The following is a 115,343-nucleotide window of genomic DNA, read 5'->3' as shown; positions in this document are numbered from 1 at the left end:
TTTAGAATTAGCTGTTAATCGCTTTGCTTGACGGTACATTGCATAGTCCACTAATTTATTATTAATCGTAATCGCAGCGATACCTTTTTGTTCTGCAATTTCAAATTCTTTAACGATTAATTGGTAATATTCGAGGGTTGCCTGTGAAATGCCGTAAGCTTGCTCAACGATACTAATTTGTTTCGGATGAATGATGGTTCTACCCACATAGCCGAGGCTAGCTGACATTTTAGATTCAGTCATGAGGCCTTCTTCATCATTTAAATCAGCAAAGACGCCGTCAATACTAATTACATTGCCAGCCGCTTTGGAGTCCAGTAAAACTTTAGAGCGTGCGTACAGCATTTCTGGGCCATCTACCGACCACCCACAACCTAGGTCATTTTGTAAATCACCATCCTGGGCAGTGCCTAAGCTGGTGAGTTGAACTCTTGCAGAAGCTTTGATGATGTTGTAGCAGTTATAAACCCCAATCGCTGATTCAATCTGAAGTCCGATAGCAATCGGATTAATACCACGTTCTTTTTCTAAGGACAGAAGTTGTTGTTCTATTTGCTTCATGTGCTCAGGTTGTTCTGCTTTAGGAATGAATACCATGTCTAAGCCTGGTACCGCAATCTGTGCGATATCTTCCTCTAGCATGCCTGTATCCATCGCATTGGTTCTCACCATGACATAAGGCTTATCTTCTCTAGTAGAGAGGTGTAACTCTGTAATGGCTTCACGCACTAATTGTCTGGCTTGTGCTTTGGAGTCCAGAGCGACAGAGTCCTCTAAATCGAACAGGACGGCATCAACTGGACTTGCCACAGCTTTACCCATGACTTTGGTATTAATGCCCGGTGCAAAAAGGGCTGTTCTAATGATTCTCATAAATTTAAGGTTTTAATTGGGCTTGTGAACGGAAGCCATAGATTTGTTTCCAGCGATCAATATCTGCATTGATCGGTGATTGATATAGTAGTTTACGACTAGCGTTTAAACCTACCATCTTGCTTAAATCGGCCATCGCTTCAGTCGTTTTTAATAGGACAGCATTACAGTCCATAATCAGCGCGCCGTCCACTTCAGTGATATTTTCGCGACGGATGATTGCGTTAACGGTGGCGCAAGCAGCTAAAATTACTTCAGCACCTTGGCTTGCTAAACGACGAGATTCTTTTAAGAAATTATCTGTCATTTGACCTGGGCTTGTGAATGCTTTTTGTACTTCTGTAAAGTCAATCCCCAAATCACCAAACGGAATATGTCTGGAGCTTAAGCCATACTCAAAGGCTTTGCGATCATAGTATTGTGATTGCTTTTTATGAAAGGCAATCCCAGAAAACTTATGTCCGTACATGCAGGCCATCAGCATACTTGCTTCACCTAAGCCTAATACTGGGATTTGTAGAATCTCTCTTGCTTCTTGCATCGCTGGGTCTAAAAAACAGCCGATTGCTACCGCGTCATAACCTTGCTCTTGGGCTTGCATCATTTTGTTCAATACACCGCCAACGCCATAACTATTAATAGCAACAACAGCGTTGTAATGTAGATCCATTGAACCGTCATCCACACCGTTCACATGCACTTCAACATCTGGACGTTTTAAATCATTTAAATTTTTTGTTAAGGTATTTCTATAGTCATCTAAACGATGAATCGCGGTACTACTTTGCCACCATATTTTCATGATTGTTCCTAATGAAGAATGAAGAGTGATTAATTAAATGTATGCTTTAAGATTACGATTACTTGTAAATACAGCAAATAATTATTCGCTAGTAATATTACCTTTTTCAATGACCTCGCGCCAATACGGAACTTCTCGTTTGATACGTGCCAGGGTTTTTTCTGAATCTAAAGCTGTCGTTGCTAAACCAGCCTGCTTAAGACTCTCAATGACTTCAGGCCTTTTTAGAGCTGTTAAACATTGTTGCGATAAATAACTGATCGCTTCTGGAGGGGTACCTGCAGGAGCGAAGATAGTTTGGAACGTATCAGACACAGCATTTTCGATACCCGCATCTGCCATTAAAGGCACATTTGGTAAATCAGGCCATGGTTTATCGCCTGTTTGCACAATTGCTCGTACTTGACCAGCTTGAATATTAGAAATGACGGAGGCTAAACTACCAAAAAGAACTTGAGTTTGACCGCCCATTAAGTCCGTCATGGCAGGACCTGCTCCTTTATAAGGAATATGGGTCATATTAATTTTGGCGCGAATCTTTAACACTTCACCTGCAAGATGAGGAGTTGTACCCGCGCCAGGACTGCCAAAACTGACTAAAGCCGGATCTGATTTAGCCATGGCAATTAAATCTGCCAAGTTTCTGATCTTAGAATTCGCTTTGACAACGGCAACGTTGGGTGCATCACCGATTTCACAAATAGGAACAAAGTCTTTTACGGGATCGTAGGGCGATGGTTTTTTTAGACTTGGCGTGACAACGTAGACACTTGAAGTCAACATAATCGTATAACCGTTAGGTTTCGCATTTTTGACGTAACCAGTAGCTACTGTGCCACCTCCGCCTGGACGGTTTTCAACAATGATTTGTGGGCCGTTTTGATTTTTACTCATGGCTAAGGCCACGATTCTAGCGGTGATATCAGTCGCACCTCCAGGGGCAAATGATACGACCATATTGATAGGCATTTCAGGGTATGCAGCAAACGCGGGTAGCGCCTGCAAACATAACCCCAAAATTAAAAAGGACTTTTTCAGTCTCATTATTTGTCTCCTCCACAACCTTCAAACTTAGATTTTGCAATCAGATTATTGAATTTTGTCTTGTTTATATTTATAAATTATTTTATAATTAGTTCTTATATGTGAACTTGTTTATATTCTAGCACTAGAATTCAGCTTGTGTCAATATTTTTAGTCAATAATTTTTTTTACATTGTTACGATGCTTTCTAACTCAGAACAAAAATCAAACTCGTCCATTAAATCCGCAGATAGGGTGTTGGATGTGCTCGAGTTACTATGCCGCCGAGGCAATAGCGCCTCCCATACTGATATTGCCTACAGCTTAGATATTCCCAAAAGTAGCTTAACGGGGCTACTTAAGAATTTGATTAATAGAAACTACTTAGAAAAAAATCATACTGAAAACACCTATTTACTAGGACCCGCTTTTTATGATTTGATTAAAAAGGGTGAGAATGTCAAAAAAATGCCTCAAATTGCGCAGGCGCAATTAAATTGGATGACAGAAAAAACCCTCGAGGCATCAGCATTTTATGTTTTTAAAGGAGATCATATTGAGAGAATTTTGGGGGCTGAAGCAAATTATCCCCTCAGTTATCGAATGACTCCTCATGTGAAGTTTTCCTTATATTCTGCTGCAGCAGGAAAAGCAGTATTGCACGCCTTACCGGAGTTGGAGAGAGATGATTACCTTAAGAACCTAAAGATCAAACCCAATACGGATAAAACTGCAAAAACCAAAAAAGAATTAGAAGCTCGTCTCGAAGCAGATACAGAAAATGGGGTGACATTTTCTTATGGTGAGAATTCAGTTGGAGTGATTGCGTTAGCAGTACCGATTCTTGGTGAAAATCATTATCCCCTCGGCGCAATCAGTATTGTGGTGCCGGAAGTGCGTTTTAATGAAACATTAAAAAATCTTTGTATGGAAGTATTAATTAATGCAGGGAAGAAAATAGAGTTTGAGTTACTTGCTTCGTAATTCAAGCATGAAGGTGTTGAGAGATTTTAGAGAGTAGTTCGTAGGAAAAAATAATTATTAAAAATTTTAAGGAGATGAAAGACAATGAAAAATGTTTTATGTAATTTGAAAGTAGCAATAGGTATCCTATGTTTGGGATTGTCTTCGCAACTATTTGCCCAAGAAAACTATCCCAATCGCCCCATTACTTTTATTCTGGCAGTTGAAGCTGGTTCTGATGGTGACGTATTAGCACGACCTTTAATGGATCGGGTTGGACGAATTTTGGGTCAGCCTATTACGATTGTGAATCGACCTGGAGCCGGAAGTGCTATTGGGTATAAAGAGATTAACCAAGCTAAGCCAGACGGCTACACCATTGGTTGGGCATCGGCAACGATTGTTACGAATAAATTGCAAGGAATGTCTCCACTTGATTATCGTAGTTTCACTCATTTAGGTGCTTATGCCACCTTTTTCCCTATCTTAATTGCTTCTAATAAAAGTCAGGTGCAATTCAAAACTGCTCAAGAGGCCATTACTTATGTAAGAGCTAATCCAGGAAAAATAAATTTAGCTACTGCTGGAGTTGGTCAAAGTTGGTGGGTAGGTGCTCAAACTCTTTTAACGGGTGCTAATTTAGAGATGGCTAGTATTCCAGTCACTGGTGCAGGTGCAGCGGTTGCCTTATTAGTGGGTGGTGGTCACGCAGAGTTAGGTGTTGCAGGACTCGGCTCAGCTCGTGCATTACTCGAAGGTGGTCAAGTTCGGTTCTTAGCTTCTCTCGCTGAAACAGCACCACCGCCACCTTATGAAAAAATGCCAACGATGAAAGAATTGGGGTATCCAGTGACGTGGGAGTCTCTCAATATTATTATCGCTCCAAGTGGATTACCTAAGGATATTGCTAATAAACTATCGAAAGCAGTAGAACAGGCGGCTAAAGATCCAGAATTTATTAAATTCGTGCAAGATCAATACGCCAGTTGGAACTATATGCCACCTGAAAATATAGTCCCCTTTTTAGACAAACGTCGTGAGGTGGTCAGAGGCATTATGGGTAAGGCAGGACTGCTGAAAGAAAGTAATTAATACGCAAAAGTATTTAGTTGGTTAATTTAGAATGAATAAAAACATGGCGTAATCTTAAAAAAGAATACGCCATGTTTTTTTATCGACAGTTTTACTATGGTTGGCCTCGGATAATATGGTCTGCCATTTTCTCAGCCACCATAATGGTTGGAATATTCGTATTACCTGCAATTAAATTAGGCATGACTGAAGCATCAATCACCCGAAGATTTTCCACGCCGTAAACTTGTCCTTCTGAGTTGACCACTGCCATCAGATCGTCCTCATTACCCATGCGACAAGAACCAACGGGATGAAACATACCAGCTATATTTTTTTGTACATGTTGCGCAAGATCCTGTGGATTTTTGATGAGCGCGTCTAAATCAATTGCGTCGCCTGTTAATCGACTCAAAACAAAATCACTGATTCCCGGAAAGAGGTTTAATAAGGTAGCTAAACGATTAGCCTTCTTAGAATTTTGAGGGGTATATTCATTCAGTTGTCTTAAGCGGTCAGAAAACCGAACCGGAAACGGTGTACCCATCAACTTTTTGATTTCTTGATCTGCCAAAATTTCTACAGCTTTGGTGAAAGACATCATCATCCGTGTTACATCGGTTGGATCGCTTAAGAAATTAAACTCTGTCAATGGATGATCTTTTACGAACGGACTGCGAATCGTAACGTGCCCAGTCGATTTAGGTCTTAAAACGCAGGGCGCCAAGTTACCGATTTGAAGTCCCATGGCATTCCAAGAGGTTTTACTTTGAACATTGACATAAAGGTCGCCGGGAGGACAGTCTGGAAGTTGCGAAGAAAAGCGTAAGCTAGCACTTGGGTGAGTTCGTAAAGAGGGATTTTGGCGAGCATCTTTTTTTAGGTGAAACCCAATAAATAAGATGGGATGGTTTTGTAAATTTTGACCAACACCAGGTCGGTGAGCTATAACAGGAATTTGCAATTGTTGTAATGTGCTCGCATCGCCGATTCCTGAACGCATTAATAGTGCGGGTGAGAAGATGCCCCCGCCTGATACCAAAATTTCTTGACCGAAATAGCTAACTTGTCCACTCGCATCATTGGCAAGTACGCCAATCGCTTTTTTACCTTCAAAGAGGACTTTCTCCACTTGGGTTTCATGCAGCATCGTTAAATTGGCACGTTGTCGAACGGTTGGTGTGATATATCTCAGAGCTGTAGACGCGCGTTGATGCGGGGTATTACAAACGGGCGTTGATCCATAACCATCTCTGAAGTCAGCGTTCGGATCACTGATTAGGGGGAAGTTATTTTTTAAAGAGTAGTTTGCAATTGCTTTAGTTAGAGGTGGCCATTGATCTTTTGGTAGGCGGCGAATTGGAATCGGCCCATTTGCGCCATGCATTTCATTTTGAAAATCAATATCAGTTTCTAACTTATTAAAAAAAGGCAGGACATCTTCCCAGCCCCAATTTTTAGCTCCCTGATCGACCCACTCTGAGTAATCTGCTGGGGTGCCTCGCAAAGAGACCATGCCCATTAAGGAGCCACCACCCCCCATAATTTTGCCCTGCGGAAAATTAGTGAGGCCATTTTCGGATTTACGCCAAGAAACTTTGAAGTTTGGCCAAATGTAAGACTTGTTGTAATAAGAAGTAGGGTAGTTATCCAAAATATCTTCTGGTTCTGCACCCGGGGGAGTATCCTTCCCAGCCTCAATTAAAAGTACTCTAGTATTTGGGTTTTCAGTAAGTCTCGCTGCCAACACACATCCTGCTACCCCAGCGCCAACAATCACATAGTCGTACTTGGTATTCAATTCAGTCTCCTTATTTTTTCTTATGTCTAAATTTTAGGTGATTTTAATTAATGGCAAAAATATGTTGATCAGCTTTTGAAATAATTTGTATGGTAAAGATAAGCTTTCAATCAGAAAGTCATTGATTTAATTCAATAATCATTAAAAAAACAATAATTCGTGATTTGGAGTTTAAGCCAGTTCGTTGCCCTCGGTTTTCCAAATTGGTGCGAGATAGATTTTTTTGGTGCAAACAGATTGCAATGTGGGTTATTGGTGCAAAAATCCCGTCTTAACTGCCTTTTCATAGCGAATAATCACCATATTGATGCTTTTTACAAATGTATTTTTACTATCTTTTAGGAGTTTTGATGAATACTTATCGACCATACGACTCAGAGCGCCCATTGTTTAGCAACCACTGTAGTTGCGGAAGACATGCATCCGATGCTGAGCACAATCGTGAGCTTTCTACAGCTATTGATGAAGAAAAAATGAGTGCAGACTTTGTTGAAGCAAGCTTAGTAAAAGCCTTATTCCCGCAAGAAAGTCGTCGTCGGGCATTCTTAAAAGCGGTTGGTACAGGTGGTGCCATGAGTGCCTTATCTGGCTTTTTACCGATTGAAAGTTTACAAGCGATGGCGCAAGAAAAATCGCCTCTCGAAAAAACGGATTTAAAAATTGGCTTCATTGCTATTACTTGTGCAACGCCTTTAATCATGGCTGATCCCTTAGGTTTTTATAAAAAACAGGGTTTGAATGTCACTCTAAATAAAACCGCTGGATGGGCTTTAATCCGTGACAAGATGATTAACAAGGAGCATGATGCTTCCCATTTTTTGTCACCAATGCCACTTTCCATGTCCATGGGTGTAGGCTCTGACCCTAATCCAATGCGCGTTGCAACCATCCAAAATGTGAATGGCCAGGCTATTACTTTAGCGAATAAGCATAAAGATAAGCGTGACCCAAAAATGTGGAAGGGTTTGAAATTTGCGGTGCCTTTTGAATATTCGATGCATAACTTCTTGTTGCGCTATTACGTTGCACAAGCGGGTCTTGATCCAGATCGTGATATTCAAATTCGCGTAACTCCACCACCAGAGATGGTTGCCAACTTAAGAGCGGGAAATATTGATGGCTTTTTAGGACCTGATCCATTTAATCAAAGAGCAGTTTATGATGAAATTGGCTTTATTCATATTTTGACTAAAGAAATTTGGGACGGTCATCCGTGCTGTGCCTTTGGTACCTCGGAAGAGTTTATTAAGAAAAATCCAAATACCTTTGCAGCTCTTTATCGTGCGGTACTGAATGCTTCAACCATGGCGCGCGACCCAGCTAATCGTCCGTTGATTGCTAAAGTAATTTCACCTGCAAATTATCTCAATCAGCCGGAAACCGTTGTGATGCAAGTATTGACTGGTAAGTTTGCTGATGGACTTGGTAATGTTCAAAACGTTCCTGATCGAATCGACTTTAACCCAATTCCTTGGTACTCCATGGCGACCTGGATGTTAACCCAAATGCAGCGCTGGGGATATGTTAAAGGTGATGTCAATTACAAAGATATCTCTGAAAAAGTATTTTTGATGACGGATGCGAAGAAGTACATGAATGACATGGGTCTTGCAATTCCTGTAGAGGCAAAAACAGGTTATAAAAAGGTGAAGATTATGGGTAAGGAATTTGACCCTAGCCAGCCTGCCGCCTATTTGAATTCTTTTCCACACATTAAAGCTTAAGGTTAGGATTTAAAAATGAAAAAGCTTTCTATAAAAATAAAGGGAACGATACTTTCTGTATTGATTTTATTATTCATGCTCTTTGTTTGGCATCTAGCTACAACGCCAAAAAAAGTGTCGGCTCCAACTGTCTCTGCATCGACAAGTGAATACGAGGCTTTAATGGGAAATAGTAGTGGGGCAAATAGTATGGACTCAGTACCAAAATCAGGGTTCCCAACTCTGACTCAAATGGGTCAAACATTTGCGAAACAACTTTCGCATCCTTTTTACGATAACGGCCCCAATGATAAGGGTGTAGGTATTCAGTTAGCGTATTCTTTAGGTAGAGTTGGTTTAGGTTTTTTCCTTGCTGTATTAATTGCACTACCCTTTGGATTTGTCATTGGCATGTCGCCGTTAATTTATCAGGCCTTTAATCCATTTATTCAAATCTTCAAACCTATTTCACCTCTAGCCTGGATGCCGATTGCTTTATACACAATCAAGGATTCTTCAATCTCAGGGATTTTTGTTATTTTTATTTGTTCGATTTGGCCGATGTTGCTCAACACAGCGTTTGGGGTAGCGAATGTCCGTAAGGAACTCATTAATGTAACGAAGACTTTAGAAGTATCACCACTGCGCAAAGCATTTCTAGTGATACTGCCAGCCGCTGCTCCAACAATCTTGACGGGTATGCGGATTTCTATGGGGATTGCCTGGCTTGTTATTGTTGCTGCAGAAATGTTAGTTGGTGGAACTGGTATTGGTTATTTTTTATGGAATGAATGGAATAACCTAGCTCTTTCAAGTGTTATTTTTGCGATTCTCATGATTGGATTCGTAGGAATGATTCTTGATGTTATCTTCGCAGAATTACAAAAGGCGGTGTCTTATGCAGACTGAAAAATCATTTTTAACAGTTGAGAACCTCAGTAAGTCTTATAAATTAGAAGGACCACCAGTTTTTGAGGGGATTAATTTTGAGATCGAACGTGGTGAGTTTGTTTGTATTATTGGCCACTCAGGCTGTGGTAAAACAACGATTTTGAATGTACTCGCAGGCTTAGAGGACGCCACCAGTGGTTACTCTTATATGCTTGGCCGTGAAATCAAAGGTCCTAGCTTAGAACGCGGCGTTGTCTTCCAAGGTCATGCCTTAATGCCTTGGATGACAGTATTACAAAATGTTTGTTTTGCTGTGAAATCTAAATACCCTGATTGGAATAAAGAAAAAATTGCTAAGCATTCAAAAAAATACTTAGAAATGGTTGGTCTGGTAAATGCTGAAAATAAAAAACCGTCTGAATTATCTGGTGGTATGAAACAAAGGGTCGGTATTGCCCGAGCATTTGCGATTGAGCCAAAAATGTTGTTATTGGATGAGCCTTTTGGTGCCTTAGATGCACTAACACGAGGTGTGATTCAAGATGAATTGCTCAAAATTTGTAGTGAGACAGCTCAAACAGTATTTATGATCACGCATGATGTTGATGAGGCAATTTTGTTATCAGACAAAATTATGTTGATGAGTAATGGTCCCAATGCACGCATTGCTGAAATTGTGATTAATACCTTACCAAAAAATCGTAAAAGGGCTAATTTACATCTCGACCCCATGTATTACCCCATGAGAAATCATTTAGTTGATTTTTTAATAAACCGTTCAAAAGATTTACAGGCCAAAGGTGCAACTGGCGAATTAGATGGTTATCAACCCGTACTGGTTCGTCCAGGGGTTGATACCGTAACAGCTTAATCATTTTTATTTTTTAGGAGAAAAACATGGACCGCGCAGTCGTTACACAAAAAATTATTGAAGCGAAAGTTCGTAAGGGTATGAAGTGGAGTGAGATCGCTACTTCAATCGGTGAGTCTAAGGAGTGGGTCACTGCGGCTTGCCTTGGTCAAATGACTTTTACTAAAGCGCAAGCTGAAGAAGCAGGGAAGTTATTTGAACTGACAGATGAAGAAATGGCTTGGTTACAAATCGTGCCGTATAAGGGCTCTTTACCAACTGCCGTACCAACTGATCCGCTCATTTACCGCTGGTATGAAATTGTGAGTGTTTACGGTACAACGATTAAAGAGCTCATCCATGAAGAGTTTGGTGATGGCATTATGAGCGCGATTGATTTTTCAATGGATATTCAACGTGAACCCGATCCAAAAGGTGATCGCGTACAAGTGGTGTTATCTGGTAAATATTTATCCTACAAAACTTATTAATCTAAATTAGTAAATTTTAAAAGGCCTATTTTTCAATAGGCCTTTTTTTATGGAAAGTTTTAGTTGTTAGTAAATTGCTTGAATAGTTTTTTACAACTGTTATATTTCTTGGTGTCAATATCTCCAAAAATCTCAATTGGCTTCTTGCCACTTTGTTCTACTAAATCAAAGCATTCCCGCAGACGCGCACCTAAAATGGGTTGATTCCAATACGCTTTGGCATGCTCATTATTTTTAATTGCATATTTAATAGACATTGGACTCTTTCCGAGCCCCAGTAGTTGCGGAAAGATAAACCACATCCAATGTGTTTCTTTTCTGCCATTCTTTAATTCAAGTAGAACTTCTGACCATACCTCATCCTGAGCTTCCAGGAAATGATTCAATTCCAATTCTTGATGATTGACTGAGTGGTTCATTTCTTCTCCAGTTAGGACTAATTTGCCAAAACAAAAATAATTTAAAAATATTCTATAAAAACCTTGACACTGACAATATTAACTGTCAATATAACACTAATCGCTGTATTTATTGCATTTCTTTAATCAAAAAAATCATTTTAAAAAAATTATGGGCTATTTTATCAAATCAAATCAAGGGTTTATAGGTAATTCGGAAGAATTGGCTCGTACTGCCATGATTGCAGCAAACGGCCTATTTTTGCCCGGTGACCACGACAAAATTAACGAAAGACTAGTTAGGTACTACGTTACTGAGGGATTAGTGACACGTCCCACTAGGATTGGTCGAGACGCTGAGTATGGCTATCTTCAACTGTTACAGTTTTTAGGTAGTCGATTTTTGGTTGAGCAAGGTTATCCTCTGGCTAAAGTAGCTCCTTATATTCAAGCTTTGAGTAATGATCAACTAGAGCATATGTTAATGAATAAGCATAAACCGAGTTTGGCTGAATTGTTGGTTGCTGGATATCAAAACCCTTCCACAAAATCTCGGTCAGCAGCACACTCTATCGAAAAAAGCGTCATTCGTCCTAAGCGCTCTTTAAAAGATTTTTTAGAAGATGATGAGAATGAGGATCCATTCTTCCTGCCAAAAAATAAAGCAATTATTTCGAAAATGGAAAATCAAGGCCACAAAGTAAAAGATGACATCAGTTCTAGTCATTTAACTTCGATTGAAAGCTCGATTCAAGAAATAAATCATAAGTTGATGCAAATCAAAGATCAAATGAAGCATCAACAAATGGATGTTCAGTTTGCAATCAGACAATTACAGAGTGCTATTGAGGAATTCTCGAACTTTATCAATAAAAGCTTAGCGATTTCGCAAGAAGGCTCAATCAAGTTGTTAAATGAATTGGCAAAAAAGGAAAAGAGGCAGGCTCAAGAATTAAGCCTCTTAGATGAGAGAATCAAATTAATAGAACAGAATTCTTTGCAAAAGAATACTCAACGCAGTGCAGGAGATGAAAAATGAACAATCTCAGATGAAGAACACTAGCGAAAATGAGCTGTAGGTAAAGGCGTTATCCCCATAACCCTTGTGTAACTTGAAGTAAATAAACGTTTTACAGATTAACAAGTACCAGTAATACCAATAATTGTGAAATAAAAAAATTGACTAGAAATGGTCAAGTGGGATTGTTTTACCTAAAAAAAGTAGTTGATATTTCATTTCATTCATCAAGCTGTTTAAAACTCAGTAAGGAATTTAAAAAAATGGCAAACCAAAATATTCTTGACGTTATCGTCAACACTCGTAAAGAAGTAATAACCAATTCACGTGACCCGTTGGATATATTGCTACGTATTCGTGCAAATGAAACCGGGCTAGAAAAAAGAACTCCATTAGCCATCTCTTTAGTCATCGATCGCTCCGGTTCAATGTCTGGTCGACGATTAGAAGAGGCAAAAAAATGCGCACTTGACTTACTCAACCGATTACATGATTCAGATAAGATTTCCGTAGTCATTTACGATGATTATGTTACGACATTATTAGAGTTAATGAATGTCGGCATTGCAAAGTCATTATTGCCGATGCGACTGAATAATGTGGTTTCAAATGGTTGTACCAATTTACATGGAGGGTGGTTAAAGGGCGCTGAGACATTAGCTCCTTTGGCAGGTAAGGAATCTGTCTGTCGAGTAATCTTATTGTCAGATGGGCAGGCGAATGCAGGTTTGACAGATGTGGATCAAATTGCTTCTCAAGTAAAGGATTTAGCAATAGCAGGTGTGACCACTACAACAGTTGGTATTGGCGAAGGCTTTAATGAAACATTGATGACGGCGATGGCCAATGCTGGGCAAGGAAATGCATGGTATGGGCAGCGTGTGGAGGACTTACAAGAGTCTTTTGATGCTGAGCTTTCTTATTTGAGTCACATCATTTGGAAAAACATTAGGGTTGGTATTTCTAGTCAACTTTTGCGAGTAAAAGTACACAATGATTATGTGAAAAATGAACAAAATCAGTATTGTTTACCATCCATTGCTATCGGGACCGAGGTTTGGTTAGGCCTCTCAGTGCCTATGCGTGAAGTTGTGATGATGCAAGATGAAGGACAGCATATCGTATTCAACATTAAAGCGATGGATGAAAATGATATTGAACACTCTTTCATGGTACAACTGCCAAAACTAGAAGTGGTCACCCCCTCAGAATATCAACAAGCTGTTACGAATATGATGGTTGTTCAACGTTTTCAGGAAATTGAAATCGCCGATATTCAAAAAGAAATTAACCGATACGTTGAACGCAGAGACTGGAAACGCGTTGAAGAGATGATCACTGATTTAAAAGTACGTGCGCAAGATAATCCCTGGTTAGAAAAGTCAATTAGTTACATTGAAAAATTAGTGAAGCAACGTAATTACGAAGTTACCAGTAAAGAACTTTCCTATTCTTCTAGGTCGATGAAGATGCGTCCGACTGAACGCGATGAAATGCCTTTTGAAAACAGAATGTTTGAGAATGAAAAACATGCATATTTAAGAAGGAAATCATCCCAAGGAAGGAATAGTGAATCACAAGAGGAGTAAATTGCGATTTACCTTAGACGGTGATTCCATAAAAAGAAAGAGGGTCTCTTTTGTTTTAAAAAGAGATTCTCTTTTGAAAATTTGCCTAAACTTTTTATGCTAATTTTTAATTGCATAGAAGCTCATTATTTGATACTAATAGATCTTAAAATTACTTCTACAGCTAATAAAAGCAACTATTCAATGGAAATAATCTAATAAAAAAATAATCTAATAAAAAAGTAATGTAATAAAAAAAATAATGTAGGATAAAAAATGATTAATCATCATCAACCCTAAAAAGAGTATCAAAAGATGAACCTAATTTAAAACAAATGAATGTGGTTTTATCTGATAATGACAAACTTTGTAAATGTTTAAAAAAGATTCCCTAAAGTTAGCAAAAAATAGAATTCAATCCATCTATTCATATCAAAAAATAGTAATAACTTGGAGAGTCAATGAGTATTAGAATGCAAGTAGCCAGGGGTGCTATTAAGGGTGCTTTAATTGGTGATGCAGCTGGTTCAGTCATGGAATTTAAGTATGTAAGCACTCTGCCGACTGAAGCCGACGTAATCAATGCACTCGCATTAAATGGTGGTGGCGTATTCAGGCTAGCGGCTGGTCAGATAACAGACGATGGTGAATTAACCCTAAGCCTCTTAAGAGCTTTAGGCCAACATCATGGCATTTATATTGCAGATGTTGTTGCGAATCACTATTTGTCATGGATTGACTCGAAACCTTTTGATATCGGCAGTGCGACGAGTTCTGCTCTATATGTTCATAAAGAGCAACGCGTGATTGAAGGCTTAGCAACTGCTTTTCAAAAAAGAGCTCTTCAGTTTAATATGGATTCAAAGGCCAATGGCTGTCTGATGCGCGCAACACCATTAGGCGTAGCTGCATTTCATATGACAATGGAAAACACCATCAAAATGGTCAAGACGGATGTTCGCATGACGCATCCCAATGTGGATTGTCAAGATTCCACCGTTGCTTATGTATTAGCTATTCGTCATCTAATGATCCAGCCAGGTGATCATGTGGGTGCCGTAAAAGTCGCTCAAGAATATTTGGTGAATACCAATCAGGAAGTGAATGGCTGGTTGGAGCGTGCGTTGGATGGTAACTTACCGAAAGCATTTCCTCAGGAAGGTTATATTAAGATTGCTTTTTCTTATGCGTTTTATCATTTGTCCATTAATGCTTCTTTTGAAGAGGCTTTAAAACATACGCTCATGAATGGTGGAGATACCGATACGAACGCTTGTATAGTAGGCGGTCTAATCGGAGCACTATGCGGTATTGATCAAATCCCAACGGCACAAGTGCAAAAAATAACGCTTTGCGATACGAAGCTAGGTGCAAAACCAAGAAGTGAAAATTTCCATCCCAAGCAAGTTGATGCTTGTTTACACTTCATACCACCTGAGGATTAATTTCTGAGAGTCGATGGTAAACCTGGGCTCTAAAAGTGAACCCAGGATTTTTTATAGTACTTCAGTGTTAATAACTACCTGGAATAATTCCTGGCGGTAAGCTATAACAATAGTCGGAAATATCACAGGGTTTGGTTACCCAAACACGGTCGATATTGGGATGGTCTAAACAATGCTTTAGGGCCAAACGAAGATTTCGTAGTCTAAAGGGTTGACCAAACACATAGGGATGAATCGAGATATTCATCACGAGTGGATGGGCAATACACTGTTCAATCATTTCATCAAACTGGTCGACAATCATGTCACAAAAATCAGTGGCATCTTGTTTGCGATGAATAATGACTTGAGAGTCATTGAGTTCAATAGGGTAAGGGATTGATAGAATCGGTCCACTACGGGTATTGATCCAAATCGGCTGATCATCCATTGGCCAGTCCATTAGATACTGAAAGCCAGCTTCTTTAAGTAAGTCAGGAGTGAAGGATGTTTCATAAGCACCTGCACCCATCCAACCTTTAGGTGCGACACCCTCATGCTTGATGAAGGTGTCAACTACTTCTTGAATAATTCGTTGCTCATCAGCCTGCCACATACCACGTAAGTTTTCTGCGTTGGTGCGACCATGCGCTACAAATTCATCACCGCGCGCACGAATCGCACTCATAATTTGGGGCGCATATTCATACAATAAACTATTAACGTTGTGACCGACCGGTATGCCAAGTTCCTCAAATAACTCAAAGAAACGCCAAATACCAATTCGATTGCCATAGTCACGCCATGAGTAGTTTCGATGCGTTTGTGGCTCTCCAGTTTTGGCGGGGTCATGTCCAAGCCCTGCTCCAAAAGCGAAACACTCTACGTTCGTGGTTATAGTGAAAGCAAGGCGTTTGCCACCTGGCCAACTGTAATCTTTTCTCTCTGTAAGGGGTATGTAGTCGTATCGAGTGTGTTTGGGTAATAACGGTAATGAAGTCATGACATCCTTTTTAATCAATTTGTGCACCAGAAATTTTTACAGCCTTAGCCATTTTAAGGCTTTCTTCACTCATTAGATGAGTAAACTCGGCAGGACTATTAGTAATGACGTCAGCACCTAAATTTGAAAAGATTTGTTTCATATCTGGACTATTCACGGCATTAACAAACATTTGACTGATTTTCTTCACTAATTCAGGTGACATGCCTTTAGGCCCAAGGATACCGTTATATAAAACAAAGTCATAGCCAGGTAAACCTGCCTCCACCATCGTAGGAACATCCGGGTTTGAACTAATTCTCTTTAGTGTCGTTACACCTAGTCCAATCAGTTTTTTACTTTGAACAAGAGTAATTGCGGGTGGCATACTTGAGAAGGAGAAAGCAACATCACCAGCAAGTACCGCTTGGGTAGAGGGAGAGCTACCTTTAAAGGGGACGTGGACTGGGTTAATACCCACCATCCGATTAAAGGTTTCAGCTGCTAGATGAGTCACCGCACCGTTACCTGAGGATGAATAAGATAAAGTATCAGATTGTTTTTTGGCTAGAGCAATAAATTCCTTTAGATTATTCACCTTTAAACTCGGATTGATGACGAGCATCAACGGAGTAGAAGCGACGAGCGTAATCGGTGAAAAATCTTTTTGCGTATCGTAGGATAACTTTTTATATAAGCTAGCATTGATGGCATGAGTCGTCATATCTTGCAGAAAAATGGTATAGCCATCAGGAGCAGATTTAGCAATATAGTCTGCTGCAATGGTGGTTCCAGCACCAGGTTTGTTTTCGACAATAATCGCATGTCCAGTTTGTTCTGTAATTTTGGAAGATAAGGCTCTTGCAATGACATCAGAAATTCCACCCGTTGCAAATCCAACAATTAACCGAATGGGTTTGGATGGATAGTCAGAAATGTCTTCAGCGAAGCTTGAATTCATTCCAATCAAAGTAAGGGCTGTCAAAAGAAGGGTTGGAATTTTACGAAAATACGTTGACATGTTCTTCCTTAAATAAGTTTTAAAAGTTTGAGGTAAAGCAATAGTTAGATTTTTAATTTACTGTATCTAAAGGAAACGCAAAGAAGTTTTTAGGGTAAACCATAATATTTCGGTGCATTTCTTTTTTAAAAAGGGAATAGTTCTTGATCCATGCACCGTGATTGTGAAAGCTACTTAATAATGAAATCAATTTACGCAAAAACTCTTGATTTTCCTAACGCTCAGTACTACTACTAATAGTCCAGTTAGATCAGACAGGGTACATTTGAAACGATAATAAGGAGACAAATATGACTCGTTTAAATGTGAATGGTCGCGTAATCGAGGTGAATACCGAACCAGATACTCCACTGCTTTGGATTTTGCGCGAACAAATTGGCTTAACCGGTACTAAATTTGGTTGTGGAATTGCCCAGTGTGGTGCTTGCTCTGTTCATATTAACGGACAGTTGATGCGTTCTTGTATCTACAAATTATCAATGCTTAAAGATGGTGATCAAATCACTACCATCGAAGGCTTATCAGAAAATGCTACTCATCCTGTACAAAAAGCCTGGGCTGAGGTTGATGTCCCGCAATGTGGTTATTGCCAGTCAGGCCAGATTATGGCGGCAGCGGCATTACTAAAAAATAAGCCTAATCCTACAGATCAAGATATTGATAATCAAATGACTAATATCTGTCGTTGTGGTACTTATCAACGCATTCGGCAAGCAATTCATACTGCGGTCGGAATTGCAAAAAAAGACAAACAAGCTTAGGAGATCTTTATGACTTCATCACATGATTTAAAGCCTCAAGTAAAAGATCTCCCGCGTAGAAAATTTATTAAAAATTCAACGATTCTGACCACGGGATTTGCCCTAGGTTTTCAGATACCTTTTACCACTTCAGCGAAAGATATAGAGACTCTCGAGGTCAATGCTTGGGTAGTGGTTGAACCAGACGATACCTGCATTATTCGAATTGCTAGGGTCGAAATGGGACAAGGTACTCTCACAGGTCTTGCTCAACTCGTAGCAGAAGAATTAGATTGTGATTGGAAAAAGGTCAAAACTGAAAGAGTTTCCTCAAACGCTAACTTAAGTAGAAAAAATATCTGGGGTGACATGTTGACGGTTGGTAGCTTTGGCCTCAGGTTTTCTCAAGATTACGTAAGGCGTGGTGGTGCAACTGCTAGAGCCGTTCTTCTGCAAGCCGCAGCCAACGAATGGCAGGTACCAGTTTCTGAACTTACCGTAAGCGACGGGATTATTCGCCATTCTATTTCTGGAAAAACGACGAGTTATGGAAAAGTGGCACAAGCAGCTACTAAATTAACACCACCCGATCCAAAAACGATTCAACTGAAAAATCCAAGTGATTGGAAAATAGTTGGTAAGCCAGTAAAGCGCCTTGATACGAAAGACAAGCTCGACGGTAGCAAAGTTTACGCAGTTGATGTGCAGTTACCGGGTATGTTAAATGCAATTTATATTTCTGCACCTGTCTTTGGTACGAAGATTAATTCCTTTGATTCAAGTGATGCATTCAAAATGGCTGGTGTCAAAAAAATCATCCAAATTAATAATGAAGCTTTTGCTGTCATCGCAGATACTTGGTGGCATGCGAAAGTTGCTAGTGAAAAAGTAAAGGTCACCTGGGATGAATCCAATTTAGGTTTAACTAGTGACTCAGTCATTCATGCCTATTTACAAAACGGACTAACTTCAAATGAGGGCGTTTATGTATTCCGTAATGAAGGTAATGTAGAGAATGATTTATCCAAAGCCGTTAAAAAAGTAGAAGCTACTTACTCTGCTCCTTTTTTAGCACACGCTACGATGGAGCCGATGAATTGTGTGGCTAAAGTAAGTAGTGATATGGCAGAAATTTGGGTACCAACCCAAGATCCTCAAGGTGCACAGTTGGCGATGTCTAAAACTTTAGGATTACCCTTAGAGCAATGTAAGGTCAATCGTTATGATCCAGGTGGTGGCTTTGGTAGGCGAGGTCGGGTATCAGATTATGTCATTAGCGCTGTCGAAATCGCTAAGCAAATGCCCGGTGTGCCCATCAAAATGATTTGGACCCGTGAAGAAGATATGACCCACGGCCAATATCGACCGATTACTCAAGCAAAGTTATCAGCTGCTTTAGATGAAAAAAATCAACTCACCAGTTTAAAGATTCGCATTTCTGGACAATCTATTTATGCCTGGCGAAATCCAAGTGCAGATATGACAGGTTATAAAGATGATTTTCAGTTACAAGGACTATTTGGCGATCCAAATAGTGATCAACAACTTTGTTATAAAGCCCCGAATGTAAAAGTGGAGTGGGCCATGAGAAATACTCATGTGCCGGTTGGTACTTGGCGCGGTGTCAACGTTCCACAAAACTCTTTTTATGTTGAAGCCTTTATTGAAGAAATTGCAAAAGCGGCCAAGGCGGATTCTTATGAGTTTAGAAAATCTTTAACGCATCACCCAAAGCAACTAGCTACTTTGAACTTGGCAGCTGCAAAAGCAGGTTGGGGAACAAAATTACCAAAAGGTGTTTTTAGAGGTATTAGTCAATTCATGAGTTATGGCACCCATTCTGCGGCAGTTGTTGAGTTATCAGTAGATAAGCTAGGCCAAGTGAAAGTCCACCGCGTAGTGTTAGTCGTTGATTGCGGATACGCTGTTAATCCTGGGCAAATTGAAGCGCAGGTGGAAGGTTCAATTGTTTATGGTTTGAGTGCCGCGATGTGGGGAGAATGCACCATTGAGCGGGGGCGCGTAAAACAAAAGAACTTTGATACTTATCGCGTATTAAGGCTTGCAGAAATGCCTAAGGTTGAAACTCATATTCATTCGACGGGCAATAAAATTTGGGGCGGTATTGGCGAGCCAACGATTGCAGTGGTTGCACCTGCTGTAGTCAACGCTATCTACGCCGCAACGGGTAAACCAGTTCGTGATTTACCGATTAAAAATAATCGTCTAGTCTAGAGAAAGCAAAGTGCTGTATAACTTTTTATGAATTTACAGCAATTAAGGTATCTTTGTGCGGTCGTTGAAACGAAATTTAACGTATCGAAAGCAGCTGAGAGACTTTTTACCTCTCAACCTGGAATCAGTAAGCAAATCCAGCTCTTAGAAGGTGAGCTTGGAGTTTTATTGTTAGTTCGTAAAGGGAATCGAATCCTGGGTTTGACTCCGCCCGGCGAGGAAGTCTATGCAGTCGCCCAAAGAATGTTGAGTGATGCCCTCAACTTAAAAAAAATAGGGGAAGAATTTTCGGCTAAAAACGAGGGCTCATTAGTTGTTGCTACGACTCACCTGCACGCAGGTTATGTACTACCGAAAATTATTAAAAAATTTAGTGAGCTGTATCCGCATGTCACGGTTAGCCTTCGACAATCTGATCCTTATCAAGTAGCAAATTGGATTATTTCTGGTGAGGCTGATATAGGGATTAGTGCTACCTTTGATGAAAGTCCAGAGGAACTGATTCTATTTCCATATTCAACCATTGAGCGATCTATCCTTGTTCCAGAGGGTCATCCATTAGTAAAACTAAAAAAAATAACACTTGAGAAAATTGCACAATATTCAATTATTTCTTTAGATGCCAGTCTTGCTGGTGGCTCGGGAATAAAGCAAGTTTTTGAAAATAATGGGTTAAAACCAAATTTTGTATTAAGTGCTACTGACACGGATGTAATTAAAACGTATGTAAATATTGGGCATGGAATTGCAATTATTCCTACTATTGCATATGCAAAAAACCGTGATAAAGGCTTAATGATTTTGGATGCGGGTGGACTATTCCCATCGATTCCAATTTTTATCCAAGTTCGAAGAGGGAAATATTTACGTCATTACATGGAAGATTTCATTACGATGGTCTGCCCTAATTGGAATGGTGAACACCTCAATGGCGTACTTTATAACAAGAAGTAATGTATCAGAATGAAATGTTCTTTTTACTTTGTTCAATAAAAAGATATGATTTGTAAAGAATATCAAGGAGACTGTATGGCAGAGATATCTAATCCAATTTATTTCCTCATAAGAAAAGTTACTTTACTTTTATGCTTAATTTCTAGTATTTCTTTAGCGCAAAATTTTCCAGATAAACCACTTCGTGTCATAGTGGGTCCTGGACCTGATAGTCTTGCGCGGATAACTGGTGAGAAAATTACAGAGGATTGGGGACAAGCTGTTGTGGTGGATGCGCGACCTGCAGCAGGCGGGATCATTGCCGGAGATACTGTTGCAAAGTCAGTACCAGATGGTTATACCTTACTTCTGAGTACAGGATCATTTACCATCAATAGTGTTTTACAACCAAAAATGCCCTACGATTTTCAAAATGATTTAGCTCCAGTCAGCTTATTAGCAACCTTACCTTTTATTTTGGTGGTTAATTCATCTTCGCCAATTAAATCGCTAAAAGATTTTATTGCCGCATCAAAAACTCAGCCCGGAAAATTAAATTATGCCTCCTCAGGTAACGGTACACCTGCGCATTTGGCCGGAGAAATGTTAAAGCAAATGGCCGGCATTGATATTTTGCATATACCTTATAAAAGTGCAGCAGCAGGAGTAACCGATTTGTTAGGTGGACAAGTTAATTGTATGTTTGTGCCAGCTCCTTCTGCACTGCCATTTATAAGGTCAAATCAACTACGAGCTATCGCTGTAAGTAGTCCTAAACGTTATTCGGTATTACCAGAAATACCAACTGTAGCTGAGGAGGGTTATCCCAATTTTGCGATTGTTGGTTGGAATGGAATTCATGTGCCAGCTAAAACGCCCAAAAGCGTCATAGAAAAACTCAATAAAGAGTTTGTCAAAGTAATGCATCAGAAGGAAGTACAAGCTAAAGCAGTTGCTGCAGGCTTTGAGCCCTTGGGTAGTTCAATCGAGGAGTTTGCTCAATTTGTAAAAAGTGATATCAGTCGTTCTAGTGAAGTAATCAAAACTGGCAATATTCAACCTTATTAAATAAAAACTTTGTTATGACATTAAAAATGCGTCCGATTCGGCGAGTAGTAACAGGGAATGATGAGCAAGGCTTATCCGGTGTTATCTATGATAGTTACGCACCTAACGTCAATATTGGCACCATTGCAGCAAGTGCTGGGATGACCGATATTTGGGTATATGAAAAATTACCCGCAATCGTTAATGGTTCACGAGATGATGGCAATTTACCTTTTTCATTTGATCCACCAGCTAGTGGTGGACATTTACGCATCGTGCAATCTGCTAGTAAGCCAGCAAATTATGATCCCTCGCAAGATACAACTGCAGTCCCTTTACATGCACCGACATTAAGAAAAAATGGCCATACTTGGGATCGGGGTGGACAAAATGCCTATAGTTCTCCAGTTCATCAATCAGCAACGATTGATTATGGAGTTATGTTGACTGGTAAGAGAACGCTTATTCTTGACGATGGCCATAGAGAATTGTTACCTGGTGATGTTGTGGTACAACTCGCTAACTGGCATGGTTGGACAAATCCAACTGATACCAGTTTAATGGCATTCATTATGATGGGCGGAGTTGGTAAGCAGAAGGTGGGGGATCTATAAATGGTGCGCAGAATTGTAACCATCGATAACGATCAAGATCAATCCTTCGCCTTAGCAGATGATCATTTGCAAAATCATTTATTAGATCCCGCGAGGCCTGGCTTTTATCGGCAGAAAATCTGGTTAACTAATTCAAGTCCAGCCATGATTCATGATCTGAGTTGGGTTGATGATGCACCTGAGTTATTAGAACCATTAGAAGGTGGTTCGATTTTTCATATTTATCAATTTCCCCCTGATAGTATTTGGCGAGATAATATTGACTCAAGGAAAATCGCCAATTATTACAAATCAGTTGGGGCAGAGCATGCGATGCAAGTCAATCAAAACTTACATCCATATTTACAAAAGACACAAACTTTAGATTTATGCGTCATTCTAAAAGGTGAAATTACTCTTATTTTAGATAAAGAAAAAGTAATACTTCAGGAGGGCGATACGGTGGTGCAAAGGGCAACGCGCCATGCTTGGAGTAATCATAGCTCTCAAGCTTGCACGATTGCTATTTCATCACACTGTGCACGTTAGGATTTTAAAGGTACTCATTAAATCGTAACTTTATAAATACACCGATCGCTACTTGTGACATAAAGCACCTTTTCATTATCGTTGCCAAAGGTCGCTCGCAGCGGGATTCCATGAGTAAAAGGAATCCCTTCTATGAGATTGCCTTCGCTTGAAAAGACATAAATAGCGGCTTGTAAACTCGACCCTGAATCACCTGCACAAGCATAAATATTTCCTGAATCATCTTTGCATAGTCCGTGAATACCACCATGAATTCCTTTTTCATCATGGCCAAAACTATGTAAGACACGGAACTTGCCTAATTCACCGTTGGATAGGAGAGGATAAGCTCTTAACTCTCTATTCTTTGTAAGCGAAGTTGGGTTTTCAGCAACGTAAAGTGTTTCTTCATTATCGGATAAGATAATTGCTTTTGGACTTTCAGTATCAAAACTCATTCTTCGAATTGTCCAATGACCAATTTGGTCTTTTTCTAGGCGCATGATCGAAGCATGTGATAACGGTGGGAAAATTTGTGGACCAAATGCTTGCGTGCCACTATGAGGATCTGAAAACCAAACACGATTTTTTGAATCAATAGATAAATCATAAGGGTGGTTATGAATTAATCCTTCAAAACGTGTTGCAGTGACATTTGCACTTCCGTTCGGTTGTAATTGAATGATTCTTCTGCCACCTTCTTGGCAGACAAAAATACTACCGTCCTTCGCTAGTGCCATTCCATTCATCCGTCCTGTATAGGCTCTAAAAGTAGTAATTGAGTTCGTTGTTGGTTGCCACTGCTGAAGAAGTAGTTCTTCCATCAAGCTAAATAAGAGGGTGCCTTCATACCAAAGAATGCCACCGATATTACTATTAAAAGGCCCTGCTACTTTTTCAAAAGTACGATTCATGACTTACCCCTACCAAGTTTCAATACCGGCAACCTTCAAACGTGTGCGGTAAACATTATTAAAAGTTGTAATATATAAAGACTGCCAATCACTGTCGCCCCAAGCCATGTTGGTGCAGTGACCATGAATCTTTAATTTGCCAAGTAACTTACCTGCTGGACTAATGACATGAACCCCACCTGGCCCAGTACAGTAAACATTTCCTTTGCTATCTACTTTCATCCCATCAGCAACACCATCCTCATCACCTGAGAGTTGATAAAAAACTTTACCTGGCCCCATCGTGCCATCAGCTCTGGCTTCAAAAGATCTAATCTGAGCAAGTTTTGTGTCGTTAACATAAAGCAACTTCTCATCTGGAGAAAATGCCAACCCATTCGGGTAAGTACAATCTTCGATCGCAAGACTAACAATCTTGCCATCAGGAGAGAGTCTAAAAACGCCTTGAAAATCGAGATAACGTTGTACGTCCTGGGCAACCATGCCTGGTATCACTAGTCCACCAGCTGAGTCCGTCCAGTAAATAGAACCATCGGATTTGACAACAATATCATTGGGACTATTAAATTTCTTACCATCATAATGAGAGGCGACGGTTGAAATACTGCCATCAGCTTCAAAGCGAAGGATTTGACGATTACACCACCCAGCCACTAATAAACGACCTTGCAAATCAAAGGTCATACCATTCATATGGCCAGAAGGGTTCAAAATCATTTCTTTGCCAACACCAGGTTTCCATTTCCAAACCTTACTGCCGATGATGTCTACGAAAAACAGTTGTTGATTTCTTTTGTCCCAAACCGGTCCCTCTGCAAAGGTAAATCCCTGGGCAATATTATCTAAAGTAGGGTGGGGATCAATAATTTCTAAAAATTCAGGAGAGCAAATTTCAATATCCATAGGTATCCTTTGGTGTCCATGCTTTCTTGGCAAAAGCGTTCACATCACTGACCACATCAATTACAACAGGTTTATTTAGAGTAAAGGCATGTTGTAATGTTTCTTCTAATTGATTTGGATCGGTAATTCGAATCCCAACACAGCCCAAAGATTGAGCCAATTCGGCAAAATTAATTGTTTCAAATTGCCACAAAGCTTTTAATTCAGCATTACCAGCGGCTTCCTTACTACCGTATGCGCTATCCCATAATGGTATTTCTTGGTTGAGAGCGCCATTATTATTGACTACAACAATCAAGTTGATATTGAAACGCGCAGCTGTTTCGAGTTCTGCAATATGGTAATAAAAAGCACCATCGCCAGTGAAGCAAACAACTGTTTGATCAGGTAAGGCACATTTCACCCCCATCGCACCTGGGAAGCCCCAGCCCATCGATCCTGCACAGCGAATATAGGATTGAGTGCTGTGTTGCAGTTGAACCATTGCCCCTGTCCACATTCCGGAATGTCCCGTATCCGATACCACAACACCATCTTTGGGTAGGCTATTTGAAATGGCCTGACAAATCCGCTCTGGTCGAATGGGAGTCTGATTCGAATTTAATAATTCAAAAAAATCATCGCGCCATTTCTTTACTAAAGTTTGGGTGTGCTCGACCCATGGGGTATAGTTCGCAAAAGTAGAACTCGAATATCCATTGCTTTCACAAAGGTCGAGTATCTGTTGTAAAACAACTTTAGCATCACCATTGAGTGAAACGGAATTAGGATAGTTTCGACCCAACTCAACACCTTCTATATCAAGTTGAATCACAGTGGTTCCCGTTGGGGGAACAGCCCAATCAACCGTGGTTTGTCCACCTGTTTTACTACCAATAAAAAATACTAAATCAGCTTCACATACTGTTTTGTTAGCACATTCTCTTGAATAGGAGCCAACGACACCAACGGCTAAAGGGTGATTATCTGGTATGACCGCTTTACCATTTAAAGAACAGGCCACAGGAATGCCAAGAAGCTGGGCAAATGTAATTAATTCTTGTTGCGCTCCAGAGGAAATGACACCACCCCCAGCGACAATAATAGGCTTTGAAACGCTCTTGAGAAGGGTTAGAGTTTGTAGAATATCCTCATCTGAAGCTTTTGGTCGAAAGGCTGGAATTTTAGAAAATCGTTTTTCAGTGAGTGAATTGAGATCGCTTGTGCCATTGGCAATCTGCCCATGCGGTCCTTTAATTTGTAAATGAACAGGCCCTGGTGTACCTGAAGTGGCACTTCTAAAGGCTTGCCGAATTAAATCAGGCATTCTAGAAATGTCGTCAATGCGTGCATTGAATTTCGTCACACTATCAAATTGACTAAAGTCTTCTACTTCTTGATAGCCATTTTTATAATGTGCATTAGTAGGAGGGCCACCTGTAATAGCAATCAGTGGTGCAGATGCCATATAAGCGTCTCTTAAACCAGCCGCAAGGTTCGAGCCACCAATTTGTTGTGACATGCAGATACCTGGTTTGCCACTAGCCCTAGCATAGCCATCAGCCATGTAAGCAGCTGATTTTTCTCCATGCGTCATAATCCGTTTGATGCCCATGTTTTCCATTTCAGCGAGACCGCCTAGCATAATTGCTGGGATGTAAAAAACATGGCTTACATCGTAATCTCTGAGCATCTCAGCAAATAAGCGTGAGCCTGTCATTTGCGTCATTTTGACTCCTAAAAATAATTATTCTTTCATCATACTAAAGTTCAATTTACAGGTATAGGAACTCTTAGTTATAGAACTATATTGATAGAATATCGTCTTGCAAAAGAGGTAATTACTCTTTGATTGAGCGTGATAAGATGACCTCTATAATAAAAATTCAAGGAGATGCGTTGTTATGAAACTAATGGATATTGCGAAAGTAATTCGAAGTAAAAATGCGGGTCCACGATGCACGACTTTAGATATTATGTTTGCTAATGAAGCAGACTTCAATCGTGTATGTTCGAGCAACGGCTTGAGTAAAAAGACCATTTCTGAACTGTATGACATCCCCGAGGATCAAATTAAAGAAATTCAGTATCCCATTTCAATGGCAATTAAATATAGTCTCCCACGAAAAGTCACAGCAGGTGACCCAGGTGATAAAGATGTTTACGGTGCTCAACAACACGCACGGTTATTTAATCTTGAGATTGAGTAGCTTATTTAAATAGTATTGATAAAAAATAAAGATTGATATGAGTGCTACAGGAAAGTTAATAAAAGAATTTGCAGGCCGACCAGCATACCGGCCATTAAAAATTATCGGTGCATCAGGTCAGTTAGGTTACGGTATTCCAACGCCCGCCTTTCAGCGAGGACTTGAGCAGAGTCCTGATTTGATTGGTTGCGATATGGGTTCCATTGATATAGGACCCTATTATTTAGGAAGTGGTCAAATGGCGACAGCCAGAGCCTCAACCAAAAGAGACTTACGAAAAGTGATTCTTGGAGCCAGAAAACTAGATATCCCACTGATTATTGGCTCTGCTGGCTCGGCAGGTGCTGCGCCGCATTTAGAACAAACAATTGACATCATTCGTGAAATAGCGAAAGAAGACAAACTTTCTTTCAGAATGGCTGTTATTCCTGGTGATGTACCTAAATCGATTGTAGAAAGAAGTATTCTTCGGCAAGAAATTATTGGTGTAGATGGTATGCCCGATTTGTCGATGGAGGAGTTAGCAAATACTACGAACTTAGTTGGTCAAATGGGCTTGACTGATTTTCAAAAAGCCATCGAATTAGACATTGATATTTTAATTGCTGGGCGTGCATGTGACACGGCTATTTTTTCAGCTTTACCTGTTTTACTAGGTTTTGATATTGGACTTTCAATCCATATGGCGAAAATAATTGAGTGTGCTTCTTTATGTTGCACCCCCGGTGGAAGAGATTCTATTCTGGCTACTTTAGATAAAGAGTATTTTGAATTAGAAAGTATGGCTCCCCAACGTAAGGCATTACCGATGTCGATTGCTGCGCATAGCCTTTATGAACAAAATGATCCTTTTTTAATCATTGAGCCTGAAGGATACGTTGATTTACACGAAGCAAAATACGAACAAATTTCTGATCGTTCGAGCAGAATTAGTGGAGCTAAGTGGATTGAGTCTAATAAGAAAACTATTAAGTTAGAGGGTTCTACAAAGGTTGGTGAGCGCGCAGTTTTATTATGCGGCGCCGCGGATCCTAAGTTCATTGCTAATCATGAAATAATTCTTCGTGAAGTCGAAAAAATTGTTGAAGAATTAGTATGTGAAGATATTCCGAAGGACTATCAACTTTTCCCAAGAATTTATGGCATTAATGGAGTCACAGATCGCCCCATTCAACCCTCTGTGCCAGATGAAGTCTTTTTAATGATTGAGTGCATAGCACCAACTCTAGAAAGAGCCTCTGAAGTAGTTCGAACCACTAAACAGTATTTATTACACTACGGTTATCCAAACAGGCTTTCAACGGGAGGCAATATTGCCTTCCCGTTTACGCCCCCAGAGGTATCTATTGGCACAGCTTATAAATTCAGCGTTTACCATATTATTGATATTCATGGCGATGAGAATTTATTTGAGCCTAGTGTCATCGAACTGTGAACTGACTACAAAGTTTACTCCGCTTTAATGCTATTTTCTTTAATGAGCTTTGTATACATAGCAAGTTCTGATTTGATTTGAGCTGAAAATTCCTCTGGAGTATTACCAATTAATTCGTTACCACCATCATTTACTAATCGCTTAATAATTTCAGGATTTTTTACTACTTTAGCGATTTCGGTTTGTAACTTCTGAATAATCATTGGATCTGTTTTTCCTGGTGCAAACATCCCTTGAAATTGACTAATGTCATAGTCCTTGAATCCTAGTTCGGCTAAGGTTGGCACATTAGGAAGATTAGTTGCTCTTTTAGCACTAGTGACTGCAAATACTCTCATTTTATTACTTTTGACCATCGGTAAGGCTGTCACAACTGCTTCAAAAGTAAATGACAATTGACCACCCAATAGGTCAGTCCAAATCGCGGCTCCACCTTTATAAGGCACATGAATCAATTTTGTACCAGACACTTGCTCAAGCCTTACTCCTGCTAAGTGACCGCCACCACCGATGCCGGTAGACCCATAGCTCAAAGTGCCTGGATTGGCTTTTGCTAAGTTAATCAAGTCTTTCATATCTTTAATCGGTGATTCTTGGCGAACAGCAACAGCATATTGAAAAACGGTTAAGTTACTAACAGGTGCCAAATCCTTCATTGGATCGTAAGTCATTTGTGGGTAAAGTGCCGGAGCGATGACGATTGGACCACTAGCAGCTACCACTAAGGTATAGCCATCAGGAGGCGCCTTAGCGACCATCGCCGTTCCGATCATGCCATTTGCACCAGGTTGATTTTCTACCACAATGGATTGACCGAGATTTTCTGAAAGTTTCTGACAAATAACGCGTGCTGTAATATCTGCAGCTCCCCCAGCAACATAAGGTACGATTACTTTGATGGTTCGATTCGGGTAGCTCGAGGCTGCAGACTGGGCGAACAGATTAAATGAAAAATTACTCAGTAGTAATAAAAGGATGAATTTATAAATCATCTCGTCTCCAATGTAATAATAATTACTTCAATATTAAACGCTAAACTTCAACAAATCAAATAGGGAGTATGTCTTGAATCAACGTTGGAAGATTAGACCTGAGGGCTCAAATTGGGGTGACTTTGGTGATGATGATCGATATGGACGCATCAACTTGATTACACCAGAAAAGCGTCTGAGTGCGATGAAGGAAGTTCTGACTGGAATTACTTTTTGTCTTAGTTTACCTTTAGATCGGCCCGGTGGTATGGTGTTAAACGATCATCGTAAGGCACCTGAATTTCATCAAGTTTTTCGCCATGGACATAAGGTGTTTAATTTAGAAATGGAAAAATTTGATGGGCGGATTGTCGATGTAAGTTCAGATGAGGCAGTGATGTTATATAGCCAATACTCGACACAGTGGGACGCACTAGCTCACAAAGGATCTCAATTTGATGTGGACGGGAATGGTATTAAAAAGAAAGTTTTTTATAACGGTTGGCAAATCGTGGATGAGAACAATCAGGGAACCCAAGGTGAGTTAGGGGCATATAACCTCTCTATTGCGAACTTGGCGGAGAAAACGGTTCAGGGTAGAGGCGTCATGATTGATTTCCAAAAACACTTTGGGTACGAAAGAGTCTATGTCAACTTTGAGATGCTCCAGGATATTTTTAAAAAAGATCATATCATCGTAGAAGAGGGAGATATTGTTTGCTTGAACACTGGACTTGGTGAGTTAATTATGAATAGTCCTAGTAAAGGACCTGATCCATCCATTAAAACAGCTTGTGCAGTCTTAGACGGTGCAGATCCAAAAATTTTGCAATGGATTACAGATAGTGGTCTCGTTGCAATTGCCTCCGATAATCTTGCCATTGAATCGTCATCGACCCTCGGTATACGACATCACATTGGCGATTGTGGTTCGATGTTGCCGATTCATGAACACTGCTTATTTAAGCTCGGGATTCATTTAGGAGAACTTTGGTATTTGACAGACTTAGCTAATTATTTAAAGGAGCATCAACGTAGTCGTTTCTTGTTAACAGCGCCACCACTGCGTTTACCAGGGGCAGCTGGTTCGCCCGTTACACCAATTGCGACCGTCTAATCAGAAGAGTATTGAATTAATCAGGATCGCTAAATTGATAGAGTTTGGCTGGATTATCAACTAAGATTTTTTTAATTAAGTTATCGTCCTGCGTCCAATCGATGAGTAAATTAGCAAGGTGGCCATCATTAGCCAGCATATCCTTTGCGCTAACATGCGGCCAATCTGTTCCCCAAACGAGTCGATCTGGCATGATTCTCATCATCTCTTGGGCCACTTTTGCAACATCGCGATGTAATGGAAAGTCCGCGGATGAGAAATAATTGGCTGATAATTTTGCCCAAACATGCTCATAGGAAAATAATCGCATTAAAGCGCGATAACCTGCTGAATTTTGTCCAAGAGATGCATCGACACAACCATAATGATCAATCACGATAGGAATTGGTAAGGTAATTAATTCGTTAACAATTTCAGGTTGTTTGCGCACATTAATAAAAAATTGTAGATGCCAATTCAATTCTTTTAATCGTGGTGCAAGTGATTTTGCGTCATTTAGAGTTAGGCCGGATGTGGCTGAGGCGGTATTGATTCGGATGCCACGAAACCCTAAATCATGTAGTCTAAGTAACTCTTGATCAGAGATGTCTGGCTTAACAACTGCGACTGCTCTTAAATCAAATGTTTTGGACGCAAGCGCTTCTTCAATTAATAGATTGCTCGGCCCATAAACACTAGGCTGAACTAAAACGGCTCGCTCGCAACCAATCTTTTTTAACATCTTTACATAATCAGCTAAAGGATTGAGATGCGGAATAAAGTGAGTTTTAGCCAGCATTGGATACTGATCTAATGAACCAAAAATATGAGCGTGGCTATCGCATGACAAATGCGGGAAGGGTTTTTTAGGCTCCCAAGTATCTACTATGGGAGGAGCTACATTTGGTTCTAATGCCATAACTTTAACTAGCTTGTCTTTTTTCCACTGTATTAGCTTCGATTTCGTAAAATTCAGTCAAACTAATGATATCTTCAACGTCTTGCCTAGCAGTCACAAATTCTGCATTGGTTAAGCCTTTGTATTCCCCTGTCTCGCGCAGTTCCGTTAGCATTTTTTTCATGAAATGAAAGGCACTACATAAAACAACTTGTGCTTCAATACAAGCGACATAGCCCATATCAATTAATTCTTGACGTGTAAATAACGGTCTGCCATCCCGATTGCCACGACTTTGTACATAAATGAGCGGGATTTTGCAACGTTTAGGTGCTTGAACGGCATCATCTAAATTTCTTGGAAAAAGTAAACCTAAATCAGCACCTACATCTGCAGCTGCATTGATTCGAAAGACGGCTTCATCAAGTCCAGCAGAGCGACAAGTATCGGTTCTTGCGATGATGACAAAGTTCGGATCGAGTCGATCGCGCTCTTTACAAGCGTATGCAATTTTTTCAATATACTCTTCTCTAGAAATACCGTGCACAACGTATTTATGATAGTGAGCACGTTTCGGGAATACCTGATCTTCAATATGTATTCCGGCTACTCCAGCACGAATAAACTCACTGACTGTCCGCATGGTATGAAGTGAATCGCCCCATCCTGCACCTGCATCAGCAATGAGAGGGATATTGACTTTGCCAGTAATGTCTTGTGCCATTTTGACTTGCTCAGTCATCGTCATTAAAGGCTCTGTGATGGCTGAAGATGCACCAGATACGTAGCCACCAATAAATACGGCTTCAAATCCTAAAGACTCTACTAATCTTCCTTGAAGTGGATCACATACTGAAGGTAAGTGTAAAAAAGTATTTTTTGCAAGTAATTGGCGCAACTGTAAAGTATTATTTAACATAAAATTTCAAGAGATGAAGATAGAAAAAATCAAAAACTTCAGTTGGATTTCTTAAGATTTAATTTCAAGAAAAACAACTGAAGTATCAAAGTTAAATTTTTATTTAATTGGAGAGAATTCAGTTGGCTCCATAAAGACGGATTGTACTTTTACAACAATCGGACCATTTGTCATTGAAGCTTCTCTAGCGGCAATCCATTCTGGATCTTTTTGAAATGCTTCCCAATTTTTTTTGGCTTGTTCACGACTTGGATGCGCAACAATATAAACAAGCGTGTTCGGTTGGTCTGTTGGAATCCAATAACCGATATTGGTAATGCCATGTCTTTCAAACAATCGTGTAGTATGATTTTTAAAGCGAGCAACCACATCGCCTAATCTGTTTTCGTGACTGGTATAAGTTCTTAATTCGAAAACGCGTTGTGATGGGTTCGTTTGCGCATTAACTAGGCAAGAACTAAATACGGAAATAGTAAGGCCAATACTAAGAATTACTTTGAGTAATAATTTGTTCATCTGTGTCTCCAGAAAAATGTTTTTTTATTTAATTTATACAACTGAATCTATTCTAACGAAAAAATATCATGATGGGCATTTATCAAGCATTCAAAGAATACTGTAATAAAGTTATTCGATTTAGTAAGTTTAAGATCTATGTTTTATGGTTTGCATTAAAAAATCCCGATACGCCTAAGTTAATGAAATTTTTAGGTTTTGTGGTCCTTCTATACGTGTTAAGTCCTATTGACTTGATTCCTGACTTTATTCCTGTTCTTGGATATTTAGATGAGTTAATCTTGGTATCATTGATGGTTAGTGTTTGCCTATACTTTATTCCTCAATATGTCATGGACGATTCCATCGCTTTAGCAAAAGAATTAATCAAGAAAGAAGAGCGCTTACCGAAATTAAAATGGGGTGCAATCCTGATTGCTTTAATTTGGTTAGGAATTATTTGGTATATTTTGACTTATACAAATGCTGTTAAATACTTTTTATAAAATTATTCATGAAAAAAAATCTACTCATCGCTTCTTTATTTTTAAGCACTAGTTTTTCTTTTTTATCCTTTGCCGCACCCTTGGCATTTGTTTCTAATGAAGGTTCAGGAAGCATTAGTGTGATTGATTTAGAGAAAAATATAGTGATCAATACGATGGACTTGTCCGGTAAGCCACGAGGGATTTTTGCTGCGCCGAATAGCCCATTTATTTTTGTTACTGAGTTTACAAAAGAACAGTTATTAAAAATAGATGTCGCAAGCCAAAAAATTATTCAACAAGCAACGTTGGGTAAATCGCCAGAAGCTCTTTATGTCTCGAAAGACGAGCAGTGGATTACAGTGGCAAATGAAGAAAGTAATAGTGTTTCTTTAATAGACGTTAAGACTCTCAAAACTGACAGTCAGATTCCGGTGGAGGGTAAAAATCCAGAGCACGCAGTCATGTCCCCAGATAATCGATGGATTTATGTCTCAGCTGAGGATGCCGATAAGGTCGATGTAATTGATGTTCAATTACGTAAGCAAGTTGCCCAAATCCAAGTAGGAAAAAGACCAAGGGGGATCAGTTTTACACCTGACGGAAAAACTGTGATTGTCGCATGCGAAATCGAGAGTAAGACTTACCTGATTGACGTATCAACAAAAACTGTAAAAGCAGTTATAAACACTGGACTTCGTAGCAATGGAGTCAGTATTCATCCGAATGGCAAGTTTGCTTATGTTTCGAATGGTGGGGACGGCACGGTCGCTTTGTTGGATATTGAAAAACAAAGCCTAATCAAAACGATTCCAGTTGGTAAAAGACCATGGAATATGGCCATCACTCCAGACCAAAAGAAATTACTCGTAGCCAATGGTCGCAGTAATTCAGTAACAGTAATTAATTTAGATTCGAATGAAGCAGAAACAGAAATTGCTGTTGGAAGTCTACCTTGGGGCGTTGCGATTAAATAATCTTTAAAACCACATTCGAGTCAGGATATTTTTCTTATCGATTAAAAGATGTTTAAGAACTGCAAGAACATGTATCGCAATTAGAGTCAGTAGAACGATGACACTGATTTCATGAACTTCTTTCATGATTTCTTTAAGCCCATCATTCGCCATCAAAAACTTTGGTAATTCGATACCAAAATATTTAATAGGATATTTTGAAAAAGAGGATCCTAAGAATCCACTGAGTGGTACGCAGATCATGGAGATATATAGAGCAAAGTGCCCCACTTTAGCGAGCATCTTTTCATTCGGCTTTAAAAACTCTGGTAACGCTGGCGGACGATGCGTGAGTCGCCAGATAATTCTTAAGAGAATAAATAAGCCAATCGTGATACCAACTGATTTATGCACATTAAACCAACCAGCACGTAGACCTGGCGGGGTTTTAGGTAATTCTGTCATCCAGTATCCCAGCGCTAATTGCGTGAGGATGGCCATACCAATGATCCAGTGCAAAATGATTAAGCCATAGTGATAAGGTTTTGAGAGCTGCATGATTAATTGTTGTGATGAAATAAAAATAAGGACCAGTTGAATAACTGGCCCTTAGATTGATTTAGTCTTTCATTACTGCAAAAGTCCAAACGGCCGCACCTGGCTGAACTTTACCAGCTGTTTCGCGGCGAAGAGATGTTCCTGTAGCAAGACCAGATAAAACAGTCACATATTGACGACCACCTAAAGTATAAGTAATCGGCTGTGCATTAATGGCTGAACCAGTCTGGAATTCCCAAAGAACTTTACCTGTGTTTTCATCAATCGCGACAAACTCACCTGAGATTTTGCCAGTGAAGACAATGCCACCACCAGTTACTAAAGTACCAGACCAAATTGGGAATTCAACTTGAGGAATTCTCCAATCAGCTTTTACAGAAACTGGATCGAGGGCACCAAAGTAGCCCCACGGTAACTTCGGATCACGTTCTTTGGTTGAGTTCGTTGCGCCCATGTAGCGCTCACCTGGTTTATAGTTTGGTGCTGCTTGATTATTCAGCTGATAAATCGCTGTTTCTTCTTGCATTGGTAAATAAACTTTTTGTTTATTCGGGTTATAAGCCATTGGCGACCAATTTTTACCACCTGTCCAACGGGGTTGTAATTCAACCTTTTCGCCAGCCCGAAGTCTTGCTGCAATATCCGTTTCTTCAACTCTACCAAAGCTTGGATCAATGGTTGGTTTTGCCCAATTTACAGGAACATAAGCGTGACCGGCGATTAACTTACCGTTGGTACGATCGAGGACATACATAAATCCGTTACGGTCAGCATGTAACAAGGCTTTTCTTTTTTGACCAAAAATAGTCATATCAGCTAGGATATTTTCATTGACGCCATCAAAGTCATAGGTCTCAGCTGGAGTCCATTGATAATGCCAAACAAGTTCGCCTGTTTTAGGACGAATGGCAATAACCGAAGCAACATATAAATTATCTCCTGGACGCCAAGTGTTATTCCAAGGACCACCATTGCCAGTTCCCCAGAAAGTTAAATCAAGTTCAGGATCATAAGAGCCAGTAATCCAAGTTGAACCACCACCATGCAGATAAGAGTTATCATTTGGCCAAGTTTCACTACCTTTTTCACCAGGCGCAACGGTCGTGAAACGTCTCCATAACTCTTTGCCAGTTTGTGGGTCATAACCAGCTACGAATCCGCGAACGCCGTACTCTCCACCAGTCATCCCCGTCATGAGCACACCATTGGCTACCGTTGGTGCACTCGTAATCGAATATCCATCTTTCCACTCGGCCACTTTTGTACGCCAAAGTTGCTTACCAGTTTTAGCGTCCAGTGCTTTAATATAAGAATCAAGTGAGGCTACAAAAACCTTACCATCATAAATGGCAACTCCGCGATTCGAGAGTCCACAACAAACTATTCTTGCAGCTTCTTTTTCCCAATCAATCGGCGTTGCCCAAATTTGACGTCCAGTTTTAATATCGATCGCAACGGTTTGTTGTACGTTGGACACGTACATTACTCCGTTATAAACCATCGGTTGTGCTTGTTCACCAACGTTGTTATTTAACGAGTGGCTCCAGACGGGAACTAATTTCTTGATATTCGCCTTAGTAATTTGTTTCAAGGGACTAAAACGTTGTTGGTGATAACCCATTCCATAGGTTAAAACGTTATCTGTGTTTCCACCTTTATTACCATCGGCAATTAATTCTTGTTGGGTTTGAGCTTGCGTTACTGTGCAGATTATGACAGTACTTAAGCCGAGTAATAGATACATCAATTTCTTCATTGTGGTCTCCATGAGATATGAGTTGAATTAATTTTTATTATTATTGCTCCAATTTAGCCTACTTTTACCTCAAGTGTCTATAAATTTTGACACGTCTAAATAGATACCCTAATAGACAGTTTTTTTAAATGTCGTATCGTAGCGGTTGTAGGAGACAACAAAAACCATCGAGAATCACGATTCAATTACTCGAGAAAATGAAAATGAAAATTACAAAATTAAGTACACATAAGGATCAGTCACTGACTGAAAATCTATTAGATGAACCAATCGTTTCATCTAATAGTCACAAGTTTCCAGAAAACCCCAAGCGTGAACTCGACCGAAGAAAGTTCATGCAAACAAGCTTACTTGCTTTAGCAAGTTCTCCAGCGATGGTGATGGCAGATGAATCAATTAAAAATGATTTTCCAGCCTGGTCGACAACCCCTGGTAAGGGTCTTAATGAATATGGCCAGCCGTCTAAATTCGAGGCAACTACGAAAAGAGGGATTGCTAAAGCCTATGGTGATTTAGCTCCTGGCACTGGATCAGCAAGGACGCCGATTGAAAAGTTAGAGGGCATCATTACACCAAGTGGCCTGCATTTTGACCGCAGCCATAATGGTACTCCAGATATTGATCCAACGAAACATCAATTGAGTATTCATGGTTTGGTGGATAGACCTCTCAATTTTTCGATAGAAAATTTATTGAGATATCCGATGATCTCAAGAACGTACTTTGTCGAATGCGCAGGAAATAGTGCTGTGAATATTATTGCTCCGAAACCAGTTCAAGCAACTGCAGGAACTTTACATGGCCTCATTTCATGTAGTGATTGGACCGGCATTCCTTTATCGGTTTTACTAAGGGAAGCTGGAGTTAATCCTTCTGGTAAGTGGGTGCTAGCAGAAGGTGCTGATGCTCCTGGGATGAGTCGTAGTTTTCCGATCGAAAAGGCGATGGATAACGCCTTGATTGCGCTTTATCAAAATGGCGAAAAAATCAGGCCTGAACAAGGTTATCCAATGCGGTTACTCCTTCCTGGTTGGGAAGGTAATATGAATGTGAAGTGGTTAAGAAGTTTAAAAATTACGGCTGAACCTACTCACACCAAGGATGAAACTTCTAAATATACTGATCCACTGCCAAATGGTAAGGCCAGACAATTTACTTTTGAACTAGGTGTTAAATCCATTATTACAAAGCCATCTGGGTTGATGAAACTGCCAAGTAAGGGCTTTTATGAAATTAGTGGTATTGCCTGGTCGGGAGCAGGGAAAGTTGCTAGAGTCGAAATTTCTACTAACGGCGGTAAAGATTGGTTTGACGCCATGATTGATGGTCCAAATCATGCATTTAGTTTGGTTCGGTTTAGAGCACCTTGGAATTGGAATGGAGAGCCTGCATTCCTGCAAAGTAGAGCGATCGACGAGAGAGGCAATATTCAACCGACCCGTGCTGCTTATAAAGCGAATAACGCGGTTGATGGACGTTATCACAACAATACCATCGTGACATGGGCAGTACTGGCTGACGGGAGTGTACAAAATGCATATCTATAAAAAAACCTTTTTGTCGGTCTTGGTTTTAGGATCAATGATTGCTTGCACAACAGCCCAACATCAAGCAAGTCCTAATTTAGGTCAGCCAATGTCTGCGCTTGAAATTAAAAAACTGGATATTAGTATTGGTCCAGATGGTGTTGGCTTGCCAGTCGGTTCAGGTAATGCAAAGCTTGGTGCAAAGGTGTATGAAGCACAGTGCGTATCTTGCCATGGTGTTAAAGGCCAAGGAAAACCCGTTGATGCACTAGTTGGTGGAATCGGAAGTTTAAGTACGGATAAGCCCGTTAGAACGGTAGGCAGTTTTTGGCCTCATCCGACAACCTTATTTGATTACACGAGAAGATCCATGCCACTGCAAAGTCCTAAATCTTTGACCAATAATGAAGTGTATGCAGTAAGTGCTTATATTTTATTTTTGAACGGCATTATTAGTGAAGATTATGAATTAAATCAGCAAAATTTAGCTCAAGTAAAAATGCCAAATCGTGATGGTATGATTGATTTTTCTAAAGAGAAAGCAGTTACTTATAAGTAGTATTGAATCAGTTTTTGTAGTTAAGTAAGTTATAAATTAAAACGTCCAAAGAGACGAAATTGGTGATGAGTGCAATGTAATGATCTCATCGTTATCAAAAAAATCAAAAGGAGACAAATCCATGAAATTCATTGGATTAAAAGGTGGCTTGAAATTAGCCACAGCAATTATTGCATTAACTTTAGCGCCTTTAAGCTTTTCGCAATCGCTGCAGGACTTAAGAAATGACCCGAAGAATGCTGAAAATGTTTTAACTTATGGCATGGGGTACAACCAACAACGCTATAGTGATTTACTACAAATTAACAAAGATACCGTTAAACGCTTAGTGCCGGTTTGGAGTACTTCTCTCGGCAGTAATTATGGTGAGCAAGGCCAACCTTTGGTCTACAACGGTGTCATGTATCTGGTGAATGCAGAGTATACCGTTGCAATTAATATCGAAACTGGTCAGCAGATTTGGCGCACGAAAGTAGATTGGGATCCCGCCACACCTAGAGTTGTCTGTTGCGGTATTACCAATAAAGGTTTGGCAATTTACAACGGGAAAGTTTTCCGTGGCACTTTAGATGCACATATGGTTGCTTTGGATCAAAAAACAGGTAAACAAGTTTGGAAAACGAAAATTGCTAATTGGCAGGAAGGTTTTACGATTACGTCTGCTCCTCTGATTGCAAACGGCGTTTTAATTACCGGTATCTCCGGCGCTGAGTTTGGTGTCAGAGGCTTTTTGGATGGTCTAGATCCTGAAACAGGTAAGCAACTTTGGCGTAAATATACGATTCCTGCACCGGGTGAAAAAGGTAATGAAACATGGCCTAAAGGTGACGCTTATTTACATGGCGGTGGTTCTACTTGGATTACAGGTTCTTACGACCCTGATTTAGACACCGTATATTGGGGTATCGGTAATGCAGGTCCTTGGGCGCCAGGTGGCAGACCAGGAGATAACCTCTATACAGCTTCTGTACTGGCATTAAATCCCAAAACAGGAGATATTAAATGGCACCGCCAAATTGTTCCTAACGAAATGTTTGACTTAGACGCAGTGTGGGAATGGATTGTTGGTGATATTAATTACAAAGGAACCACTAGAAAAGTGATTATGCATTTATCACGTGGTGGATTCTTGTACGTGGTTGATCGTAGAAACGGCGAGTTACTATCTGCTAAGCCTTATGAGAAGATTAATTGGGCTACGCATGTGGATATGAAAACAGGACGTCCTGTTGAGTCTGGGGTGTCTAAAAAAGTTCGTGCAGGTGAACAAATTGAATTATGGCCTGGTCAATGGGGTGCTAAAACTTGGGGACATGCAGCCTTTAATCCTCATGATGGACTCATTTATACGAATACTACTCATGCCTCACGCTTAGTTAAATTTGAGCCAGTTGAATATAAAGTTGGTCAGCGTTATGTGGGCTTACAAAATTCTCCTGCACCAAGAGATCCTAAAGAGCCGATTGGTCATATGGAAGCGATTGATCCGATTACAGCAAAAGCGAAATGGCGTGTACCTTTAATGGACATTCCTAATTACTCTGCTGTATTAGCAACTGCGGGTGGTTTGATGTTTACAGGCAAAGAAACGGGTGAACTTGTGGCACTCGATATGCAAACAGGCAAGCAATTGTGGGAGTATAAAACAAGCTCGGGTATTAATGCCCAACCAATTACTTACTTACATAATGGCAAACAATACATTGCTGTGCAGTCTGGTATTGGTGGCGTAAACGTTGTCAGGATGGGACCGCAACTGAAAGATATCCCTAGGGGTGGCTCGGTAGTTGTTTTTGCTTTAATGGATAAATAATCGAAAGACGATGATGAAAAAAATAATTGCTACTTTTGCGATAGTTTGCTCAATCAGTTTGAGTGTCTTCGCGCAGACCAATCAAGATTTAATCGCTAACGGAAAAACAGGTTCAACCGACGAAGTCCTTACCTATGGTATGGGATATAACCAAAACCGCTATAGTCCCTTGAGTCAAATTAATAAAGATAACGTGAAAAAACTCGTGCCAGTATGGAGTCTCGGTATGGAAAACGAGTTAGGCGAACAAGCCCAACCAATGATTCATGATGGTGTCATGTATGTGAGTGATGCCAAGTGGACCATTGCCATTGATGCCGTATCTGGCAAACAATTATGGAGAACTGCAGTTGATTATGATCCAGATACGCCAAGGGTCGTCTGTTGTGGTGTATCCAATAAAGGGGTTGCTCTTTATAAGGGGATGGTTTTTAGAACTACTTTAGATGCGCACGTTGTGGCACTCGATCAAAAGACCGGCAAACAAATTTGGAAGCAAAAGGCTGCAGAATGGAAAGAAGGTTATTCTTTAACTGCAGCTCCACTTCTTGCCAATGGCGTTCTCATGACCGGTTGTTCTGGGGCTGAGTTTGGTGTGCGTTGCTTTATTGACGGCTGGGAGCCAGAAACAGGTAAGCATTTATGGCGTCGTTGGACGATTCCTGGGCCAGGTGAAAAAGGTCATGAAACTTGGATTCCTTCAGAGTCCTATAAAAATGGTGGCGGTAGTGCTTGGATTACTGGTTCTTATGATCCTGAATTAGATTTGGCTTATTGGGGAACTGGTAATGCTGGACCTTGGAATCCGGCTAATCGAAAGGGTGATAATTTATATTCTGCTTCGATCTTAGCCATTCGTCCAAGTACTGGTGAAATTGTTTGGCATTATCAGGTAGTGCCAAATGATGTTTTTGACTGGGATACAGTTTGGGAATTAGTATTAGCTGATATTAAGGTGGAAGGTCAAAACCGTAAAGTAGTCATGCAACTGAATCGTAATGGATTTTTATATGTTCTCGATAGAACGAATGGTAAATTGATTTCCGCTAAGCCTTATGAGAAAGTCAATTGGGCAACGCATGTTGACATGGCAACTGGGCGTCCAGTGGAGTCAGAGGAAACGCAAAAGTTAAGGGCTGGTGAAAAAATTCAGATGTGGCCAAGTACGCGTGGTGCAAAAAATTGGCAACACGTTGCGTTTAATCCTAATACTGGTTTAGTTTACGCTTCGACCAATCACGGTTACTCAAATTATCGATTTGTACCGCTTGCTGAGTTTAAGCCAGGCTTTAGATACCAAGGGATTGAAAATTCATATTCTCCGATTAATCCAGATACAGTAGCCGGCCATATTGAGGCAATTGATCCTCTAACTGCAAAACCAAAATGGCGGATGCCTTTAGTTGGTCAGGTTATTGGCTCATCAATCATCGCAACCGGAGGAGGATTATTATTCACCGGGAAGCATACTGGTGAGGTTATTGCCATTGATGCCGATAAAGGAGAGGTCGTTTGGGAGTTTAAAACACCTTCAGGTGTGAACTCTAATCCAATCACTTGGAGTAAAAATGGCAAACAATACATTACGGTGTTATCAGGCATTGGTGGTGTTGTTTCAGGTTTGAGAGGCTTGCCAGATATTCCTAAAATGGGCTCAATTTGGACTTTTGCTTTAATGGAGTAAGGATTAGATGTTTTTTAAAAAAATACTTGTAGTTAGTTGTTTAAGTTTTCTGTTGTCAGATTTAGCATTTGCGCAAGAGGAAGTTTTTTCTAAAGAGTCGATTGAAAAGGGTCGGGGAATTTATTCACAAAATTGCTCGCCCTGTCATGGTCCCCAGATGGCGGATCCACAAGGAGCTTTTGATTTAAGAACATTCCCCCCAGAGCAACGCAACCGTTTCTTTTATTCGGTAACGAATGGTAAAAATGGTATGCCTCCCTGGGGAGGTCTTTTTAATAAAGAAGAAATCGCTACCCTTTGGGCTTATGTCATGGCAGGTGAAAAGACTAAGTAGGATCATCAAGTCAACATTTATGTTTAATTGAATCATGCTCAGAAATTGGCATGATTCAATTCCTCTACTCGCCAAATAACTATAGATAGATCACTAAGAGAGATGAACACTTATCTATCTGCATCTGAGTTTCATTTAACGGGCATTTTCCAGTTCTAGCTTTTTGTTTATTTTGTCTCGGTCTACATCCATACCGCCATACATTTTGCGCCAGTAATCGTAGTTTTGTTCAACTTCACCAACTCTTTACAGGCTTGGACTAGTGTTTTTCAATTGGCAGCAAAAATTCGATCAAATTAATGATGGTTTTTTGGGATTAATATGCCAAAGTCTTCTAGCTTGTAATATACTTTTCAAAGAAATCAAATAAAAATTTGTACTAAAGGAGACCTGCTTGAAGCAAATTTATGTTGCCGTTATTGGTGCCTGTGGGAGTTGCGTCTTTCGTGCTGAAATAGCATATAGAAATCCATTATTTAAAAACTGCTATATGGCTGAAACGACCATTAGTATTAATGGTTGATGCAAAAAGCGATATTTATTCCTAAATTATTTATCTAATTAGAAAATATTCAATAACACTGGAGATCAACTCATGAAACGATTATTACAACTAATCACAATCGTATTTGCCGCACAATCTTTTATGGTTAATGCTCAGGATGCAAACTATCCGAACCGGCCAATTACTTGGATTGTGCCGATGGGGGCGGGTGGAACTTCAGATGTGTTTGCTAGAACCATACAGCCCTTTATGACGAACTATCTTGGGCAACCAATGGTTGTTGATAATAAGGCTGGTGCCAATGGAGTTTTAGGGGAAGATTTAGGATTCAATGCAAAGCCTGATGGTTATACAATCATTTTTTCTTCAGCCTCGGTTGCTGCCAACCCATTTTTACGTAAAACTAACTATGATCCTAGAAAGTTTGTTCCTGTTATTTATTTAGGTAACGTTTATCTAATTTTGTTGGCAAATTCTGATGTCAAGGCAAATAATTTAAAAGAGTTCGTTGAGATGGTAAAAACGAAGCCACCAGGAACTATTAATTATTCCTCATGGGGTGTTGGTGGTATGGGCCATTTAGCAACCGAATTATTAAATATTGAGGCGAAGATTAATTTATCGCATATCCCTTATAAGTCATCTCCAGAGGCTGTAACAGCCGCTATTTCTGGACAAACTCAAGTAACATTCCAAACTACATCACTAGCGATACCACAAATTAAAGCAGGTAGATTACATCCTTTAGCAGTTGCTGCACCTAATCGTTTGCCAGATGCACCAGATATTCCTACTGTTGGTGAAATGGGTTACCCAGGCATTAAGATTGATACGTGGTTCGGTATTTTTCTTCCGCCCAATACACCAAGACCGATTGTTGATCGTTTAAATAAAGCTTTCCAAGCAGCGATTACTGATCCCGAGATTAAAGTAAAGTTAGAAGCTAAAGGGATTTATCCTAAAGGCGGAACCCCAGAAGATTTCCAGAGCTATTTCCAATCCGAGATGAGAAAATTCAACCGCATTGTAACTGAAGCAAAAATTGAATCAGAATCAAAATAGTTAAGAAGCTGATTTTTATTGGGGATGGAAGTAGCAATTAGACCTGCATTGATGGAGTTTTTTGAGCATAGTTTAGAGCTGAGATTTGGAAAGTTGTTGAGTGACTACCCTGTTTGATTATAGATTCAGAATTACTATATAAAAAAATAATGAGGAGATATCAATGAAAATAATAAAGTTATTTGCCGTTTTATTTAGCGCTTTCATCGTCAGTTCTTCTTTTGCTGAAGATCCATATCCCAACAGGCCAATTAATTTAATCGTACCGAATCCTCCTGGAGGGTCTTCTGACGCCAATGCAAGAGTGCTTAGCGAGCTTTTGCAAAAGCCATTGAAACAACCTTTGATCGTTATATTTAAGGCTGGAGTAGGTGGTCAGATTGGTAATTCATTTGTAGCCAAGTCAAATCCGGATGGGTACAACATTTTGATGGGTTTATCCTCGATTATGGTATCCCCTGATGCTGAACGAGTACAAGGTAAAACTTCACTCTATGAAGTCGATCAGTTAGTCCCAGTAGCGATGATTTCCAATGACCCGATGGTCATGCTGGTTAACTCTAGTTCGCCATGGAAAACCTTAGCGGATGTAGTTAAAGCAGCAAAAGAAAAACCTAACACTATTAATTACTCTTCTTCGGGTAATTTTGGACCGATTCATTTATCTGTGGTGATGTTTGAACATGCTGCAGGAATCAAATTAACCCAAGTACCATTTGGTGGCGGTGGTCCATCGATGATGGCGTTGCTAGGTAATCAAGTCGAAATTACTACTGCTATTCCGTCGGTCGCTATCCCGCAAATACAATCAGGAAAAGTGCGCGCAATTGCTGTTTCAGGACCAAGAAGAATCAAGCAATTACCAAATATACCTACCTACCGTGAGTCTGGCTACGATGCAGAATTTAATATTTGGAATGGTCTTTTTGTACCTCAAGGTACCCCAGAACCAATTATTAAAACATTACGCGATGCCGTCCGTGAAGTAGCCAACTCTGGCGAAATGGAAAATGCGATGCAACAAAGAGGGATGATTTATGAATATCTTGATATGCCAGAGTTCAGAAAATTTGCCAAAGAAGATGGGGCTCGCATGGTAAATGCCGTTAAAAAAATCGGTAAGTTAAATTAAGAGGGGCAAAACAACTCATCGAAGAACCAGTATTGTTTCGAATAGCCTTAAATATATCGAAGTGATTGGTGAATTTACTAAGGGAAGTGAATTAGGCGTTATCGCCTAATTTATTTCTTAGGTTAGGTCAATTGTGCTTTATGAAGTTGTGCTTTACTGAGTACTTAAACTGAGCACTTAAACTTAGTACCTATATCTTGCGCCACCATCGATGTTAATCACTTCACCACTAATGTATTTACCGCTGTTTGATGCTAAAAATACGGCAAGATCAGCTACTTCAGAGGGTTCGCCCATTCGGCCAAAAGGCAAATTACTAACTACCTTTTCGTAAGCCTTACGGTCAACTTCGTTTTTAGGATGCAGAATACCTTCAGTCCTAGAGGTACGAATTAGACCAGGACTAATACCAACTACGCGGATATTGTCGTTGACGCTTTCAGAACCAATCGCATTATTAAATGCAACCAGAGCCGCATTCGCAGTTGAAGTACCAATCGATTTAAAGTTCAAACGCTCGGCAGCCATCCCGATAATATTGATGATGACACCACCATTTTCGTTTTTTGCCATAAAGGGATAAATATGGCGGGTTAGGAAAATAGTAGACATCACTTTACCTTCCCAGGCATCTCTAAATTGAACGGGGTCAATATCAAATAAACTACCCCGACCCATCGCGCCTGCTGAGTTCACTAAAACATCAACTTTGGGAAAAAAGTCAGATAGTTCTGATAAGTTTTTCTCTTCAGAAAGATTTACAGCCCGTACTTGGACTGGCACATTAAATTCTTTCTCAAGAGCATCTTTAGCAGCGTTCAGTGAAACGATATCTCTGGCAACTAATATCAGAGAAGCGCCTTGTTTAGCAAAGGCACTGGCAATACCAAAACCAATACCCTTTGAACCACCAGTGACGAGTACAACTTTGTTTTTTAATTCTGAGTACATAAATGACGACTTTCTTTTTAGTAAATTTATTCAGGTTTAATATTCAATGATTGAATGATTTGACCCCAAGTTTGACTCTCGTTTGCGATAAATTGGGCAAATTGTTGTGGATTATAGTCGCGTGATTCTGCGCCAATATCCAAGAGTCTTTTTTGCATTTCCGGGGATTTCATGATTTTTACAATTTCAGCATTCAATTGATTGACGATTGCTGGTGGAGTTTTAGCCGGTAAAAATAGACAATACCACTCGTAAGTCACAATGTTAGGATAGCCAGATTCTGCAATGGTTGGAATATCTGAGAACACTTCAGGTCGTTTCGAACCAGTGGTTGCTAGCGGTCTGAGTGTGCCAGCTTTAATGTGTGGCAAAGTAGCTGTCGGACTATTAATAAAAACTTGGAAACGATTCGCCAGTAAATCTGCTAGCGCCGGACCGCCACCTTTGTAAGGAACACTAAGGACGTCAATCTTCGCTTCTTTTTTAAGGTATTCCATTGTTAAATGGCCTGAAGATAAACCACCAGGTTGACCGTATGCTAGTAGCCCAGGATTCGCTTTTGCGTAAGTGATGAGTTCTTGAAAGTTTTTTGCCGGCACACTGGAATGTACCGTTAGTAGACCTGGCATAATCCCGACGACTGCGAGCGGAATAAAATCTTTCTTTGAGTCATAAGGTAAAGATTTGGCAATATAGGGATTAATCACATGAGAACTAATTAGCATAGCCATGGTATAACCATCTGGTGCTGCTTTAGCGAGCTCACTCGTACCAATAATTTGATTTGCTCCAGGTTTGTTTTCGACAATGACGGTTTGACCCAAAGCTTTGCCTAGCTCAATAGCAAGTGATCTAGCTAGATAATCGTTCGTTGCACCAGGTGCAACCGGCACAATAATGCGTAAGTTTTTATTTGGGAAATCCGCAGCTTCGACTGCACTGATAAAACGTGTCAGCAGAAAAAAGGATAAGAAAATCCATTTGTATAGGCTACGCTGCATCGCTTTGGCTCCAATAAAGTTAATTTAGGATGTTTTAGTAAAGCGTTTTTTACTTGTCTCGAGGACAAGTATAATACGAAACACACCATCTAAAAAAACAATAGGAGACATAACGTGGCAGATAAGCCTCTAGGAATAGCTGTAATTGGCGCTGGACGAATAGGGACTCTGCGCGCAAGACTTGCTGCAAAACATCCCTCCGTTGGATTCTTAGCGATCTCAGATATAAATCTTGACAAAGCAAAGACCTTAGCAGAAACCTGTAACGCCAATTTTTACTCAGACAACAATGAGGAGGTCATTTCTAGACCTGAGGTGAATGCAGTCATCGTATCGACCCCTGAACAATTACACGCTGCACCAATCAAAAAAGCGCTTGAACTCGGTAAGCCCGTTTTAGTAGAAAAACCCATTTCATTTTCTCTGCAAGAGGCAGATGAGATTTTAGAAGTTCTCAAAAGAACGAATGGTAAATTAAATATCGGCTATAGCCGACGCTTTAAAGAGTGTTACCTTCGCGCTAAAGAGCAAGTACTTCACCAGCGTCTTGGGAAAATTATTGGTGGCACGGCAAGGGTCTATAACTCCCGCGCGCAGGCCTTCTCGATTTTAAAGCGTGACCCTCATGCCACCCCAGTGGTGGATGTGCTGACGTACTATGTTGATTTAATGTGTTGGCTTTTAGAGGATCAAGCAACTCCTGTGGAGATTATTGCAAGGGGACAAACCGGTATTTTTAGAGAAGCTGGTTTTCCGATTGATGATGTGACCTGGGCAATTATTACTTTCTCAGACGGAGCAGTGATTAACTTAGGTATCAGTTATGCATTACCAGAGAGATATCCGACTTTAGGTCAGTCAGATCGCCTCGAACTATTAGGCCTTGAAGGCACTATGATTATTGATGATGATCACATGGATCACATTTTGTATTCTGACCGCGGAGTGCCACATGCCTATGTTCCTGATCATCAGGTGAATATGGCTTTTTTAGGAAGTAATACTGCTGGTGATTGGGCTTGTGGGGATTTTTGGGGGCCACTAGGTAATGAGACACGCTCCTGGTTAGACGCTTTAATTACTGGTCAGCCAACGATGCATACGACACCAAATCAAGCGCGGATCAATTTAGAAACTACTCTCGCCATTGAGTTGGCTGTAAGGACTGGTGAAGCAGTAAGGTTGCCACTACCAAAATAAGCTATGTTTTCAAAATTCTTTTTCTTATTAGCTCTTCTGATTTGCTCTGTGATAGCCAATGCACAGAATTATCCGAATCATACCGTCAAAATTATCGGTCCAGGTGCTGGCTCTGGTACCGATATTACCGCTAGGATTCTTGCTAAGTCGCTTAATAAATTATGGGAGCAATCGGTCATTATCGAAAACAAACCCGGTGCTGGTGGAACTGTAGGAATTAGTGCGGTTGTGAATTCTCCCCCGGATGGTTATACACTTCTCGCCCAATCAGCAACCTATGTGATTAATCCCGCGGTGTACAAAAATTTACCTTACGACGTCACTAAAAGTTTAATAGAAATTGATATGATCGCAACGAGCCCTTATATCCTAGTGACTGCGAGTTCATCAAAAATACAATCTTTGGATGATTTCATTAAAGAAGCTAAAAATCGTTCGAGTGATTTCACATTTAGTTCAGCAGGTGTTGGTAGCTCAACCCATTTGGCTTCTGAGTATTTGAATCAAACCACCAATATCAAAGCGCTCCATATTCCCTATAAATCGACTCCTGAAGCGATGCAAGATGTGATTTCTGGGCGTGTAACGTATTTAATGGCACCTTACGAAACTGCCTTGCCACAAATTCAATCGGGTAAGTTAAGAGCTTTGGGCATTTCTAGTAAGACTAGGGTAGAAGGATTGCCACAGGTGCCTACGATTGCTGAGCAATTAAATAATAATTTTGAAATGAATTTTTGGGTTGGCTTATGGGCCCCCATGGCTACACCAGCTCCAATCATTAAAAAATTAAAAGAAGATGTCACCAGGGTCTTAAATGATCCAGAAACAAAGTCTGCTTTTAATACGGCTGGAATTACAGTGAAATCTATGGGGCAAACCGCCTTTACCAAGTTTGTGCGAGAAGAAATCACCAAGTATCAAAGCATCGCTAAAATAGCGGGAATCAATCCTCAATAAAGAAATGAAATAAGAATAATGAAACATCTAAGACTTCCCCAAATTTTACTTACCGTCGCATTATTAGTTGGTAGCAATTTAGCAATTGGTCAAACGGATTATCCTAATCGACCTGTCAAGGTAATTGCACCGCAAGCTACAGGTGGTGGAGTTGATATTGTGGGGCGGTTTATGGCCGATAAAATGCGCCAGGCGATGGGCCAGTCTTTTATTATTGACAATCAAGCTGGAGCTGGTGGTGCCATTGCCGCAAAAATGACTATGCGTGCGCCTGCCGATGGTTATACGCTGATGATTGGTTATGTTGCGACCCATGGGACCAATCCAGCGGTAAAGAAAAATATTTATGACTCAGTCAAAGACTTTACGCCGATTGCCATGTTTGGTGGTACGCCAAATGTGATTGTGGTGGCAAAGGGTGTACCCGTCAAAAATCTCAAAGAATTAGTGGCTTACTCTAAAAAACAATCTTTGAATTACGGTACATCTGGAATCGGTACCTTAAATCATTTGCTCATGGAGCAGTTTAAATTTGCGGCATCCATGCCTGCCTTAATGGTGCCCTATAAAAGTATCGGTCAGGCATTTACTGATTCAGTCGGTGGATCGATTCAAGTGATTTTTCCTGGATTATCTGCTGCCATGCCTCATATCCGAAACGGTACTTTAATCCCACTAGCAGTGACCGGCAATACTCGTAGCTCATTATTGCCAGATACACCGACTTTTAAAGAATTAGGTTTCGATGGTTTTGATGGTTTAACTTGGTATGGCTTAGTGGGACCTGCTAAGTTACCTGACGAGATTAAGAAAAAAATTAATTCTGAAGTTAATAAATTATTAACCCAAGCAGATGTCAAAAAGTTTTTTGTCGAACAGGCTCTAACGCCAATGCCCATGTCACCTGATCAATTTGAAGATTACATGTCAAAAGAAGTTGTTCATTGGACAAAAGTAGCTAAAGATAGCAATATTACTGCGGAATAATGATGAAAAATATACCTACAATTAGCGTATCTGAAGTTTTAGCGCAGGCATTTATTGATATGCCGCAAGAATTACCAACAGAAGTTCAAATCTTAGTTGATTCTCTCATCATCGATGTGGCTGGTTTATGTGTGGCTGCTCGGCATGCAGATTATGTTGGCGCGTCATTTCGCGCAACTTTTGAGCCCGGTCAGTGTACCGTGATTGGTCATGCACAAAAGGGCAATGTTTTTACAGCATGTTTTGTGAATGGTACAGCGACACATGGTGAAGATTACGATGACACCTTTGAGGGGGGGCCGATTCATGCGGGAGCAGTCATTGTTCCTGCAGTTCTGGCTGCCTGTGAGCAACACGGTTTATCTGGCAGTGATCTAGCTCGCGGGATTGCAATTGGCTCAGAAGTCATGTGCCGCCTATGTTCAGTTGCACCTAAACTGGTCCATAAAGCAGGCTTTCATCCAACTGCCGTGTTTGGTGCGATTGGTGCTGCGGCAGGTGTCGCGAGTGCTCTTGGACTGAGTAAAGAGCAGTGGGTAAATGCTTTGGGTATTGTTGGTAGTATGGCCTCCGGCATTATCGAGTACTTGGCAGAAGGGACGTGGACCAAAAGAATGCACCCTGGTTGGGCTGCGCACTCAGGGTACAGAGCGGCTCGCTTGGCGCAAGAAGGCTTCACTGGACCAAGAACCTTATTTGAAGGGGAGCATGGGTTTTTCCATGCTTTTGCCAACCAAGATGATAATCATTTTGATGAGATGTTAGCCGATGTGGGAACTAAATGGCTTTGCGCTGATATGGCATTTAAACCCTACGCTTGTGGCACGATGGCTCACCCTTATATTGATTGCGCTCGTAAACTCGTAGCCCAAGGATTGCAAACAAAGGATATCGAAAGTATTGAATGTAATACGGCCGAAGGGATTGTGCACCGCTTGTGGGAGCCTCTGAATAACAAGAGAAATCCACCCAATGGCTACGCTGCAAAATTTAGTATTCCTTACGCGATTGCAGTTGGTATGATTCGGGATGATGCTGGTTTGATTGACTACGAGGAAAGTGTTGTACATGACCCTCAGATTCGTGAGTTAACCAATAAAATTTCTTACAAAATTGATCCTAATAATCCTTATCCAAAAAAATTCATTGGCCATTTAAAAGTAACACTCAAAAATGGCGAAGTATTAGAGGCTTATCAGGGACATTTTCGTGGGGGTAAGGATGAACCCATGTCAATCGATACTTTAGAACAAAAGTTCAAAGCAAATTGCATCTATGGTGGTTGGAATTTACCAGAAATTCAGCAAGCTTTGGAGCAAATTAAAGCTATCCGCAGAACTACAACCGTAACAGCCGCTCAACTAGCGCAATAATTAATTTTTGGATAAAGAATGACTACAAAATTACTGCAAGACCGTGTTGCGATTGTTACTGGTTCAGTTAAAAATATTGGTAGAGCAATTGCAATCTCTCTTGCAAAAGAAGGTGCTCAGGTAGTTATTAATGCACGCTCACATAGCGAACAGATGGATGAATTAGTCCATGAAATTAATCAACTTGGGACTGGCGCCAAAGCAGTCGGTATTGCCGCTGATATTAGTAATGTGGAAGGGGCAAAACAATTAATCGAAGAATCAGTTAAGGCTTTTGGGAAAATTGATATCTTGATTAACAATGCGGCGCTTCGAAGACATACTCCTTTTGCAGAGTTGGAATGGGAAGACTGGCGCGAGGTCATGGGTACCATTTTGGACGGCGCTTATTTATGTGCAAAGGCAGCTCTGCCTTATTTGAAAGAGTCATCAATGGGCTCAATTGTTAATTTTGGTGGCTTATCTGCGCATACTGGATCCAAAGAAAGAGCGCATGTTGTGACCGCCAAGATGGGTCTTATCGGTTTAACTCGGGCGCTTGCGCATGATTTAAGTGAGTTTGGTATTACAGTAAATTGTGTCGTGCCTGGATTGATCGATACCGTTCGCGGCGAGAGTGCAGGAAGTGGCACTCCTGAACATCACGGTAAGAATAAAACGCTCTTCGGGCGCAGAGGTTCAATAGAAGAAGTTGCTAATTTAGTCGAGTTTTTGTGCGGCCCCAAGGCAAGATACATTACTGGTCAAACTATCCACGCCAATGGCGGGGCATATTTAGCTTAGTAAATTAGCTTAATCACTTATCTCAAGTAATTAAGCTAAATAAAACCGATACCAATCAACGTAAAATATTTTGTGCAGCAACAACGCCACTTGATTTGATTGAATAACCATAGGCGGCCAAACCCATCTCGCAACCTGACAGGGCAGCGAGCAGAGACAGTTCATTACAGTCACCTAAGTGGCCAATTCGAAATACTTTGCCTTTGAGTTTGCCAAGACCTGTTCCTAAAGATAAATTATATTTCTCAAGAATAAGTTTACGCAGTGCATCGGCATCAACTGAATCAGGTACTAAGACACTAGTTACTACAGGGGAATAGACACTTGGATCTTGACAAAGAATTTCGAGTCCCCAAGCTTCAACTGCAGCGCGACAAGCTAGGCCTAACTTTTGATGGCGAGCAAAAATATTATCTAACCCCTCTTCTAAAATCATATCAATCGCTTCAGAAAGTCCATACAGTAAATTAGTAGCAGGGGTTGTTGGGAAATAGCCTGTTTGATTAGCTTCTAAAATTTCATCCCAAGCCCAAAATGCTTTCGGCAGATTGGCGGTCTTACTTGCTGTGATCGCTTTCGGTGAAATCGTATTGAAACTGAGTCCCGGTGGCAACATTAAGCCTTTTTGTGAACCGCTCACAGTAACGTCTACTCCCCAAGCGCTATGCTCATAATTTGCTGAGCCTAAGCCTGAAATCGTATCGACCATGAGCAGAGCTGGGTGATTCGAGGCGTTCATTGCAGCTCTGACTGCAGCGATATCTGAAGTGACGCCTGTGGATGTTTCATTGTGTACGACACAAACGGCTTTAATGATGTGGTTTGGATCTGCTTTGAGGCGCTCTTCAATTGCTTTCGCATCCACCCCACCGCGCCAACCTGCGAGGCCCGGCTTAGAAATAAACTCAGTTTTGAGCCCCATCCTTTGCGCAAGACGTTGCCAAAGTGATGCAAAATGTCCTGACTCATACATCAGGACGGTATCACCATGGTTGAGTGTGTTCACAAGGGCAGCTTCCCATGCCCCGGTACCTGAAGCAGGATAAATAATTACAGGGTCATTGCTTTTAAATAGAAGTCGAATTTTTTTCAGTAACTCTAAGCCAAATGCCCCAAACTCTGGACCTCGGTGATCAATAGTTTGATAGCTAATCGCTCGTAGTATCCTTGATGGTACTGGACTTGGGCCAGGAATATGTAAAAAGTGGCGACCTGATGGGTGATTGTCTAATTTAAGCATATCGTAGTTAACTTTCTTATCAGTGTTTCTTATTAGATACTTTTATTCATGATTCAATTATATTAATACTAGAAATATAACATTCAACCCCAAGTCTTCGGTAAAATTCTTAGAACTTTGGCGTTAAATACAATGGACACAATGGAGATTACACAACAACTTCAGACCCGCTTGCAAAAAAACACAAGTGGCGAAGTTTTAACCGATTTAGCAAGTCGTGGTCGTTATGCAACTGACGCTTCGATTTATCAGACGATTCCAATCTCTGTTTTTATTCCTAAAACAGCACAAGATATTCAAGCTGCTATCCAGATCGCTCAAGAACTTGCCATCCCGATATTACCCAGAGGTGGTGGAACGAGCCAATGTGGTCAAACAACTGGAGCGGCTTTAGTTATTGATAATTCTCGGCATTTTCGTAATTTAATGGATTTAAATTTAGCTGATGGATATGTAGACGTTGAGCCTGGTATGGTCTTAGATCATCTGAATCAAGCCTTAAAAAAACATCAGGTTTGGTTCCCAGTCGATGTCTCGACTTCAGGACAAGCAACTATCGGGGGGATGGCTGGCAATAATTCTTGCGGCAGCAGATCGATTGCTTATGGCAACATGGTTCACAATGTTTTAGGCATTGATGCTTGGTTATCGGATGGTAAGGTAAGCTCATTTGGCTTGATGCAAGATGCTGCGGGTAGAGCCCTTAAATTGGGTCAGTTTGTGCAGCAATTAGCGCTTGAGCACCATGCTGAAATGGTCGAAAAATGGCCGAAGGTGTTAAGAAGGGTTGCTGGATATAACTTAGATATTTTCCATAATCAAAATGAAAAGCCCTATACCGAAGATGGTCGGGTCAACCTATCGCATTTATTAGTCGGAAGTGAAGGAAGCCTGGCATATTTTAAAAAACTGCGCTTAAAGCTTGCCGAGCTGCCACAACAAAAAACACTTGGAGTAATTAACTTTGCTAGCTTTTACCAAGCGATGGATAGTGCTCAGCATATTGTCAAATTAGGGCCTTGTGCAGTTGAATTAGTTGACCGAACCATGATTGATTTAGCTAGGACTAATCCTGCCTTTAAAAAAATCATTGAAACAGGCCTGAAGGATCCACAGGCACCAACACCTGAAGCCATTCTATTAGTGGAGTTTGCTGGCAATGATTTGTCTTATCTTAAGCAACAATTAAATCAACTCGTCGAGTTGATGGCGGATTTGGGAATGCCTGGTAGTGTCGTGGAAATGATTGATCCCCAAACCCAAAAGAATCTTTGGGAAGTTCGTAAAGCTGGTCTCAATATTATGATGAGTCTGAAGGGTGACGGTAAACCCGTTAGTTTTATTGAAGATTGTGCAGTCCCTTTAGAGCATTTGGCTGAGTATACGAATGCATTGACTGAGGTCTTTACGAAACATGGAACGCGAGGCACATGGTATGCACATGCTTCGGTGGGTACATTACATGTCAGACCGATTCTGGATATGCGTCGTGATGGCGCTGCAAAAATGCGCGCTATCGCTGAAGAGGCTGCTGAATTAGTAGCAAAGTATAAAGGGGCTTTTAGCGGTGAACATGGCGATGGTATTTCCAGAGGGGAATGGATTCAGTGGCAGTTTGGCTCAAATATTAATGAAGCGTTTCGGAAAATTAAAAACAACTTTGATCCAACTAATTTATTTAATCCCGGAAAAATTATCGATACCCCAAAAATGGATGACCAAAGTCTATTTCGGTTTCCGCCAAGTTATAAAGTGATTCCAATTCAAACCGCTTTTGATTGGTCTAGTTGGAATGTACAAAATAATCCTTTAACAGAACAAACATCAGCTCCCGGATCTGGAGGCGATCCTGCGAACGGATTCTCAAAAGCAATTGAGATGTGCAACAACAATGGCCATTGTCGTAAGTTTGACGCCGGAACTATGTGCCCAAGTTACCGAGTTACTCGAGATGAAAAACATGTCACACGCGGACGAGCAAATACTTTAAGGTTAGCTTTATCTAGTCAGTTAGAAGAGTCAGGTTTAGCAACTGCGGAAGTAAAAGAGGCGCTTGATTTATGTGTCGGCTGTAAGGGTTGTAAACGAGAGTGTCCAACCGGTGTGGATATGGCGAAAATGAAGCTAGAGTTTACTCATCAATACAAAGCGAAACATGGCTATACCTTAAGAGACCGTTTAATTGGGACCTTACCTAAATATGCGCACTGGATTGCGAATACCCCAGGATTACCTAGCCTATTTAACTTTAGAAATAAAAATCAAGGCATTGCTAATTTGCTTGAAAAGTTCACTGGCATTTCCGCCCAAAGAAAATTACCAAGTTGGACCAAAGATACGGCTTTCACTAGATCCTTTGAAGAAGAGTTTGAATTAACGAGTTTAGAAGAATTAAAGAACGCTCATAAACCAGTTGTATTTTGGGTTGATACCTTTAATGGATTCTTCGAATCGCAGAATATTAGGGCTGCTCTCGCAGTGCTCAAAGCAGGTGGTTTTAGTGTCCATTTATTAAGAAAAGAAAATGGACATTATTGCTGTGGTCGAACCTTTATGAGCACCGGTATGATGGATCAAGCCAAGACTTCGGCTAAAGAATTGCTAGATGTACTCATGCCGATTACTCAACAAGGTATTCCAATTGTTGGCTTGGAGCCCTCTTGTTTGCTGAGTTTAAGAGACGAGTATTTAGTCATGGGTCTTGGTTATAACGCTGAAGAATTAAACCAATTAGCTAATGGTTCAAAACTTTTTGAAGAGTTTTTATTTGAAGAGCACCAGCAGGGGCGATTACATTTAAAACTAACCGAAGCAAAAAATACGATCCAAGTACATGGGCATTGCCATCAAAAAGCGATGGACACGGTCAAGCCACTCCTGGATTTGTTAGCAATCATTCCTAAAGCTAATGTGCAATTGATTGAAACCTCTTGTTGTGGCATGGCGGGTAGTTTTGGTTATGAAGTAGAGCACCTTGAGGTTTCAAAGCAAATGGCAGAGTTATCACTATTGCCAAGTATTAGAAATCAACCCGATGCAATTGTGGTTGCCAACGGGGTCAGTTGTCGCCATCAAATCCATGAGGGCTCAGAAAAGCAAGCACTTCATGTAGCTCAGGTGCTAGCGATGCATTTGCAAGAAAAGTCTTTTAGTACTTCTGTTTTCTCGATCAACTAATGAAGTGAGGTAGAGCATGCAATGGTTTAAAGTCAAAAAAGTTTTTAAATTTTTATTTTTAGGATTGATTTTTTCAAGCCAAGCGATATTAGCTCAGAATATCAATAACTATCCCAATAAACCCATTCATCTGATTGTGGGATTTGCTCCTGGCGGTGGTACGGATATTGTGGCCCGAGCCTTAGCGCCAAAGCTAGGTGAAATTTTAGGCCAACCCGTAATCGTTGAAAATCGGTCGGGCGCTGCTGGTACCATTGCGGCAGATTTTGTTGCCAAAAGTCCCGCTGATGGTTATAACTTATTAATGGGCCATTCCAATTCGAACGCAATTGCACCCTTCGTTTTGAGTAAAGTTCCCTATAATCCAGCAACGGATTTTTCAGCGATTACCTATCTTGGATATGTGCCAAATATTCTGGCGATTAACCCATTAACTCCTGCTAATTCGGTAGCAGAGTTGATTAGTATTGCGAAAACAAAGCCTGGCGAAATGACCTATGGTTCTTCCGGTATTGGTAGTACTCAACATTTAGCAGGTGCTTTATTTGGAAAAATTGCTAATATTGATATTCGGCATGTTCCCTACAAGGGAAGTGGACAAGCCATTATTGATTTAATGGCAAATCAAATTTCGATGAATTTTGATACCATGCCGCCACTACTCGAACAAATGAAGGCTGGCAAGTTAAAAGCTTTAGCTATTTCCACTCCCAATCGATTACAGTCTTTGCCTAATTTACCTACCTTTAATGAAGTGGGTATCCAAGGTTTCGATGTGACGAATTGGTATTCGATTATGGGGCCGAAGAATATGCCTCCTGCCTTAATCGATAAGATTAATAAGGCAGTGAAAGTGGCGATGAGTGAAAGTAGTATTAAAGCCACAATGGATTCTCAAGGACTCCAAACGACAGGACCTGCTACGCCTAGGGAATTTACCGCTTTTATTAAGACCGAGTTAGATAAATACCAAAAGATGGTAAAAGATTTAAACATCAAAGCGGAATAAGAATAGTTTTTAAAAATAATTTATATCGGAGACGTTGATGGAAAAGAAGGTACAGGTTGGGTTTGTTGGCTTAGGCATTATGGGCGGTGCAATTTCTAATAATTTATTAAAGGCAGGGCATGAGGTCATTGGTTACGACGTTTCACATGAAGCTTTAGCGCAGTTTGTGGCGAATGGTGGACAAGTAGCGAAGTCTCCTTTAGAGGTCGCAAACACAACTCCCTACCTTTTCACTTCCTTGCCGACTGAAAAGGTTGTGAGAGAGGTTTTTACTGGGGCTGATGGAATATGTCGAAGTCAATTACCCAATGTCGTGATGGAGCTGAGTACGATGCCCTTGACGCTAAAAATGGATATGCATCAAGCCATGCAAGGCGCTAATAAATATTTTATGGACTGTCCCGTTAGTGGTACTGGTGCCCAAGCAATCACGGGTGATCTGATTGTTTTTGCTAGTGGTAACAAGGATGCCTTTGAAAAGGTCAAAGAAATTTTTCCTAGTATGTCGAAGTCTAATTACTACCTAGGTGAGTGTGGTAACGGTTCCAAAATGAAATACTTGGCTAATTTATTGGTGGGTATTCATAATGCTGCCGCTGGAGAAGTTTTTGCTCTAGCAAGTAAGGCGGGTATGAATTTAGATGATGTCTACGAAGTACTCAAGGACAGTGCTGGCGGATCAAAAATGTTTGCTATTCGTGGACCTCTGATGGTGAATAACGAGTATGACAAAGTGACAGCTACGGTAAATACCTTTATGAAAGATTTGTCGATTATTTCGAAGTTTGCTGCAGATTTAAATTGCCCAACGCCTTTATTTGATACTACTCATCAACTGTATTATTCATCTTTAAATCAAGGTTTTGGTGAAGAGGATACAGCAGTTGTTTGTAAGGTGCTAGAGCAAATGGCTGGTGTCAAAAGGTAAGCAGGAACGAATTAGCGTTGCCCTAAGGCAAAGCTAATTCAAGTAAAAAGTAGGTTATGAAGTAACTTCATCCTCTGGTGCCGAAATACTGCCATAGTGGGTATAGGTGTTTTTCATGTACCACTGAAAATAAGACCAATAACTTTGATCTGGGTAGAGCGGTGGATTGTCCTGCGTTTGGCAGGTTGGCAAACAGGAAGCAACAGCATCTAAGCTCGTATTGATAAAGCAAGCAAAAGAATATCGATCATTGTGCTTAGGGGGTAAAACGCGATGAGGAGTTGCCCTAAAGCGATTATTGGTCCAGCGAGATAAGAAAAGTCCTGTATTGACGATGACAGCACCCTCAGGGACCACAGGCCAAAACCATTGACTGTTTTCATCGAGAACTTGTAAACCTTGTTCAAGTGCAGGAGGCAAGAATGTCATAAAACCGGTATCAGCATGCGCACCTAGACCAAATTCTTGATTTTCCACAAACTCTGTTTTGGGGTATTTTGCAATACGGAAATAACTATAGGGTTCCGTGAAATAAGGTAAAAAGTAATTTTCAGGAAGGTCTAGTGATTTAGCCCAAACGGGAAGAAGTTTCATTCCTAGCGCCTGTACTGTACTCATATACTTTTCTACAGTATGTTGAAAACTCGGTAAATTTTCTGGCCAAAGGTTTCTTGAATAGAATTGTTTTCCAGCGATCAGTTCAGGGTGGTCTGTTGGATAATCCGTCGCAACCACCATACATTCGACAGTATCTAATTTGGTATGCGTTTGGTAACTGGAATGTTTAAGAATAGTAGCTCTAGAGGGAATGTATCCCCTTTGATGATCAGTCACTTTGATTTTTAATTTATCTTCATCAGCCAAGGCATGGAATGCACGCGTAGCAGCTTCCATTTCTGCAATTAATTCATCTGGTATTCCATGATTGATCACACACAAGAAACCAAGTTTCTCACAGACCTCTCGCCATTCTTTGCTTAATTGGTCGAGAGCGCCAGCTTCACCCTTTAAGAATGGCCCTAAATCGATGACTGGCAAAGCTCTTTTGGGCATATCTACTTCACGAGCGTCCATTGCGTGAGAGTTCATTTTTATGTGTCTCCAGTTTTTTATTTATTTTTTTAAAATAACATATCTCTAGCTTACTTGTAATAGGGATGTTCTAGTAAAAATACATTTCAGCCAGTTTAAGTGATTAGTTTTCCGGGGTTTTTTTGATAAATTGTTTTGATAATATCGGCAGTTCGATAAGACAAAGCACCTAACAAGCCTGTTGGGTTGTATGCCGAATTGTGCGGGAAAACGGATGAACCAAGAATAAATAAATTATGCAAATCCCAACTCTGACAGTTTTTATTCACAACACTATTGGAAGGATTTGTACCCATGATAGTGCCGCCCGTATTGTGGGTTGATTGGTAAACTGCGGCATTCCATGGGGTGACTCTAGGTGCTGGTTTTGTCATCATGGTTGGATTTAAAGACTTACCTATTTGATCAATTAAGCCCGCCGCAAAAGTAGACAGTCGATGTTCGTTGGGTTTGTAATCAAAAGTCATTCTCATCAGTGGGGTGCCAGCTGCATTCTTATAAGTAGAGTCTAAATCAAGATAGTTGTAACGATTAGGCATTACGCTACCATTCGCTGCAATCCTCATCGTCTTTTGATACCAAGTTGCCATCGACTCTTTCCATGCAGATCCCCAGCTTGGGGTGCCAGGAGGAGTAGGGTGATACTCTAAAGGACGGCCATTAAAAAACCCTCCCCAAATTGTTGCACCGCCAATAAAATTTTGTGGTGAACGATCAAAATCCCAGTTTGCATGAAAATCATCCATCACGGTGATGAGGCCACCGGCAGACATAAAGGGATTAAAGATTTTATCTTTGAAGAATAAGTTTGCATTGGCGCCTGTTTGATAGGCATAGTTTTTACCAATCAAGCCTTTTTGGCTAACTGGGTCATAGACTGACCCAATGCCTGAGGTTAGCATCAGTTGGGTATTATTTAAACCAAAGGCAGCAAGGATGACAATTTTCGCAGCCTGAAAGCATTCTTCACCCGTTACAGTATTCAGATAATTGACGCCGGTAGCCTGTTTTTTATCCTTACTCATCAACACTTTCGTTACCCAACTGTTGGTTCGTAACTCAAAAGTGGGCTGGCGCATAGCAACAGGAATGACAGTATTGAGGGGAGAACCTTTGGCATTCGATTCACAACCAAATTTTTCACAAAAACCACAATATTGGCATTGGCCAAATTGAATGCCATCTGGGTTTTTATAAGCTGCTGAGGCGTTTGCAGTAGCAATCGGGAAAGGATGATATCCCAAATCTTTAGCTGCTTTGGTAAATAAGTCGCAGGCTAAACTTTGTTTGAGTGGCGGTAAAGGATATTGGTTTTTTCTTGGGGCTTCGAAAGGATTTCCTTCATTTCTTATTTGTCCATTAAGATTACCGGCTACTCCAGAAACTGCCGCAATTTTTTCAAAATGATCATAGTAAGGCTCCAGTTCAGCATAGGTAATGCCCCAGTCTTGGATAGTCATATCTTCTGGGATAAACTTTTGACCGTAACGCTCTACATAATTGGATTTAATTTTAAATTCCATATCGGTCCAACGCCAAGTCTGACCGTTCCAATGCACTCCTGACCCACCTAAACCATCACCGGGTATAAAAGAGCCATATTTTCGCATTGGTAAGGCGGTTTCAGAAATTTGGTTTCGAACCGTCCAAGTCTCTTTTTTTAAATTTTGTGCGAGTCCAGTTCGGGCGTGATATTCCAACTCGTCACGAATATGCGGTACGGAAAAATCATTTTCAACCGTTCGGGTTGCGCCACGCTCCAGACCAACTACTTTCATCCCTGACTCTGATAGTTCTTTGGCGAGAATACCTCCGCACCAACCCATCCCCACAATAACGACGTCTACTTCTGGAAAACTCTTAGTCATCTCAAATCCTTCGAATTAACTGATATCAGAAATACTTAAAGTATTTGATACATATTTTTTATTTTTGAATGTTTCAATATTGATAGCATGGGTTGCAATCACGCCAGGAAAGCCAAGCATTCGCCAGCTCGCCTTATCTGCATTACCACCATAAATTGGATCGCAGAAAAATCCTTCATTGACAGTTTGATATAAGAGATCAAAAAATGTTGTACCAGATAAGCCGTTTGCAAAGGTGATTTGACCGACTTGTAATTTCTTTAAAACATCTTCCTTACTATTTTTAGGTAACAAGTGGAAAGTGTTTTGAAGGTTTTTCAAACAGTATTGATTACATTGTTCAATGCCTAGCCTAAATAATTCAGCGGGATTCATAGGTAATTGATAACCTTGAAATGGAGTTCCAGGTTGCCATGGGCCATTTAGGTAAAGACGATCTCCTTTACCCCAGCCATCATTGAGCGCTCTATCAATAAAAATATTAACGCCAAGATCGCTCCCTTTAGGGCTGAACTGATCAGCCGGAATCATATGATCAACAACAGCCTCAATAAACTCTTGCTCCGCAGGCGTAAAGAAAACATATCCTTTGGTGGATGCTTGTGTAGCAATAGGTTGGGGCTTGGGCGGATTACTATTCGTTTGGGCTACTGCGGTCAGAGAACTGCCAATTGCAACTGTACTAACAGCTGATTTCAGTAATGCCCTACGGTTTAATTGAAAGCCTGGCTCTGTATTAGGGCCTTTTGGTTTTTCCATGATGTGTCTCCGATTTTTTTAAATCTTATTTATAGTTCATTCTAAAACAAATAAAAATCGAAGAGGTCCAAATGAAATGAACACGTACTTCAAGAAAAAATAATCGTTGAATCAATTTACCAATAACTTATCTGAGTTTTGCAGTAATTGGTCCCAAAGGGCTTTTGCAGCAAAGGAAAGACTGCGATTACGTTTTTTAACCAAATAAATAGGTCTGATGATTCTAGGGTCGTGAAATGGGATAGCGACCAATTCAGGCCGTTTGATTAGCGCTATTGCCGATTCACTTACGATACTGATTCCCAACCGATTCACCACTAATCCTGCGATGGTGTTGAGATGAGAGACTTCAAATCCACTATCTTTTAGATTAATATCCTTAATCAATGGTTCTAGCTGTTGTCGCACACTACCTTCTTTTGAAGTGTAAATAAAGGAACGGTTTCTTAAATCCTCTAAATGAAGTGCAGTTCGATTAGCCAGTGGATCGGTAATATGGCAGATTAAAATTAGCCTCTCATTAATAAATAACTCCTTATCGAAATCAATTTCATATTTAAGATGGGCATTAAAACCAAAATCAACCTCTCCATTGGCAATCATCTCACTGCACGAGTCTGCAAAGACGTCATAAAGTTTTAACTCAATACCGGGGAATTGCAATCTGAATTCAGCGAGTTGCTTGGGTAGCCACGAGGCCGCTAAAGACGGTGGTGAGGCAATAGCTACTTTTCCAGCATTTTTCGATGCTCGAAACTGTACTTCACTGACGATATTTGCCATCTCATTCGCTATCCGATGAACGCCGATGGAAAAAATTTCCCCCTCTGGGGTCAATGAAACATTACGTGTATTACGATCAAATAGTTTGATTCCCACGTTCTCTTCAAGCCTGCTAATCATTTGGCTGAAAGCAGAGGCAGAAACATGGCAACGTTCAGCCGCAAGCGAAAATCGCCCTGTCTCTTCAAGTGCTAAAAAGGCATCAATTAATCGACCAGAAAGATTCATAAGTAAAACCGCATAATTCATCAAATAAATTAAGTTTACATTAACTATTCATGAGTTCAAAATTTTTTAATTGGAGAAACTCATTGCAAAATCTTAACCTTACGTACGCGAAGTGCTTTTTAGGTACTCAGAAAGATGCGCTTATTCAAACATTGAATGAGATGGTCGAAAGAGGGTTGCCATGCGCTGTTGTTTTCGAAAATCTTATTAGCTACGATTTTACAAAATTAACCGATACGACTTTTCAAGAAAATATTTGGGCAAACTTGTTTGACACCAAATCGAAAGAGTTATTGTCCAAATGCCTGAAGAACAATGTTGTACTTCTTTGTAATTATGGTAACTCTTCGCCAGAACTTTTCGTCAGAGAAATTATCAAGCTTGCTACTGAGCTTGGTTTATCCCAGCCTCAAATAGTGATTGACGATCAAGATCTCATGTATCAACAGACTACTTACTCTGAAAGTTTAGAGGAGTGGAATAAATTATTTCATCAAGGAAATTTAGTTTTTAATTTAGAACTCAAATCAGGATTAGATATTTCTAAGTGCCTTTCATCTGGCGCTAAGATCGTCTTCACGAAAAATTTCTCTTATTCGTCTTTAATGCAAGGCGCAACAATGGCCCATTTTGATTGGACCGAATTAAACCAAAATCAACTTGCTAGCACATCGATCATTGCCTATTTACTCAATTGTGAACTGCAAGCAGCTCATTTAACGAGTGACTCTGAGGGCGCCTCAACGCATTCAGATAAATTGTCTACGGTAGAATTTTTTGACGATGGTAGTTGCATTATTTCTAGGCCCGATTCCGAAAAGGGATCTCTTAATGCATTTATTGTTAAAAAACTTTACGAGATTGAGCATCCTAGAAACTTTGTTAGCCAAGATATTGTTGCTGATCTCGAAAAGTTAGTCGTAGAAGATCTCGGCAAAAATCAAGTAATGCTTCGAGGAGTAAAGGGACGCCACTTTAATATTCCCTCAGAATCCAGTAACTAATCATCGGTGTAAGCCCCTATAAAACTAGTAGTTCAAAATTCGTTTTTGGGCACAGTTTCAGTTATCATTATTAAAAATAAATAATTGGGGACGCGCAATGAGAGTAAATGATTTTAACTATCGTTTATCGGGAAATTCTATCGGTATTCCTTTTGCTATCTTAAGTATCATGGTTTGTCTGATGACTTTTTTAGCAAATCCATCCTATAGTCAGTCCACTTCTTTTCCTCAAAAACCTATTACATTAATTGTGCCTTATACAGCTGGTGGGGGAGTTGATTCAATTGCACGTTTAATTGTGCCCCTACTTTCTGAAAGATTAGGTCAAAGGGTAGTGATTGAAAATAAACCTGGTGTATCTGGTATGGTCGGAGCTCAATATGTGGCGAAAGCTGCACCAGATGGATATACATTACTAGCTGGAAACACCACAACGAATGCGACGAACTATTACTTAACGAAGAGTTCTGGTTATCATCCGATCAAAGACTTTGTGCCCCTTTCTTTATGGGATAGAGGGCCAACTGTTTTGGTTGTGCCAGCAAATAGTCGATTTCAAACGGTTAATGACGTCATCAAAGAATTAAAAAATAAACCAGGTAGTTTAAATTATGGTACTAGTGGTTTAGGAAGTGCGCATCATCTATCTGCAGAAGTGTTCATGCATCTCACTGGGACTTCAATGCAGCATGTGCCCTATAAAGGGGGACCTGGAGTCATGGCAGATTTGATTGGTGGTCAATTAGATTTAGCTTTTGAAGTTGTGCCAGTAGCAAGTCCATTTATTAAAAGTGGTCGACTCAGAGCATTAGGGGTGAGTAGTAAGTCTGAAATACCTGCGTTACCAGGTGTCAAACCAATCGCTGATATTGCAGTACCCGGCTATCAAATGGAAACATGGCAAGGTGCTTTTGCACCGGCAGGAACTCCTGTTGAAATCACTGAAAAATTAGGTAAAGAATTTGCTGCTGTTGTTCAAACTCCCCAAATACAACAAAAAATGCAAGAGTTAGGATTAATTCCTGATTATCGCAACAACAATGAGTTCAAAGAATTCTTACAAGCTGATTTTGCGATGTGGGGAAAATTAGTTAAAGATGCCAACATCAAAGCTGAATAAATAATTTCTAAGGACACATCGTGAAAGTGAAATCATTACAAATTCAAGCGGTGAAAGTTCCCCTTGATAAGCCAATTCCAAGTGGCAAAATGGTGATTCACTCTGCTGATGCCTTGCTCATTACTCTGAGAACAAACGAACATATTGGTGAAGGCATGGTTTTTACCTTAAACGGGGTTCGATTAAATTTAATCCGAGAAATGATTCTGAGTTTGGAGAGCTTGATTATTGATCGTGATATTCGCATGCATGGAGAGTTTGTTGCTCAGATCTGGCGTGAACTAGTATTTTTAGGCCAAAGGGGCGTGGGCGCTATTGCTTTATCAGCGATTGATTCCGCTTTATGGGATTTAAAAGCTAAGCATGCTGATCAAAATGTGAGTCAATTACTAGGGGTAGTTAAAACGACACTACCAATGTACCGTAGTGGCAGTTTGCGACTTTCTGCATCCATCCCGGAATTACAAAACGAGGCGCAAGTTTTAGTTAAAGAAGGTTTTAAAGCAATCAAAATGTCCCTTGGTTCGAAAAAAATAGCTGATGATGTTGCGCGGGTCAAAGCAGTAAGACAAGCTATCGGCAATGAGATCGAATTGATGACTGATTGCAATCAGCAATTAACGGTATCCCATGCAATTCGTCTTGGCAGACAGTTAGAAGAGTTTCAATTGGCTTGGATTGAAGAGCCAGTCATTTTTAATGATCATTATGGTGAGGCGCAAATTGCTGCAGCACTCGATACGCCCATAGCGAGTGGTGAAAATGAGTTTACAGCTCTTGGCATGATTGAAATGATGGAGAAAAAATCTGCAGATATTTTGATGCCTGACTTACAAAGAATGGGCGGGCCGACTGAACTGTTGAAAGTGGCTCAATTAGCTCAGGCAGCCAATATTGCAATTGCCCCGCATTTATTTACGCAAATGTCATTACCTTTAGCAGCAACAATGACCAATGCAATCTACGTAGAATTTATGCCGTGGTTCTCACCTTTATATCAAGAGCAATTAAGTTTGAATTCAGATGGCACTGTCAATGTGCCAACAACGCCTGGTTGGGGATTTAATTTTGATCAAAAAGCAGTACAACAATTTTTGTATTAATGAATTGATAGTAAATGCACGAAAAGGAATAGCGAAAGCTAGCTAGATTTTCACACAGTAGTAAAAAATAGGAGACAGATTCATGAAAAAAGTTCTTTTAGTAAGCCTGTTGGGACTTAGTTTTTTAGCAGGAGCACAAACTAATCAAGATTTACTGACAGGTTCTAAAAACCCAGAAAATGTGGTGAATTTTGGACTAGGATACGATCTAAAAATGTTTAGTTCGTTAAAGCAAATTAACAGACAAAACGTAAAACAACTGCAGCCGGTTTGGACCTCAAGTGTCAGTAATGAGATGGGAGAGCATGCTCAACCAACCGTATTTGAAGGTGTGATGTATGTGGTTAATGGTAACTGGACCTTTGCTTTTGATTTAGAAACAGGGCGTCAAATTTGGCGAACTCCCGTTCAATATGAACGCGCTGCACTTCGCGTGGCAGGCGGTGGCGCCATTATGCGCGGATCTGCAACTATCTATAACGGTAAGCTGTTCCGTCAATCGGTCGATGATCATTTGATGGCATTAGACATGAAAACTGGTAAGGAAATTTGGAATACAAAGTTTGCTGACTGGCAGGATGGAACTAAAGGAGTTATTGCCCCCATGATTGCTAATGGAGTATTGATTAGTGGGATGGGAGGGAGTGATACGACATCGCGTGGTTTTATTGGTGGCTTTGATCCAGAGACTGGTAAACAACTTTGGCGAACTTATACGATTCCAGCTCCTGGCGAACCAGGTTCAGAGACTTGGCCAACAAAAAATAAACCTGACGCATGGAAATATGGCGGAGGTTCTACTTGGCAGTCTGCGAACTATGATCCACAACTCGATTTGATTTATATTGGGACAGGTAATGCAGAACCTTATAATCCAGATTTTCGAGATGGTGCAGATAGTTTATACACATCTAGTATCTTAGCGATTCGTCCTAAAACTGGCGAAATAGTTTGGTTTTATCAATACGTGCCCAACGATAGTTACGATTATGACTCTACTGCCGAAAGTGTTTTAGCGGATGTCAAAATAAATGGTGAAGATCGAAAGGTCTTATTTAATGTGCATAAGAATGGCTTCTTATACGTACTTGATCGTACCAATGGCAAACTTATATCAGCTAGGCCCTATGTCAAAGTAAATTGGGCGAGTGAAATCGATTTAAAAACTGGCCGTCCCGTTTTAACAGATGTATTAAGTCGGGCAATGAATGGTGAAACTGTTGAAATTTTTCCATCGCGGGGGACGAATGCTGTTTTAAACGCCTTTAATCCTAAGAAAAATTTGATGTATATAAACTCTTGGAATCAAGCCAGGTATATGAAGTATGTGAAACCTCAATTTAATCTAGGGTCGGACTATACAGGGATTCAATCTAGTTTCAAAACCCCTGCAGGCGAACCACTTGGATTTTTTAAAGCTATTGAGCCTGTAAGTGGCAAAGTAGTCTGGAGTGCGCCGATTACAGACATGTATAACTCAGCTGGAGTCTTGGCGACTGAGGGTGACTTGTTGTTTACTGGCAAGTTAACCGGCGAATTTATTGCGTTGGATCAAGATTCTGGTAAGCAATTATGGCAATTTAAAACTGGCTCAGGAATTAATGCGCCGCCTATCACATATTCTTATAAAGGTCGTCAGTATGTAGCAGTTCTTTCAGGAATTGGTGGCGCTAACCCAAAACGTTTTGCTGGTGATAAAGTTCCAACGGGTGGTTCTGTTACTGTATTTGCCTTACCTTTAAAAGATTGAAGATTGATTAATAATAAAATGAAAATTAAAAAACAATTTAGTTTGATATTGTTTGGTTTTTTCTTTGTTCTTAACGCCCTTGCCGATGATACAAACTCGATAGCATTGGGAGAAAAGATTTATCAACAATATTGTTCATCCTGTCATGGTGCTGAAATGAAAAATCCACAATGGGGCTTTGATTTAGGTAAGTTCCCAAGGGATAGTAAGATTCGATTTATTGATTCAGTCACTTACGGAAAAAATGCGATGCCCCCATGGGAGGATGTTCTTAGTAAAGACCAATTAGAAGCCTTATGGTCTTACTTACAATCTGTGCCTGCTAGTTTATAAAAAAGAGTAATTGCATCGATTTGCAATTACTCTTTATGATTTTTGATAAATACTCTTTTTTATTAGGTTTTACTGTGGTTCAATGCCCGCAGCAGTAGCAATTTTTTGATATTTAACAATATCTGCTTTGACAAATTGCTTTACTTGTTCCAAGCTCATATGACGAGATTGAATTCCGGCCTTCTGGAAAGCATCTTTTACTTCAGGGTCAAGCATCGCGGCACCAATATCTCGATTAATTTTTTCAATAATAGCGGAGGGTGTACCTGTTGGTGCCCATAATCCAGCCCAAAGACTGATCTCAAACTGACTATATCCCTGTTCCGCAATAGTTGGTATATCTGGCATGATTTCCAAACGATTTTTACTCGTCAAACCAATGACCCTAAGGCGACCCGATTTAATCATTCCCATGGCAGCATCAAGAGGAGCCATATAAAAAGTTGACCGGCCAGCCATCACATCAGCAATTGCGTCTGGTGATCCTTTATAGGGGATATGTAAGAGTTTGATCCCAAGGGTTTGATTGAGGTACTCAGCTGCAAGATGCGTTGAGCTTCCAATTCCTGCAGAGGCAAATGCCATACTCGATTGCTTGATTTTAGCCATCGTCTCGAGGTCTTTAACTGATTTAATCGGCTGTTCTGCATTGACGACTAGGGCATAAGGAGTCATTCCCAAAATATCGATATCGATAAAGTTCTTACTTGGCTCATAGGGTAATTTCTTATAAATCGATGGATTCGCCGCATAGGAGGCTGATTGCGTCAGTAGCGTATATCCATCCGGCTCGGATTTAGCTACAAAGGCAGTACCAATGGAGCCCCCAGCGCCTGGCTTATTTTCAATAATGACAGGTTGCTGCCAAATTTTGGTTAGATACTTTGCTAGGATTCTGACGGTTAAATCAGTCCCTGAGCCAGCAGCGGGCCCAATAATTTTTACAGTACGTGTAGGCCACTGAACTTCTTCCGCTAAGATGTTTGAAACAAACACTAGGTTCAAAAGAAGTGCGAAACAATAAAATAGACTCCGATTGAGTCGTTTGAAATTTTGCAAAATAGGTCTCTTAATAGTTATATTTAAGTAGTTATACTACTAATACATTCTAAACAAAAAAATTAGTGGAGACATTGCAATGCAAAAAATTGCTATTTTAGGCACAGGGGCAATTGGCGCCAGCATCGGACTGGACTTGGTGGAAGCTGGATATGACGTCATTCTCATTGATCAGTGGCCAGAACATGTGGATGCAATGAAGCAACATGGACTCTTTGTTCGTATGCCTGGAAGTGAGCATCAGCAAGCGGTAAAGGCTTATCATTTAAATGAAATTTATACCTTAAATCCTCAGTTAGATATCGTCTTATTGTGTGCTAAGTCTTACGATAGTATGTGGTTAACGCAATTTATTAAACCCTATTTAAAATCAGATGGAATGTTAGTCTGTGTGCAAAATAGTTTCAATGATGAATGGGTTGCCCCGATCATTGGGAAAGAGCGTGATGTGCCATGCGTCATTGAGCTATCAGCCGCCATTACTGAACCGGGTAAGGTCCAGCGAAATACCAACCGTCAAGGAACTTGGATTGGCCTCGGTGAACTGGATGGTCAACTTACACCTCGATTAGAAATGCTCAAAGCAATCTTTACACATGTTGGCACACCTGAAGTCTCTAGTAATATTTTAGGCTCTAAATGGTCTAAGTTGATTGCCAATTCCATGACCCAAGGACCCATTGGGATGCTAGGTATGAAATCTTCAGAAGCGGTCCTGTTGGATGGATTTTTTGAAATTGCTTTAGCCGCAGGCATGGAAACCTTTTTGGTGGCCAAACAAATGGGATTCACGATTGAGCCAGTGTTTGGTTTAGAGCAAAGTGATTTTGATGGATCACCCCGTGATGCAGTGGAATTATTATTCAAGACCCTCGTCAAACATATTGGACCTCATTCAAGAAATGCTGTTGTACAAGACCATGCAAAAGGACGACGTACAGAGGTTGATTATCTTAATGGTTACGTTGTGAAAAAAGGTCTGGAATGCAATGTTCCAACGCCAATGAATACGGCCGTCACGAAAATGAATCAAATGATAGATGAAGGTATTTATCCTGCTGAAGAAAAAAATTTACAAAGAATTCAATCACTATTAAATTAAAGTAATAATTATTTAGGAGACACTATGAATCAATTAATGAGTAATAACAAAAGAAATTTCTTAAAAGTTTCTTCAACAATGTTAGGGGCATCCTTAGTAGCTCCCTTAGACTCTTTAGCGCAAGCTGTTAAGACAGATGCGAATCCAGGCCAAAATGCTACAAGAAGAATGGCTCAATATGCTTTAAATGTAAAGTATGAGGATCTGCCAACTAAGATCGTTGATGAATGTCTAAGGGCCTTTGTGAACTTTTCAGGTGTGACAACAGGAAGTTGTCGGCACGAAGCAGTTGATATTTCCATTAAAAGTTTAGCACCTGTTTCTAAGTCTAATCAGGCAACTATACTAGGCAGAAAAGAGCGCTTTGATATTCTCAATGCCGCTTTTATTAATGGTGTTTCAAGTCATGTGTTTGACTTTGATGATACCCACTTAGTTACTAATGTCCATGCTGCTGGACCGATTGCTAGTGCATTATTGGCTTATGCTGAATATCGTCCTGTTTCTGGCAAAGAATTCTTAACTTCGTTCTACTTAGGAATCGAAATGTCGATTCGACTCTCGAACGCTCTTCATCCTGGTCACGCCGGAATTGGTTGGCATGTTTCTGGTACAACTCCAACTATCGGTGCAGCACTTGCCGTTGGCAGATTAATGGGTTTGACTGAACAGCAAATGATTTGGGCGATTGGTTTAGCAGCTTCTCAGCCAGTTGGTTTTAGAGAATCTTTTGGCTCGATGAACAAAAGTTTTAATCCAGGCCGTTCGGCATCCAGTGGTTTGTTTTCAGCATTGCTAGCAAAGAACAACTTCACGAGTTCAAATCAAACGATTGAATCACGGATTGGTTGGGCGAATTCACTCAGCGTCAACCGTGATTATCATGAGATGCTAGATGATTTAGGAGTCCGTTTTGAGACGGCACTAGATACTTATAAACCTTTTGCTTGTGGGATTGTGATTCACCCTGCGATTGATGCAGCGATTCAATTACGTAACAAATACCAATTGCAAGCAGATCAAATTAAGAGCATCCAGCTAAAGGGGAATCCTATGGTGCTCGAATTAACCGGCAAGAAACAACCTCAAACTGGTTTGGAGGGTAAGTTTAGTGTTTACCACTCCGTAGCAGTGGCAATCTTAAATGGTAAGGCCGGAGAAAAAGAATATTCGGATGCGATTGTCTTGGATCCTAAAACCATTGCACTAAGAAATAAAATTGAAGTGGAAGTAGATCCTAACATTCCTAAAAAATCAGGCGATTTGACAATTACTCTTAATGATGGAAAAGTTTTAAATCAGTTTGTAGAAAACGCTGTTGGCAGTGTTGAAAAGCCAATGACGAATGCACAATTAAATGAGAAGTTCCATGATTTAGTCGATGAAATTCTGCCAATTAAAAATGCGAATCGTTTGTTAGATGCTAGTTGGAAAATTAATACCTTTGCTGATGTTGGTAAATTTCCAAAATTATCCGTTCGCTAGAAATAGCTAATGAAGACTCTATCCTTTCATCTAGGATAGAGTTGCTTAGGTTAAGGTGCTTCCGTAGAAAATACTTCAGGTGATCGATTTACTCAGATTTAATATTTGCCTGACGAGCTACATTGCTCCACTTGTTAAATTCTGATTTTAAGTACTGATCAAACTCTTCAGGCGAGCTGGAAATAATTTCAATCCCAAGCTTATCCATTTTGTCTTTAATCTCAGGACCACTCATAGCCACTTTAATATCACTTTGGATTTTATTAATAAGATCTCTCGGAGTTTTCGCTGGTGCTAAAACGCCCGCCCAAAGCGCTGCCTGAAATCCTGGAATTAAAGTCTCAGCGACCGTTGGTACTTCTGGTAAAAGTGGTGAACGTTTTAAACCTGAATAAGATATGGCTTTCAATTTACCTGCTTTGATTTGTTGAATTGCCTGAGAAGGGCTGCCGATATTAAGGTCAACAACGCCTGTCATTGTATCTAACATTGCTGGTGCACCACCTATGTACGGAACGTGGACCATCTTAATCCCTAAAGTTGAGTCCATTAACTCTTGCGAAAGATGGTGGATTGAGCCATCACCTGGTGTTGAATAAGTTACTATTCCTGGCTTGGATTTGGCTAGACTGACCAACTGCGCTAGATTATTAGCTGGTAACTTCGGATTTGCCATTAAGACAAGTGGGGAGTCTCCAACGAGACTAACGGGAGCAAAATCTTTAAAGGAATCATAGGGGAGTTTTTGTCGAATACTAGCTACTACCACGTGGTTAGTTAAGATCACTAGTAAGGAGTAGCCATCGGGATTCGCTTTAGCAACAGCATCTGCTGCAATTGTTCCTGAGGCACCGGGTTTATTTTCGATGATTACAGATTGTTTCCAAACTATACTAAGGCGTTCCCCTAATTCTCTAGCAACAATGTCCGCCATGCCACCAGGAGGAAATCCCACTACAAGTTTTACAGGTTTATTCGGGAATGTTTGAGATTGCGCAAGTGTCGAGAGACACATTAAAAACATCATATTGCACAGGATAAATAGTTGTTTGACTACTTGAAATTTCATATGATTGACTCCTGATAGTGGGTTAGCCAAGGATTGGCTTTTTCTAAATTAGGTACAACACCGATACCAATTTGGTCTGGTAGATTCAACTGACCGTTTTGAAGTGTGGGAAAAGGTTCAGCCAAAATTTCTCTTAATGGATTTTCATTCACATCCATTTCTAATAAACCATTTCCCCCAATGGCGCTTAAGACATGAGCCGAGGTCATCAGGCCAAGTCCGCTACCTAGCCAGTGAGGACAATAACGCAACTGATGATTGAGTGCTGCTTTAGCAACCATCGAATTGCCGGTTACTCCGCCCCATTTACCAACATCAGGTTGAATCACCTTTAACCAATCACTTTGCTTTGCAAAATCATCACCCCGTAAATTCTCACCACCAGCAAGTGGCGCATTGAGTAAGGAGGCACACTCTAGCCAGTCTTCTACACTTGCATTTGCTATAAGTGGTTCTTCAACCCAATGTAGTGGGAATGAATTCAACATCGGTGCAATCTGTCGAACTTGAGTAATCGTCCAACCTTGATTTACATCGACAAAAAGTTGTTCATCTTTTTGTAAATGACTTGATATTTTGGATAGATTATTTTTATCAACAGATTCACCAAAACCAATTTTTTGTTTAAAGGCAGTAAAGCCTAACTCTCGACTTTGCTCAACCACTTCAGGACCGTCGGCAGGATTGAGACCGCTTGCATAAGCGGGTAAAGGTCGTCTTTCTCCACCTAAAAACTCAGCAAGAGGTAGATGATTTTTTCTGGCGAGGAGATCCCAAATAGCGCAATCAATGCCAGCAATCGCAGAAGAAAATGGACCAAATTCTCCTGTCTGAATTTGCATGGCTAGCGTTTTCGATTCTAAATATGACCAGCATGCTTGAGGTGTTTCAAAGACTTCTTTTTTTAATAAAGGAAATAGAATTTGATGAACGATGTTTCTTTTATGATCGGCTGCAAAAGAGGGTAAAGTGGCATAAATTTCTCCCCAACCAACAATACCGTCAATGTCTTCGACTTTTACTAATAATGCTACCCGTGTGTTCACCGTTGTTAAAGTTGAAACGACCGGTTTTTTAACTGGTGCTTTAAAGATATAGGTGCTAATCGATTTAATACTAAAAGAATTTTGCTGGAGTGGGTTCGAAGGTAGGAGTGATAAATTTATCATTGAATAGTCATCGCTCGAATCATCGTTTCATCAGGATCATACCCAAGCCCAGGTCCAGTCGGAACCATGATTTCTCCATTTCGAACTAAGACTGAAGCACCTAAAGGATTATTTTCTAGAGTAGCAAATGAATATTCAATTAAGGGCTTCTCAGGTAAAAGCGTTGCGAGATGCAAGGTTGCTAATAAGCCAGGTCCAAAGTAAGGAGAGTGTGGCATTACTGGAATATTGAATGATTTTCCAAGCGAGATAATTTTTAACATTTCAGAAATGCCACCAATTTTCGTCACACTTGGTTGGATATAGTTCACTGCATCCGACTCCAGCATTTGTTCAAAATGTTTTAAGCTTAAATTATTTTCACCAGCTGCTATCGCCATCTTGCCTTCGCTTTTTATTTTCGCTAGATTTTTAAAGTCTTCAGGAGGCCAAATTGGTTCTTCTAACCAGTACAATTGATATGGTTGAAGTTGATCGATTATCTCCCTCGTTTCTTGCAGACTCCAAGGACAATTGACATCTATCATTAAGGGTAAATCTAGCCCCATGACTTCTCGAGCTGCATGCACTTTGTCCACACCCACTTCGTGTAATTTAATCGCTTTAAAACCCTTAGTGAGGGCATCTTCGGTATTTTTCTTGACGAGATCAATTGTGCCGTAACGCATCAAACTGGCGTAACAAGCAAAGGATTGATGTGGCATTCCACCAATTAATTCGCTTAAAGACTTCTTTTCACGTTTTCCTTTTAAATCCCAAAGGGCAATATCGAGACCTGATAATGCATAGGTAACGGGGCCAGTTCGTCCTAAAATATGGAGTTGTCTTTGTAATTGATTCATGATGGTTGGGATATCCGTCTCATCTTTCCCAATCATGAGTGGTGCAATTAAATGCTCAAAAGCTTGCTTAGTTGCTGGCCAAACAGACAGTCCAAAAGCTTCACCCCAACCAACTAGCCCATCATCGGTTTCAATACGGATAAATAAGATCTCCATTTTCCGTGGGATACCCGCAAAAGTGGGTTTAGGCCCGCCGATTTCATAGGGAATACTCACCGGAATTGCTTGTGCAAAACGTATTGTCATAAGCCTAGAAGCGTCTCCAAAATTTTTGAAATTATTCTCTTTTTACTAGTATATACTAGGCAAAAACAAGCAATTGCACCAACATCGGTGCAAAATAATACGGAGACATGAGATGGCGATTCGTTCGGTGAAAGCCTATCCTCTGAGCTTGCCATTTGATATCGGTGGTCCCAAACCGATCTTTGCTGGTAAGACGAGAGAAATGGAAATGTTGTTAATTCGGGTTGAAACCGATGATGGGCTCATTGGCTGGGGAGAGTCCTTTGGCTTTAGTATTTGGCCAGCTAGTTTAGAGGTAATCGAACGCTTAGTGAGCCCACTTGCCATTGGTCGTGATGAATCCAAAATTGATGAACTGATGTTAGAAATCAGTAGAAAGCTCCATCCTCTGGGTAGAGCTGGTGCAGTTATCTTTGCTATTTCTGGTTTAGATACTGCACTGTGGGATATTCAGGCACAAAAACAAAATAAGTCACTAGCAACTCTTTTATCTGCGGAATCTAAAGCTAAGATTCCGGCTTATGCTAGTTTGATTCGTTACAACAATCCTGATCTAGTTGCAAAGAATACAGCTGCAGCAGTGCGACAAGGATTTAAAGCGATTAAATTGCATGAAACTGGTTTTGACGAAATCAAAGCAGCGAGGGATGCAATTGGCCCAGATATTCATTTAATGGTGGATACGAATTGCCCATGGAGCCCCGAACAAGCATTGCAGATGTGTGAAAAATTAGAACCGCTCAATTTATTTTGGATTGAAGAACCAGTATGGCCTCCAGAAGATCATGAAGGATTAGCTCTTGTAAAACGCAAGGGAAATATTCCAATTGCTGCAGGTGAAAATGCTCTGGGTTATTCTGATTTTAACGATTTAATTACTAAGCAGTCCGTTGATTATTTACAGCCTAGTGTTACCAAAATCGGTGGAGTATCTGAAATGTTAAGGGTAATGGGGCTGATCAAAAATACCTCTATACGACTAGCACCTCATTCTCCCTACATGGGGCCTGGCTTAATTGCTACCGCCCATCTGATTGCAGCGCAGAAAGAAGAGATTTATTTGGAATATACTTTTTGTCAAATGGACTTGAATCCATTGGGTGAATCGGTTTTGACACAGGATGGATTTTTTAATATTTCTAACCAACCCGGCTTAGGCTTAAAGGTTGACATGGATATTGTTCAACAATTATTAGTGAGCTAATTATGAATATAAAAATAACTAAATCATTTTTCTTAACTTGTTTAGTTCTCAGCCAATTTCTTTTCGGATTCCAGCATCTAGCTCAAGCTCAAACAAGTGGAATGGTACGACTCGTCATTGCCTTCCCTCCAGGCGGTCCATCTGATGCTTTAGCGAGGCAATTAGCTGAACAATTAGGAATTGAATTAGGTCAACAGGTTCTAGTTGAAAACAAACCCGGCGGCAATGGAGCTGTGGCAGCGCAGTATGTTTTGAATGCACCAAATGATGGTAAAACTCTCTGGCTAACTACGGCTGGTGCAATTACCATTAATCCTAATTTGTATCCTAAACTAACCTATGACGTACAAAATTTTGCGCCGGTTTCACTGGTTGTAAACAATCAAGAAGTTTTAGTCGTGAATGGTAAAAATCCGGTTACGGATGTGGATGATTTTTTAAAGCTTTCGCTGCTTAAAAAAGGTGGTTTAAATTTAACTTCGTCAGGCATTGGCAGCATGCCACATATGGCTATTTCCTTATTTCAAGATTCCACCGGTAAAACTTTTACGCATGTACCTAATAAAGGAGCCGCACCGGCGATTACGGATTTACTGGGGGATCATGTTGATGGATTCTTTGGAGATATTCCTGGAGTGCTTTCCTATATTCAGTCCGGTAATTTAAAAGCGATTGGCATTGCTGCGCCTCAGCGCAATCCTTTACTACCGAATGTGAAAACTTTCGATGAAATGGGTTTCAAGGGGATGAATCTTAATAATTGGAGTGCGATTTACGTTTCTAAAAGTGTCTCTAATGTAGTTCTTGATGACTTGAATAATGCAATTAAGCGCACTTTAGAAAATAAGGCAACCCATGAAAAAATCAAAGCCTCTGGCGCTGAACCTCAATGGTCGACAAGAGCAGATTTACTGCGCATGGCACAGACTGAGTCTAATATTTGGCGCAGAGTAATACAAAAATATAACTTGAAGCCAGAGTAATTCGTACTTAATTTTTTACAAAATGGAGTAACAATAAATGATAAATAAAAATTCATTAATTTTTTTCCTGACGTGTTGGATTAGTATCAATACAGTAATGGCTCAGGAATATCCTAATCGGCCAGTGAAAATGCTAACCGGTTATCCTGCGGGATCTTCAGTTGATTTGTATGGCCGGGCAATTAGTGCAAAGCTACAAAAAGTACTTAAACAACCTTTTGTTTTTGAAAACAAAGTGGGAGCTGCTGGCACGATTGCCGCTGAGGCAACTGTGCGAGCTCCTGCAGATGGTTATACGCTCTTAAATACGGCCTCACAAATTACGATTAATCCCTTTGTACAAAAACTTTCCTTTAATACGGAGAAAGATTTAATTCCAGTAGCGCAAACACTTTCGGTAAGTTATATTTTGCTTGTAGCCCCAGACTTTCCTGCTAAAAATTTAACGGAGCTCGTGGAGGTTGTTAAAAATAACCCAAAGAAATTCAATTACGGCTCTTATGGTAACGGGTCTGGTCCCCACCTTGCGATGGCAATGTTAAAAAAGGCCGCCAATATCGACGCAACCCATATTCAATATCGCGGATCTGGACAAATGTTGACGGCACTCATGGCTGGCGAAATTCAAATGGCTTTTGATACAACAACTACTACTTTAGAGTTAATTAAAGCTGGTAAATTAGTGCCTTTAGCTACAGGTGGAAGTAAAGTTTTAGAAGCTTTACCAAACGTTCCGACCATTGCCCAAAAATATCCGGGATTTGATTGTGATGGCTGGCAAGGGATTTTCGTTCCTGCCGGGACTCCGAGTTCTATAGTGAGTAAGTTAAATCTAGAGATTACTAAAATTATTCAAGAAAAAGAATTTCGGGATCTTGCTACCGCGAGAGGGGTGATTGTGGCACCAAGCTCGCAAGAGCAATTTGCTGAACTCTTTAAGTCAGAATTAAAAAAATATGAGCAAGTAGTTCGTGAGAACAATATCTATTTAGAATGAAGTTAACGCTTCTAGAAGTTCCATGAGTTTCTTAATGCATCCATCATTTGCGATGAACACCGTCATTTTCTTTTGAAAGTGTTCTAAATAGCCTCATTTTTTGAATGCACCATTTGGGTGAACGATGCCTTCATCAATGCTAACATGAATGTGAATGAACCCTCGTACAATAAATTTAAAGCATAATGATCAAATGCTCTATAAAACTTGAATTGGGAAATTTTAATGGACGTTAGTAACGAAAAGAAAATCAATTTGGATGTCGATAATGCAATTGATAAAATCACTAGTAACCCACTCGCGCACTATGAACCCTACGGCTGGCATCATTGGCCGGCTTCCCCTTGGTTCTCCTATCAGTTTCGACGCGGCTTAGGTGAAACGCAAGAAGGTGGCGGAGCAGTCAGCGAAGTATTTCAAGCAGCTTCTAGAATTGACCCTACCAGTGATGAAAGTTGGCATAAGGAATGGAAGCATATTGCTGATAGAAACTTTGATCGGGCACTTGATGCAGAATCTAAAAACCATATTGTTACTGCCTCTAATTGTTTTAAGAGAGCGGCTGACTACTATCGTCAGGCAGAGTTTTTTCTATTACCCAAAGATCCAAGAAGACTTGAGACTTTTACATTGATGGAAAAATCAAGTTACGGTTATTTGAAATATTTGAATCCTCCAGGCGAGATTGTTGAGATCCCTTATGAAAATGGAGCAACTTTACCTGCTTATTTTGTTAGAGCACCCTTCCCTGGAGATAAGTTGCCAGTATTAATTTGTATGGGTGGCTTGGATTCGATTAAAGATGAGATGTGGTTTATGCAGGCGCATGGTTGCTTGCAAAGAGGAATTTCTGTATTGATGATTGATGGCCCTGGGCAGGGTGGTGCATTGCGTAGACAAGGCCTGGTCAATCGTCCCGATACTGAAGTGCCAATTGGGTACTGTATTGATTATTTAGAGACTAGAAGCGATGTCGATGTTTCTAAGATTGCAGTTTGTGGGTCTAGTCTAGGTGGTATCTATGCTGCTAGAGCTGCCTGTTACGAACATCGCTTAGCCGCCTGTATTTCTCATGGCGCAGTTTTTGCGATTACCGACATGTGGGGTGGTGCAGCAGAGGATCATGGTCTAGCGACGCACATTAAGTGGGTATTTGGGTGTGACAGTATGAAATCTTCAATGGAAAAAGCAAAAGCCTTTACCCTAGATGGTCATTTAGAAAATATGCGTTGCCCTTATTTAATTATGCACGGTGGTCACGATGTCTTAACCGTATCCCAAGCTAAAAAAGTATATGACTATGGCCAAGCTAAGGGTGTGAACTGTACACTTCGCTTGCTAGATGAGGAAGAAACTGGCGCTGAGCATTGTCAGCATGACAACCCTACCATCGGTCAAGAAATCTTGGCAGATTGGTTAGCCGATCAATTTGGAATCGATCAAGCAAAGCTCTTAAAATCAACCGTTAACGGCGTAATTTAGGCTAACTTATGATTAATTTTGGGGTAGATCAGATTAGAGCAGCGGTGGTTGGTATTGATTTACATCGTGGGCATTTGGATATGTCAGTTGCTACCATGCCAGCGAGTCCTGAAGTGGCTAAGGCCGTAGTGGATAAAAATATTGCACTGATGGACTGGGCAAGAAAAAGTGCTATTCCTGTCATTCATTTAGTAACACGCTATCGTGATGCCAAAGAAATCAGCATGAATGCATTTTGGAGAACGCGAGCGGCAGATCCCAATAATCCCAGAAAAAATGTCATGAAACACAATCTCGTTGGTATGCCAGGGTGTGAAATCATGCCAGGAATCTATCAGCTTGATGTGGATTTTGTCGTAGATACCAAAAAGCGTTATAACTGTTTTGTTGCGACTGACCTTGAGTTCTTACTCAAAACCCACAACATTAATACCTTAATTATTACTGGTGTAAATACCAATAGTTGTGTCTTATCGACTGTGACTGCTGCATGCTCCATGGATTATGCCGTTATTGTGCCGAGTGATTGTGTGGATACGATGGATCATCCCAGCCTTCATGACGCTGCTTTACTTTGTATTAAAACGGCTTTTGGTTTCGTGATGACATCTGCAGAAGTTATGCAATTACCTGAGTTAAAAATTTCATGAAAAACGTAATCTCACTTAAAGAGCGTCTGCAATCAAAGGACTTACTCTGGATGGTCAATGCAGGTGGTGCATCGATTGATGTGATCGATTCATTAGCTCGGGCTGGAGCAGAGTGTGTTTTCATCGATTGTGAGAGAACCGCTATCAATCTGGAAAGTATCACGCCAATGGTACGAGCGATTCATTCTCATGGGATGTTCGCTGTCTTAAGAAGTGAGTCATTACAAGCAGAGGTGTTAATTAGGTATTTGGATCGTGGTATTGATGGACTGATTTCACCTCATGTTGAGACAGATGAGCAAATGATGATGATTAATAATGTGGTGGATTATGTTGGTAAATCGCAGGCTCGAGAAATTTACAAAATAGCTCAAATTGAATCTGTGCCAGCCGTAGAAAATATCAATGTTTTAGCTAACAACTCTTTCACGGATGCATTTTTAATTGGACCGAATGATTTGTCACATAGTCTTGGATTTCATGGTGATCAAAACAACCCGCTTTTATGGCAAAGTGTTGATGCAGTAGTCAGTAGTCTGAATCAAGCACAAAGGTCTTGGGGGATCCCAGGTAATCCTCAAACCTGCGCAAAATGGGAAAATCAAGGAGCTAGTTTTTTGTATTGTTCTGTAGATCAAATTCTAAAACTTGGCTATAACAATTTTTGTAAATAAAACTTAAATTAAATAGGAGAAAAAAGATGGCAATGTCACCGAGTGAGCGCACTGAATTTTCAGCAATTGTTGATCGTCCACCCTTAAAATTCCCAGGCAATGCAAAAGTAATTGTTTGGTCGATTGTTAATTTAGAGGTTTGGGATATTGCCAGACCGATGGCCCGTCAGGTAATCCCAGCCCCAACTGGCTTGCCCTTATTGCCTGATGTACCCAATTGGGCTTGGCACGAATATGGAATGCGAGTAGGCTTTTGGCGGTTTAAGGCCTTGTATGATTCGATGAACATTACGCCGACATTAGCATTGAATGCGCGAGTTTGTTTAGATTACCCGAGAGTGGCAGAAGCATGTCTCAAGTCAAATTGGGAATTTATGGGACATTCTTATGAGCAAATGCCGATTCACAAGGTTGAAAATCAAGAAGAAATGATTGCTAAATCAATGTCTACTATTGAGACTTTCACTGGTAAACGTCCCGTTGGATGGTTAGGGCCTGGCTTGACACAGACTTTTGAAACGCCTGATTTATTAGCTGCGGCTGGGGTTAAATATATCGGCGATTATCCCTATGACGATGAACCAACCACTATTAAAACAGCCAATGGTCCCTTAGTGACATTGCCATACACAGTTGAAAACAACGATATCCCAATGATGATAGTGCAACATCATGAGGCAGCTTATTGGACACAAAAGTGTATTGATACTTTTGATCAATATTATTTAGAAGCTGAAGAAAGACCAAAAATTTTATCAATTGCTATTCATCCCTATATTAGTGGACAGCCTTTCCGTATTGCTTACTTGAAAAAAGTTTACGAACACATCAATAAACATACCGGTGTTGTTCATATGACGGGTGAGCAAATTTATAACTGGTATAGCCAAACCTCTAAGTAAAGATAAGCGATCAATATGTCATTTTTCCTGTTCCAACTATTAAACGCTTTCACTTTTGCAGCACTACTTTTTATCGTGGGCAGTGGTTTCACTTTAGTATTTGGATTAATGCGAATTGTTAACCTTGCCCATGGAGCCTTTTATCTACTGGGCGGTTATGTGGCATATGTGGTCACTAGCCAAACTAATAGTTTCTTTTTAGGTATTTGTGCATCCATTATTAGTTTGGCAATCATGGGGGTGTTTGAGCAGTTTTTATTGAAGTTTGCAAAAGGTGCTGAGCTTCGGCAAGTTTTAATGTCCCTTGGTATTGCACTGATGGTGAACGATATATCCTTGGTCATTTTCGGTGGTGATAGTTTATCGGTTCCAACACCAGAGTTTCTGCAGGGGCCGATGGAACTGTTCGGTATTACCTATCCAAAATATCGATTATTTGTGTTTTTTATGGGTATTTTGATATTTTTGGGGCTGAATTATCTGATTAATCGTACCAAGCTGGGAGCATTAATACGAGCAGGGGTTGATGATCCAGAGACAGTAGAGGCATTGGGAGTCAATATTCGACAGATATTTACAGTTACTTTCATGATCGGTATGGCTTTAGCTGCAATTGCAGGATCACTAGGTGGTGCTTTCTTATCTCTATATCCAACTGCTGACTCAGAAATTTTAGTTTATAGCTTGGCGGTAGTAATTATCGGCGGTCGAGGCAGTTTAATCGGCGCTGCGATTGGGAGTTTAACGGTAGCTTTACTTTCTACCTTTGGGCAAGTCTCCTTTCCTGAATTATCGTATTTTGTCATTTTTGGTCCCATGGCTTTGTTACTTGCTTTTAGACCTAACGGATTATTTGGAAAGCCAATTTAAAAATGTTACTAAAGCACTTTGCCTCTAAATTTGGAATACTGTCGCTCATCTTATTGTGTTTAATTTTGCCTTCTTTGGTACACCCATACTTCTTAAGCTTAATGACACTTACTTTTATTTATTCAATTTTTGCAATATCGATTGATATTTTGGCAGGATATGCTGGTAGAACATCACTCTGTCATGGAGCTATTTTTGGTACTGCTGCCTACACTGCAATTTATTGTGTAATTACGAATCACTATGACCCATATACTGCTATCCTTCTTGGGATTGGTGTGTCAACTTTAGTGGGACTCGTGTTCGCAGTGCTGGCAGTCCGTACCAGTGGCGTCTATTTTTTACTGTTAACACTGGCACTAGGGATGATTGTTTGGGGTGTTTGTCAGCGCTGGACTTCAGTTACTGGTGGTGAAAATGGCTTGCGGGGAAATATTCGTCCCGAATGGTTACAAAATCCTGAGCACTTCTATTACTTTAGTTTTATGGTCTTGTTAGTAGTGGGGTTTGCAATTTTACGTTTTGTTAAATCACCCTTTGGCTTAACTCTAAGAGGTATTCGTGAGAGTGAATCAAGAATGCGAAGTCTCGGTTACAACACTACGCTTCATTTGATTATCGGTTTTGTGATTTCAGCATTTATTGCTGGAATTGCAGGGGTTTTATATGCGCTTTTTAATAGCTTTGTAAGCTCATCCAGTGTTTCACTTGCCCAGTCAGTCAAAGGCTTATTGATGGCAATTATGGGGGGTGTTGGCACCGTTTTCGGTGGAGTGGTGGGTTCAGCGCTCATCATCTCTTTAGAAAATATCATTAGTTCCTACACTGAACGCTGGTCATTTGTGATGGGTTTGATGTTTGTCCTTGCCATGATTTTTATTCCAGAAGGAATTGTTGGTAAGTTAAAAGTTTCGAAGAAATAAATTTTTTAATATTAACTTGGAGGTCATTATGGATCGTCGTAACTTTATCAAGTCAGGCGCTGCAGTCAGTGGTTTATCTGTTTTTGGTTCCTTTGAACAGGTTTTAGCGCAAACAACTGGACCAATTAAAATTGGTTTGATGGCCCCTTTAACCGGCGTATTAGCTGCCGGGGGTAAAGAAATTGTTGAAGGTTTCACCATGTATTGGGAGTCAATCGGTAAGAAGGTTGCTGGTCGCGATATCCAAATTTTTGTTGAAGATGATGCCTCGAATCCGGATATTGCTTTACAAAAGGCGCGTAAATTAACAGAGCAAAATCAAGTAGATTTTTTAGTAGGTAATCTACTTGCGAATACTGGTCTTGCTGTAGCTGAGTTCGCTAAAACTAACGGTATTCCTTATTTTATTCCGGTAATTGCTGCCGATGATTTAACCCAACGCAGTAGAATTCCGAATGTGATTCGTGTGGCAGGATATACCGCGAGTCAAACTTCACATCCTTTAGGTGACTATGCTTATAAGACTATGGGATTTAGAAAAATTGTTACTATTTCCCAAGACTATACTTTTGGTCATGAGCAGTGTGGTGGCTTAGTGCAAGTATTTACGGAACTAGGCGGTCAAGTATTAAATCAATTTTGGAACCCATTAAATACCCAAGATTTCAGTCCTTATTTTGCACAGATTCAGGCTGCTAAACCTGACGCCGTTTTTGTGATGGAAACAGGGGCGGACGGTTTGAGATTTTTACAGCAATGGACGAACTTTGGTTTGAAAGGAAAGATTCCATTATTAGCCGCTCAAAATACGACGGATCAATCAGTGATCCGAAGTTTAAATAGTGGCGAAGCGGATGGTTTAATCTCTGCTGCACACTTTGCTGAGGGGGCACCAAACGTACAGACTCAGAAGTTTGTTGCGGAATATTTAATTGCTTACAATCATTTCCCATCTATCTACGGATTTTCTCACTATGTTGCAGCAATTTGGATCGCTCAGGCGATTAAAAATGTTGCTGGCAATATTTCTAATCGACCTAAGTTTTTAGATGCAATTAGATCTGTTGTGTTACAAGAATCACCGCTTGGTAGACCAGTAAAGTTAGATACTTATGGCAATCCAATTTATGACGTATTCATCAGAAAAGTGACCAAGCGTCCTGATGGTAAATATTGGAACGTGCCAGTCGAAACCTATCCAAGCGTTTCACAGTTTTGGAAATATAAGCCAGAAGAATACCTAAAACAGCCTCCTTACTCTAGAGCATTCCAAGGGATTAAGAAAAGTTGATGGAAAAATTGATTCTTGACGTTGCCAACGTAACTGTTCAGTTTGGCTCATTTAAAGCAGTAAATAATGTTTCCATGAAAGTAAGTAATGGAGATAAGATTGCTATTCTTGGGCCGAACGGTGCTGGTAAGACTTCCCTTTTTAATGCAATCACTGGGATGACACTGCCAGGCCAGGGATCAATCTACATGGGTGGCGTGGACATTACTAGGTCATCACCAAATCGTAGGGCAGAGCTGGGCATTGCAAGAACATTTCAAATTACCAACTTATTCTTTGGATTAACGATTGAAGAGAATTTATTGCTTGCGGCGCGTGGATTATTGAGGAGGAAATTTTCTCTTTTTAGTTCTTCGGTACTGCCACAAAGTGAAGAGCAACTGGTTCAGTCTGTTTTAGAAAGATGTCATCTTCTCACTAAAAGACATTGGTTAGTGAAAGAAATCTCTTACGGAGAGCAGCGACAACTGGAATTAGCGATGTCACTGACTAGTTCGCCTAAAGTACTTTTATTAGATGAGCCGGCTGCTGGATTATCTCCCGCAGAAAGAGTTGTGATGTCAGATGTGATTAAGAGCTTGCCGAAAGACTTAGCAATCGTGTTGATTGAACATGATATTGATTTGGCCCTCAATTTAGTTGATAAAGTTATTTGTATGTATCAAGGCGCTGTTTTGGTAGAAGGAAAGCCGGACGAAATAAGAGGAAATAAACAAGTCCAAGAAATTTATTTAGGAAAACCTCGTCATGCTTAAAATTGATCAAGTCTGCTCAGCCTATGGTGAAGCTCAAGTCTTAAATGATATTTCTATGTATGTTAATGAAGGGGAGATCGTTGCACTTCTAGGTAGAAATGGGATGGGTAAAACCTCTTTGGTAAGAACTGTGATGAACCTCTCCAATCCTCAAAAGACCAAAGGTCAAATCTCAATTGACGGACAATCCTTAGAGGGGTTAGCTCCCTATCAAGTCTCTAGAGTAGGACTTGGATATGTTCCACAGGGCAGAAGGTTATTCTCCTCCCTTACCGTTTTAGAACATTTACAAATTTTAGACAAAAAGAGTCCGGGTGCCTGGAGTATTGAAAAAGTATTTGAAAATTTTTCTCGATTAGCTGAGCGTAAGACAAATCGCGGTAATGAGTTATCTGGTGGCGAACGTCAACTACTTGCAATTGCAAGAGCCCTGATGACGGGTCCAAAAATATTACTGATGGATGAGCCGACTGAAGGATTAGCACCTGTGACAGTTGAATTAGTCGAAGGGGTGATGCAGACTCTCAAAAAAGAGGGACTTGGTATTTTATTGGTTGAGCAAAATTTATATAGTGCTTTAGCTGTCGCTGATCGTGTATATATTTTAGAAACAGGGATGGTTGTGTGGCAGGGTACTCCAAGCGAATTAATGGCTCATCCTGAAACCCTAGAAAGATACTTAGGAATTCATTAATTGCTAAATTTTAATGAATTTGATTTGGTTGGTATTGCCCAGGCTATTCGTGCAAAGCAGATCAGCGCTTATGAGTTAGCTCAAGAATCAATTAGACGTCTGCAAACGCTTGGACGACAATTCAACGCCGTTTTTTCGATAGATGAAGAAAGTGCATTAGCCCGAGCAACATTATTAGACCAAAAGCAAGAAAAAAATGAACCACTAGGTTTGCTTCATGGCGTACCTTTGGGTCATAAAGATTTAATTGCAGTTGCTAATCGAAGGATGCACGTTGGCTCTACTGTCCTAGAAAACAATATCTCTGCAGTCAATTCCTTAGTCAATGAGCGTCTAGAAAATGCAGGTCAAGTCAATGTGGCCTCATTACATATGGCCGAGTTTGCATTAAGTCCAACGGGTTTTAATCAACATTATGGGCATGGGCAAAATCCTTGGAATCCATTGTATGTGTCTGGCGGATCTTCGAGTGGTTCTGGGATTGCTGTTGCATTAAGACTTCTGTTTGGCTCTATGGGGTCTGATACGGGTGGGTCTATTCGACACCCCAGTGCCATGTGTGGTGTCACCGGTTTAAAGCCTACTAATGGCTTGGTTCCAGCTGATGGCGTCTTCCCGCTTTCCACATCCTTAGACTGCGTTGGACCGATGGCTCAATCTGTTCGAGATTGTGCGAGACTTCTCACAGTTGTGACTGGACAAGTAATTGATTATGAAAGTAATCTTAGCCTTCCCGTTAGTGGCTTGAAGATTGGTATCCCTCGATCTTACTTCAATGAGAATTTAGACGCCAGTGTAGAAAATTGTTGGACAGAGGCGAAAGCAACTTTTAAAAGTTTAAAGATTGAATTGGTAGAAGTTGACGTCCCTAACATGCAAATGATTAATCAGAGCATGGGTATAGTATTAGCGTATGAGGCATTTCAACTTCATAAAAAATGGTTACAGCAATTTCCAATGGCTTACGCTGACCAAGTCAGAGCGAGGATTGAATTTGGTAAAGACTTAAGCTTAACCGTATACGAGCAAGCAAAAGAACAACGTAAGATCGTGCAAGAAGCGGTTCAATCGCTTTGGTTTTCGCACTGTGACGCAATACTTGTGCCCACTTTGCAAATTGAAACGCCGTCAATTGAAGCTACAACAAAAGGCTCAACCGCTGAAATATTATTAAATTTAATGCGAGTTACACAAAACACTAAGAGTATTAATTATTTGTCTCTTCCAGCATTAAGTATTCCTGCTGGATTTACAAAAGGTGGTTTACCTATTGGCATGCAACTTATTGGTAATCTCTTTGCCGAGGAAAAATTATTACAAATTGGTAATGCTTTTCAAAAAGTTACAAAGTGGCACCAACAATTTCCCAAAATTGCGGTATTAAATAATTAGCAATATCGTCTCTGGGAACTATGGGTTCAGAAGATTTATTTGTTCATTAATGTAATTGACAACATTAAACTACTGAGTGATTTACCATGTGGATCCTGTGCTAACGATCTTGTCACTCCGCCCCCTAAAGCGCCCTCAATGACAAAATTAAGCGCCTGTAATTTTGGTAACTCATATCGAAATACCGCCCCATTTGTGATGTGTACGAAAGCTTCTTTTACTACTTCAATTGATAAATGTTGTTGAATAATTTCCCAACCTTCAGTGTCATATGCAATGACAGAGATGTTCGAAGTATTTCCTTTGTCTCCAGCACGAGAATGCGCAATGTCATGTAGTCGAATCATGATCCCATTTTCCTTATTTGTATTTTTGAATCAATCCAATGCCTAGGGATCAGAACAGACTGTACTGCTAAAACTGACTTTACTAGCGGATCAATTCCGCCGCCAGCCCCTGTTGGTCCATTGAGATGGAGAGCTCTACATTCAAAACCAACCGCTTGTGCAGCTGTTTTACTGGGTGTTCTAACGACCAGTCGGAGTCTTACTTCATAAGGTTCTATTTTATTTTCTGGTAAGCCATGCAAACTCGACATACCAATGTAATCAACTCGAAATTCTGAATAGCTAAAACCACGTTGTTTGAGCCTGTCCTGTACTATTTGCGCTCCCCATTTTGCTCTTTCTAGAGCGTTGGGGCCAGCATAGGAGATTTGGCCCTCTCCAATATAACCATCATCATACCCAACAGTCACTTTATAGCTTGGCGTTCTGGGTTTGCCACGCGCTGATAAAACTTGCACACGATCTTTTGCGAGTTGTATTAACTCTAAATCCGTGACGTCTAAAACGCAATCAGGGGTAATGTAATGAGAGGGATCATGTAACTCATACAATAATTGCTCTTTGACAGTTGCCACGCTCACTAGACCGCCACTGCCAGCTACCTTACTAATGGAAAAACTACCATTTGCAGCAACATCTGCAAAGGGATTACCAAGTTCTGAGAGTCGATCAACTACTTTTTTGCCAGGATCTGCAAAATTACCACCACTCACTTGAGCTCCGCACTCTAGTAAGTGCCCACATACTGTGCCTGCAGCGATCCTTTCTAGATCGTCATAACTCCATTTGAACTCATGCATCATCGGGGCTAAAAAGAGAGAAGGATCCGCTACACGACCAGTAATGATGATTTGTGCGTCAGTTTCCAGAGCTTTTACAATAACGTCAGCACCCAAATAGGCATTACTTGCAATCATTTGGGGTAGTAGGGACTCCACGGGTAAACCATTCTCCATGATTTCTAGTTCTGGGTGAGCGCGTACCAATTCAGTAACATCATCACCTGTTACCACTGCACAAGAAACATCACCTAGGCCTAATTCTTTTGCTAACTTTCTAGTTTCGTTAGCGGCGGATTCTGGGTTGGCAGCCCCCATGTTCGTAACAATGCGAATATGTTTGGCAACGCAGGCCGGTAAAACCGCAGCCATTCTTTCCTGTAATCTAGGGGTATAGCCCTTACTCGGGTTTTGTAATTTAGTTTGCTGCTCCCTGGCAATCGTTCTTTCTGCCAAGCATTCAAATACTAAATAATCAATATCACCTAATTCAGCTAGTTCTACGGCGGGTGGAATTCGGTCATCCGAGAATCCTGCACCCCCACCAATTCTTAAAAATTCTGTATGTTTCATACGATTAAAAGTTCTTATAGTGAGTTTTTAATATTATTATGTTCTTAGAAATAATATAACTAATATTGGAGATCGCAAAAAATGTCGATGTTTTCATTCAACTCTTTAAAAAAACTTAAGATTGTTTTTTTGTGCACTCTTATGTTTGGCCAATTACTCGCTAATGCTCAAAACTACCCAAGTAAAACAATTACCCTAGTAACTCCTTTTACAGTTGGTAGTGGAACGGATCAGAAAGCGAGAGCATTGGCACAAATTATTAGTAATGAATATAAAGTGCCAGTGATCGTAGATCCCAAACCAGGAGCAAGTGGTTTTATCGCGGCTCAATATGTGGCTAAGGCAGCACCAGACGGATACACTATTTTATATACGACTAATACGACTCACGCTGCTAATGAGCATCTCTTCAAAAAAATCCCTTACGATCCAGTCAAAGACTTTACCCCAGTCGCTTTGTTGTTTAAAGGATATATGTTTTTGGTGGTTAACCCCAAATCAAAAATATACTCATTAAATGACTTGTTGGATCTTGCGCGTAAAAATCCTGGTAAGGTGAATTTTGCCAGTGGCAGTTCTTCTAGTCGAGTAGCAAGTGAGTTACTGGCACAACTTACAAATATCGATATTATGCATATTCCTTATAAGAGTAACCCTCCGGCAGTGACGGATTTATTAGGTGGGCAATTTGACTTTATGTTTGCGGATGCTTCGACTGCGGTTCCACAGATTCAGGGTGGAAAATTACGGGCTCTTGCAGTCAGTGGTACTTCTCGCATCGCTTCTTTGCCAAATGTTCCAACAGTCGAAGAAGCAGGGGTTAAGGGATATGACATGTCATTTTGGAATGCGATTTATTTACCTGCTGGTGCGCCGGAAAAAATCACAAAACAACTCAATGAAATGTTTGTTAAAGCAGCCGAATCAAGCGAAATGAAAAACCAATTAATGAAAAATGGTGAAGAAAGAGTCGTATCATCGCCCGAGGGATTAGCGAAGTTCCAAGCTGCCGAGTCCCTGAAATGGGGTAAGGTCATTCGTGCTGCTCACATTGAACCTGAATAAAAAAATGATTTAAACTATTTAACTAGTCCTAACGAAGATTAGGATAAAAGAAAATGCCAATAAGGCTTAGGAGACCAGAAGTGAAAAAACAGATGAACCCGATGGGCACGACTCGCCTATTTAACCTACTCCCCCTCAAATCCTTGACCGTCCTGATGGTTTTTGGTGGGTTACTAATGAGTAACACCTTTGCACAAAGCCCCTCTAAAGAGGAGTTTCCTGATCGACCAGTTAAATTAGTAGTCCCATATGCACCAGGTGGTCCAACTGACATCATTGCGCGACTACTCAGCCAAAAGTTAACGACGCTTTGGGGCCAGGCTGTCATTGTCGATAATCGACCGGGTGCTAGTGGTAATACCGGTACTGCACAAGTTGCAAAATCAAAGCCTGATGGTTACACGATTCTTTTAAATACAAGTTCAGTTGCTGTCAATACAAGCTTGTTCATCAACCCAGGCTATAACTTAGAAAAAGATTTTGTGGGGATTGCCAATGTTGCCTCCACACCCAACATTTTTGTGGCCGGTTCAAGCCTACAAGAAAAAAACCTTAAAGATGCGTTAGAGGCTTCTAAATCAGGAAAATATAATTATGCATCTCCTGGTGATGGAACTACCCCTCATCTCTCAGCTGAGTATTTATTTAAAGTTCTAGCAAAAGTGCCGGTTGCCCACATTCCATACAAAGGAGCTGGTCCTGCTGTCAATGCGGCCTTAACTGGTGAAGTGCAATTTGCCAGCGTAGCCGTGCCAGCGGCAAGCCAACTGATTGTTGGTGGGCAATTAAGAGGACTCGCTGTCACTAGTTCAAAACGCATTGCCTCTTTACCGAATGTGCCAACGGTTGCTGAATATGGTTTTACTGGATTTGAAGATTACACTTGGGTCGGTGTCTTTGTGCCAAAAGGTACGCCGCAATCTTTAATTAATAAACTCAATAGTGATATTAATAAAATCTCTCAACAAGAAGATTTTAAAGATCGATTAGCAACCCTTGGCTTTGAAGGAGTGGGAGGTAGTGTCGAGCAGTTTAATAAATACCTTCAAGTAGAGTCACTAAAGTGGTCAAAAGTAGTGAAAGAAATTGGTATTACTCCCCAATAATAAGGAATAAGCAGATGCACAATGATCTCCCACCAGTAAGACGGGTTGTGACAGAAAATGACGAAAATGGAAAATCATTCTTTGTGAGCGATGGACCACCCACTTCCATACGTGAAGTCGCAGAAAGACCAGGCTACCGAGTCAACAACATTTGGCGAACTAGCCCTAGTCCTGCGCTCATAAAAGCTGAGGATGATATTCATACGCATCAGGGCATCATGCCCCCCAAAAATGGCACAGTACTTCGTATTATTGATTATCCACCCGATCCAAAAGATCCCATCGAGTTAAAAAAGCAGCTCGATGCGATGTTCGCCCACCTTTATCAGGATGCTGGCCATGATTTAAAAGAAGGAGAACATCCAGGCATGCACATCACTGAAACAGTGGATTATGCAATTGTCCTTTTTGGACAAATGACTGCTATTTTAGAGAAAGAAGAAACCATTCTGAATGCAGGGGATGTATTGATTCAAAGAGGTACTAACCATGCATGGACAAATCGATCAGGTAAAGCGGCAAGAATTGCGTTTATCTTAATTGATGGCACGAACGCTGGTTGATAATTAATAGCGCCATTTAGAGCTTTTTAGCTTAAAAAAACGAAGTGCCGTAATTCGATTTTGAAAGTACGGTACTCGACTAGTTATGCACCAATGTGAATCTTCTTTGCATTTTATGGTGCAATTGCGGACTCGAGCCAATCAGTCCAATTTAAACTCAATTTCATTAGAAATATTTATCAGAGGTTTTTATCTGAAGATATTTGACGATTCTCGCAAGTTCGTTTGATAAATCCATCTAGTGGAGGTGAAATGATTCAATCAGTACCATATTCATGGCCATTTGATGGCAACTTAACTTTTCAAAATACTGCATTAATTGTGATTGATATGCAGACCGACTTTTGTGGATTTGGCGGTTATGTCGATAAGATGGGTTATGACTTGAGCTTAACCAGAGCACCAATAGAGCCTATCAAAAATTTACTCAAGGAGGTTCGTGAGTTAGGCCTTTTTGTGATCCATACAAGGGAGGGTCATCGTCCTGATCTGACAGATTTACCTGAAAACAAAAAATGGAGATCCAAAAACATTGGCGCTGGCATCGGTGATCCGGGCCCCTGCGGAAGAATCCTTGTGCGAGGCGAACCTGGATGGGAAATTATTCCTGAACTTGCTCCTTTAGCTAGCGAATGTGTAATAGATAAGCCCGGTAAAGGTTCTTTTTATGCGACCGATTTAGATTTAATTTTACGAACCAAGGGAATCCGCAACTTAATTTTGACCGGCATTACTACCGATGTTTGTGTACATACCACTATGCGTGATGCAAATGATCGAGGTTATGAGTGTTTGTTACTCGAAGACTGTACCGGAGCAACTGATTATGGGAATTACTTGGCTTCATTAAAGATGATTCAAATGCAAGGTGGAGTATTTGGAGCCGTAGCCAATTCATTGCAGTTGATTGAGGGATTAAAAACCTTATCAATATGAATAAGATTCTAGCGAGACCCTATGATTTTCAATTAGAACCGGAGTCTTGTGCTTTGGTGGTGATTGATATGCAACGAGATTTTATTGAATCAGGTGGCTTTGGTGAAGCATTAGGTAACGATGTTTCGATTTTGCAAGATATCGTGCCAACTGTAGAAAAGTTACTTTGCATGTGGCGAGAGTTATCTGGTCTTGTAATTCATACTAGAGAAGCCCATCTTCCTGATCTGAGTAATTGCCCACCAGCCAAAATTCGTAGAGGAAATTTAGATACAAAAATTGGTGATCCAGGACCAATGGGGCGTTTATTAGTTGCCGGAGAGTACGGCTCTGAAATCATTGAACCCCTACTACCTTTAAATGGTGAGATTGTGATTGATAAGCCTGGAAAGGGTGCCTTCTACAATACCGATCTAGGAAAAATTTTGATTGAGAGAGGAATTACGCAATTAGTCATTGCAGGAGTAACAACGGAAGTTTGTGTGCAAACCACAATGCGAGAGGCGAACGATCGTGGCTTTGATTGTCTATTGATTGAAGATGCAACCGCCAGTTATTTTCCGGAATTTAAAAAAACTACCATCGAGATGATTATTGCGCAGGGTGGAATTGTCGGTTGGTCTACTCCTTTATCGAACTTATTGCAAGGGATGACAAATTGACAGAAAAACCTTATACGATAGGTGAGTGGCTTGAAATTTATCAAGATGGAGTTCGGACGCCAAGAGATTTAATCTTTCAATTAATTTCTAGTTTGAATCCGCATGATCCGGCATTAATTTTAAGTTGTCCTGAGTGGTTTATCGAGAAACAATTACAGCAACTTGAAAAAGCTGAAAATAAATCCTTACCTTTATATGGGATCCCTTTTGTCGTTAAAGACAATATTGACGTAAAAGGTCTAGCAACAACAGCTGCTTGTCCTGAATTTGTTTATATTGCAAAAGAAAATGCCACAGTTGTCGATCGTCTCATGAATGCAGGAGCGATATTAATTGGTAAAACGAATCTGGATCAATTTGCAACAGGTCTAGTTGGCACAAGATCTCCCTTCGGAGCGGTGCCAAATACTTTTGATTCCCGGTACATTAGTGGGGGTTCAAGTTCTGGCTCAGCTTCCATGGTAGCCAGAGGAATAGTCCCTTTTTCATTAGGAACAGATACTGCAGGCTCTGGTAGAATTCCTGCGGGCTTAAATAATATTGTTGGGTTAAAAGCTACGCCTGGTAAAGTGCCCATGCAAGGTGTTTTACCTGCATGTAAAACACTTGATGTTGTTTCTGTTTTTTCATTAACCGTTGCTGATGCTGAAAAAGTGTTATCTATTATTGAAGAAACGGCGGATCAAAATATTCCACCGTTGTTTGTGAATCAAAATGCTTGGTTTAGAAATGGTGAGGGTCTTCCTAAGTTGGGTATCCCGGCAAATCCTTTACTTGATAGGGAGATAGGGTATCAAAAAGCTTTCGAAAATACGGTTGCCAAAATCAATGAACAATTTAATATGACCACAATTAATATGGGGCTTTTTGAACAGGTCGCACAATTACTTTATGAAGGTCCTTGGGTTGCTGAACGCTTTATTACGATTGAAGATTTGTATAAGTCAAAACCTCATACGATCGACCTAACTGTAAAAAAGGTGATAGAAAAGGCACTTCAATTTGACGCTATTACAACCTTTAAAAAACAATATGAGTTAGAAGATTTAAAGAAAAAAACACAAGAAATTTGGCGTGAAATTGATGTGTTGGTGGTACCTACAACTCCAAACTGTCCGACTATTAATGCGGTGGCTGAAGAGCCGATCCTGAGAAACTCTGAACTGGGCACTTATACCAATTTTGTCAATCTATTAGGTTTGTGTGCTATCGCAATCCCGGCTTCTATCAGTGATAGTGGTTTACCTTTTGGGATTACTTTAATTGCTCCAAATGGTTTTGATCATGCCTTAGTGAAGTTGGCTAGTATTCTAGAAAATGACAATACTCTTTTTTTAGGAAAGAATTTAAGAAGCAAGTTGCCAGTAGATCAATTACACAGTTCTGCTTTGGCATGTAAGTCCTCAATTGAGATTGCTGTAGTTGGAGCGCATTTGAAAGGAATGCCTCTCCATTACCAAATTCAAAATAGTGCATGTAAATGGCTTGAAACAACTGTGACCGCTAAAGAATATCGATTATTTGCTTTAGCTAATACCAACCCACCAAAGCCAGGACTAGTAAGGGTTGAAGAAGATGGGGCAGAAATTGAAGTCGAGATCTATCAAATGCCTCTAGATCAAGTGGGCGCATTTTTAAAACAGATTCCAGAACCTTTGGGTTTGGGTTCTATAAAACTGCAGAATGGTCGATTCGTCAAAGGATTTATTTGTGAACCTATTGGTGTTCTGGGCGCTAAAGATATTAGTGAATTTGGCGGATGGCGAGGATATTTAAAACATGGTTAATGAACAGCAAGTGAATCTTCCCGAAGTTGTGGCAGAAATCACAAAGATTTTTCATGAATACGAACATGCTTTGATGACTAACGAGGTTGAAAAGTTAAATCAATATTTTTGGCAAGATGAGCGCGTAACGAGGTACGGTATTGGTGATCGACAATGGGGGATTAAAGAATTAGTTGCCTACCGACAATCAATTCCTGCGCCAGACTTTACAAGAACTTTAGAAAATCTGCGAGTTATTACATTTGATCAATCTACGGCTATTTGTCAGGTTGAATTTGTTAGAAGTGATACAACACTTCGCGGTTTTCAAACTCAAACCTGGTTAAAGATTGATGGAATCTGGAGAATTGTGTCTGCTCATGTGAGTATGATTCCCTTTGCATGACAGATATTGAATCGTTTCATTCAACTAAGTCGACAGAGTACTCTTTAAGCAATTCTAAGGAGACTATTTCGAGAGCCTTGATATTTGTACTTTCAAGTTTGATTTTAGGTGCACAGTTTGCCTCCAAAGCTTCTAACCAGCGATTAATACAAACGCACCATTGATCCCCGGCAAGCAGTCCTGGAAAGCGATATTCTGGCCTTGGTGTGGTTAGATCATTGCCTCGTCGGATACTAAATCTTAAAAACTCTTCCGTCACTACCGCACATACTAAGTGACTACCAAAATCACTTTCATCGGTCTTACAGCAGCCATCTCTAAAATAACCAGTCAGTGGATCAAATGAGCAGGGAACAATAGGTTGCTTTAAAACATTTAGAGTGATATTTGAGTTCATTGATTTTTTTGAATTAAATTAAACGATGATTGCCTTAGTGTATTGAAAAATCGAGAACTCTGCCAAAGAGTTTAAACTTCCTTGAACGCAACTGAAATAAAGATTGCTTTTGGCGAAGAGTTTCAAATTGTGGCAAACTTCCCCTTAACTTGTGAAAATACCGTAAATTGGATTAAAAAATGAAAATCGAGGACAAAGATCCGCAAAGACATGCTGGCATTGAGTATCCAATGGAAGTTGGTGCACCCGTTTTCGCCCCGATTAAGGTGCTTGAAGAGAAAGATAAAGCAGTCAATGTTGCTCGTCAAAACGCCAAGCAAGAGTATGACCGCATTATGGAGCAAGCCGAAGTATTAATGAAGCAGGCTAAGGCCTTACAAGCTCGGCTTGACGCTACAGAGATGGTGCATAGTGCTAAATTTAGTTTTAATCCCATCCATGGAAAAATCTATCATTTATATGCGGATAATAAAAATAGCGTAAATGTTTTGATTCACAACGGACCGGATGATTGGAGTTGTGGTGTTCCTATCAACTGGACTTACCTGATGGCAGTGAAAAAATTAGGCGATAGTACCTGGGCTGTTATCGATAACGATAACAATCCCATTTAGTCTAAGTGAATATTGGCATCCTTAATCACTTTCCCCCATTTGATAATGTCTTTTTCGATGAGTGTTTGAAATTCAGCAGGACTTGAAGTAAATCCTACAGCTCCTTCTTGGCGCAATTTTTTTGTAAATTCTTCCGAGGCTACTGATTTAACAATCGCTTTATTCAGCCTTTCAATGATCTTGGGTGGTGTTCCTGCGGGAGCTAAAATCCCATTCCAGCCTTGTACATCAAATCCTTTTAAGCTCTCTGTCATGGAGGGCGTATCTGGAAATATTGGTAGGCGATCTTTGGTACTAACGCCTAAAATTTTGATTTGCTTCGATTTAATGAAAGGCACAGCACTGCTAGCGGATGCCACCAAATACATATCGGTCTCACCACTGATTAGTGCAGTCATTGCCTGAGGGCTACCTTTATAAGGTATGTGGGTAATATTAGCGCCAATCATGGCGTTAAACATTTCAGCACCAAGGTGGCCAAGACTACCTGCTCCAACCGTAGAAAAATTTAATTTTTTAGAATTAGCTTTTACGTAGGTAATGAACTCATTCATGGAGTTAGCTGGGGAGTCTTTTGGAACGACGAAAACCATCGACACATTACTGACGAGTGAAATCGGTGCAAAGGACTTTAGGGTGTCATATGGCAGTTTAGAAAATAAGGATGGATTCGTTACATGCGATGGAAAAACCATTAGCAGGGTGTATCCATCGGCAGGAGAAGTCGCTACAAATTGAGAGCCCGTAATCCCGCTAGCTCCTGGGCGATTATCAACAAACACTTGCTGACCGAGCTGTTGACTGAGTTCTAATGCTAATAGTCTGGCTAAACTATCCGTGACTCCACCTGCACCAGAAGGAACGACAAGACGAATCGAATGATCTGGAAACTCACCCTTTGAGGATTGAGCAATGGCTAAATTTGTGACCAATAGCATTACTGATATCAAGAAGCGAATTACATGTTTCATCGCCACGAATTAATCTTTCGAAAATTGATCTAAAAATTGCCGCACAACCAAGCTACTCTCATCAGGTGCTACCGCACCTGTATGGTATCCATCTACGTTAATCATTTCTAATCTGGCATGAGGGATTGCACTCTCATAACTTGCAAACTGAGCTCGTCCACGACGTTTGGATTCATTACCAACAATCAATACAGGTTGGGTAACACGAGGCAACTCAAGCTCCAAATTCACATTTGAAACCCATTTGAGATAAGCATGAGTGGTGCTTGCTGCAGTTTGACCCATCAAACGAATCCACCACTCAACTCCTTCTTTTGGCATTTTGCTACCTAGTCTCTCTCCCATGGTCCAACGGGCCCAGCTTTCAACACCGTGTTGGTCAATATGCTCTAGCCAGCCTGTTGATTCTGGAGCTTTAATCGCTGGAGTGACCATGGTGATACTTTTTACTAATTCTGGATATGCTAATGCAGTTGCAATCGCACAGATATTGCCACTTTTACCGCCCACTAAATGAACAGGTTTGTTGGGGGAGACAGTTTCAATGAGTTTTTTTAAATCACTCACTAAGAGCTCAGTTGTATATTCAAAATTTACATCAACTGATTCTGAAAAGCCAAATCCTCTTTGGTCAAATCGAAGCACCCGATAATTTCTAGAAAAATGCGGAACCCAACTGCGCCATGCCGGAGTGCTTTCTGTGAAGCCATGAATGAAAATAACAATCCCTGCATCTATCCATGGATCAGTATGGTCATCAATGACATAAAATAATTTGGCATTTTGAGCCACATCAAAAAAAAATTCATTTGCCTGAAGATTTTGCTTCTGCGCGATGTTGTCTGACCTATCTTGATGAGTCGTCATGTTTGCGTCTCCTAAACGCTGATACTTTGAGTTTAATTATTTTGATTCAATTATAACGAGAGCACTTTGTAGTATCTAACTTCCTATGCGGCGAAAAGTAAGTTTTCTCCTAATCAGCTAAAATATGGCGAGGTCAAGCAGTTAGTACTATTAGTCGTCCCTAGATTCAATCTTTTCGGACAAGATATCAACTCCATTTAACTAATTCAAAAAGCTCTTTTCATGTTTGCAAAATCATTTTCAAATTGGTTACAACGCAGGGGTATTCATTACGGTTTTGTTGTAGCCATAATAACCTTCTTTACAATGTTAATTATGTCTGCTGCCCTAGGTTTACCTGGCGCGATGATGAAATCATTTAATCTTGAGTTTGGTTGGAGTGTCGATGAAGTTTCCTCAGCTGTAGCACTCCGGTTTTTTCTATTTGGTTTGATGGGACCTTTTGCTGCCTTACTGATGGAGCGCTATGGTCTAAAAAAAGTCATGTGCGGTGGTTTATTCATGGTGGGTTTGGGCTTAGCCATGGCAACTCAAGTAACTGCTCTATGGCATTTATTCGTGTTGTGGGGAGTAATGTTAGGAGTTGGGACAGGAATGACCGCACTAGTTTTAGGTGCCGTTGTTTCTAGTCGTTGGTTTACCAAGAAAAGAGGCCTAGTTTTAGGGATCTTTTCAGCTAGTACTGCAACAGGGCAATTACTTTTTTTACCGATTGCCACTTGGTTAATTGAAAACGTCGGCTGGCGAGTCTCTGTTCTACCTATTGTGGTGGGTTGTGCTCTGATGGCGCTGTTAGTCATTCTATTGATGAGTAATCGTCCATCTGAGATTGGCTTGACATCATTTGGTGAATTACCTAGTGCTGCTAACGCCGCAAATTCAGCGTCAGGGCCCACCTTGGCCTTAAACTTTAAAACTCCATTTATTGCTTTAGCGGACGCTGCTAAAACACAAACATTCTGGATTTTGGCAGGTACTTTTTTTATCTGTGGGCTCAGTACTAGTGGCCTAGTACAAACGCATTTCATTACTTTGTGTGGCGATAACGGCATGGACGCTTTACCAGCAGCGTCTGTCCTTGCCATGATGGGTATCTTTGATGTAGTTGGTACCGTTACTTCAGGATGGTTGTCGGATCGTTATGACAATCGAAAACTGCTCTTTTGGTACTACGGCTTGCGCGGCATCTCATTATTTTGGCTTCCATTTTCTACATTTTCAATTTACGGCTTATCTGTCTTTGCCATGTTTTATGGCCTTGATTGGATCGCAACAGTCCCACCTACCGTTAAATTAGCCGGTGCTGCTTTTGGTAAAGAGCGCGTTGGGATGGTATTTGGTTGGATTTTTGCTGCACATCAACTAGGTTCAGCAGTGGCAGCTTATGGGGCTGGTCTGGTGAGAGTTACGCTTTTGACCTATAATCCAGCATTAATAGGCGCAGGTGTATTTTGTTTAATAGCCGCTGTTTCCATTTTCTGGGTGCCTAAAATTAAAGGGTCAAGAGCTGCAGTTTGAAGTCCTTTGACCTAGATTTGGAATGAAAGTTGAAGTTAATTGCTTGAAGGGTGATTAATTTACCTTAAGTACTATTTTTCTTCTATGTGTAAATTTGTAACAAGAGCCTCGTATGATGAGGCTGTTCAGTGAATTTACATAAATTCTTTCATTTTTTCTAAAGCTCCTAAATAATGATAACTGTTGTAATTGCTTCCTATAAGTATGGCCATTTGGCTGCCCATTGTATTGAGTCTTTGTTATCTCAAACCAAAAAACCTGAAAGAATATTGTTTGTAGACGATGGCGCTCTAGATTGTAGTCATTTGCCCTATTTATATCCTGGCGTTGAATTTGTTCTTCGTCCTAAAAATTTAGGAACAGTTGATAACTTTCATGAGATGCTCATGCGTGTTGAGACAGAGTATGTGCTTTTTATTGGCGCGGATAACTGGCTTAGATCTGACGCCATTGAACTACTCTCCAAGGCAACAACCGATGTTGTGACCTATGATATTTTGGTCACTGGTGAGCTTAAAGAAGAAATTCTCATTAGAGTGCCTGGAGAGACCAAGCCTCACCACGGTGATTATTACTGGGATCGTAAAGATCGTCATCACGGTTCGATGATGTATAAAACAGCTTTAGGTCAAAAAATTGGGTATAAGAAACGCTTTGAAGATGGTATCCATCCGCAAGAAGATTGGAATCTTTGGGATCAGTTGATGGAGCAGGGCGCTAGCGTTGCAAGTATTACTGAGGGACTGCTTTTTTACCGTCGACATCGCGAGAATTTTCTAAAGTATGACCATCTAGAAGAAGCTCTAGAGGAAATGAACTAATATCAAATCCTCTATTCTTTTCATGTATCAAGAAATCAATTTGTCAGGATTTTTTAGATATTTGTTTTTGATCGCATCCGCTGTCCAATAAGCAAGGGCTCCCACTAAGCCAGTAGGTTGATAAGCACTGTTATGAACAAACACACTAGCACCTAAGATAAATAAATTTGGACAGTCCCAACTTTGTTGATACTTGTTGACGACACTGTTAGCTGGAGACGTTCCCATAATGGTTCCGCCAGTACTGTGCGTACTTTGATAGGGGACGGTATTCCAAGAACGCTTGGTCGCAACGGCATTCGAAAACTTGGTCGGATTGAGCGCTTTGATCATCTGATTAACAATGCCAGCACCATGGGTATCCATCTTTAATTCGTTCTCATGATAGTCAAACGTCAAACGCATCAGAGGTTGACCAAAGGCATTTTTGTAGGTTGGATCCAGATCATAGTAATTATGACGATGAGGTAATACACCTGATCGGGTAGAAATGCCCATTGCAGTTTGATACCACTTCGCTGTTTCTTCTTTCCATTTACTTCCCCACATTGGAGTTCCTTTTGGGACAGGACGATACCCAATCGGCAGGTTCGTATTATGTCCCGCTGAGACAATGTAGCCACCAACAAAACCTGGGCCTGAGCGATCAAAATTCCAGTTTGCATGGAAATCATCAATGACAGTATTAGTACCCCCAGCATTGATGAAAGGGTTAAAGTGTTTATCTTCAAAAAATAATTCAGCACCAACACCTGTATCGTAGGCGTAATTTTTACCAATTAAGCCTTTGCCTGTGACCGGGTCATAGGGAGTACCAATTTTGGATAGCAGCATCAAGTGAACGTTATTAAAGGCAAAGGCACACATTAAAACGAGGGCGGCCGGTTGAATAAACTCTTCCCCAGTCTTTAAATTGGTGTAGGTAACGCCCGTTACTTTTTTACCGTTTGAGTCTTTATTAATTTGAGTAACCCAAGTGTTGAGACGTAATTCAAAGTTTGGTTTTTTCATCGCAATCGGAATCACCGTCATCTGCGGTCCACCTTTTGCATTGGACTCGCAACCAAAACGTTGACAATAACCGCAATATTGACAAGCCCCAAAGTTTGCGCCATCAGGATTGGTATAAGCTTGGGAAGCATTCGCCGATGGCCGTGGAAAAGGATGGTATCCCTGATTCGAGGCCACCTCTTCGAAAATCTTGGCAGATAAAATAGTTTTTAAGGGCGGTAGTGGATATTCATTTTTACGACTACCCTCAAAAGGATTACCACCCGCTTGAGTTTTGCCATTTAAATTACCTGCTTTACCGGAGACGCCAGCCACTTTTTCAAATTTATCGTAATAAGGCTCCAGTTCCGCGTAGGTGATACCCCAGTCTTGAATCGTCATATCCTCGGGTATAAATTTTTTACCATATCGATCTTCATACATCGAACGAATTTTAAAATCCATATCCGTCCAGCGCCAAGTGCCACCACTCCAGTGAATAGCTGAACCACCAACGCCCTCACCTGGTAGAAATGAACCTAACCTTCTCATTGGGAGTGCTTCTTGACTAGGATTATTACGAGCGCTGAGAGTATCTCTAGACGCGTTTTGCATTAGTTCTTGTCGAATCGTATAACGTAACTCATCTCGAATATTAGGCAATGAATAGTCATCTGCGGTCGTTTTAAAATCACCACGCTCAAGAGCTAGAACTGAGAGTCCAGTTTCTGATAATTCCTTGGCAAGAATGCCACCAGTCCAGCCCATACCGACGATAACCACATCAACTTCTTTTAATTTTGTAGACATGATCTGTTCCGTTAGCTTAAATCGCCAATACCAAAAATCGGCGCTTTATAGGGTTTATTAAAGTATTTCTCTACATTTTGGGCATGGGTTGCAACCGCGCCTGGAAAACCAATCATTTTCCACGCAGCTTTATCTTTATTGCCGCCATAGATTGGATCCGCAAACATTCCTTCCATCACATTCTGATAAAGCATGGAGAAAAATACTTGTGCAGGAGGCCCATCAGTAAATGAAACTTTGCCGTCTTTTAAATCAAGTAGAAATTCTTCTGTTTGAGCGGCCGAGATTTTAGAAAACTTATTGCCATACTTTTTTTGACAATACAGGTTCGACTGTTCAATCGCTACTTTGTATAAGTTGGCTGGCGTTAACGGCAGTTGATATCCTTGAGTTGGCAGGCCTTTTTTCCATGGCCCTGCTTGATATAGTTTGTCACCTTTGCCCCAGCCGCCAGCTAAGGCGCGGTCAATATAAAAATGAACACCAAGGTCAGTCCCTTTAGGGCTGAGCTTATCTGCAGGAATCATGTGATTGACTAAACGTTCAATCCACTCTTGTTCTTCTAGATTGAAAAAAATATATCCCTGACTGTCCGTGTTAGCTGTCATTGCTTGAGGTTTGTCAGCAGCTAAAGCCTGTGTTGAAACACCTGATGTCATGGCAACAGAAGTTCCTACTAAAGCACCCTTCAGGAAGTCTCTTCGATCATTGGTTGAATTTGGCATAGTAGTATATAAATTAAGGTTTAAAAGTCATTAGGTAGTCGATTAAAGCTTTACGCTCAGCTGCATTACTAAGGCCAGAGTAGGGCATTCTGTTGCCTGGAAAGAGTGCTTGGGGATTTTCAATGAATTTATTCAAAGTACTGACATCCCAATTACCCGTAGCATTTTTTAGAGATTTTGAATATCGATAACTAGCATCCGCCGCAATCTGCCGGTTCACTATCCCAGCTAAAGAAGGCCCAATGAGGTTGACGCCCGGCTCGAGACTATGGCAAGCCTGGCATTCATTAAAAGCCTTTTCACCTAAGCTTACATTTTGTGAAAAAGATTGCAATGGAAATATGGCTAAAGAGATGATGCTAGAAATAAAGAGGAGAAGTTTGTTTTTATTATGCATAAGAAGAGTTGAAGCCTGTAAGAGCATTTGTTTCATAAATCAAAAAAATCAGCACTACTTTGCAACTAGATAAACTAGTCCATCTGATTAACTAATAGTTTGCAGCGTCAAATAGGGTGTTTAATAATTTCACTTCAATATCTCAATGACACAAGTTATTTAAATGAAAGGTTTGTCTCACTCATTTTTTAATATTTCTATTTATTTATATTACACGCCATCTTTTCATTTTTTAATATGGGGTAATCCCTAAATGCGGGTTTGTTGTTTGAAAAATATTGGAATTTAAAAAAGATTGACTCAATTTCTTGAGAATTCAGGAGGGAAGACTCTGCAGTCTTTATAATCAAGCAATAACAAAAAACATCAATATCAATTGATTAAATTTCCGAGACCACAGTTATAAAAAATAACTTCTTTTTTAATCCTTCCTATATATCTATATGTCTAATTCCGCACCATTTCAAAATCCAATGCCTTGCGTAGAAACTTCTCAACCGAAAATTACCCTACCCAAGAATGCAACCGACTGTCATTGCCATCTTTTTGGGGATATGACCAAATATCCCATGATGAACGATCCAGCTTATTTGCCACCTGCAGTCAGTGTTGAAGATTATATGCAACTGATTCAGAAGTTAGGCATTGAGCGGGCGGTGATTGTGCATGCGAATGTTTATGGACAAGATAACTCTTTAGCACTCGATGTCATTGCGAGTGCGCCAGATCGTTTTAGAGCAATTGGACTCGTCGATGAATCGATTACCGATGCGGAGCTCGAGCGTTTACATCTTGGTGGTGTGCGAGGCTTTCGCTGTAATTTAGTGAATCAAATTGGCCTGTCTTTAGACGCCGCTAAAAAATTAGGTGAAAGAGTGAAGCAATATAACTGGCATACGCAATTTTTGATGGATGTTGAAAAGATGCCGAATTTGAGAGAAACCTTCGCTGATTTTCCGATTGATGTGGTGATTGACCACATGGGCAGACCAGTGATTGAGCAAGGGGTGCAAGCCAAAGGCTTTCAAGGGCTAATTGATTTCTTAAAGACGGGCAAAGCTTGGTCTAAACTCTCTGCACCTTATCGTACCTCTAAAGATCCACTGTTCTATCGTGATATCGTGCCGTTTGCCCAGGCTTTAGTAGAGGCTGTACCAGACAGACTCGTTTGGGGATTTGATTGGCCACACGTTAATATGGCGCCCAATACACCCATGCCGGATGATGGCGAATTGGTGAATCAAATTGCGCAGTGGATTCAAACACCGACAAATATCCAAAAAGTTATGGTGGATAATCCAACGCGCTTATATGGCTTCTAAGATCTTGTAAATACAACTCCAGTAGGTTATGTACTGGAGTCTTTAATTGTCTTAATCGATCTGAACACCTGAAGCTTTTACAACTTTACCCCACGCAACAACGTCATCTTTCATCAGTTGATTAAAACCCTCTGGTGAAGTGGTTTCAGGTTCATAACCACTGCGGATGAGTTGTTCTTTGATTTCTGGACTACGAATTGCCTCAGCGATCGCAGCATTTAATTTATTGACAATTTCTTTTGGTAAATTTGCCGGACCAAATAAACCATACCAAGTTTTTACTTCGAAGTTTGGAACTGTCTCAGAAATAGTTGGTATGTTTGGCATGATCGGCGAGCGTTGTAAACTTGTAACTGCTACAGGGTTTAGTCTTTTGGATTGAACTTGACTCATGATGGTAGAAGTATTTGTTATTAATACATCTACTTCACCACCTAACAATGCGGTTACAGCGGGACCAGATCCCTTGTATGGAATGTGGGTAAACTTCGTGCCCGTCGCTAAACCTAGCATCTCCATACCTAAGTGAGGAGTACTTCCTGAACCAGCAGATCCATAGTTAATTTTGCCAGGATTTTCTTTTGCTAGTTTTATCAAATCACTTACAGTTTTTACTGGGTAACTTGGATTCGTTACCAGGGTACTGGGTGCCATAGTGATTAAGCTAATCATCGTCAGATCTTTTAATGGGTCATAACCCAAGTTGCGATACAAACTGACGCTAATAGGAATGGAACTATTACCAACTAATAGGGTATAGCCATCCGGATTGGCTTTACTCGTAAACTGCGCACCAATATTGCCATTTGCACCAGGCTTACTATCTAAAATAATCGGTTGACCTAAAATTTCGTTGAGTTTTTTGCTGAGCGGTCTCATCAAAACATCAGCGCCACCACCGGGCGCAAAGGGGATGACAATATGGATTGGTTTGGATGGATACTCTTGTGCCTTTAACATTCCGCTACTTGCAATTGACAAACTGAGGATGGATAAACAAATCAATGATTTCATACGATCTCCCTTAAGAGTTACTTTGTAATAAATTTTTGAATAGAGGCCATGTTTTTTACCTGATCAATGTTCCACAGGTAATCTAACAACTCTATAGACCTTGGCTTGCCTAAAATCGGGCCGATTAAATCCATCGCTTTTTCTTTTTCTTCATTAATGTTTAAAGGATTTTCAAAACTACCTTTTGCTGCCATGGTTTGCCCATGTAGTACGGTGCCATTTTTTAAATGGACTTCCATGACACAGCGCCAACGTCTTTGCACATCCGTTAACGATTCATCGCCCACGGCATGCACTTTAGAGCGCATTTTTAAGATTTGTGGATCCTTCATTCTGGCAAAATCATGTGCAGATTTAAAAGTGAGTTTGTTATCGATCACCATCACCGATAGTAAGTGTTGCACAGAGATGTCAGGCATCGGCCGGTTGTTGACAATCTCTAGTTCTTTATCAGGCATCTTGGCAATAATTTTTTCTATATCCGCTGCTTTAAATTGATGCTCTTTTAGCAGATCATTTAAGACGTGCATGGGTCCTTGAATTGGCCCACCAATCGGCCATCTCTTAATCGATGCCCGCATCATCTCAAATCGTTTACCGAGGCCGTCTACTAAATCATTAATCTCGTAATCCTCTGGTGCAAAGGTATAGAAAAAGTTACGCTCTCCAGAAAAAATATCTTCTACACCAGTCCAGCCTGACTTGACCATTAAGGCCGATTGCAGTCCGTTATGCGCTGGCATACCGCCCATCGCATACGCCTTTTCAATATGTTCTGGATCTCTGAACATAGTGTAGAGCCCAGCTGTTTGTTGACCCGTGTAAGAAAGCATGTATCGAACTTCTAGTGGAGACAATTTAAGTAGAGCACCTGCAGCAGCCGAGGCACCAAAGACCTGACCAGTCGCACCAGCATGATGCCCTGAACGCAAATAAGGCATTGGCTTTAAAGTTAATAAAGTTCTTGCACAAATGTCGTATCCGAGTACGACTGCACGTAAAAATTCTTCACCAGACAATTTACGCGTTTCACTGACTGCTAGCGCAGAGGGCACGACACTGGTTCCTGGATGGGTTAAGGATGGTGGGTGCGTATCGTCCGTTTCGTCGGCGTGACCAAACATCCCATTTGCTAGAGCAGCGTTTTGCATACTAGTGCGAATTTTGGTACCAATAACAGTTGCTTCAGGTTTGCCACCTAATGTTTTGACATAGGCAATGGCTTTTTTACCAGGCTCTAGTCTAGAACCAGAAATCATGGCAGAAAAGGTATCAATTAAATGTAATTTAGCTCTTTCGCTAACCTGTTTGGGAATCGGTTTGGAAGTTGCTGCTGAAATATATTTGCTCAACTTCAGCATGGTGGGAGATATTTTTTGACTCATTGTGATCCTCGAGATAGATGGGATGATTAGGATTATTAATTTGCGGTAATTTTTAATTTCTTATTGAGTTCACGCCACATGGCGGTTTCATTTTTGATGATTTCTTCAAATTCAGTAGGTGAACCGATAGTGACATCTAATCCTTGTTTAGCCATCGACTCTTTTACTTCGTCAGATTCAATCACTTCGTGAGCCGCTTTGACTAGTTTTGCAACAATCACGTCGGGAGTATTTTTAGGGACTAAAAGACCGTACCAAGACGTCACATTAAAACCGTTTAAGCCTAATTCATTCATGGTGGGTACATCTGGCATTACGTTGGAACGCGTTAAGCTAGTGACCGCGAGAGGTCGAATCTTACCCGTTTTAATATGAGGCATTAAGGAGGTCACACTACCGACGGTCATTTGTACTTCACCGGTGAGAACCCCGAGCGTTGCTGGTGCGCCACCTTTATAAGGCACATGAGTGATTTCAGTGCCAGTCCTAAACTTAAACAGTTCAGCAGCTAAATGTAATGTCCCACCATTGCCACCTGAGGAATAATTTAATTGTCCAGGTTTTTCTTTAGCTAAGGTGATGAGCTCTTTTAATGATTTTGCTGGAACCGAGTTATTGACTACCAAGAAATATTTTGCGGTGGCTAAAAGCGTTACCGGTTTGAGGTCTTTTTGAATATCAAAACTGAGATTCTGAAAAATTAAAGGATTAAAAGTGAGGGCAGTGTTATATCCCATGAGAACGGTATAACCATCAGGGTTAGCTTTAGCTACCGCCTCTGTAGCAATATTCCCAGAAGCACCAGGACGGTTATCAATGATAACTGGCTGCCCTAGTAACTTATATAACTTGGGCGCCATAATTCTTGCTAAATTATCAGTGCCACCCCCTGCTGGAAAAGGCAGAATTAAGCGAATAGGCTTTGTCGGATAATTGCTTGCATCATTAGAAGGTTCAGCAGCATATGAGAAAGAACATAAATAGAAAGCCCCTAAGATGACATAAGTGATTTTGCGGAGCATTGATTTCATGATCCTAAGCTCTGCGTTAATTGGCGCATATCATCTAAAGCCTCAATGTTTCGAATAGACATGATGGCATTTTCTGTTTTTTTACTATCCCATTTGCGATACTCTGAGCATTCTCTGAATTTATCCGTAATTTCAGCTTCACTCATGGGATTTGCTTTATTGCCTTTCCCAAAATCTTTTCGTATCGAGTAACTCTCACCATTTTTAAGAACAATCGATACGAAACTAGTCACGATTGTGTGTTGATTATTTTTCTCTTCTTCTGGGGTGAAGTAGGTATATTCGATAAGTTGAATAGCTGATTGAATAGCAGGAAGATTGACATATTCATCATGAAACTGATTGAGTCCACAGGCTCGGTCTACTAGGAGCGCTGCTAAACAAAACTCAAGGCTAAACTTCGCTTGCAGCTCTGTTTTAGGCCGATGATGCAATAAAGTATGGTGAATATTTTGACTCGTTTTGAGGATGATTTTTTGTACGTCGTTTACTTGAATATGATGCTCAAGAACTAACTCATGCATAGCCGTCATTGCAGGATGTCCGAGGCTGCCGGTTGGGTAGGGCTTTAGCCAGATTCCGCGGTCTAAAAATGACCATGGATTACCTAATTTTCCGAGCAGTCGATCGGCTTCATAACCACCCCCTAAAGCTTGAAAGAAGCCTCTCTTCGCTTCTAGAATAATAGGTGATGCAGTAAAGCCGATCTTTTGAAGATCGACCGACACGATGGCCCCTTCAGCAGAGCGTCCTGCATGAAACGGTTTTACCATTGTGCCAAAATTTTCTTGTAGGCCTCCAGCTTGACTAGCTGCAATACCGAGAGCAATTGCAGTTGCCTGGTTGTCGAAATTTTGTAAGTTAGCTAGACCTACTGTGGCACCTAGCATGCCACAGGTTCCTGTCGAGTGAAAGCCATGCAAAATGTGGTTAACATGCGTTGCATCAAATAACCGACAAGAAACCTCCACACCAACTTGGAAGGCTTTTAAAAATTGTTTACCGGATACTTGAGTAGTTTCTGAATACGCTAAGAGTGCTGCGAGTACTGGTGAAGTAGGGTGTATACCTTGAAATCTACCCGTTTGCGCTTGTAAAGTGTCGTCATAGTCGTCTGCATGCATAGCGGTGCCGTTGGCAAGAGCCGCAAACCTTGGCGATAGCTTTAAGTTGGAGCCAATGACAGTCGCTGGACCTTGGCAATTGAGGCTTTGTAAATATTTTTCTAGTACTTTATTCGGTTCCGAAATAGATCCAGATAGAGAAACTCCAACGGCATCTAAGATAGATTTTTTGGCTAGTTCATTGACCTCTTCTGAGAGATCAGAAAATTTTAATTGTGTAGAAAAGTTCGCAACATATTGCGTAAGCAACGGCAAATCAGATGAGATCTGTGAAAGATCAGTCATTATGTCTCCTAATATTTTTGAGCTTAACTCTTTTTTATATTAAGATTCTAATCGAAAAAAATCCTAAAGAATAAAAAGAAATTTTTATTCTTTAGGATTTAATGAAAGCAGTAAATCTACCCGTATTAATTAGATGGGGGATTTAATGAATTTTTCTGCACCTTGCGCTAATAATTCTTGAGCAAGACTTAAGCCGAGTGCCTCAGCATCAGCGACACTATTGACAGTAGCCTGTCCAGTTGCCTGACAAATCTTACTCCCATCAACACTCGCCACAAAAGAGCGCATGTGCATTTGTTGATTCTCCCAACTTGCATAAGCAGCCAGCGGAACTTCGCAGGAACCGCCCAGTTGGCGAGAAACCATTCTTTCGCCTGAAACAGCAAGTAAGGTAGGTAAGTCATTCAAAGGCGCTAACCACTCTTTAATCTGCGGATTACTGCTTAAGGTTTCAATCCCTAATGCGCCTTGACTTGGTGCGGGAGTATAAATATCTAATGGTAAAAATGCAGCAATACGATTTGCCAAGCCTAAGCGTTTTAAACCTGCCGCAGCCAAAATAATGGCTTGAAATATACCACTGTCTAATTTGCCTAGACGAGTATCCAAATTGCCACGTAGGGGCTCAATCACTAAATGCGGAAAACGTGCTTTTAAAATGGATTCTCTACGTAGACTAGAGGTTCCCACAACAGAACCTGGAGGTAGCTCTTCTAGACTCTTAAAGTGATTAGATACAAAAGCATCGCGCGCATCTTCCCGAGCCATCACGCAGGCTAATTCAAATCCCTCTGGCATCACCATCGGCACATCTTTTAATGAGTGCACTGCTAAATCTGCACGACCTTCCGCCATTGCGGTTTCGAGTTCTTTAACAAAAAGACCTTTTCCACCAACTTTGGAGAGGGCCTTATCTAAGATTTGATCACCCCTTGTCGTCATGCCAAGTATTTGTACGTCACATTCTGGATAAAGATTTTTAAGGCAGTCCCGCAAATACTCTGCCTGCCACATCGCTAAGCGACTTTCACGAGATGCAATAACTAGACGGCTAGGTGTGTTTGGCTGATTCATTATTTTCCTCTGAGTCGGGTCGAGGCCTCTTTGACCGCCGCAATTAAACTGTGTACATGTTCTGGAGGCGTCAATTGATTAATGCCATGCCCAAGGTTAAATACATGGCCATTGAGTGGGTGGGAGCCATTCACTTTTGCATCAGCAAGATTCGAAATACTCTCGGTCACTCTTCGCTCAATTTCTTTCGGATTCGCAAGTAAAAGAAGCGGATCAACGTTACCTTGGATAGCAATTTTTTTACCAGTTTGGTCAAGAGTCTGTCTTGCTAGTTTCAATTCAATCGTCCAGTCTAGGCCAATGACATCTGCCCCAGAATTAGCCATTGCTGGTAGCCAACCTCCACCGCCTTTGGTAAAGATGATCACTGGTACTGACTCATATTTCTTATTGGACTTAATTCGTTTGATGATTTTATTCATCGGGTCTAAGGAAAATTTCTGATAGTCCCCGCTACTGAGCATGCCACCCCATGTATCGAAGATCATCGCTGCTTGCGCACCGGCATCGATTTGCAGTTCAAGGTATTGGGCAACAGACTCGACATTAATATCTAAAATACGGTTCATTAAGTCTGGACGGTTGTATAACATTTTCTTCGTGTTTAAGAAGTCTTTTGAACCGCTACCTTCAATCATGTAACAAGCAAGTGTCCAAGGACTGCCAGAAAATCCGATGAGTGGTACACGCTGTTTACCATTTTGCATCAATGATTTTCTGATTTCTTTGACAGCGTTAAATACGTAATCAAGTTGACCCATATCAGCAACTTGTAAATCTAGAACGGCTTGTTCAGTATTGAGTGGGTTGGCGAATTGTGGGCCTTCACCATTCACAAAACTCAAACCTAATCCCATGGCGTCTGGAATAGTGAGAATATCTGAGAATAATATAGCTGCATCTAAATCATATCGATCTAGCGGTTGAAGTGTCACTTCAGCAGCATAGGAAGGACTTTTAGCTAGCCCCATAAAATTACCAGCTTTGGCTCGTGTAGCCTGATACTCAGGTAGGTATCTGCCTGCTTGTCGCATGAGCCAGACCGGCGTTCTGTCTGTTTCTTCGTACCTACAAGCCTTTAAAAAAATATCGTTTTCTATCATCATGTTTTCTTTATTATTCGTTGCAAGCTTCTAAGATTATTTCATACAATTAATGCATTAGGTATTAACCCTGAAAGATGAACAAAGGCCTTCTCAACACTGTATTTAGGCTGATACCCTAATTCAACTTGGGCTTTCTCGATTGAGACAGTAAATGGATATCCTGTTAGTCTTACCATTTCTCTTGTAATTGGTGGCGAGCCCTTTAATGGCAAGTATTTCCAACCATTTTCAGTGAATCTTGCTAAAGCCCAGGCAAACCAATTAGGGAATGAAAGGCTTGGAATCGGATAGTCACCAATTTGTAATCTTTTTTCCATAAATGATCGAAAACGAATCGCCTCTCCATCCGAAATGAAATAGGCTTGCCCAGTTTGATTTGATTGCATTGCTTTAGAAATGGCCTCATGCAGATTTTCAATATAACAAGTCGAGAATAAATAATCACCTTGATTAAACCAACCAAATTCCCCTGCCTGAGCAGCCTTACCAATTTGGCGGTCCACAATGTCACCAGGCCCCCATATAAAGGATGGGCGAAGAGCAATCGTTTTTAGATCTTTTTTGCCAGCATCTAAAACCAATTGCTCAGCTATGCCTTTTGACTTTGAATAAGGCAAACCATCAATATAAGTTAGCGTAAGAGATTCTGTGATATTTAAAAGGGCCTGGGGTTGATTCATGACCACTGAAGCACAACTTAAATAGATTAACTGTTTCACGCCTGCTTTTTTGACACATCGAATGATGGACTGAGTGAGTAAAATATTATTTTGATAGAAATCCTCTTCTTTTCCCCAAGTTCCAACGAATGCACCACAATGAATCATTATGTCAATCGTTCGCAATTCGGCAACCAATGAATTCTCATCAAATAGGTCAATATGGGATATGTTATGATTTTGCTCAAAGGTCAAACTTGAGTAATGTGGCCTGAAATGGCTTAATACTTGATGGCCTTGATCCTCTAAAAATCGAAGTAAATGAGAGCCGACAAAGCCAGAAGTTCCGGTAAGAAAAATTTTCATTTGGGTTATTTTAATTATTTTTATTGTTTAAAAGTAGCCATTTATCAACCCAATTCTTTATTTTTCTGTTCAATTTAATGAATACTGTTCTACGCATTTCGGTGATTCTGTTTATGTTCTTACTTTTTGTGACGGCTTTAGCGACTACATTACTTTGGACGACTGATCTAAATAAAGAAAATTTAGAACACAAATATAGTAATTCTTATAGTCAGTTTATCAACGTTGGCGGTGATCGGATTCATCTGCAAGATACAGGAAATAAAAATGGTTCTGCAATTGTTTTTATTCATGGCTTTGGCGCTAGTTTACATACTTGGGAAGAGTGGTCAAAAGAACTGAATACAGACTATCGCGTTATCCGCTTTGACTTACCTGGCTTTGGTTTAAGTGGGCCTGATCAGGCAGGGGATTACTCAGATGATCGAACGAACCAACTTCTTTTAGAAATCATCAATCAGTTAAAACTGAAGAAAATTTATCTGGTGGGAAATTCAATTGGTGGACGGATAGCCTGGTATTTCACAGCCAAAAATCCAGAGCTTGTCTCAAAGCTTGTTCTCATCTCTCCCGATGGCTTTGAAAGTCCCGGGATGATGTATAACAAAGCGCCAGCGGTGCCTCCATACATGAACCTCATCGAATATGTATTCCCGCAGTTCATGTTTAAGCAAAACTTAGAGTTTGCTTATGCTAATAAAAATGTTTTAACCCCAGCTTTGTTTGAACGATATTATGAATTGGCTTTAATGCCAGGCAACCGTCGGGCGATGGTAGATAGAATGCGTCAGACTATTTTAAAAGACCCCAATTTATACCTAAAGGATATTCATTGCCCAGTACTTCTTCTTTGGGGCGAACAAGACGGGATGATTCCGATTCAAAACGCACAGGATTATCTTCATCTCATGCCACAGGCGAGATTGCAAAAAATTCCTGAAATGGGCCACTTACCTCAAGAAGAAGATCCTCAAAGAAGTTTGCCCTATTTGAAAGATTTCTTGAAAGACTAAAACTTTATTGAAAGGTGTTAATTTTTACGATACCTTTTAATGGATGATGGTCTTTAATTTCTTGAGGA

110 protein-coding genes (2 of these 110 cut by a window edge) are annotated in these 115,343 nt (G+C 40.5%); 67 read left to right on the top strand and 43 right to left on the bottom strand.

Annotated features, from left to right (window positions below; all coding sequences use genetic code 11):
• The 3 genes from AOC35_RS09305 to AOC35_RS09295 form a co-directional block, all read right to left on the bottom strand.
• Nucleotides 1-873, bottom strand: partial view of an HpcH/HpaI aldolase/citrate lyase family protein gene (locus AOC35_RS09305; RefSeq protein ID WP_108646815.1) — the 5' portion only. The gene continues 3 nt to the left of window position 1, outside the view; only the first 873 of its 876 coding nucleotides appear in the window; the start codon lies at nucleotides 871-873; its stop codon lies off the left edge, out of view.
• Between the two features lie 4 nt (nucleotides 874-877).
• The gene (locus AOC35_RS09300; protein WP_108646814.1) at nucleotides 878-1,675 is read right to left on the bottom strand and encodes an aspartate/glutamate racemase family protein; all 798 of its coding nucleotides are present in this window, start codon (nucleotides 1,673-1,675) and stop codon (nucleotides 878-880) included.
• Nucleotides 1,676-1,756: 81 nt separating this feature from the next.
• Nucleotides 1,757-2,719 carry a Bug family tripartite tricarboxylate transporter substrate binding protein gene (locus AOC35_RS09295; RefSeq protein WP_108646813.1) on the bottom strand — a complete coding sequence of 321 codons (963 nt, stop codon included), beginning with the start codon at nucleotides 2,717-2,719 and terminating at the stop codon, nucleotides 1,757-1,759.
• Nucleotides 2,720-2,899: 180 nt separating this feature from the next.
• On the opposite strand from AOC35_RS09295, the gene AOC35_RS09290 reads away from it, so the two are divergent.
• Together AOC35_RS09290 and AOC35_RS09285 are read left to right on the top strand one after the other, a co-directional pair.
• Nucleotides 2,900-3,682 (top strand): IclR family transcriptional regulator, encoded by a 783-nt coding sequence (locus AOC35_RS09290; RefSeq protein WP_159077541.1) that lies wholly within the window; start codon nucleotides 2,900-2,902, stop codon nucleotides 3,680-3,682.
• 84 nt (nucleotides 3,683-3,766) lie between these two features.
• On the top strand, nucleotides 3,767-4,753 hold the full coding sequence (locus AOC35_RS09285) for a tripartite tricarboxylate transporter substrate binding protein (RefSeq protein ID WP_108646811.1): 987 nt from the start codon (nucleotides 3,767-3,769) through the stop codon (nucleotides 4,751-4,753).
• Nucleotides 4,754-4,847: 94 nt separating this feature from the next.
• On the opposite strand, the gene AOC35_RS09280 is transcribed toward AOC35_RS09285, so the two are convergent.
• Nucleotides 4,848-6,533: a GMC family oxidoreductase gene (locus AOC35_RS09280; protein ID WP_108646810.1), complete on the bottom strand. Its 1,686-nt coding sequence runs from the start codon at nucleotides 6,531-6,533 to the stop codon at nucleotides 4,848-4,850.
• A 350-nt stretch (nucleotides 6,534-6,883) separates the two neighbouring features.
• On the opposite strand from AOC35_RS09280, the gene AOC35_RS09275 reads away from it, so the two are divergent.
• Genes AOC35_RS09275 through cynS form a run of 4 tightly spaced genes read left to right on the top strand, consistent with a single transcriptional unit; the run spans nucleotide 6,884 to nucleotide 10,468 of the window.
• Nucleotides 6,884-8,257, top strand: coding sequence for a CmpA/NrtA family ABC transporter substrate-binding protein (locus AOC35_RS09275; RefSeq protein WP_108646809.1), 1,374 nt, complete (start codon nucleotides 6,884-6,886; stop codon nucleotides 8,255-8,257).
• A gap of 15 nt (nucleotides 8,258-8,272) precedes the next feature.
• Entirely contained in the window at nucleotides 8,273-9,145 is an 873-nt protein-coding gene (locus tag AOC35_RS09270) for an ABC transporter permease (RefSeq protein ID WP_108646808.1), read from the top strand.
• On the top strand, nucleotides 9,135-9,998 hold the full coding sequence (locus tag AOC35_RS09265; protein ID WP_108646807.1) for an ABC transporter ATP-binding protein: 864 nt from the start codon (nucleotides 9,135-9,137) through the stop codon (nucleotides 9,996-9,998). The genes AOC35_RS09270 and AOC35_RS09265 overlap by 11 nt, the downstream gene beginning before the upstream one ends.
• Before the next feature lie 26 nt (nucleotides 9,999-10,024).
• Nucleotides 10,025-10,468, top strand: a complete 444-nt coding sequence (gene cynS / locus AOC35_RS09260; protein ID WP_108646806.1) for a cyanase — start codon at nucleotides 10,025-10,027, stop codon at nucleotides 10,466-10,468.
• A 59-nt stretch (nucleotides 10,469-10,527) separates the two neighbouring features.
• On the opposite strand, the gene AOC35_RS09255 is transcribed toward cynS, so the two are convergent.
• Nucleotides 10,528-10,887 (bottom strand): DUF1810 domain-containing protein, encoded by a 360-nt coding sequence (locus AOC35_RS09255; RefSeq protein WP_108646805.1) that lies wholly within the window; start codon nucleotides 10,885-10,887, stop codon nucleotides 10,528-10,530.
• A gap of 151 nt (nucleotides 10,888-11,038) precedes the next feature.
• Between AOC35_RS09255 and AOC35_RS09250 the strand changes: the two genes are divergently transcribed.
• The 3 genes from AOC35_RS09250 to AOC35_RS09240 all read left to right on the top strand — a co-directional run bounded on the left by AOC35_RS09250 (nucleotide 11,039) and on the right by AOC35_RS09240 (nucleotide 14,897).
• Nucleotides 11,039-11,905, top strand: a complete 867-nt coding sequence (locus AOC35_RS09250; RefSeq protein ID WP_108646804.1) for a MerR family transcriptional regulator — start codon at nucleotides 11,039-11,041, stop codon at nucleotides 11,903-11,905.
• A 242-nt stretch (nucleotides 11,906-12,147) separates the two neighbouring features.
• Nucleotides 12,148-13,473, top strand: coding sequence for a vWA domain-containing protein (locus tag AOC35_RS09245; protein WP_159077540.1), 1,326 nt, complete (start codon nucleotides 12,148-12,150; stop codon nucleotides 13,471-13,473).
• Between the two features lie 440 nt (nucleotides 13,474-13,913).
• Nucleotides 13,914-14,897: an ADP-ribosylglycohydrolase family protein gene (locus AOC35_RS09240; RefSeq protein ID WP_108646802.1), complete on the top strand. Its 984-nt coding sequence runs from the start codon at nucleotides 13,914-13,916 to the stop codon at nucleotides 14,895-14,897.
• A gap of 67 nt (nucleotides 14,898-14,964) precedes the next feature.
• Here the strand turns inward: AOC35_RS09240 and AOC35_RS09235 are convergent, their stop codons facing one another.
• Both AOC35_RS09235 and AOC35_RS09230 read right to left on the bottom strand, forming a co-directional pair.
• Nucleotides 14,965-15,879, bottom strand: a complete 915-nt coding sequence (locus tag AOC35_RS09235) for a polysaccharide deacetylase family protein (RefSeq protein ID WP_108648793.1) — start codon at nucleotides 15,877-15,879, stop codon at nucleotides 14,965-14,967.
• A 10-nt stretch (nucleotides 15,880-15,889) separates the two neighbouring features.
• On the bottom strand, nucleotides 15,890-16,879 hold the full coding sequence (locus tag AOC35_RS09230) for a tripartite tricarboxylate transporter substrate binding protein (RefSeq protein WP_108646801.1): 990 nt from the start codon (nucleotides 16,877-16,879) through the stop codon (nucleotides 15,890-15,892).
• A 290-nt stretch (nucleotides 16,880-17,169) separates the two neighbouring features.
• Here AOC35_RS09230 and AOC35_RS09225 point away from each other — a divergent pair, with 290 nt between their 5' ends.
• The 6 genes from AOC35_RS09225 to AOC35_RS09200 all read left to right on the top strand — a co-directional run bounded on the left by AOC35_RS09225 (nucleotide 17,170) and on the right by AOC35_RS09200 (nucleotide 22,976).
• The gene (locus AOC35_RS09225; RefSeq protein ID WP_108646800.1) at nucleotides 17,170-17,640 is read left to right on the top strand and encodes a (2Fe-2S)-binding protein; all 471 of its coding nucleotides are present in this window, start codon (nucleotides 17,170-17,172) and stop codon (nucleotides 17,638-17,640) included.
• Between the two features lie 9 nt (nucleotides 17,641-17,649).
• Complete coding sequence (locus AOC35_RS09220) at nucleotides 17,650-19,854, top strand: xanthine dehydrogenase family protein molybdopterin-binding subunit (RefSeq protein WP_108646799.1); 2,205 nt, start codon at nucleotides 17,650-17,652, stop codon at nucleotides 19,852-19,854.
• A 27-nt stretch (nucleotides 19,855-19,881) separates the two neighbouring features.
• Nucleotides 19,882-20,808 carry a LysR substrate-binding domain-containing protein gene (locus AOC35_RS09215; protein WP_108646798.1) on the top strand — a complete coding sequence of 309 codons (927 nt, stop codon included), beginning with the start codon at nucleotides 19,882-19,884 and terminating at the stop codon, nucleotides 20,806-20,808.
• A gap of 75 nt (nucleotides 20,809-20,883) precedes the next feature.
• The gene (locus AOC35_RS09210) at nucleotides 20,884-21,855 is read left to right on the top strand and encodes a Bug family tripartite tricarboxylate transporter substrate binding protein (RefSeq protein WP_159077539.1); all 972 of its coding nucleotides are present in this window, start codon (nucleotides 20,884-20,886) and stop codon (nucleotides 21,853-21,855) included.
• Nucleotides 21,856-21,869: 14 nt separating this feature from the next.
• Nucleotides 21,870-22,448, top strand: a complete 579-nt coding sequence (locus AOC35_RS09205) for a cupin domain-containing protein (protein WP_108646796.1) — start codon at nucleotides 21,870-21,872, stop codon at nucleotides 22,446-22,448.
• Nucleotides 22,449-22,976 carry a cupin domain-containing protein gene (locus AOC35_RS09200; RefSeq protein WP_108646795.1) on the top strand — a complete coding sequence of 176 codons (528 nt, stop codon included), beginning with the start codon at nucleotides 22,449-22,451 and terminating at the stop codon, nucleotides 22,974-22,976. It abuts the gene before it with no gap.
• Between the two features lie 17 nt (nucleotides 22,977-22,993).
• Here the strand turns inward: AOC35_RS09200 and AOC35_RS09195 are convergent, their stop codons facing one another.
• The 3 genes from AOC35_RS09195 to AOC35_RS09185 are packed head-to-tail and all read right to left on the bottom strand — an operon-like array spanning nucleotide 22,994 to nucleotide 26,480.
• On the bottom strand, nucleotides 22,994-23,869 hold the full coding sequence (locus AOC35_RS09195) for an SMP-30/gluconolactonase/LRE family protein (protein WP_108646794.1): 876 nt from the start codon (nucleotides 23,867-23,869) through the stop codon (nucleotides 22,994-22,996).
• A gap of 9 nt (nucleotides 23,870-23,878) precedes the next feature.
• Complete coding sequence (locus AOC35_RS09190) at nucleotides 23,879-24,772, bottom strand: SMP-30/gluconolactonase/LRE family protein (protein WP_108646793.1); 894 nt, start codon at nucleotides 24,770-24,772, stop codon at nucleotides 23,879-23,881.
• A complete protein-coding gene (locus tag AOC35_RS09185; RefSeq protein WP_108646792.1) occupies nucleotides 24,762-26,480 on the bottom strand; it encodes a thiamine pyrophosphate-binding protein in 1,719 nt (572 codons plus the stop codon). The genes AOC35_RS09190 and AOC35_RS09185 overlap by 11 nt, the downstream gene beginning before the upstream one ends.
• Nucleotides 26,481-26,655: 175 nt before the next feature.
• On the opposite strand from AOC35_RS09185, the gene AOC35_RS09180 reads away from it, so the two are divergent.
• Nucleotides 26,656-26,961, top strand: coding sequence for a DUF4387 domain-containing protein (locus AOC35_RS09180; RefSeq protein ID WP_108646791.1), 306 nt, complete (start codon nucleotides 26,656-26,658; stop codon nucleotides 26,959-26,961).
• A gap of 37 nt (nucleotides 26,962-26,998) precedes the next feature.
• Nucleotides 26,999-28,396, top strand: a complete 1,398-nt coding sequence (locus AOC35_RS09175) for an acyclic terpene utilization AtuA family protein (protein ID WP_108646790.1) — start codon at nucleotides 26,999-27,001, stop codon at nucleotides 28,394-28,396.
• Nucleotides 28,397-28,410: 14 nt separating this feature from the next.
• Here AOC35_RS09175 and AOC35_RS09170 read toward each other — a convergent pair whose 3' ends face one another.
• A complete protein-coding gene (locus tag AOC35_RS09170; RefSeq protein WP_108646789.1) occupies nucleotides 28,411-29,388 on the bottom strand; it encodes a Bug family tripartite tricarboxylate transporter substrate binding protein in 978 nt (325 codons plus the stop codon).
• 73 nt (nucleotides 29,389-29,461) lie between these two features.
• Here AOC35_RS09170 and AOC35_RS09165 point away from each other — a divergent pair, with 73 nt between their 5' ends.
• Complete coding sequence (locus tag AOC35_RS09165; RefSeq protein ID WP_108646788.1) at nucleotides 29,462-30,484, top strand: cyclase family protein; 1,023 nt, start codon at nucleotides 29,462-29,464, stop codon at nucleotides 30,482-30,484.
• Between the two features lie 16 nt (nucleotides 30,485-30,500).
• Here AOC35_RS09165 and AOC35_RS09160 read toward each other — a convergent pair whose 3' ends face one another.
• The 3 genes from AOC35_RS09160 to AOC35_RS09150 all read right to left on the bottom strand — a co-directional run bounded on the left by AOC35_RS09160 (nucleotide 30,501) and on the right by AOC35_RS09150 (nucleotide 32,796).
• Nucleotides 30,501-31,382, bottom strand: coding sequence for an amidohydrolase family protein (locus AOC35_RS09160; RefSeq protein WP_108646787.1), 882 nt, complete (start codon nucleotides 31,380-31,382; stop codon nucleotides 30,501-30,503).
• A gap of 4 nt (nucleotides 31,383-31,386) precedes the next feature.
• Nucleotides 31,387-32,280, bottom strand: coding sequence for an isocitrate lyase/PEP mutase family protein (locus tag AOC35_RS09155; protein ID WP_108646786.1), 894 nt, complete (start codon nucleotides 32,278-32,280; stop codon nucleotides 31,387-31,389).
• A gap of 99 nt (nucleotides 32,281-32,379) precedes the next feature.
• On the bottom strand, nucleotides 32,380-32,796 hold the full coding sequence (locus AOC35_RS09150; protein ID WP_108646785.1) for an NIPSNAP family protein: 417 nt from the start codon (nucleotides 32,794-32,796) through the stop codon (nucleotides 32,380-32,382).
• Between the two features lie 71 nt (nucleotides 32,797-32,867).
• Here AOC35_RS09150 and AOC35_RS09145 point away from each other — a divergent pair, with 71 nt between their 5' ends.
• Nucleotides 32,868-33,281, top strand: coding sequence for a YkvA family protein (locus AOC35_RS09145; protein ID WP_159077538.1), 414 nt, complete (start codon nucleotides 32,868-32,870; stop codon nucleotides 33,279-33,281).
• An 8-nt stretch (nucleotides 33,282-33,289) separates the two neighbouring features.
• The gene (locus tag AOC35_RS09140) at nucleotides 33,290-34,237 is read left to right on the top strand and encodes a YVTN family beta-propeller repeat protein (protein ID WP_108646783.1); all 948 of its coding nucleotides are present in this window, start codon (nucleotides 33,290-33,292) and stop codon (nucleotides 34,235-34,237) included.
• A 3-nt stretch (nucleotides 34,238-34,240) separates the two neighbouring features.
• Here AOC35_RS09140 and AOC35_RS09135 read toward each other — a convergent pair whose 3' ends face one another.
• Together AOC35_RS09135 and AOC35_RS09130 are read right to left on the bottom strand one after the other, a co-directional pair.
• Nucleotides 34,241-34,774 carry a cytochrome b gene (locus AOC35_RS09135; protein WP_108646782.1) on the bottom strand — a complete coding sequence of 178 codons (534 nt, stop codon included), beginning with the start codon at nucleotides 34,772-34,774 and terminating at the stop codon, nucleotides 34,241-34,243.
• Between the two features lie 61 nt (nucleotides 34,775-34,835).
• Nucleotides 34,836-36,530, bottom strand: a complete 1,695-nt coding sequence (locus AOC35_RS09130) for a PQQ-dependent dehydrogenase, methanol/ethanol family (protein WP_211307499.1) — start codon at nucleotides 36,528-36,530, stop codon at nucleotides 34,836-34,838.
• A 203-nt stretch (nucleotides 36,531-36,733) separates the two neighbouring features.
• On the opposite strand from AOC35_RS09130, the gene soxC reads away from it, so the two are divergent.
• The 7 genes from soxC to AOC35_RS09095 all read left to right on the top strand — a co-directional run bounded on the left by soxC (nucleotide 36,734) and on the right by AOC35_RS09095 (nucleotide 45,145).
• Nucleotides 36,734-38,077 (top strand): sulfite dehydrogenase, encoded by a 1,344-nt coding sequence (gene soxC / locus AOC35_RS09125; RefSeq protein WP_108646781.1) that lies wholly within the window; start codon nucleotides 36,734-36,736, stop codon nucleotides 38,075-38,077.
• Nucleotides 38,064-38,615, top strand: a complete 552-nt coding sequence (locus AOC35_RS09120; RefSeq protein ID WP_108646780.1) for a c-type cytochrome — start codon at nucleotides 38,064-38,066, stop codon at nucleotides 38,613-38,615. The genes soxC and AOC35_RS09120 overlap by 14 nt, the downstream gene beginning before the upstream one ends.
• Nucleotides 38,616-38,736: 121 nt before the next feature.
• Nucleotides 38,737-40,428 carry a PQQ-dependent dehydrogenase, methanol/ethanol family gene (locus tag AOC35_RS09115; RefSeq protein WP_159077537.1) on the top strand — a complete coding sequence of 564 codons (1,692 nt, stop codon included), beginning with the start codon at nucleotides 38,737-38,739 and terminating at the stop codon, nucleotides 40,426-40,428.
• A gap of 13 nt (nucleotides 40,429-40,441) precedes the next feature.
• Nucleotides 40,442-42,112 carry a PQQ-dependent dehydrogenase, methanol/ethanol family gene (locus tag AOC35_RS09110; RefSeq protein WP_108648791.1) on the top strand — a complete coding sequence of 557 codons (1,671 nt, stop codon included), beginning with the start codon at nucleotides 40,442-40,444 and terminating at the stop codon, nucleotides 42,110-42,112.
• 52 nt (nucleotides 42,113-42,164) lie between these two features.
• Nucleotides 42,165-42,446, top strand: a complete 282-nt coding sequence (locus AOC35_RS09105; RefSeq protein ID WP_159077536.1) for a c-type cytochrome — start codon at nucleotides 42,165-42,167, stop codon at nucleotides 42,444-42,446.
• A gap of 595 nt (nucleotides 42,447-43,041) precedes the next feature.
• Complete coding sequence (locus AOC35_RS09100) at nucleotides 43,042-44,013, top strand: Bug family tripartite tricarboxylate transporter substrate binding protein (protein WP_108646777.1); 972 nt, start codon at nucleotides 43,042-43,044, stop codon at nucleotides 44,011-44,013.
• Between the two features lie 163 nt (nucleotides 44,014-44,176).
• Entirely contained in the window at nucleotides 44,177-45,145 is a 969-nt protein-coding gene (locus AOC35_RS09095; RefSeq protein WP_108646776.1) for a Bug family tripartite tricarboxylate transporter substrate binding protein, read from the top strand.
• Nucleotides 45,146-45,328: 183 nt separating this feature from the next.
• Here AOC35_RS09095 and AOC35_RS09090 read toward each other — a convergent pair whose 3' ends face one another.
• Nucleotides 45,329-46,096 (bottom strand): short-chain dehydrogenase/reductase, encoded by a 768-nt coding sequence (locus tag AOC35_RS09090; RefSeq protein ID WP_108646775.1) that lies wholly within the window; start codon nucleotides 46,094-46,096, stop codon nucleotides 45,329-45,331.
• A 26-nt stretch (nucleotides 46,097-46,122) separates the two neighbouring features.
• On the bottom strand, nucleotides 46,123-47,097 hold the full coding sequence (locus AOC35_RS09085; RefSeq protein ID WP_108646774.1) for a Bug family tripartite tricarboxylate transporter substrate binding protein: 975 nt from the start codon (nucleotides 47,095-47,097) through the stop codon (nucleotides 46,123-46,125).
• A 114-nt stretch (nucleotides 47,098-47,211) separates the two neighbouring features.
• Between AOC35_RS09085 and AOC35_RS09080 the strand changes: the two genes are divergently transcribed.
• From AOC35_RS09080 to AOC35_RS09060, 5 genes are read left to right on the top strand one after another with little or no spacing between them, the layout of a single operon-like run.
• Entirely contained in the window at nucleotides 47,212-48,297 is a 1,086-nt protein-coding gene (locus AOC35_RS09080) for a Gfo/Idh/MocA family protein (protein WP_108646773.1), read from the top strand.
• Between the two features lie 3 nt (nucleotides 48,298-48,300).
• On the top strand, nucleotides 48,301-49,257 hold the full coding sequence (locus AOC35_RS09075; RefSeq protein WP_108646772.1) for a Bug family tripartite tricarboxylate transporter substrate binding protein: 957 nt from the start codon (nucleotides 48,301-48,303) through the stop codon (nucleotides 49,255-49,257).
• An 18-nt stretch (nucleotides 49,258-49,275) separates the two neighbouring features.
• Entirely contained in the window at nucleotides 49,276-50,244 is a 969-nt protein-coding gene (locus tag AOC35_RS09070) for a Bug family tripartite tricarboxylate transporter substrate binding protein (protein WP_108646771.1), read from the top strand.
• A 2-nt stretch (nucleotides 50,245-50,246) separates the two neighbouring features.
• Nucleotides 50,247-51,617, top strand: coding sequence for an MmgE/PrpD family protein (locus AOC35_RS09065; protein WP_245898472.1), 1,371 nt, complete (start codon nucleotides 50,247-50,249; stop codon nucleotides 51,615-51,617).
• An 18-nt stretch (nucleotides 51,618-51,635) separates the two neighbouring features.
• Nucleotides 51,636-52,400, top strand: coding sequence for an SDR family NAD(P)-dependent oxidoreductase (locus AOC35_RS09060; RefSeq protein ID WP_108646770.1), 765 nt, complete (start codon nucleotides 51,636-51,638; stop codon nucleotides 52,398-52,400).
• 55 nt (nucleotides 52,401-52,455) lie between these two features.
• Here the strand turns inward: AOC35_RS09060 and AOC35_RS09055 are convergent, their stop codons facing one another.
• The gene (locus AOC35_RS09055) at nucleotides 52,456-53,640 is read right to left on the bottom strand and encodes a pyridoxal-phosphate-dependent aminotransferase family protein (protein WP_108646769.1); all 1,185 of its coding nucleotides are present in this window, start codon (nucleotides 53,638-53,640) and stop codon (nucleotides 52,456-52,458) included.
• A 132-nt stretch (nucleotides 53,641-53,772) separates the two neighbouring features.
• On the opposite strand from AOC35_RS09055, the gene AOC35_RS09050 reads away from it, so the two are divergent.
• From AOC35_RS09050 to AOC35_RS09040, 3 genes are read left to right on the top strand one after another with little or no spacing between them, the layout of a single operon-like run.
• Nucleotides 53,773-56,817, top strand: a complete 3,045-nt coding sequence (locus AOC35_RS09050) for an FAD-binding and (Fe-S)-binding domain-containing protein (RefSeq protein ID WP_108646768.1) — start codon at nucleotides 53,773-53,775, stop codon at nucleotides 56,815-56,817.
• A gap of 16 nt (nucleotides 56,818-56,833) precedes the next feature.
• Nucleotides 56,834-57,826, top strand: a complete 993-nt coding sequence (locus AOC35_RS09045; RefSeq protein ID WP_108646767.1) for a Bug family tripartite tricarboxylate transporter substrate binding protein — start codon at nucleotides 56,834-56,836, stop codon at nucleotides 57,824-57,826.
• Between the two features lie 37 nt (nucleotides 57,827-57,863).
• A complete protein-coding gene (locus tag AOC35_RS09040; protein WP_108646766.1) occupies nucleotides 57,864-58,754 on the top strand; it encodes an NAD(P)-dependent oxidoreductase in 891 nt (296 codons plus the stop codon).
• A 54-nt stretch (nucleotides 58,755-58,808) separates the two neighbouring features.
• On the opposite strand, the gene AOC35_RS09035 is transcribed toward AOC35_RS09040, so the two are convergent.
• From AOC35_RS09035 to AOC35_RS09020, 4 genes are all read right to left on the bottom strand, one after another.
• On the bottom strand, nucleotides 58,809-59,843 hold the full coding sequence (locus AOC35_RS09035; protein ID WP_108646765.1) for an isopenicillin N synthase family dioxygenase: 1,035 nt from the start codon (nucleotides 59,841-59,843) through the stop codon (nucleotides 58,809-58,811).
• 98 nt (nucleotides 59,844-59,941) lie between these two features.
• Nucleotides 59,942-61,714: a GMC family oxidoreductase gene (locus AOC35_RS09030; protein WP_108646764.1), complete on the bottom strand. Its 1,773-nt coding sequence runs from the start codon at nucleotides 61,712-61,714 to the stop codon at nucleotides 59,942-59,944.
• 15 nt (nucleotides 61,715-61,729) lie between these two features.
• A complete protein-coding gene (locus AOC35_RS09025; protein ID WP_108646763.1) occupies nucleotides 61,730-62,473 on the bottom strand; it encodes a gluconate 2-dehydrogenase subunit 3 family protein in 744 nt (247 codons plus the stop codon).
• A gap of 111 nt (nucleotides 62,474-62,584) precedes the next feature.
• Nucleotides 62,585-63,484: a LysR family transcriptional regulator gene (locus tag AOC35_RS09020; RefSeq protein WP_159077535.1), complete on the bottom strand. Its 900-nt coding sequence runs from the start codon at nucleotides 63,482-63,484 to the stop codon at nucleotides 62,585-62,587.
• Nucleotides 63,485-63,567: 83 nt separating this feature from the next.
• Here AOC35_RS09020 and AOC35_RS09015 point away from each other — a divergent pair, with 83 nt between their 5' ends.
• From AOC35_RS09015 to AOC35_RS08995, 5 genes are all read left to right on the top strand, one after another.
• Nucleotides 63,568-64,488 carry an acyclic terpene utilization AtuA family protein gene (locus AOC35_RS09015; RefSeq protein ID WP_159077534.1) on the top strand — a complete coding sequence of 307 codons (921 nt, stop codon included), beginning with the start codon at nucleotides 63,568-63,570 and terminating at the stop codon, nucleotides 64,486-64,488.
• A gap of 97 nt (nucleotides 64,489-64,585) precedes the next feature.
• Nucleotides 64,586-65,608: a Bug family tripartite tricarboxylate transporter substrate binding protein gene (locus AOC35_RS09010; protein WP_108646760.1), complete on the top strand. Its 1,023-nt coding sequence runs from the start codon at nucleotides 64,586-64,588 to the stop codon at nucleotides 65,606-65,608.
• A gap of 20 nt (nucleotides 65,609-65,628) precedes the next feature.
• Nucleotides 65,629-66,711 (top strand): mandelate racemase/muconate lactonizing enzyme family protein, encoded by a 1,083-nt coding sequence (locus AOC35_RS09005; protein ID WP_108646759.1) that lies wholly within the window; start codon nucleotides 65,629-65,631, stop codon nucleotides 66,709-66,711.
• Nucleotides 66,712-66,793: 82 nt separating this feature from the next.
• Nucleotides 66,794-68,461, top strand: coding sequence for a pyrroloquinoline quinone-dependent dehydrogenase (locus tag AOC35_RS09000; RefSeq protein WP_108646758.1), 1,668 nt, complete (start codon nucleotides 66,794-66,796; stop codon nucleotides 68,459-68,461).
• 18 nt (nucleotides 68,462-68,479) lie between these two features.
• Nucleotides 68,480-68,794, top strand: a complete 315-nt coding sequence (locus AOC35_RS08995; RefSeq protein WP_108646757.1) for a c-type cytochrome — start codon at nucleotides 68,480-68,482, stop codon at nucleotides 68,792-68,794.
• Between the two features lie 69 nt (nucleotides 68,795-68,863).
• Here AOC35_RS08995 and AOC35_RS08990 read toward each other — a convergent pair whose 3' ends face one another.
• Nucleotides 68,864-69,790 (bottom strand): tripartite tricarboxylate transporter substrate binding protein, encoded by a 927-nt coding sequence (locus AOC35_RS08990; protein ID WP_245898563.1) that lies wholly within the window; start codon nucleotides 69,788-69,790, stop codon nucleotides 68,864-68,866.
• A 142-nt stretch (nucleotides 69,791-69,932) separates the two neighbouring features.
• Between AOC35_RS08990 and AOC35_RS08985 the strand changes: the two genes are divergently transcribed.
• Nucleotides 69,933-70,955 (top strand): ketopantoate reductase family protein, encoded by a 1,023-nt coding sequence (locus tag AOC35_RS08985; RefSeq protein ID WP_108646755.1) that lies wholly within the window; start codon nucleotides 69,933-69,935, stop codon nucleotides 70,953-70,955.
• Nucleotides 70,956-70,979: 24 nt separating this feature from the next.
• Nucleotides 70,980-72,440, top strand: coding sequence for an MmgE/PrpD family protein (locus tag AOC35_RS08980; protein ID WP_211307498.1), 1,461 nt, complete (start codon nucleotides 70,980-70,982; stop codon nucleotides 72,438-72,440).
• A gap of 88 nt (nucleotides 72,441-72,528) precedes the next feature.
• On the opposite strand, the gene AOC35_RS08975 is transcribed toward AOC35_RS08980, so the two are convergent.
• The 3 genes from AOC35_RS08975 to AOC35_RS08965 are packed head-to-tail and all read right to left on the bottom strand — an operon-like array spanning nucleotide 72,529 to nucleotide 75,766.
• A complete protein-coding gene (locus tag AOC35_RS08975) occupies nucleotides 72,529-73,509 on the bottom strand; it encodes a tripartite tricarboxylate transporter substrate binding protein (RefSeq protein ID WP_108646754.1) in 981 nt (326 codons plus the stop codon).
• Nucleotides 73,506-74,678 carry a mandelate racemase/muconate lactonizing enzyme family protein gene (locus AOC35_RS08970; RefSeq protein WP_108646753.1) on the bottom strand — a complete coding sequence of 391 codons (1,173 nt, stop codon included), beginning with the start codon at nucleotides 74,676-74,678 and terminating at the stop codon, nucleotides 73,506-73,508. The genes AOC35_RS08975 and AOC35_RS08970 overlap by 4 nt, the downstream gene beginning before the upstream one ends.
• The gene (locus tag AOC35_RS08965) at nucleotides 74,675-75,766 is read right to left on the bottom strand and encodes a mandelate racemase/muconate lactonizing enzyme family protein (protein WP_108646752.1); all 1,092 of its coding nucleotides are present in this window, start codon (nucleotides 75,764-75,766) and stop codon (nucleotides 74,675-74,677) included. The genes AOC35_RS08970 and AOC35_RS08965 overlap by 4 nt, the downstream gene beginning before the upstream one ends.
• Nucleotides 75,767-75,878: 112 nt before the next feature.
• Between AOC35_RS08965 and AOC35_RS08960 the strand changes: the two genes are divergently transcribed.
• From AOC35_RS08960 to AOC35_RS08900, 13 genes are all read left to right on the top strand, one after another.
• On the top strand, nucleotides 75,879-76,970 hold the full coding sequence (locus AOC35_RS08960) for a mandelate racemase/muconate lactonizing enzyme family protein (RefSeq protein ID WP_108646751.1): 1,092 nt from the start codon (nucleotides 75,879-75,881) through the stop codon (nucleotides 76,968-76,970).
• Nucleotides 76,971-76,972: 2 nt separating this feature from the next.
• Complete coding sequence (locus AOC35_RS08955; RefSeq protein WP_108646750.1) at nucleotides 76,973-77,953, top strand: Bug family tripartite tricarboxylate transporter substrate binding protein; 981 nt, start codon at nucleotides 76,973-76,975, stop codon at nucleotides 77,951-77,953.
• Nucleotides 77,954-77,990: 37 nt separating this feature from the next.
• The gene (locus AOC35_RS08950) at nucleotides 77,991-78,950 is read left to right on the top strand and encodes a Bug family tripartite tricarboxylate transporter substrate binding protein (protein WP_108646749.1); all 960 of its coding nucleotides are present in this window, start codon (nucleotides 77,991-77,993) and stop codon (nucleotides 78,948-78,950) included.
• A gap of 225 nt (nucleotides 78,951-79,175) precedes the next feature.
• Nucleotides 79,176-80,432: an alpha/beta hydrolase family protein gene (locus AOC35_RS08945; protein WP_108646748.1), complete on the top strand. Its 1,257-nt coding sequence runs from the start codon at nucleotides 79,176-79,178 to the stop codon at nucleotides 80,430-80,432.
• An 8-nt stretch (nucleotides 80,433-80,440) separates the two neighbouring features.
• On the top strand, nucleotides 80,441-81,082 hold the full coding sequence (locus tag AOC35_RS08940; RefSeq protein WP_108646747.1) for a cysteine hydrolase family protein: 642 nt from the start codon (nucleotides 80,441-80,443) through the stop codon (nucleotides 81,080-81,082).
• Nucleotides 81,079-81,756, top strand: a complete 678-nt coding sequence (locus AOC35_RS08935; protein ID WP_108646746.1) for an aldolase/citrate lyase family protein — start codon at nucleotides 81,079-81,081, stop codon at nucleotides 81,754-81,756. The genes AOC35_RS08940 and AOC35_RS08935 overlap by 4 nt, the downstream gene beginning before the upstream one ends.
• Before the next feature lie 26 nt (nucleotides 81,757-81,782).
• The gene (locus AOC35_RS08930) at nucleotides 81,783-82,658 is read left to right on the top strand and encodes a polysaccharide deacetylase family protein (protein WP_211307497.1); all 876 of its coding nucleotides are present in this window, start codon (nucleotides 81,783-81,785) and stop codon (nucleotides 82,656-82,658) included.
• 15 nt (nucleotides 82,659-82,673) lie between these two features.
• Nucleotides 82,674-83,528 (top strand): branched-chain amino acid ABC transporter permease, encoded by an 855-nt coding sequence (locus tag AOC35_RS08925; protein WP_108646745.1) that lies wholly within the window; start codon nucleotides 82,674-82,676, stop codon nucleotides 83,526-83,528.
• A gap of 101 nt (nucleotides 83,529-83,629) precedes the next feature.
• Nucleotides 83,630-84,451 (top strand): branched-chain amino acid ABC transporter permease, encoded by an 822-nt coding sequence (locus tag AOC35_RS08920; RefSeq protein ID WP_159077532.1) that lies wholly within the window; start codon nucleotides 83,630-83,632, stop codon nucleotides 84,449-84,451.
• Between the two features lie 28 nt (nucleotides 84,452-84,479).
• Nucleotides 84,480-85,742: an ABC transporter substrate-binding protein gene (locus AOC35_RS08915; RefSeq protein ID WP_108646743.1), complete on the top strand. Its 1,263-nt coding sequence runs from the start codon at nucleotides 84,480-84,482 to the stop codon at nucleotides 85,740-85,742.
• Nucleotides 85,742-86,497, top strand: coding sequence for an ABC transporter ATP-binding protein (locus AOC35_RS08910; RefSeq protein ID WP_108648787.1), 756 nt, complete (start codon nucleotides 85,742-85,744; stop codon nucleotides 86,495-86,497). Before AOC35_RS08915 ends, AOC35_RS08910 begins: the two co-directional genes overlap by 1 nt.
• Entirely contained in the window at nucleotides 86,490-87,191 is a 702-nt protein-coding gene (locus AOC35_RS08905; protein ID WP_108646742.1) for an ABC transporter ATP-binding protein, read from the top strand. The genes AOC35_RS08910 and AOC35_RS08905 overlap by 8 nt, the downstream gene beginning before the upstream one ends.
• Nucleotides 87,192-88,583 carry an amidase gene (locus AOC35_RS08900; protein ID WP_108646741.1) on the top strand — a complete coding sequence of 464 codons (1,392 nt, stop codon included), beginning with the start codon at nucleotides 87,192-87,194 and terminating at the stop codon, nucleotides 88,581-88,583.
• A gap of 35 nt (nucleotides 88,584-88,618) precedes the next feature.
• On the opposite strand, the gene AOC35_RS08895 is transcribed toward AOC35_RS08900, so the two are convergent.
• Together AOC35_RS08895 and AOC35_RS08890 are read right to left on the bottom strand one after the other, a co-directional pair.
• Nucleotides 88,619-88,930, bottom strand: a complete 312-nt coding sequence (locus AOC35_RS08895) for an AtuA-related protein (protein WP_425440627.1) — start codon at nucleotides 88,928-88,930, stop codon at nucleotides 88,619-88,621.
• The gene (locus tag AOC35_RS08890; protein WP_108646740.1) at nucleotides 88,927-90,282 is read right to left on the bottom strand and encodes an acyclic terpene utilization AtuA family protein; all 1,356 of its coding nucleotides are present in this window, start codon (nucleotides 90,280-90,282) and stop codon (nucleotides 88,927-88,929) included. Before AOC35_RS08890 ends, AOC35_RS08895 begins: the two co-directional genes overlap by 4 nt.
• Before the next feature lie 81 nt (nucleotides 90,283-90,363).
• Between AOC35_RS08890 and AOC35_RS08885 the strand changes: the two genes are divergently transcribed.
• The 7 genes from AOC35_RS08885 to AOC35_RS08855 all read left to right on the top strand — a co-directional run bounded on the left by AOC35_RS08885 (nucleotide 90,364) and on the right by AOC35_RS08855 (nucleotide 96,786).
• Nucleotides 90,364-91,347, top strand: coding sequence for a Bug family tripartite tricarboxylate transporter substrate binding protein (locus tag AOC35_RS08885; RefSeq protein WP_425440626.1), 984 nt, complete (start codon nucleotides 90,364-90,366; stop codon nucleotides 91,345-91,347).
• Nucleotides 91,348-91,427: 80 nt separating this feature from the next.
• The gene (locus AOC35_RS08880; RefSeq protein WP_159077531.1) at nucleotides 91,428-92,453 is read left to right on the top strand and encodes a tripartite tricarboxylate transporter substrate binding protein; all 1,026 of its coding nucleotides are present in this window, start codon (nucleotides 91,428-91,430) and stop codon (nucleotides 92,451-92,453) included.
• A gap of 14 nt (nucleotides 92,454-92,467) precedes the next feature.
• Nucleotides 92,468-93,016, top strand: a complete 549-nt coding sequence (locus AOC35_RS08875; RefSeq protein WP_108646738.1) for a cupin domain-containing protein — start codon at nucleotides 92,468-92,470, stop codon at nucleotides 93,014-93,016.
• Nucleotides 93,017-93,268: 252 nt separating this feature from the next.
• Nucleotides 93,269-93,952 carry a biuret amidohydrolase gene (gene biuH, locus AOC35_RS08870; RefSeq protein ID WP_108646737.1) on the top strand — a complete coding sequence of 228 codons (684 nt, stop codon included), beginning with the start codon at nucleotides 93,269-93,271 and terminating at the stop codon, nucleotides 93,950-93,952.
• Complete coding sequence (locus AOC35_RS08865; protein WP_108646736.1) at nucleotides 93,949-94,614, top strand: cysteine hydrolase family protein; 666 nt, start codon at nucleotides 93,949-93,951, stop codon at nucleotides 94,612-94,614. Before biuH ends, AOC35_RS08865 begins: the two co-directional genes overlap by 4 nt.
• On the top strand, nucleotides 94,611-96,401 hold the full coding sequence (gene atzF, locus AOC35_RS08860) for an allophanate hydrolase (RefSeq protein WP_108646735.1): 1,791 nt from the start codon (nucleotides 94,611-94,613) through the stop codon (nucleotides 96,399-96,401). The genes AOC35_RS08865 and atzF overlap by 4 nt, the downstream gene beginning before the upstream one ends.
• Nucleotides 96,394-96,786 carry an AtzH-like domain-containing protein gene (locus AOC35_RS08855; RefSeq protein WP_108646734.1) on the top strand — a complete coding sequence of 131 codons (393 nt, stop codon included), beginning with the start codon at nucleotides 96,394-96,396 and terminating at the stop codon, nucleotides 96,784-96,786. Before atzF ends, AOC35_RS08855 begins: the two co-directional genes overlap by 8 nt.
• A 16-nt stretch (nucleotides 96,787-96,802) precedes the next feature.
• Here AOC35_RS08855 and AOC35_RS08850 read toward each other — a convergent pair whose 3' ends face one another.
• On the bottom strand, nucleotides 96,803-97,183 hold the full coding sequence (locus tag AOC35_RS08850; RefSeq protein WP_108646733.1) for a DUF2237 family protein: 381 nt from the start codon (nucleotides 97,181-97,183) through the stop codon (nucleotides 96,803-96,805).
• A 179-nt stretch (nucleotides 97,184-97,362) separates the two neighbouring features.
• Between AOC35_RS08850 and AOC35_RS08845 the strand changes: the two genes are divergently transcribed.
• Complete coding sequence (locus AOC35_RS08845; RefSeq protein WP_108646732.1) at nucleotides 97,363-97,797, top strand: DUF2452 domain-containing protein; 435 nt, start codon at nucleotides 97,363-97,365, stop codon at nucleotides 97,795-97,797.
• On the opposite strand, the gene AOC35_RS08840 is transcribed toward AOC35_RS08845, so the two are convergent.
• Entirely contained in the window at nucleotides 97,794-98,768 is a 975-nt protein-coding gene (locus tag AOC35_RS08840; RefSeq protein ID WP_245898561.1) for a Bug family tripartite tricarboxylate transporter substrate binding protein, read from the bottom strand. The genes AOC35_RS08845 and AOC35_RS08840 overlap by 4 nt on opposite strands.
• A 9-nt stretch (nucleotides 98,769-98,777) precedes the next feature.
• Complete coding sequence (locus AOC35_RS08835) at nucleotides 98,778-99,635, bottom strand: alpha/beta fold hydrolase (RefSeq protein ID WP_108646730.1); 858 nt, start codon at nucleotides 99,633-99,635, stop codon at nucleotides 98,778-98,780.
• A gap of 222 nt (nucleotides 99,636-99,857) precedes the next feature.
• On the opposite strand from AOC35_RS08835, the gene AOC35_RS08830 reads away from it, so the two are divergent.
• Both AOC35_RS08830 and AOC35_RS08825 read left to right on the top strand, forming a co-directional pair.
• A complete protein-coding gene (locus AOC35_RS08830) occupies nucleotides 99,858-101,153 on the top strand; it encodes an MFS transporter (RefSeq protein ID WP_108646729.1) in 1,296 nt (431 codons plus the stop codon).
• 173 nt (nucleotides 101,154-101,326) lie between these two features.
• Entirely contained in the window at nucleotides 101,327-101,974 is a 648-nt protein-coding gene (locus tag AOC35_RS08825) for a glycosyltransferase family 2 protein (protein ID WP_108646728.1), read from the top strand.
• 27 nt (nucleotides 101,975-102,001) lie between these two features.
• On the opposite strand, the gene AOC35_RS08820 is transcribed toward AOC35_RS08825, so the two are convergent.
• The 3 genes from AOC35_RS08820 to AOC35_RS08810 are packed head-to-tail and all read right to left on the bottom strand — an operon-like array spanning nucleotide 102,002 to nucleotide 104,896.
• Nucleotides 102,002-103,774: a GMC family oxidoreductase gene (locus AOC35_RS08820; protein WP_108646727.1), complete on the bottom strand. Its 1,773-nt coding sequence runs from the start codon at nucleotides 103,772-103,774 to the stop codon at nucleotides 102,002-102,004.
• 11 nt (nucleotides 103,775-103,785) lie between these two features.
• Nucleotides 103,786-104,499 (bottom strand): gluconate 2-dehydrogenase subunit 3 family protein, encoded by a 714-nt coding sequence (locus AOC35_RS08815; protein ID WP_108646726.1) that lies wholly within the window; start codon nucleotides 104,497-104,499, stop codon nucleotides 103,786-103,788.
• Nucleotides 104,500-104,512: 13 nt separating this feature from the next.
• Nucleotides 104,513-104,896 carry a c-type cytochrome gene (locus AOC35_RS08810; RefSeq protein ID WP_159077530.1) on the bottom strand — a complete coding sequence of 128 codons (384 nt, stop codon included), beginning with the start codon at nucleotides 104,894-104,896 and terminating at the stop codon, nucleotides 104,513-104,515.
• A 443-nt stretch (nucleotides 104,897-105,339) separates the two neighbouring features.
• On the opposite strand from AOC35_RS08810, the gene AOC35_RS08805 reads away from it, so the two are divergent.
• Nucleotides 105,340-106,218: an amidohydrolase family protein gene (locus AOC35_RS08805; RefSeq protein WP_108646724.1), complete on the top strand. Its 879-nt coding sequence runs from the start codon at nucleotides 105,340-105,342 to the stop codon at nucleotides 106,216-106,218.
• A 51-nt stretch (nucleotides 106,219-106,269) separates the two neighbouring features.
• On the opposite strand, the gene AOC35_RS08800 is transcribed toward AOC35_RS08805, so the two are convergent.
• The 7 genes from AOC35_RS08800 to AOC35_RS08770 form a co-directional block, all read right to left on the bottom strand.
• Nucleotides 106,270-107,232 (bottom strand): Bug family tripartite tricarboxylate transporter substrate binding protein, encoded by a 963-nt coding sequence (locus tag AOC35_RS08800; protein ID WP_108646723.1) that lies wholly within the window; start codon nucleotides 107,230-107,232, stop codon nucleotides 106,270-106,272.
• 17 nt (nucleotides 107,233-107,249) lie between these two features.
• Nucleotides 107,250-108,617 carry an MmgE/PrpD family protein gene (locus AOC35_RS08795; RefSeq protein WP_108646722.1) on the bottom strand — a complete coding sequence of 456 codons (1,368 nt, stop codon included), beginning with the start codon at nucleotides 108,615-108,617 and terminating at the stop codon, nucleotides 107,250-107,252.
• A 35-nt stretch (nucleotides 108,618-108,652) separates the two neighbouring features.
• Nucleotides 108,653-109,648 carry a Bug family tripartite tricarboxylate transporter substrate binding protein gene (locus AOC35_RS08790; protein ID WP_108646721.1) on the bottom strand — a complete coding sequence of 332 codons (996 nt, stop codon included), beginning with the start codon at nucleotides 109,646-109,648 and terminating at the stop codon, nucleotides 108,653-108,655.
• Complete coding sequence (locus AOC35_RS08785; RefSeq protein ID WP_108646720.1) at nucleotides 109,645-111,057, bottom strand: MmgE/PrpD family protein; 1,413 nt, start codon at nucleotides 111,055-111,057, stop codon at nucleotides 109,645-109,647. The genes AOC35_RS08790 and AOC35_RS08785 overlap by 4 nt, the downstream gene beginning before the upstream one ends.
• A gap of 129 nt (nucleotides 111,058-111,186) precedes the next feature.
• The gene (hemC, locus tag AOC35_RS08780) at nucleotides 111,187-112,131 is read right to left on the bottom strand and encodes a hydroxymethylbilane synthase (protein WP_108646719.1); all 945 of its coding nucleotides are present in this window, start codon (nucleotides 112,129-112,131) and stop codon (nucleotides 111,187-111,189) included.
• Nucleotides 112,131-113,234 (bottom strand): uroporphyrinogen decarboxylase, encoded by a 1,104-nt coding sequence (hemE, locus tag AOC35_RS08775; protein ID WP_108646718.1) that lies wholly within the window; start codon nucleotides 113,232-113,234, stop codon nucleotides 112,131-112,133. Before hemE ends, hemC begins: the two co-directional genes overlap by 1 nt.
• A 41-nt stretch (nucleotides 113,235-113,275) precedes the next feature.
• Nucleotides 113,276-114,262: an NAD-dependent epimerase/dehydratase family protein gene (locus tag AOC35_RS08770; RefSeq protein WP_108646717.1), complete on the bottom strand. Its 987-nt coding sequence runs from the start codon at nucleotides 114,260-114,262 to the stop codon at nucleotides 113,276-113,278.
• A gap of 77 nt (nucleotides 114,263-114,339) precedes the next feature.
• Here AOC35_RS08770 and AOC35_RS08765 point away from each other — a divergent pair, with 77 nt between their 5' ends.
• Entirely contained in the window at nucleotides 114,340-115,275 is a 936-nt protein-coding gene (locus AOC35_RS08765) for an alpha/beta fold hydrolase (RefSeq protein ID WP_108646716.1), read from the top strand.
• Nucleotides 115,276-115,311: 36 nt separating this feature from the next.
• Here the strand turns inward: AOC35_RS08765 and AOC35_RS08760 are convergent, their stop codons facing one another.
• Nucleotides 115,312-115,343, bottom strand: the end of a protein-coding gene (locus AOC35_RS08760; protein WP_159077529.1) for a BLUF domain-containing protein. It continues 1,174 nt past the right edge of the window; only the last 32 of its 1,206 coding nucleotides appear in the window; the start codon falls outside the window, past its right edge — the gene reads right to left on this strand; the stop codon is at nucleotides 115,312-115,314.

Origin of the sequence: Polynucleobacter rarus (genome assembly GCF_003072505.1) — a bacterium.
GTDB lineage: Bacteria > Pseudomonadota > Gammaproteobacteria > Burkholderiales > Burkholderiaceae > Polynucleobacter > Polynucleobacter rarus.
Note: the sequence above shows the minus strand (reverse complement) of the source record. Positions and strands in the feature narration are given on the sequence as shown.

Bases quoted from the DNA above. Each gene is read 5' to 3' on its own strand.
- AOC35_RS09110 (WP_108648791.1), top strand. From the start codon at position 40,442: ATGAAAAAAATAATTGCTACTTTTGCGATAGTTTGCTCAATCAGTTTG.
- AOC35_RS08975 (WP_108646754.1), bottom strand. From the start codon at position 73,509: ATGAAATTTCAAGTAGTCAAACAACTATTTATCCTGTGCAATATGATG.
- AOC35_RS08875 (WP_108646738.1), top strand. From the start codon at position 92,468: ATGCACAATGATCTCCCACCAGTAAGACGGGTTGTGACAGAAAATGAC.
- AOC35_RS08910 (WP_108648787.1), top strand. From the start codon at position 85,742: ATGGAAAAATTGATTCTTGACGTTGCCAACGTAACTGTTCAGTTTGGC.
- AOC35_RS09035 (WP_108646765.1), bottom strand. From the start codon at position 59,843: ATGAACTCTCACGCAATGGACGCTCGTGAAGTAGATATGCCCAAAAGA.
- AOC35_RS09250 (WP_108646804.1), top strand. From the start codon at position 11,039: ATGGGCTATTTTATCAAATCAAATCAAGGGTTTATAGGTAATTCGGAA.
- cynS (WP_108646806.1), top strand. From the start codon at position 10,025: ATGGACCGCGCAGTCGTTACACAAAAAATTATTGAAGCGAAAGTTCGT.
- AOC35_RS09185 (WP_108646792.1), bottom strand. From the start codon at position 26,480: ATGACGCAAATGACAGGCTCACGCTTATTTGCTGAGATGCTCAGAGAT.
- AOC35_RS08785 (WP_108646720.1), bottom strand. From the start codon at position 111,057: ATGACTGATCTTTCACAGATCTCATCTGATTTGCCGTTGCTTACGCAA.
- AOC35_RS08770 (WP_108646717.1), bottom strand. From the start codon at position 114,262: ATGAAAATTTTTCTTACCGGAACTTCTGGCTTTGTCGGCTCTCATTTA.
- AOC35_RS08930 (WP_211307497.1), top strand. From the start codon at position 81,783: ATGGCAATGTCACCGAGTGAGCGCACTGAATTTTCAGCAATTGTTGAT.
- AOC35_RS08925 (WP_108646745.1), top strand. From the start codon at position 82,674: ATGTCATTTTTCCTGTTCCAACTATTAAACGCTTTCACTTTTGCAGCA.
- AOC35_RS09240 (WP_108646802.1), top strand. From the start codon at position 13,914: ATGAGTATTAGAATGCAAGTAGCCAGGGGTGCTATTAAGGGTGCTTTA.
- AOC35_RS08885 (WP_425440626.1), top strand. From the start codon at position 90,364: ATGTCGATGTTTTCATTCAACTCTTTAAAAAAACTTAAGATTGTTTTT.
- AOC35_RS08905 (WP_108646742.1), top strand. From the start codon at position 86,490: ATGCTTAAAATTGATCAAGTCTGCTCAGCCTATGGTGAAGCTCAAGTC.
- AOC35_RS09175 (WP_108646790.1), top strand. From the start codon at position 26,999: ATGAGTGCTACAGGAAAGTTAATAAAAGAATTTGCAGGCCGACCAGCA.
- AOC35_RS09045 (WP_108646767.1), top strand. From the start codon at position 56,834: ATGCAATGGTTTAAAGTCAAAAAAGTTTTTAAATTTTTATTTTTAGGA.
- AOC35_RS09170 (WP_108646789.1), bottom strand. From the start codon at position 29,388: ATGATTTATAAATTCATCCTTTTATTACTACTGAGTAATTTTTCATTT.
- AOC35_RS08855 (WP_108646734.1), top strand. From the start codon at position 96,394: ATGGTTAATGAACAGCAAGTGAATCTTCCCGAAGTTGTGGCAGAAATC.
- AOC35_RS09155 (WP_108646786.1), bottom strand. From the start codon at position 32,280: ATGTTAAATAATACTTTACAGTTGCGCCAATTACTTGCAAAAAATACT.
- AOC35_RS08800 (WP_108646723.1), bottom strand. From the start codon at position 107,232: ATGAAATCATTGATTTGTTTATCCATCCTCAGTTTGTCAATTGCAAGT.
- AOC35_RS09160 (WP_108646787.1), bottom strand. From the start codon at position 31,382: ATGGCATTAGAACCAAATGTAGCTCCTCCCATAGTAGATACTTGGGAG.
- AOC35_RS09190 (WP_108646793.1), bottom strand. From the start codon at position 24,772: ATGGATATTGAAATTTGCTCTCCTGAATTTTTAGAAATTATTGATCCC.
- AOC35_RS08815 (WP_108646726.1), bottom strand. From the start codon at position 104,499: ATGCCAAATTCAACCAATGATCGAAGAGACTTCCTGAAGGGTGCTTTA.
- AOC35_RS09060 (WP_108646770.1), top strand. From the start codon at position 51,636: ATGACTACAAAATTACTGCAAGACCGTGTTGCGATTGTTACTGGTTCA.
- AOC35_RS08865 (WP_108646736.1), top strand. From the start codon at position 93,949: ATGAATAAGATTCTAGCGAGACCCTATGATTTTCAATTAGAACCGGAG.
- AOC35_RS09150 (WP_108646785.1), bottom strand. From the start codon at position 32,796: ATGAACAAATTATTACTCAAAGTAATTCTTAGTATTGGCCTTACTATT.
- AOC35_RS08965 (WP_108646752.1), bottom strand. From the start codon at position 75,766: ATGACAATACGTTTTGCACAAGCAATTCCGGTGAGTATTCCCTATGAA.
- AOC35_RS08765 (WP_108646716.1), top strand. From the start codon at position 114,340: ATGAATACTGTTCTACGCATTTCGGTGATTCTGTTTATGTTCTTACTT.
- AOC35_RS09230 (WP_108646801.1), bottom strand. From the start codon at position 16,879: ATGTCAACGTATTTTCGTAAAATTCCAACCCTTCTTTTGACAGCCCTT.
- AOC35_RS08960 (WP_108646751.1), top strand. From the start codon at position 75,879: ATGGCGATTCGTTCGGTGAAAGCCTATCCTCTGAGCTTGCCATTTGAT.
- AOC35_RS09065 (WP_245898472.1), top strand. From the start codon at position 50,247: ATGAAAAATATACCTACAATTAGCGTATCTGAAGTTTTAGCGCAGGCA.
- AOC35_RS08995 (WP_108646757.1), top strand. From the start codon at position 68,480: ATGAAAATTAAAAAACAATTTAGTTTGATATTGTTTGGTTTTTTCTTT.
- hemE (WP_108646718.1), bottom strand. From the start codon at position 113,234: ATGATAGAAAACGATATTTTTTTAAAGGCTTGTAGGTACGAAGAAACA.
- AOC35_RS08915 (WP_108646743.1), top strand. From the start codon at position 84,480: ATGGATCGTCGTAACTTTATCAAGTCAGGCGCTGCAGTCAGTGGTTTA.
- biuH (WP_108646737.1), top strand. From the start codon at position 93,269: ATGATTCAATCAGTACCATATTCATGGCCATTTGATGGCAACTTAACT.
- AOC35_RS08985 (WP_108646755.1), top strand. From the start codon at position 69,933: ATGCAAAAAATTGCTATTTTAGGCACAGGGGCAATTGGCGCCAGCATC.
- AOC35_RS09050 (WP_108646768.1), top strand. From the start codon at position 53,773: ATGGACACAATGGAGATTACACAACAACTTCAGACCCGCTTGCAAAAA.
- AOC35_RS09020 (WP_159077535.1), bottom strand. From the start codon at position 63,484: ATGAATCTTTCTGGTCGATTAATTGATGCCTTTTTAGCACTTGAAGAG.
- AOC35_RS08920 (WP_159077532.1), top strand. From the start codon at position 83,630: ATGACACTTACTTTTATTTATTCAATTTTTGCAATATCGATTGATATT.
- AOC35_RS08820 (WP_108646727.1), bottom strand. From the start codon at position 103,774: ATGTCTACAAAATTAAAAGAAGTTGATGTGGTTATCGTCGGTATGGGC.
- AOC35_RS08945 (WP_108646748.1), top strand. From the start codon at position 79,176: ATGGACGTTAGTAACGAAAAGAAAATCAATTTGGATGTCGATAATGCA.
- AOC35_RS08950 (WP_108646749.1), top strand. From the start codon at position 77,991: ATGATAAATAAAAATTCATTAATTTTTTTCCTGACGTGTTGGATTAGT.
- AOC35_RS09270 (WP_108646808.1), top strand. From the start codon at position 8,273: ATGAAAAAGCTTTCTATAAAAATAAAGGGAACGATACTTTCTGTATTG.
- AOC35_RS09235 (WP_108648793.1), bottom strand. From the start codon at position 15,879: ATGACTTCATTACCGTTATTACCCAAACACACTCGATACGACTACATA.
- AOC35_RS09265 (WP_108646807.1), top strand. From the start codon at position 9,135: ATGCAGACTGAAAAATCATTTTTAACAGTTGAGAACCTCAGTAAGTCT.
- AOC35_RS09195 (WP_108646794.1), bottom strand. From the start codon at position 23,869: ATGAATCGTACTTTTGAAAAAGTAGCAGGGCCTTTTAATAGTAATATC.
- AOC35_RS09295 (WP_108646813.1), bottom strand. From the start codon at position 2,719: ATGAGACTGAAAAAGTCCTTTTTAATTTTGGGGTTATGTTTGCAGGCG.
- AOC35_RS08935 (WP_108646746.1), top strand. From the start codon at position 81,079: ATGAAAAACGTAATCTCACTTAAAGAGCGTCTGCAATCAAAGGACTTA.
- AOC35_RS09100 (WP_108646777.1), top strand. From the start codon at position 43,042: ATGAAACGATTATTACAACTAATCACAATCGTATTTGCCGCACAATCT.
- AOC35_RS09225 (WP_108646800.1), top strand. From the start codon at position 17,170: ATGACTCGTTTAAATGTGAATGGTCGCGTAATCGAGGTGAATACCGAA.
- AOC35_RS09010 (WP_108646760.1), top strand. From the start codon at position 64,586: ATGAGAGTAAATGATTTTAACTATCGTTTATCGGGAAATTCTATCGGT.
- AOC35_RS08940 (WP_108646747.1), top strand. From the start codon at position 80,441: ATGATTAATTTTGGGGTAGATCAGATTAGAGCAGCGGTGGTTGGTATT.
- AOC35_RS09205 (WP_108646796.1), top strand. From the start codon at position 21,870: ATGACATTAAAAATGCGTCCGATTCGGCGAGTAGTAACAGGGAATGAT.
- AOC35_RS08970 (WP_108646753.1), bottom strand. From the start codon at position 74,678: ATGATAAATTTATCACTCCTACCTTCGAACCCACTCCAGCAAAATTCT.
- AOC35_RS09075 (WP_108646772.1), top strand. From the start codon at position 48,301: ATGTTTTCAAAATTCTTTTTCTTATTAGCTCTTCTGATTTGCTCTGTG.
- AOC35_RS09220 (WP_108646799.1), top strand. From the start codon at position 17,650: ATGACTTCATCACATGATTTAAAGCCTCAAGTAAAAGATCTCCCGCGT.
- AOC35_RS09070 (WP_108646771.1), top strand. From the start codon at position 49,276: ATGAAACATCTAAGACTTCCCCAAATTTTACTTACCGTCGCATTATTA.
- AOC35_RS09040 (WP_108646766.1), top strand. From the start codon at position 57,864: ATGGAAAAGAAGGTACAGGTTGGGTTTGTTGGCTTAGGCATTATGGGC.
- AOC35_RS08840 (WP_245898561.1), bottom strand. From the start codon at position 98,768: ATGAAACATGTAATTCGCTTCTTGATATCAGTAATGCTATTGGTCACA.
- AOC35_RS09135 (WP_108646782.1), bottom strand. From the start codon at position 34,774: ATGCAGCTCTCAAAACCTTATCACTATGGCTTAATCATTTTGCACTGG.
- AOC35_RS09275 (WP_108646809.1), top strand. From the start codon at position 6,884: ATGAATACTTATCGACCATACGACTCAGAGCGCCCATTGTTTAGCAAC.
- AOC35_RS08805 (WP_108646724.1), top strand. From the start codon at position 105,340: ATGTCTAATTCCGCACCATTTCAAAATCCAATGCCTTGCGTAGAAACT.
- AOC35_RS08795 (WP_108646722.1), bottom strand. From the start codon at position 108,617: ATGAGTCAAAAAATATCTCCCACCATGCTGAAGTTGAGCAAATATATT.
- AOC35_RS09285 (WP_108646811.1), top strand. From the start codon at position 3,767: ATGAAAAATGTTTTATGTAATTTGAAAGTAGCAATAGGTATCCTATGT.
- AOC35_RS09180 (WP_108646791.1), top strand. From the start codon at position 26,656: ATGAAACTAATGGATATTGCGAAAGTAATTCGAAGTAAAAATGCGGGT.
- AOC35_RS08955 (WP_108646750.1), top strand. From the start codon at position 76,973: ATGAATATAAAAATAACTAAATCATTTTTCTTAACTTGTTTAGTTCTC.
- AOC35_RS09025 (WP_108646763.1), bottom strand. From the start codon at position 62,473: ATGGAAAAACCAAAAGGCCCTAATACAGAGCCAGGCTTTCAATTAAAC.
- AOC35_RS08890 (WP_108646740.1), bottom strand. From the start codon at position 90,282: ATGAAACATACAGAATTTTTAAGAATTGGTGGGGGTGCAGGATTCTCG.
- AOC35_RS09130 (WP_211307499.1), bottom strand. From the start codon at position 36,530: ATGAAGAAATTGATGTATCTATTACTCGGCTTAAGTACTGTCATAATC.
- AOC35_RS08895 (WP_425440627.1), bottom strand. From the start codon at position 88,930: ATGATTCGACTACATGACATTGCGCATTCTCGTGCTGGAGACAAAGGA.
- AOC35_RS09290 (WP_159077541.1), top strand. From the start codon at position 2,900: ATGCTTTCTAACTCAGAACAAAAATCAAACTCGTCCATTAAATCCGCA.
- AOC35_RS08835 (WP_108646730.1), bottom strand. From the start codon at position 99,635: ATGACGACTCATCAAGATAGGTCAGACAACATCGCGCAGAAGCAAAAT.
- AOC35_RS09085 (WP_108646774.1), bottom strand. From the start codon at position 47,097: ATGCAGCGTAGCCTATACAAATGGATTTTCTTATCCTTTTTTCTGCTG.
- AOC35_RS09300 (WP_108646814.1), bottom strand. From the start codon at position 1,675: ATGAAAATATGGTGGCAAAGTAGTACCGCGATTCATCGTTTAGATGAC.
- AOC35_RS09000 (WP_108646758.1), top strand. From the start codon at position 66,794: ATGAAAAAAGTTCTTTTAGTAAGCCTGTTGGGACTTAGTTTTTTAGCA.
- AOC35_RS08810 (WP_159077530.1), bottom strand. From the start codon at position 104,896: ATGCATAATAAAAACAAACTTCTCCTCTTTATTTCTAGCATCATCTCT.
- AOC35_RS09215 (WP_108646798.1), top strand. From the start codon at position 19,882: ATGAATTTACAGCAATTAAGGTATCTTTGTGCGGTCGTTGAAACGAAA.
- AOC35_RS08850 (WP_108646733.1), bottom strand. From the start codon at position 97,183: ATGAACTCAAATATCACTCTAAATGTTTTAAAGCAACCTATTGTTCCC.
- AOC35_RS09030 (WP_108646764.1), bottom strand. From the start codon at position 61,714: ATGACTAAGAGTTTTCCAGAAGTAGACGTCGTTATTGTGGGGATGGGT.
- AOC35_RS09145 (WP_159077538.1), top strand. From the start codon at position 32,868: ATGGGCATTTATCAAGCATTCAAAGAATACTGTAATAAAGTTATTCGA.
- AOC35_RS09200 (WP_108646795.1), top strand. From the start codon at position 22,449: ATGGTGCGCAGAATTGTAACCATCGATAACGATCAAGATCAATCCTTC.
- AOC35_RS08790 (WP_108646721.1), bottom strand. From the start codon at position 109,648: ATGAAATCAATGCTCCGCAAAATCACTTATGTCATCTTAGGGGCTTTC.
- AOC35_RS09115 (WP_159077537.1), top strand. From the start codon at position 38,737: ATGAAATTCATTGGATTAAAAGGTGGCTTGAAATTAGCCACAGCAATT.
- AOC35_RS09090 (WP_108646775.1), bottom strand. From the start codon at position 46,096: ATGTACTCAGAATTAAAAAACAAAGTTGTACTCGTCACTGGTGGTTCA.
- hemC (WP_108646719.1), bottom strand. From the start codon at position 112,131: ATGAATCAGCCAAACACACCTAGCCGTCTAGTTATTGCATCTCGTGAA.
- AOC35_RS09095 (WP_108646776.1), top strand. From the start codon at position 44,177: ATGAAAATAATAAAGTTATTTGCCGTTTTATTTAGCGCTTTCATCGTC.
- AOC35_RS08830 (WP_108646729.1), top strand. From the start codon at position 99,858: ATGTTTGCAAAATCATTTTCAAATTGGTTACAACGCAGGGGTATTCAT.
- AOC35_RS09140 (WP_108646783.1), top strand. From the start codon at position 33,290: ATGAAAAAAAATCTACTCATCGCTTCTTTATTTTTAAGCACTAGTTTT.
- AOC35_RS09210 (WP_159077539.1), top strand. From the start codon at position 20,884: ATGGCAGAGATATCTAATCCAATTTATTTCCTCATAAGAAAAGTTACT.
- AOC35_RS08980 (WP_211307498.1), top strand. From the start codon at position 70,980: ATGAATCAATTAATGAGTAATAACAAAAGAAATTTCTTAAAAGTTTCT.
- soxC (WP_108646781.1), top strand. From the start codon at position 36,734: ATGAAAATTACAAAATTAAGTACACATAAGGATCAGTCACTGACTGAA.
- AOC35_RS09245 (WP_159077540.1), top strand. From the start codon at position 12,148: ATGGCAAACCAAAATATTCTTGACGTTATCGTCAACACTCGTAAAGAA.
- AOC35_RS09255 (WP_108646805.1), bottom strand. From the start codon at position 10,887: ATGAACCACTCAGTCAATCATCAAGAATTGGAATTGAATCATTTCCTG.
- AOC35_RS08825 (WP_108646728.1), top strand. From the start codon at position 101,327: ATGATAACTGTTGTAATTGCTTCCTATAAGTATGGCCATTTGGCTGCC.
- AOC35_RS08845 (WP_108646732.1), top strand. From the start codon at position 97,363: ATGAAAATCGAGGACAAAGATCCGCAAAGACATGCTGGCATTGAGTAT.
- AOC35_RS09055 (WP_108646769.1), bottom strand. From the start codon at position 53,640: ATGCTTAAATTAGACAATCACCCATCAGGTCGCCACTTTTTACATATT.
- AOC35_RS09120 (WP_108646780.1), top strand. From the start codon at position 38,064: ATGCATATCTATAAAAAAACCTTTTTGTCGGTCTTGGTTTTAGGATCA.